100 protein-coding genes, 4 tRNA genes, 1 pseudogene and 1 riboswitch (1 of these 106 running past the window's edge) are annotated in these 115343 nt (G+C 29.3%); of the genes and pseudogenes, 47 read left to right on the forward strand and 58 right to left on the reverse strand.

The annotated features are described in order from the left end of the window. The 7 genes and pseudogenes from C4S77_RS08800 to C4S77_RS13570 form a co-directional block, all read right to left on the reverse strand. Window positions 1-282: DUF7738 domain-containing protein (locus tag C4S77_RS08800; RefSeq protein WP_455423248.1), on the reverse strand; the 282-nt coding region annotated here is incomplete at its 3' end. Continuing rightward, window positions 272-1072: a DUF7738 domain-containing protein gene (locus C4S77_RS08805; RefSeq protein WP_105247229.1), complete on the reverse strand. Its 801-nt coding sequence runs from the start codon at window positions 1070-1072 to the stop codon at window positions 272-274. The genes C4S77_RS08805 and C4S77_RS08800, both read right to left, overlap by 11 nt. Next, on the reverse strand, window positions 1062-1898 hold the full coding sequence (locus tag C4S77_RS08810; protein WP_105247230.1) for a DUF7738 domain-containing protein: 837 nt from the start codon (window positions 1896-1898) through the stop codon (window positions 1062-1064). Before C4S77_RS08810 ends, C4S77_RS08805 begins: the two co-directional genes overlap by 11 nt. Then, window positions 1888-2772 carry a DUF7738 domain-containing protein gene (locus C4S77_RS08815; RefSeq protein ID WP_105247231.1) on the reverse strand — a complete coding sequence of 295 codons (885 nt, stop codon included), beginning with the start codon at window positions 2770-2772 and terminating at the stop codon, window positions 1888-1890. Before C4S77_RS08815 ends, C4S77_RS08810 begins: the two co-directional genes overlap by 11 nt. A gap of 15 nt (window positions 2773-2787) precedes the next feature. Then, complete coding sequence (locus C4S77_RS08820; RefSeq protein ID WP_105247232.1) at window positions 2788-5193, reverse strand: HET-C-related protein; 2406 nt, start codon at window positions 5191-5193, stop codon at window positions 2788-2790. A gap of 6 nt (window positions 5194-5199) precedes the next feature. Then, complete coding sequence (locus C4S77_RS13405; protein WP_260209702.1) at window positions 5200-6186, reverse strand: phage baseplate assembly protein V; 987 nt, start codon at window positions 6184-6186, stop codon at window positions 5200-5202. 183 nt (window positions 6187-6369) lie between these two features. Then, a pseudogene (locus C4S77_RS13570) lies at window positions 6370-7161 on the reverse strand (contractile injection system protein, VgrG/Pvc8 family); the annotation flags it as partial. A gap of 585 nt (window positions 7162-7746) precedes the next feature. Here C4S77_RS13570 and C4S77_RS08830 point away from each other — a divergent pair. Then, window positions 7747-8343: a WbqC family protein gene (locus tag C4S77_RS08830; protein WP_105247234.1), complete on the forward strand. Its 597-nt coding sequence runs from the start codon at window positions 7747-7749 to the stop codon at window positions 8341-8343. Between the two features lie 24 nt (window positions 8344-8367). Beyond that, complete coding sequence (locus C4S77_RS08835; RefSeq protein WP_105247235.1) at window positions 8368-10020, forward strand: S8 family peptidase; 1653 nt, start codon at window positions 8368-8370, stop codon at window positions 10018-10020. 402 nt (window positions 10021-10422) lie between these two features. Here the strand turns inward: C4S77_RS08835 and C4S77_RS08840 are convergent, their stop codons facing one another. Next, window positions 10423-10812 (reverse strand): SRPBCC family protein, encoded by a 390-nt coding sequence (locus C4S77_RS08840; protein ID WP_146106084.1) that lies wholly within the window; start codon window positions 10810-10812, stop codon window positions 10423-10425. Between the two features lie 30 nt (window positions 10813-10842). Between C4S77_RS08840 and C4S77_RS08845 the strand changes: the two genes are divergently transcribed. Then, on the forward strand, window positions 10843-11439 hold the full coding sequence (locus C4S77_RS08845; RefSeq protein ID WP_105247237.1) for an NUDIX hydrolase: 597 nt from the start codon (window positions 10843-10845) through the stop codon (window positions 11437-11439). A gap of 67 nt (window positions 11440-11506) precedes the next feature. On the opposite strand, the gene C4S77_RS08850 is transcribed toward C4S77_RS08845, so the two are convergent. The 4 genes from C4S77_RS08850 to greA form a co-directional block, all read right to left on the reverse strand. Next, complete coding sequence (locus C4S77_RS08850) at window positions 11507-14053, reverse strand: DUF5686 family protein (protein ID WP_105247238.1); 2547 nt, start codon at window positions 14051-14053, stop codon at window positions 11507-11509. A 105-nt stretch (window positions 14054-14158) separates the two neighbouring features. Next, window positions 14159-14821: an ATP-dependent Clp endopeptidase proteolytic subunit ClpP gene (clpP, locus tag C4S77_RS08855; protein ID WP_105192536.1), complete on the reverse strand. Its 663-nt coding sequence runs from the start codon at window positions 14819-14821 to the stop codon at window positions 14159-14161. 63 nt (window positions 14822-14884) lie between these two features. Further along, a complete protein-coding gene (locus C4S77_RS08860) occupies window positions 14885-15274 on the reverse strand; it encodes an HIT family protein (RefSeq protein WP_105247239.1) in 390 nt (129 codons plus the stop codon). 23 nt (window positions 15275-15297) lie between these two features. Then, window positions 15298-15771 carry a transcription elongation factor GreA gene (gene greA / locus C4S77_RS08865; RefSeq protein ID WP_105192532.1) on the reverse strand — a complete coding sequence of 158 codons (474 nt, stop codon included), beginning with the start codon at window positions 15769-15771 and terminating at the stop codon, window positions 15298-15300. A gap of 99 nt (window positions 15772-15870) precedes the next feature. Between greA and C4S77_RS08870 the strand changes: the two genes are divergently transcribed. Beyond that, window positions 15871-16317 (forward strand): hypothetical protein, encoded by a 447-nt coding sequence (locus C4S77_RS08870; protein ID WP_181042861.1) that lies wholly within the window; start codon window positions 15871-15873, stop codon window positions 16315-16317. Between the two features lie 15 nt (window positions 16318-16332). On the opposite strand, the gene C4S77_RS08875 is transcribed toward C4S77_RS08870, so the two are convergent. Then, window positions 16333-17577: a cation:proton antiporter gene (locus C4S77_RS08875; protein WP_105247240.1), complete on the reverse strand. Its 1245-nt coding sequence runs from the start codon at window positions 17575-17577 to the stop codon at window positions 16333-16335. Window positions 17578-18015: 438 nt separating this feature from the next. Here C4S77_RS08875 and thiL point away from each other — a divergent pair, with 438 nt between their 5' ends. The 5 genes from thiL to C4S77_RS08900 all read left to right on the forward strand — a co-directional run bounded on the left by thiL (window position 18016) and on the right by C4S77_RS08900 (window position 22116). After that, a complete protein-coding gene (thiL, locus tag C4S77_RS08880) occupies window positions 18016-19080 on the forward strand; it encodes a thiamine-phosphate kinase (protein ID WP_105247241.1) in 1065 nt (354 codons plus the stop codon). 97 nt (window positions 19081-19177) lie between these two features. Beyond that, window positions 19178-19735 (forward strand): 30S ribosomal protein S16, encoded by a 558-nt coding sequence (locus tag C4S77_RS08885; RefSeq protein WP_105247242.1) that lies wholly within the window; start codon window positions 19178-19180, stop codon window positions 19733-19735. Between the two features lie 3 nt (window positions 19736-19738). Further along, window positions 19739-20254, forward strand: a complete 516-nt coding sequence (gene rimM, locus C4S77_RS08890) for a ribosome maturation factor RimM (protein ID WP_105247243.1) — start codon at window positions 19739-19741, stop codon at window positions 20252-20254. Between the two features lie 105 nt (window positions 20255-20359). Next, a complete protein-coding gene (locus tag C4S77_RS08895) occupies window positions 20360-21313 on the forward strand; it encodes an acetyl-CoA carboxylase carboxyltransferase subunit alpha (protein ID WP_105247244.1) in 954 nt (317 codons plus the stop codon). 164 nt (window positions 21314-21477) lie between these two features. Further along, on the forward strand, window positions 21478-22116 hold the full coding sequence (locus C4S77_RS08900) for an HD domain-containing protein (protein WP_105247245.1): 639 nt from the start codon (window positions 21478-21480) through the stop codon (window positions 22114-22116). 70 nt (window positions 22117-22186) lie between these two features. On the opposite strand, the gene purF is transcribed toward C4S77_RS08900, so the two are convergent. The 4 genes from purF to purB form a co-directional block, all read right to left on the reverse strand. Further along, window positions 22187-23638 (reverse strand): amidophosphoribosyltransferase, encoded by a 1452-nt coding sequence (gene purF, locus C4S77_RS08905; RefSeq protein WP_105247246.1) that lies wholly within the window; start codon window positions 23636-23638, stop codon window positions 22187-22189. Window positions 23639-23660: 22 nt separating this feature from the next. Further along, the gene (gene purC / locus C4S77_RS08910) at window positions 23661-24377 is read right to left on the reverse strand and encodes a phosphoribosylaminoimidazolesuccinocarboxamide synthase (protein ID WP_105247247.1); all 717 of its coding nucleotides are present in this window, start codon (window positions 24375-24377) and stop codon (window positions 23661-23663) included. Between the two features lie 63 nt (window positions 24378-24440). Next, complete coding sequence (locus C4S77_RS08915) at window positions 24441-28121, reverse strand: phosphoribosylformylglycinamidine synthase (protein WP_105247248.1); 3681 nt, start codon at window positions 28119-28121, stop codon at window positions 24441-24443. A gap of 51 nt (window positions 28122-28172) precedes the next feature. Continuing rightward, window positions 28173-28270, reverse strand: a riboswitch (purine riboswitch). Window positions 28271-28534: 264 nt separating this feature from the next. Next, window positions 28535-29962, reverse strand: a complete 1428-nt coding sequence (gene purB / locus C4S77_RS08920) for an adenylosuccinate lyase (protein WP_105247249.1) — start codon at window positions 29960-29962, stop codon at window positions 28535-28537. Window positions 29963-30105: 143 nt separating this feature from the next. On the opposite strand from purB, the gene C4S77_RS08925 reads away from it, so the two are divergent. Continuing rightward, a complete protein-coding gene (locus C4S77_RS08925) occupies window positions 30106-30582 on the forward strand; it encodes an energy transducer TonB (RefSeq protein ID WP_105247250.1) in 477 nt (158 codons plus the stop codon). A 533-nt stretch (window positions 30583-31115) separates the two neighbouring features. Here the strand turns inward: C4S77_RS08925 and C4S77_RS08930 are convergent. From C4S77_RS08930 to pdxS, 3 genes are all read right to left on the reverse strand, one after another. Continuing rightward, a complete protein-coding gene (locus tag C4S77_RS08930; RefSeq protein WP_105247251.1) occupies window positions 31116-32138 on the reverse strand; it encodes an XAC2610-related protein in 1023 nt (340 codons plus the stop codon). Window positions 32139-32148: 10 nt separating this feature from the next. Continuing rightward, window positions 32149-32718 carry a pyridoxal 5'-phosphate synthase glutaminase subunit PdxT gene (gene pdxT / locus C4S77_RS08935; RefSeq protein ID WP_105247252.1) on the reverse strand — a complete coding sequence of 190 codons (570 nt, stop codon included), beginning with the start codon at window positions 32716-32718 and terminating at the stop codon, window positions 32149-32151. Window positions 32719-32790: 72 nt separating this feature from the next. Then, entirely contained in the window at window positions 32791-33666 is an 876-nt protein-coding gene (pdxS, locus tag C4S77_RS08940) for a pyridoxal 5'-phosphate synthase lyase subunit PdxS (RefSeq protein ID WP_105192505.1), read from the reverse strand. 172 nt (window positions 33667-33838) lie between these two features. Here pdxS and C4S77_RS08945 point away from each other — a divergent pair, with 172 nt between their 5' ends. From C4S77_RS08945 to C4S77_RS08960, 4 genes are all read left to right on the forward strand, one after another. Then, window positions 33839-34549: an LOG family protein gene (locus C4S77_RS08945; protein WP_105247253.1), complete on the forward strand. Its 711-nt coding sequence runs from the start codon at window positions 33839-33841 to the stop codon at window positions 34547-34549. Window positions 34550-34615: 66 nt separating this feature from the next. After that, on the forward strand, window positions 34616-35089 hold the full coding sequence (locus tag C4S77_RS08950) for a DUF6702 family protein (RefSeq protein WP_146106085.1): 474 nt from the start codon (window positions 34616-34618) through the stop codon (window positions 35087-35089). 27 nt (window positions 35090-35116) lie between these two features. Then, window positions 35117-35581: a lipocalin family protein gene (locus C4S77_RS08955; RefSeq protein WP_105247255.1), complete on the forward strand. Its 465-nt coding sequence runs from the start codon at window positions 35117-35119 to the stop codon at window positions 35579-35581. A 9-nt stretch (window positions 35582-35590) separates the two neighbouring features. Next, window positions 35591-36277: an OmpA family protein gene (locus C4S77_RS08960; protein WP_105247256.1), complete on the forward strand. Its 687-nt coding sequence runs from the start codon at window positions 35591-35593 to the stop codon at window positions 36275-36277. A 50-nt stretch (window positions 36278-36327) separates the two neighbouring features. On the opposite strand, the gene C4S77_RS08965 is transcribed toward C4S77_RS08960, so the two are convergent. From C4S77_RS08965 to C4S77_RS08975, 3 genes are all read right to left on the reverse strand, one after another. Then, complete coding sequence (locus tag C4S77_RS08965; RefSeq protein ID WP_105247257.1) at window positions 36328-36672, reverse strand: hypothetical protein; 345 nt, start codon at window positions 36670-36672, stop codon at window positions 36328-36330. Between the two features lie 322 nt (window positions 36673-36994). Continuing rightward, window positions 36995-37078, reverse strand: a tRNA-Leu gene (locus C4S77_RS08970). A gap of 285 nt (window positions 37079-37363) precedes the next feature. After that, the gene (locus C4S77_RS08975; RefSeq protein ID WP_105192494.1) at window positions 37364-37711 is read right to left on the reverse strand and encodes a winged helix-turn-helix transcriptional regulator; all 348 of its coding nucleotides are present in this window, start codon (window positions 37709-37711) and stop codon (window positions 37364-37366) included. 126 nt (window positions 37712-37837) lie between these two features. Between C4S77_RS08975 and C4S77_RS08980 the strand changes: the two genes are divergently transcribed. Further along, window positions 37838-38896, forward strand: a complete 1059-nt coding sequence (locus C4S77_RS08980; protein WP_105247258.1) for a zinc-dependent alcohol dehydrogenase family protein — start codon at window positions 37838-37840, stop codon at window positions 38894-38896. Between the two features lie 159 nt (window positions 38897-39055). Here C4S77_RS08980 and C4S77_RS08985 read toward each other — a convergent pair. The 6 genes from C4S77_RS08985 to C4S77_RS09010 all read right to left on the reverse strand — a co-directional run bounded on the left by C4S77_RS08985 (window position 39056) and on the right by C4S77_RS09010 (window position 42664). Continuing rightward, window positions 39056-39128: transfer RNA gene (locus C4S77_RS08985), tRNA-Lys, on the reverse strand. A 546-nt stretch (window positions 39129-39674) separates the two neighbouring features. After that, window positions 39675-40232 (reverse strand): HXXEE domain-containing protein, encoded by a 558-nt coding sequence (locus C4S77_RS08990; protein ID WP_181042862.1) that lies wholly within the window; start codon window positions 40230-40232, stop codon window positions 39675-39677. A 106-nt stretch (window positions 40233-40338) separates the two neighbouring features. Continuing rightward, window positions 40339-40872 (reverse strand): HXXEE domain-containing protein, encoded by a 534-nt coding sequence (locus tag C4S77_RS08995; protein WP_221405116.1) that lies wholly within the window; start codon window positions 40870-40872, stop codon window positions 40339-40341. 233 nt (window positions 40873-41105) lie between these two features. Further along, complete coding sequence (locus C4S77_RS09000) at window positions 41106-41654, reverse strand: Crp/Fnr family transcriptional regulator (protein WP_146106086.1); 549 nt, start codon at window positions 41652-41654, stop codon at window positions 41106-41108. Window positions 41655-42476: 822 nt separating this feature from the next. Next, a tRNA-Lys gene (locus tag C4S77_RS09005) sits at window positions 42477-42549 on the reverse strand. A gap of 42 nt (window positions 42550-42591) precedes the next feature. Next, window positions 42592-42664: transfer RNA gene (locus C4S77_RS09010), tRNA-Lys, on the reverse strand. 120 nt (window positions 42665-42784) lie between these two features. Between C4S77_RS09010 and C4S77_RS09015 the strand changes: the two genes are divergently transcribed. Then, window positions 42785-43300: a shikimate kinase gene (locus C4S77_RS09015; protein WP_105247262.1), complete on the forward strand. Its 516-nt coding sequence runs from the start codon at window positions 42785-42787 to the stop codon at window positions 43298-43300. Window positions 43301-43308: 8 nt separating this feature from the next. Here the strand turns inward: C4S77_RS09015 and C4S77_RS09020 are convergent, their stop codons facing one another. After that, window positions 43309-43698 carry an RNA-binding S4 domain-containing protein gene (locus C4S77_RS09020; RefSeq protein ID WP_105247263.1) on the reverse strand — a complete coding sequence of 130 codons (390 nt, stop codon included), beginning with the start codon at window positions 43696-43698 and terminating at the stop codon, window positions 43309-43311. A gap of 73 nt (window positions 43699-43771) precedes the next feature. Between C4S77_RS09020 and C4S77_RS09025 the strand changes: the two genes are divergently transcribed. Together C4S77_RS09025 and C4S77_RS09030 are read left to right on the forward strand one after the other, a co-directional pair. Continuing rightward, window positions 43772-44467, forward strand: coding sequence for a hypothetical protein (locus tag C4S77_RS09025; RefSeq protein ID WP_105192480.1), 696 nt, complete (start codon window positions 43772-43774; stop codon window positions 44465-44467). Window positions 44468-44655: 188 nt separating this feature from the next. Beyond that, the gene (locus tag C4S77_RS09030) at window positions 44656-45240 is read left to right on the forward strand and encodes an outer membrane beta-barrel protein (RefSeq protein ID WP_181042863.1); all 585 of its coding nucleotides are present in this window, start codon (window positions 44656-44658) and stop codon (window positions 45238-45240) included. 53 nt (window positions 45241-45293) lie between these two features. On the opposite strand, the gene C4S77_RS09035 is transcribed toward C4S77_RS09030, so the two are convergent. The 3 genes from C4S77_RS09035 to C4S77_RS09045 all read right to left on the reverse strand — a co-directional run bounded on the left by C4S77_RS09035 (window position 45294) and on the right by C4S77_RS09045 (window position 48007). After that, window positions 45294-45854: a 1-acyl-sn-glycerol-3-phosphate acyltransferase gene (locus C4S77_RS09035; protein WP_105247265.1), complete on the reverse strand. Its 561-nt coding sequence runs from the start codon at window positions 45852-45854 to the stop codon at window positions 45294-45296. Window positions 45855-46040: 186 nt separating this feature from the next. Beyond that, window positions 46041-47669, reverse strand: coding sequence for a PspC domain-containing protein (locus C4S77_RS09040; RefSeq protein WP_105247266.1), 1629 nt, complete (start codon window positions 47667-47669; stop codon window positions 46041-46043). An 8-nt stretch (window positions 47670-47677) separates the two neighbouring features. Further along, window positions 47678-48007 carry a PadR family transcriptional regulator gene (locus tag C4S77_RS09045; protein ID WP_105247267.1) on the reverse strand — a complete coding sequence of 110 codons (330 nt, stop codon included), beginning with the start codon at window positions 48005-48007 and terminating at the stop codon, window positions 47678-47680. A 144-nt stretch (window positions 48008-48151) separates the two neighbouring features. Here C4S77_RS09045 and C4S77_RS09050 point away from each other — a divergent pair, with 144 nt between their 5' ends. From C4S77_RS09050 to C4S77_RS09065, 4 genes are read left to right on the forward strand one after another with little or no spacing between them, the layout of a single operon-like run. Beyond that, window positions 48152-49261, forward strand: coding sequence for a DegT/DnrJ/EryC1/StrS family aminotransferase (locus C4S77_RS09050; RefSeq protein WP_105247268.1), 1110 nt, complete (start codon window positions 48152-48154; stop codon window positions 49259-49261). Next, window positions 49242-49886 carry a NeuD/PglB/VioB family sugar acetyltransferase gene (locus C4S77_RS09055; protein WP_105247269.1) on the forward strand — a complete coding sequence of 215 codons (645 nt, stop codon included), beginning with the start codon at window positions 49242-49244 and terminating at the stop codon, window positions 49884-49886. Before C4S77_RS09050 ends, C4S77_RS09055 begins: the two co-directional genes overlap by 20 nt. 3 nt (window positions 49887-49889) lie before the next feature. After that, a complete protein-coding gene (locus C4S77_RS09060) occupies window positions 49890-50783 on the forward strand; it encodes a glycosyltransferase family 2 protein (protein ID WP_105247270.1) in 894 nt (297 codons plus the stop codon). A 4-nt stretch (window positions 50784-50787) separates the two neighbouring features. After that, window positions 50788-51816, forward strand: a complete 1029-nt coding sequence (locus tag C4S77_RS09065; protein WP_105247271.1) for a glycosyltransferase family 2 protein — start codon at window positions 50788-50790, stop codon at window positions 51814-51816. Between the two features lie 279 nt (window positions 51817-52095). Here the strand turns inward: C4S77_RS09065 and pncA are convergent, their stop codons facing one another. Beyond that, on the reverse strand, window positions 52096-52692 hold the full coding sequence (pncA, locus tag C4S77_RS09070; RefSeq protein WP_105247272.1) for a bifunctional nicotinamidase/pyrazinamidase: 597 nt from the start codon (window positions 52690-52692) through the stop codon (window positions 52096-52098). Between the two features lie 288 nt (window positions 52693-52980). Here pncA and pncB point away from each other — a divergent pair, with 288 nt between their 5' ends. Beyond that, the gene (pncB, locus tag C4S77_RS09075) at window positions 52981-54147 is read left to right on the forward strand and encodes a nicotinate phosphoribosyltransferase (protein ID WP_394335583.1); all 1167 of its coding nucleotides are present in this window, start codon (window positions 52981-52983) and stop codon (window positions 54145-54147) included. 184 nt (window positions 54148-54331) lie between these two features. On the opposite strand, the gene C4S77_RS09080 is transcribed toward pncB, so the two are convergent. The 3 genes from C4S77_RS09080 to C4S77_RS09090 are packed head-to-tail and all read right to left on the reverse strand — an operon-like array spanning window position 54332 to window position 56835. After that, entirely contained in the window at window positions 54332-55216 is an 885-nt protein-coding gene (locus tag C4S77_RS09080) for a GRP family sugar transporter (protein ID WP_105247273.1), read from the reverse strand. A gap of 25 nt (window positions 55217-55241) precedes the next feature. Next, complete coding sequence (locus tag C4S77_RS09085; RefSeq protein WP_260209720.1) at window positions 55242-56060, reverse strand: SDR family NAD(P)-dependent oxidoreductase; 819 nt, start codon at window positions 56058-56060, stop codon at window positions 55242-55244. Then, window positions 56047-56835, reverse strand: coding sequence for a glucose 1-dehydrogenase (locus C4S77_RS09090; protein WP_105247274.1), 789 nt, complete (start codon window positions 56833-56835; stop codon window positions 56047-56049). The genes C4S77_RS09085 and C4S77_RS09090 overlap by 14 nt, the downstream gene beginning before the upstream one ends. A 169-nt stretch (window positions 56836-57004) precedes the next feature. On the opposite strand from C4S77_RS09090, the gene C4S77_RS09095 reads away from it, so the two are divergent. The 4 genes from C4S77_RS09095 to C4S77_RS09110 all read left to right on the forward strand — a co-directional run bounded on the left by C4S77_RS09095 (window position 57005) and on the right by C4S77_RS09110 (window position 62415). Then, on the forward strand, window positions 57005-58060 hold the full coding sequence (locus tag C4S77_RS09095; protein WP_105247275.1) for a lactonase family protein: 1056 nt from the start codon (window positions 57005-57007) through the stop codon (window positions 58058-58060). 115 nt (window positions 58061-58175) lie between these two features. After that, window positions 58176-59468 carry a phosphopyruvate hydratase gene (gene eno / locus C4S77_RS09100; RefSeq protein ID WP_105192453.1) on the forward strand — a complete coding sequence of 431 codons (1293 nt, stop codon included), beginning with the start codon at window positions 58176-58178 and terminating at the stop codon, window positions 59466-59468. A 350-nt stretch (window positions 59469-59818) separates the two neighbouring features. Continuing rightward, complete coding sequence (locus tag C4S77_RS09105; protein WP_105192452.1) at window positions 59819-61105, forward strand: citrate synthase; 1287 nt, start codon at window positions 59819-59821, stop codon at window positions 61103-61105. A 38-nt stretch (window positions 61106-61143) separates the two neighbouring features. Further along, entirely contained in the window at window positions 61144-62415 is a 1272-nt protein-coding gene (locus C4S77_RS09110; protein ID WP_105247276.1) for a DUF2851 family protein, read from the forward strand. A 585-nt stretch (window positions 62416-63000) separates the two neighbouring features. Here C4S77_RS09110 and C4S77_RS09115 read toward each other — a convergent pair. Beyond that, a complete protein-coding gene (locus tag C4S77_RS09115; RefSeq protein ID WP_105247277.1) occupies window positions 63001-63183 on the reverse strand; it encodes a hypothetical protein in 183 nt (60 codons plus the stop codon). Window positions 63184-63548: 365 nt separating this feature from the next. Between C4S77_RS09115 and C4S77_RS13415 the strand changes: the two genes are divergently transcribed. Continuing rightward, window positions 63549-63677 carry a hypothetical protein gene (locus C4S77_RS13415; RefSeq protein ID WP_260209724.1) on the forward strand — a complete coding sequence of 43 codons (129 nt, stop codon included), beginning with the start codon at window positions 63549-63551 and terminating at the stop codon, window positions 63675-63677. A 61-nt stretch (window positions 63678-63738) separates the two neighbouring features. Here C4S77_RS13415 and C4S77_RS09125 read toward each other — a convergent pair whose 3' ends face one another. The 9 genes from C4S77_RS09125 to topA all read right to left on the reverse strand — a co-directional run bounded on the left by C4S77_RS09125 (window position 63739) and on the right by topA (window position 74712). Beyond that, window positions 63739-64680, reverse strand: coding sequence for a transglutaminase-like domain-containing protein (locus C4S77_RS09125; protein WP_105247279.1), 942 nt, complete (start codon window positions 64678-64680; stop codon window positions 63739-63741). Window positions 64681-64684: 4 nt separating this feature from the next. Further along, window positions 64685-65329, reverse strand: a complete 645-nt coding sequence (locus C4S77_RS09130; RefSeq protein WP_105247280.1) for a rhomboid family intramembrane serine protease — start codon at window positions 65327-65329, stop codon at window positions 64685-64687. Window positions 65330-65331: 2 nt separating this feature from the next. Continuing rightward, window positions 65332-66372: an NAD(P)/FAD-dependent oxidoreductase gene (locus tag C4S77_RS09135; RefSeq protein WP_105192449.1), complete on the reverse strand. Its 1041-nt coding sequence runs from the start codon at window positions 66370-66372 to the stop codon at window positions 65332-65334. Window positions 66373-66489: 117 nt separating this feature from the next. Beyond that, a complete protein-coding gene (gene porN, locus C4S77_RS09140; protein WP_105247281.1) occupies window positions 66490-67425 on the reverse strand; it encodes a type IX secretion system ring subunit PorN/GldN in 936 nt (311 codons plus the stop codon). Window positions 67426-67446: 21 nt separating this feature from the next. Next, window positions 67447-68970: a type IX secretion system motor protein PorM/GldM gene (gene porM / locus C4S77_RS09145; RefSeq protein WP_105247282.1), complete on the reverse strand. Its 1524-nt coding sequence runs from the start codon at window positions 68968-68970 to the stop codon at window positions 67447-67449. A gap of 30 nt (window positions 68971-69000) precedes the next feature. After that, the gene (gene porL / locus C4S77_RS09150; RefSeq protein ID WP_105192446.1) at window positions 69001-69684 is read right to left on the reverse strand and encodes a type IX secretion system motor protein PorL/GldL; all 684 of its coding nucleotides are present in this window, start codon (window positions 69682-69684) and stop codon (window positions 69001-69003) included. Between the two features lie 46 nt (window positions 69685-69730). After that, window positions 69731-71161, reverse strand: a complete 1431-nt coding sequence (gene porK / locus C4S77_RS09155; RefSeq protein ID WP_105247338.1) for a T9SS ring complex lipoprotein PorK/GldK — start codon at window positions 71159-71161, stop codon at window positions 69731-69733. A gap of 105 nt (window positions 71162-71266) precedes the next feature. Beyond that, the gene (locus C4S77_RS09160; RefSeq protein ID WP_146106087.1) at window positions 71267-72385 is read right to left on the reverse strand and encodes an arginase family protein; all 1119 of its coding nucleotides are present in this window, start codon (window positions 72383-72385) and stop codon (window positions 71267-71269) included. Then, window positions 72385-74712: a type I DNA topoisomerase gene (gene topA / locus C4S77_RS09165; protein ID WP_105247284.1), complete on the reverse strand. Its 2328-nt coding sequence runs from the start codon at window positions 74710-74712 to the stop codon at window positions 72385-72387. Before topA ends, C4S77_RS09160 begins: the two co-directional genes overlap by 1 nt. Window positions 74713-74884: 172 nt before the next feature. Between topA and C4S77_RS09170 the strand changes: the two genes are divergently transcribed. Continuing rightward, window positions 74885-75232, forward strand: coding sequence for a hypothetical protein (locus C4S77_RS09170; RefSeq protein WP_146106088.1), 348 nt, complete (start codon window positions 74885-74887; stop codon window positions 75230-75232). Next, on the forward strand, window positions 75192-75971 hold the full coding sequence (locus C4S77_RS09175; RefSeq protein WP_105247286.1) for a tetratricopeptide repeat protein: 780 nt from the start codon (window positions 75192-75194) through the stop codon (window positions 75969-75971). The genes C4S77_RS09170 and C4S77_RS09175 overlap by 41 nt, the downstream gene beginning before the upstream one ends. On the opposite strand, the gene C4S77_RS09180 is transcribed toward C4S77_RS09175, so the two are convergent. The 4 genes from C4S77_RS09180 to C4S77_RS09195 all read right to left on the reverse strand — a co-directional run bounded on the left by C4S77_RS09180 (window position 75968) and on the right by C4S77_RS09195 (window position 83590). Next, entirely contained in the window at window positions 75968-76618 is a 651-nt protein-coding gene (locus C4S77_RS09180) for an NAD-dependent epimerase/dehydratase family protein (RefSeq protein ID WP_105247287.1), read from the reverse strand. The genes C4S77_RS09175 and C4S77_RS09180 overlap by 4 nt on opposite strands. A gap of 645 nt (window positions 76619-77263) precedes the next feature. Next, the gene (gene acs / locus C4S77_RS09185; RefSeq protein ID WP_260209728.1) at window positions 77264-81049 is read right to left on the reverse strand and encodes an acetate--CoA ligase; all 3786 of its coding nucleotides are present in this window, start codon (window positions 81047-81049) and stop codon (window positions 77264-77266) included. Window positions 81050-81443: 394 nt separating this feature from the next. Beyond that, window positions 81444-82763, reverse strand: a complete 1320-nt coding sequence (locus C4S77_RS09190; protein WP_105247288.1) for an aspartate kinase — start codon at window positions 82761-82763, stop codon at window positions 81444-81446. 542 nt (window positions 82764-83305) lie between these two features. Continuing rightward, window positions 83306-83590 (reverse strand): hypothetical protein, encoded by a 285-nt coding sequence (locus tag C4S77_RS09195; protein ID WP_105247289.1) that lies wholly within the window; start codon window positions 83588-83590, stop codon window positions 83306-83308. A gap of 118 nt (window positions 83591-83708) precedes the next feature. On the opposite strand from C4S77_RS09195, the gene glsA reads away from it, so the two are divergent. From glsA to C4S77_RS13235, 6 genes are all read left to right on the forward strand, one after another. Then, the gene (gene glsA, locus C4S77_RS09200; RefSeq protein WP_260209730.1) at window positions 83709-84752 is read left to right on the forward strand and encodes a glutaminase A; all 1044 of its coding nucleotides are present in this window, start codon (window positions 83709-83711) and stop codon (window positions 84750-84752) included. A gap of 65 nt (window positions 84753-84817) precedes the next feature. After that, window positions 84818-85189, forward strand: coding sequence for a hypothetical protein (locus C4S77_RS09205; protein WP_105247291.1), 372 nt, complete (start codon window positions 84818-84820; stop codon window positions 85187-85189). Between the two features lie 3 nt (window positions 85190-85192). Beyond that, window positions 85193-86083, forward strand: a complete 891-nt coding sequence (locus tag C4S77_RS09210; protein WP_105247292.1) for a hypothetical protein — start codon at window positions 85193-85195, stop codon at window positions 86081-86083. Between the two features lie 130 nt (window positions 86084-86213). Then, window positions 86214-90584: a DNA polymerase III subunit alpha gene (gene dnaE / locus C4S77_RS09215; RefSeq protein ID WP_105247293.1), complete on the forward strand. Its 4371-nt coding sequence runs from the start codon at window positions 86214-86216 to the stop codon at window positions 90582-90584. Between the two features lie 420 nt (window positions 90585-91004). Continuing rightward, complete coding sequence (locus C4S77_RS09220; protein WP_105247294.1) at window positions 91005-92285, forward strand: DUF6080 domain-containing protein; 1281 nt, start codon at window positions 91005-91007, stop codon at window positions 92283-92285. Between the two features lie 262 nt (window positions 92286-92547). Beyond that, window positions 92548-93825, forward strand: a complete 1278-nt coding sequence (locus C4S77_RS13235; RefSeq protein ID WP_105247295.1) for a DUF6080 domain-containing protein — start codon at window positions 92548-92550, stop codon at window positions 93823-93825. Between the two features lie 530 nt (window positions 93826-94355). Here C4S77_RS13235 and C4S77_RS09230 read toward each other — a convergent pair. Next, window positions 94356-95402, reverse strand: a complete 1047-nt coding sequence (locus C4S77_RS09230) for an FUSC family protein (RefSeq protein ID WP_105247296.1) — start codon at window positions 95400-95402, stop codon at window positions 94356-94358. Between the two features lie 147 nt (window positions 95403-95549). Here C4S77_RS09230 and C4S77_RS09235 point away from each other — a divergent pair, with 147 nt between their 5' ends. Next, complete coding sequence (locus C4S77_RS09235; RefSeq protein WP_105247297.1) at window positions 95550-96074, forward strand: methylated-DNA--[protein]-cysteine S-methyltransferase; 525 nt, start codon at window positions 95550-95552, stop codon at window positions 96072-96074. A gap of 127 nt (window positions 96075-96201) precedes the next feature. Here the strand turns inward: C4S77_RS09235 and C4S77_RS09240 are convergent, their stop codons facing one another. Then, window positions 96202-97080 (reverse strand): DMT family transporter, encoded by an 879-nt coding sequence (locus tag C4S77_RS09240; protein ID WP_181042864.1) that lies wholly within the window; start codon window positions 97078-97080, stop codon window positions 96202-96204. A 70-nt stretch (window positions 97081-97150) separates the two neighbouring features. Here C4S77_RS09240 and C4S77_RS09245 point away from each other — a divergent pair, with 70 nt between their 5' ends. Continuing rightward, window positions 97151-97978 (forward strand): TerC family protein, encoded by an 828-nt coding sequence (locus C4S77_RS09245; RefSeq protein ID WP_105247299.1) that lies wholly within the window; start codon window positions 97151-97153, stop codon window positions 97976-97978. 55 nt (window positions 97979-98033) lie between these two features. Here the strand turns inward: C4S77_RS09245 and C4S77_RS09250 are convergent, their stop codons facing one another. From C4S77_RS09250 to C4S77_RS09265, 4 genes are all read right to left on the reverse strand, one after another. Then, window positions 98034-98330: a Dabb family protein gene (locus C4S77_RS09250; RefSeq protein ID WP_105247340.1), complete on the reverse strand. Its 297-nt coding sequence runs from the start codon at window positions 98328-98330 to the stop codon at window positions 98034-98036. A 104-nt stretch (window positions 98331-98434) separates the two neighbouring features. Beyond that, window positions 98435-98923, reverse strand: coding sequence for a GNAT family N-acetyltransferase (locus C4S77_RS09255; protein WP_105247341.1), 489 nt, complete (start codon window positions 98921-98923; stop codon window positions 98435-98437). A gap of 32 nt (window positions 98924-98955) precedes the next feature. Beyond that, the gene (locus tag C4S77_RS09260; protein ID WP_105247300.1) at window positions 98956-100491 is read right to left on the reverse strand and encodes a YifB family Mg chelatase-like AAA ATPase; all 1536 of its coding nucleotides are present in this window, start codon (window positions 100489-100491) and stop codon (window positions 98956-98958) included. Window positions 100492-100534: 43 nt separating this feature from the next. After that, window positions 100535-100945: a hypothetical protein gene (locus tag C4S77_RS09265; protein ID WP_105247301.1), complete on the reverse strand. Its 411-nt coding sequence runs from the start codon at window positions 100943-100945 to the stop codon at window positions 100535-100537. A 147-nt stretch (window positions 100946-101092) separates the two neighbouring features. Between C4S77_RS09265 and typA the strand changes: the two genes are divergently transcribed. After that, the gene (typA, locus tag C4S77_RS09270; RefSeq protein WP_105247302.1) at window positions 101093-102847 is read left to right on the forward strand and encodes a translational GTPase TypA; all 1755 of its coding nucleotides are present in this window, start codon (window positions 101093-101095) and stop codon (window positions 102845-102847) included. A 71-nt stretch (window positions 102848-102918) separates the two neighbouring features. Here typA and trxA read toward each other — a convergent pair whose 3' ends face one another. Further along, the gene (gene trxA / locus C4S77_RS09275; RefSeq protein ID WP_105192403.1) at window positions 102919-103236 is read right to left on the reverse strand and encodes a thioredoxin; all 318 of its coding nucleotides are present in this window, start codon (window positions 103234-103236) and stop codon (window positions 102919-102921) included. Window positions 103237-103766: 530 nt separating this feature from the next. Here trxA and lipB point away from each other — a divergent pair. The 8 genes from lipB to ribD all read left to right on the forward strand — a co-directional run. Continuing rightward, on the forward strand, window positions 103767-104480 hold the full coding sequence (gene lipB, locus C4S77_RS09280) for a lipoyl(octanoyl) transferase LipB (protein ID WP_105247303.1): 714 nt from the start codon (window positions 103767-103769) through the stop codon (window positions 104478-104480). 87 nt (window positions 104481-104567) lie between these two features. Further along, window positions 104568-105839: a TolC family protein gene (locus C4S77_RS09285; protein ID WP_105247304.1), complete on the forward strand. Its 1272-nt coding sequence runs from the start codon at window positions 104568-104570 to the stop codon at window positions 105837-105839. Then, a complete protein-coding gene (locus C4S77_RS09290) occupies window positions 105839-106927 on the forward strand; it encodes an efflux RND transporter periplasmic adaptor subunit (RefSeq protein ID WP_105247305.1) in 1089 nt (362 codons plus the stop codon). The genes C4S77_RS09285 and C4S77_RS09290 overlap by 1 nt, the downstream gene beginning before the upstream one ends. Window positions 106928-106973: 46 nt before the next feature. Further along, the gene (locus tag C4S77_RS09295; protein WP_105247306.1) at window positions 106974-110123 is read left to right on the forward strand and encodes an efflux RND transporter permease subunit; all 3150 of its coding nucleotides are present in this window, start codon (window positions 106974-106976) and stop codon (window positions 110121-110123) included. Between the two features lie 57 nt (window positions 110124-110180). Further along, on the forward strand, window positions 110181-110858 hold the full coding sequence (locus C4S77_RS09300) for a response regulator transcription factor (protein WP_105247307.1): 678 nt from the start codon (window positions 110181-110183) through the stop codon (window positions 110856-110858). A gap of 5 nt (window positions 110859-110863) precedes the next feature. Beyond that, window positions 110864-112216: a HAMP domain-containing sensor histidine kinase gene (locus C4S77_RS09305; RefSeq protein WP_105247308.1), complete on the forward strand. Its 1353-nt coding sequence runs from the start codon at window positions 110864-110866 to the stop codon at window positions 112214-112216. Between the two features lie 186 nt (window positions 112217-112402). Then, window positions 112403-114349, forward strand: coding sequence for a DUF349 domain-containing protein (locus C4S77_RS09310; protein ID WP_105247309.1), 1947 nt, complete (start codon window positions 112403-112405; stop codon window positions 114347-114349). A gap of 19 nt (window positions 114350-114368) precedes the next feature. Continuing rightward, a protein-coding gene (gene ribD / locus C4S77_RS09315; protein ID WP_105247310.1) for a bifunctional diaminohydroxyphosphoribosylaminopyrimidine deaminase/5-amino-6-(5-phosphoribosylamino)uracil reductase RibD crosses the window boundary here: on the forward strand, window positions 114369-115343 show its 5' portion. 72 nt of this gene lie beyond the right edge of the window; 975 of the gene's 1047 nt are visible here — the first part of the coding sequence; the start codon lies at window positions 114369-114371; its stop codon lies beyond the right edge, outside the window.

Genomic DNA, 115343 nt, shown 5'->3' on the forward strand with positions numbered 1-115343 from the left:
ATATAGTTCTTTTACATATTCATGATTAGCTTCCCAGTCATTAATTGCAATTCCTAAAGAATCCCATACATATCCTCGGCCTGTATGTCTTGAATATGTTCCTAATAATTGGATCCATGCATCCAAAGGTTTACCTAAAGGAAACTCCTTTCCTTTGTAGGTTATCTGGCAGGGAGTAATAGTAAATTCTGTATCCATAGGTTTTGGGGGTTCTTTGGTTTGACATTGGGTGTAAAAACTACAAAACCCTAAAAGAAAAATGAGTACTGTATTATTTCTCATTCTCTTTGGATAAATATTCTACTTTCAAATATTCCAACTCTCCTTCACTATAACGCAAAGTTATATAATACCAATAGTCCTGATTGGGACATATAGAGCTATGATCTTTTTGTTCGCGGAACTCTCCGGTTTTTATAGTGGTAGAGCCGGAATCCCAGCTCCAGTCGCCATCGTTATCCCAGTATCCCATTTTTTCAAGACCTTTTATTTTTGACCTCTCTTTATTTACTTCATTTAAACTCATTCCTGATTTAACCGGTGCTCCCTGTAAATTGACTGTTTGGGTATAGGGGGTAAAAGGATAGATATATTTTTCTTTTGGTTCTATCCTTCCAATTATCCTTTTTTTAAGTTCTTCCGACATAGGTTCTTTTATAGATTGATAGTCTTTTTCTATAAATTCAAATGATTTTCTTTGCCAGGCAAATTGCAATTTCCCCGCTTGTCCTACCTTACTATCCAGATTGACAAAGAAAATATATAGTTGATCACATTTTCTTTTTTCTTTATCTACATTTGTGTCATATGCAGTTATACATGAGTTAAAGATAGCGACTCCTAATGAATCCCAAATATAGGTATGTTCATTAAAATTACGAGAATAGGGTCCAAATAGTTCTACCCATGCATCTATAGGTTTTCCTAAGGGAATTTCCTTTCCTTTATAGGTTATTTGGCAGGGAGTAATAGTAAATTCCGTATCCATAGGTTTTGGGGGTTCTTTGGTTTGACATTGGGTGTAAAAACTACAAAACCCTAAAAGAAAAATGAGTACTCTTTTATTTCTCATTCTCTTTGGATAAATATTCTACTTTCAAATATTCCAACTCTCCTTCACTATAACGCAAAGTTATATAATACCAATAGTCCTGTTTAGGACATATAGAGCTATGATCTTTTTGTTCACGGAACTCTCCGGTTTTTATAGTGGTAGAGCCGGAATCCCAGCTCCAGTTGCCATCGTTATCCCAGTATCCCATTTTTTCAAGACCTTTTATTTTTGACCTCTCTTTATTTACTGCCTTTAAACTCATTCCTGATTTAACCGGTGCTCCCTGTAAATTTACTGTTTGGGTATAGGGGGTAAAAGGATAGATATAATTTTTAGGATGATGTTTTTCTTTAAGTTGAGTTAACTCTTCTTGTGTAAATGGTTTTACATCTGGATACTCAAGATCTGGTGAAAGCATTCTCTTTTCTTTTTCTTTAGTAATAGGATAATATCCCCAGGCAAATTGCAATTTCCCCGCTTGTCCTACCTTACTATCCAGATTGACAAAGAAAATATATAGTTCTATTGTAGGTCGTGATTCTATAAAAGAACGTGTATTATAATCAGGATATTTATAATATTTAGCAGCATCCCAATGTATCGTTGCTCCTATTCCTAAAGTATCCCAAATAAAAACTCCATCTACAAATCTATTATATTCTCCAAATATCTTTATCCATTCTTTAAAAGGTTTTCCTAAAGGAAGTTCCTTTCCTTTATAGGTTATCTGGCAGGAAGTAATAGTAAACTCTGTATCCATAGGTTTTGGGGGTTCTTTGGTTTGACATTGGGTGTAAAAACTACAAAACCCTAAAAGAAAAATGAGTACTTTATTATTTCTCATTTTCTTTGGATAGGTATTCTACTTTCAGGTATTCCAGTTCTCCTTCACTGTAACGAAGAGAGGTAAAATAGACATAGTCTTTCCCTGCACATCTCCATTTATCATCCACAAATTCAATCATTTCTCCGCTTTTTACGGAGGTTGAACCCCGTTCGTCTTTCCAGTTCATATCTTTATCCCAGTATCCCAGTTCATCTACTCCCTGTATTCCGGACCGTTCCTTATTAACCTGGGAAAGGCTCATTCCGGCTTTAACGGGAGCTCCCTGAAAATCTACCGTACCGGTATACGGATGATAAGGATAGATATAGTTTTTTGGATGGCGTTCTTCTTTTAGTCTAGCTATCCGTTCTTTAGAATAAGGTTTAACATCCGGATACTCGGGATTAGGAGAGGTCATTTGCTTCTCCAATTCGGCTGTAATAGGGTAGTAACCCCAGGCATATTGAAGTTTTCCTTGCTTACCCGTTTCACTATCCAGGTTCATAAAAAATATATAAAATTCAGTAACGGGTCTAGAATCAATAAATTCTTCCGTATTATAGTTTTTTTCTTTCCAAAATCTTGTGGCATCCCAATGAATCATTACAGCGATACCTAACGAATCCCAAATAAGAAACCCTTTTACTTTTCTATTGTAATTTCCTAATTTTTTTCTCCATTCATTAAAGGGTTTTCCCAAAGGTAAGGGTTGTCCTTTGTAGGTTATCTGGCAGGGAGTAATAGTAAATTCTGTATCCATAGGTTTTGGGGGTTCTTTAGTTTGACATTGGGTAAAAAAAAAAGGAAAAAGAAATAGCAAAAGAAAAGCAGGGGAAGAAATAGCAGAGCTGAAGTGTACTTTCTTTAGTATGGGGATTATTATTGATTTCATATTCATATTTTATTTTTAGTTAAAATACTTAAGTATTTTTTGTACGGTGTCGGATTCGATTGCGCGCTTAGTTTCATTATGTACATGTTCGTATACGGTAGCACTTTCCAGACGTTTAATTATATCTTGGTTTTTATTTCCCCAATCTTCAACCATTTCGATAGCCCAATCTGTTTTGGAGCTTTTGGGGTGAATGGTATATTTATTAATCACATATTGGGCCAGTTTTTCTCCAGTGGGATCTGATCCGGTACGCCAGATCTCTATGATTCGCTGGGCAACATCCCGAATGGCTACTTTCGCCAGATCTGCTGCCAGCGGATTTAGCGGATGATTATGAGAATCCTTTGCCAGCTGGGTATGGGTGGGGTTGGTGCCGTAATTCCGGTTACTGTGAAGCGTTTGTTCTTCTTTAATATCGATATCTGCCGTAGAAAGGAAAAAATTAAAGCCTATATTAACAAAAGTGGCCAGGGCATCTCCCATGTAGCTTATTCCCCGGTCAATAAACCGGCCTACGCCTCCTAAGGCATCTACTCCGGAAGCTTTAATATCTACCATCTTTAAGTATAAGTCATATTTATTCAGCCATTCTGCGGCCGTCATACCGGCATAGGTAGGATCGGGCTCTCCGTCGGATTTTTGATTGGTGGAAAGATCCTCCAGCGTGGTCAGGATAAAAGCATCGGTAAATGTACGGTCTTTCGGTTTTCGTTGTTCGTATTTTTGTATCCCTACCGGAAACATCTTATCGGCCATTTTAGGAAGTATGCTGGCCAGGGTATCGTCTGTCAGAAATTTTCCGGTAACAATGGGTATGGTGGTATAGTCTTTTCCCTGCATTCCTTCTACCCAGGGATATATATTTTTAAATCCGGCTTTCATCAGGGCCAATTCTATAAAATTGGAGTGGGAAAAATAGTCTTCCAGCACGTGTAGGGCGGCTCCCAGGTGCCGGAATCCGTCGCGGTTTTTTCCGTATTGTACGGCTAGTTTTAATTGCTGGCTCATATAAGCATCAGCCGAAGGGCGATCTGCGTCTATATTTTTATGTATATAGCTTTTCAACATATGAGCATATCCAGTGTGGGTAGGAACGGTATCTACTGCTAACGATTCCGACTTTTCTCCTGCATACAGCCTTTTCTCGGTTAATATTCCTTTTTCATATTCATAAAGGCACGAAATACTCAGGCTGCTGAAGTCTTTTAACCCCATAGGGTTATCAATATGTTCTTCGGGACGGTAAATACCCAGTACATCTCTATCTAATGGGCCGTAAATTTCTTCGAACTTATCTACATAGTTTTTGTACTGGTGAACAAATTTACTTTCTCCTGATTCTGCTTCATATACAAATTCCTTAGCTGCCAGTATCCGGAGTATTTCCAGCCATCCTTCATGAGACAGTTTCATAGGGTTTGTTTTTACCAGGTTTTTCATATGTTCATCCGGAGAATTTTTTAGCCGGTTTATTTCTTCGTCGGGCAAATGTACCGCACTTTCAATAATTACCTGCGAATAATCCCGTAACCAGTTTCCGTAATAAATCTGACGGATATCATCTTTCGTAAATAAATTTATTGGATCATACAAAGCTTCCATTTCAATAGCTCCGTGGGAACCGGGTTCAAAACCGGCTCCAAATCCTTCAAAGTCTTCTTCGAGGGGATCTGCATCATACCATTGGTCTTCTCCTACATAGGCTTGCAGTTCCCGGTTCAGTTCGGAAAAATCAATAACCAAATCTCCTGAGTAGTTGGGAGTCTGCGCCCGGGCAAAGCTCAGGTGGGTTTCGTTAAAAATATCAAACTGAAAAAGCTGATAGGCAAACTTAGCTCCCTCGTCAAGTATATCCTGATCCTTTTTCCCGTTTGTAGCCAACTCTGTCCGGAGAAGATTGTCTATATGGTGACCGTATTCTTCTACCAAAGCCGCCATAAGCTCACCACGTGAGTCATTATCTTTTATGGCCTGATCTATAAAATGCTCCCATACAAGTATTTTTTTTCTTTTATTACTATAACAAGCTTTCCATCCGCGTACGGGCATACGGGTAACTAGAATTTCAGGAGGAGGAATAGATTGATCGCTCAACCCTCGGTAAAGTTTGCTGTAAGCGCTTATTTCTATTTCTTCTCCAAAGATTCCGATTAAAAAGCAAATAAATGAAACCTCATCCAGTTCTCTTGCCAGTTGTGATAACTGCTCATGTGCATAGGTACTTTTTAGCTTGTATTCACTTTCTACTACCCGGAGATCCGGAGGTTGGTATTTACCATAAACAACTCCGTTTTGCTCTCCGTGAAAAGCTACTTTTTTAGCGGCATTGAAAGTGACATTTCCCTCGGTTGCCCAAATATTTATATTTTTGGCAATATGGACAGATTTTTTTCCTATCACTCTTTTTATGGTTCCCATACTCGGTTAAAATAAGTTTGATTTTTCCCCACTATTGGTTCTTACTTCCTTACTACCGTGTGCATTGATATTTCCCTCGGTTGCCGATTTTTCTACCGTCCCCCCGGTTTCATCTATTACATCTGCCTGGCTTACTTTTTCATTAGTGGCAGATTCAAAAATATCTGCGGCAAACAAAGAATACTGCCTGCCTACCTGGGTGGAGGAATTTTTCCCTACGCTTGTGGTTTGATCTATTCCTACGTTGGTAACCATATTTTCCCCCACATTGATCGTAAAGTTTTTACCTACGGTAAAATTCATATTCTTAGGCGCATGTACCGAGATATTCCCTTCACCATCCATAAACATTTTGTTTCCGCTGGGGTCTTCTATCAAGATAGAACCCTTCCCTTGGGCATCATTAAAGATAATCTTGGTTCCACTGCGGGTTTGTATCACCTTTATATCATTCCCCTGCGTATAATACGCCGCGATTTCCCCTCCATTATAGGCGGTCCCCAGTACTACCGGACATTCGGCATTGCCTCCCTGAAAGGCACATAAGACCATTTCCCCAATCTCCGGGTTAAAATACGTACCCTTGCTTCCCCCACTATGCGGCTGTATCACCTGCACCCAAGGGGTACTGCTGTTTGACGGCTGCTGCCAGGTAAATTGTACCCGTACCCTTCCCATTTTCTGTGGGTCTTTATTATCTATAACCTTGGCATGCTGGATGTCTGCCTTGGGGGTATCGCTAAGGTCTGTGTAAAAAGGTACACTCAGGTCTTTGGGCACTCCGTAAAAGGTATTGGTATACCCCTCACCATCGGCAAAGTCATGTATAATTTCCGTGATTTTATAGGATTCTATAGGTACTTTTCCGTTTTTGAATATTTTGTGATCCGGAATCCAAACCAGCATCTTAGCAATATCTCCGAGCATTATATTCGGATTATTGGAGGTTACTTCTATATCTATCAGGTTTTGTCTTTTTTTGTTTTCCCTCAAAACCGCCTGTTCTATATCCCGTCGATTCTGAGGCAGCAGGCTTTGTTCGTAAAAGCCCGAAGGTTCTACATGGAAGAGCTTTTGGGATACCTGATCGGCATATTGCTGGAAGGGGTTTTGTGAAGCTTCTACCGACTGCCCCGAAGAGTCTACGCTATAGCTCTGAGACTGCTTGGGGTCGTATCCGCTATAGTGGTAGTGCTGGGGCTGTACCTCCATTTTCAATTCATAATCATAAACATCTTCTCCTTCCATCAGTTCGGTAATCTTCCCGCCCCAAGGGGAGAAGATAAAGCGGCTGCCATTATAGTAGAAATATTCTCCGTAACGTGCCGCCAAACGTTGGATAAAGGCAAAATCGGTCTCGTTATATTGTACTATATAGGGGATTCTTTCTTTATGGTTGGGGTTGATTGTGAAATCTATCAGGTTTTGGGGATAGTTGCGGATGACTTCTTTGATGATTTCCTCGAGGCTTTGGTTCTCAAAGCTGCGGCAATGAGACCCGTTTTCCATCAGGATAGAGGGCGATTTTCCCTGCAGGACGATTTGTTTGATCCCGTCTTTTTTGCGGGTGGAAATGCCTGTAAGTACACCGGTAAACAACGAGCAGCTTTTTCCCCATTGCTTGAAGGTAAAGGTTATGCGCTTGCCTAAATCTTTACGGCTGTTTTCTAACAGGTAGGCTTGGTTTTCTCCGTACTCATCGGGATCGCAGAGCATTTCAAAGGTATCGTGGGTATTGACCCTCTGGCGGATTTGCAGGTGGAAGTTCGTGTGGGTGAATCTTGCTTCTCCTGATATTTGTACAAAAACGCTTACCAAGGGAGAGTCGCCGTATAGGTTTTCGCGGCTTCCGCCATAGGAAGCTATTATACCCTGTAGGGATTGTTGGCGGGCAATTTCTTTCTGGCTCAGGATTTTGAAGGGAGATGAAGGCAGTTCCTCTGACCCCGGAAATAATGAATCTGACATAAAGCTAGGTTTTTGAATTGTTTTTTATTAAATAACTAATTATTATTAAACTATCAATAAGATAAGCAAAAATAGGGTTTATTTTAATATGGGGGCAACTTTTTTTTAATTATTTTTTTTCTGTATTGCTTTCTATGAAAGGATTCTGTTCGGTTTGTATAACAACATTCCTACCCATGTATTATGAATAAAGGGAATATAAGGTTTATAAAAATCAGAAAGATAGGTTTTTAAACTTTCTTATTAAAAACAACTAAGTAAGTATAGCAACTCTAAAAATCCTTTAGGTTTATGCTGTGTATTCTAAAAAAATATAATAAATTCTTAAAGTTTTCCCCTTCAATATTACAAACATAAAAAATTATTATAAAAAATCGGTTTAAAATTACATAATAGAAAGTAATTAATATATTCCATGCAAAAAAACTTATACTGAGATAGGTAATATACAAGAAATCTGAAAACCGAAATATTTAAAATTCTTATCAATTATATAATTGGTTAAAGTCTTCATGTTTACCCATACAGAAAAACAGATTTTAAAGATTATAATTATTACTTACATTTGCTTTTTTAATAAAAAACATGATTACACTATCTAATTTCTATTTTGGTCCTGTTTCTTATTTTATTACCTGGGCAAATGCTGATAAAGTATGGTTGGAACAATGGGAAAATTTTCCTAAACAAACCTACAGGAACCGCTGTATTATTCAGGGGGCTAACGGCAGGCTTCCGTTAATTATACCCATAGAACATTCCGGAGCACGTATTTTTAAAGATATTAAAATATGTTATGCCTCTGCTTGGCAAAAATTGCATTGGAAGTCTTTGCAATCTTCTTATCAAAGTTCTCCGTATTTTGAATATTATGAAGATAGTTTAAAGGAAATTTTTGAAAAAAAAGAAATTTTTTTGTTTGATTTAAACCTTAAAACGCTGGAATGGGTAAGCAAAACTCTGAAATACGATTTTTCTTTCCGGCTTACAGCGGAATTTTATAAAAATCCTCCTGATAAAGATTACAGGAGTTTTTTTAATGCCAAGGAATCGGGAAAATTTGCAAATAAAGAATATATACAAGTATTTTCAGACCGATTTTCCTTTATGAATGATTTATCTATATTAGATCTGATTTGTAACATTGGCCCGAAATCTGCTACTTATATAACTAACAATTAAAATATATTGTAAAATAATAATTCAATGAAAAAAATATTTTTAAGTCTTTCTTTAGCTTTTGCTTTGAATTTCTCTGTTGTATTTGCACAGGAAAATACCATGGCTGAAATAGATTCTACTTCATTAAAAAATTGGTATCATCAAAATTATGAAAAAACAGGAGTTTACGGGGTCGGAACTGATGATGCTATAGATTTTGTTAAATCTAAAGGGTTAAAACCATCTACTATTATTGTAGGGGTTATTGATAGCGGAGTTCAAATCGATCACCCTGATCTTAAAAATAATATATGGGTAAATCCTAAAGAAAAGCCTAATAATAAAAAAGATGATGATAAAAACGGATATGCTGATGATGTTCATGGTTGGGATTTTATAGGTGGAAAAGATGGAAAAGATGTAAATCAAGACACCATGGAAGCTACGCGTGTAGTGGTAAAATATGAAAATTTATTTGAGGGAACCGACGCTTCTGCGAATCAGGCAAATATAACAAAATATCCAAATGAATACCAGGAATATAAAAGAGCTAAATTAGTGTATGATTCTAAACTTAAAGCTACCGAAAAAGGTTTGAATAATATACAAGAAAACCAAAAACAAATAGGACAAATGGTTTCTACTTTACGAATGGCTTTGGGAAATAAAACCATAACTGAAGAAAATGCTCAAAACATAGCTAACTCGGGAATAAAGAAATATATTATGATGTTGGCTGAAGATGAATCTGTAAAAGGAAAAACCATAGACGAATTTGAAAAAATTGCATTAGCCCAGCTTAAAGAAGGTTTGGATTATTTTGGCAATCAGGAAAAATATATGTTGAATAAGGATTTTGACCCTCGTAATATTGTTGGGGATAATTATGCAGATCTTACTCAAAAATATTATGGAAATCATGAGGTAGAAGGTCCGGATGCTCTTCATGGCACTCATGTTTCCGGAATTATTGCTGCTGAACGAAATAACCATATAGGTATGGATGGAATAGCCGGTGATGTAGCTAAAATTATGGTTGTAAGAGCCGTTCCTGACGGTGACGAAAGGGATAAAGATATTGCTAATGCTATTTTTTATGCTGTTGATAATGGAGCTAAAATAATAAATATGAGTTTCGGAAAGTCGTTTTCTCCGAATAAGGAAAGAGTATGGGAAGCGATGAAATATGCTGAAAGCAAAGGAGTATTAATGGTACATGCTGCCGGAAATGATAATAAAAATTTAGATCTTACTTTTAATTATCCTACTAATTATAAAGACGGCGAAAAAACTTCTTTTGTTAATAACTGGATAACTGTAGGTGCAAGTACTCGATATAATGATAAACTGAAAGCTTCTTTCTCTAATTATGGGCAAAAAGTGGATATTTTTGCTCCAGGTTTAGAAATTTATTCAACTATAACTAAAAGTGGATATAAATTTTTACAGGGTACTAGTATGGCTTCTCCTGTAGTTGCAGGTTGTGCTGCTTTATTGTGGGCATATTTTCCAAATTTAACTGCGGTAGAAGTAAAAGATATCTTAATAAAAACTTCTAATAAAAACACAGATCCGTTGCTTTTAGATGAAGATGCTGATACTACTTTTGATAAACTATCTGTATCCGGTGGGGTGGTAGATGTGTACAAAGCTGTTAAATATGCTTATGAAAATTATGCTTCTAAAGCTAGAAATTAAGATCAATAAATTTAATATTTATAAAAAAAGGAGAGTTAAAAAACTCTCTTTTTTTATTTTTAAACGTAATATAAATTGATTTTAAACTTAAACCAAATCCCATTTAATATTTAACTTCTATAAAATATTATATTTAATTAGAATAATGTATTTACATATCCATATTTTTATCAATTTTTATTTTTCATAAAAAGTTTGTTCAAAAGATAATTTTATAGTTAAATAAAAGTATTCATAAATATGATCTAATGAACTCAAAAAAAACTTCATAAACATGAAATAAAAATATGAGTAAAAATATTACTTAAAAGTATTATTGTATTAATTTTAATAGTAACCTAAAATTAATATTTACTTTCAAATAAAAACTGATTCAGAAAAAAATTATAATAAAAAAAGCTATTATATAGCCGATACGCCTTCTGTTAAGGATTTAATAAAGTTATTTAATGGTTTTTCTACCATAGCAGAAATAAACATATTAAATTTTCCGTCAAATGTAAATTGCACACTACAGGAATTATCTGTTATTTTTTCAATAAAAACATTTAAATCAAATGTTAAGGAATCTTTTGCGGATGTAAGTACAACTCGCGTATTAGGTATTTTTTCTTTAAATTTAAGAGCTATCTCAGGCATTCCTTTTAATGCAAATACAAATCCCTGATCATTTACTTCAAATTTATCCATATCTGAAGGCATAATTTGCTTATATGTCTGAGGATCAGACACTAACATATATATTTCTTCGGTGGATTTATTTAAAGTAACTTTCTCTCCTTTTATATTCATTTTTTGTAATTTTGAAAAAATTGAAAACAAATGTACAAAATTTTTGTCAACGAAAAGTCTCTAACTATTAGTGAATATGAAATTAAGGGCTATGTCAATATACCTTATGAAACAGAAAATACATTTGCTATGGCTTTTGATATGTTATTCCATACTCAAAAAAAGGCTATAAACATTTTCTATTTTGATGAGGAATTTCTTTGGAAAAAATTTCAAGAATTTGCTACTCCTGTATATGCTGCCGGTGGTGTTGTTGAAAATAACAAACATGAATATCTTTTTATTAAAAGAAATGGTAAATGGGATCTTCCGAAAGGACATGTGGAAAAAGGTGAAACGTATGAACAAACTGCTCTGAGAGAGGTTGAAGAAGAATGCGCTATAGATAATTTGTCTTTAAAAAATCCTCTTTGTACCACGTATCATGTATATTTTGACAAAAAATACTATTTAAAAGTAGTATACTGGTTTACTATGTTTTCCGATTCTACTCATATGATTCCACAAAAAGAAGAAAATATTGAGGTAGTAGATTGGTTTTCTGTAGAACAAATACCTGATTTAATGAATAATACTTATGAGAACATCAAACATATGGTTAATGAATATATATTAAATAAAGGTTAATTTATTTTATATCAATAAAAAAAGCATATAACATAAAATGTTATATGCTTTTTTACTTCTTTATAAATTAGAATGTAAACTGTAGCCCAACTTTTATTCCAAAATTATTGGTATCAGGCATATCAAAATAATTTCCTCTCCAGTTGAAATCTATTCTAAAAAATCTAAAATTTCCTAACCCTATATTTTCAATTCCAAAACCATATTCATAATAGATATCATTTTTAGGAGCTCTATAAATTATATTAGAAGCATTTATGGCTTTAGAACCATCAGATATATCTCCTAAAGCTCCTCTAAAGAAAACTACTTCCCGCAATTGTAACTTTTTCAGTAAGGGAACGTAAGAAAATAATCTTCCGTTAAAGTGATGTTCTATATGAAGTGCAGAGTAAGTATCTGTAACAAAATCATAATAATCTAATTGTGAAAAGGTATTAGGTATTATTCCGTAAGACTGGTTACCAGGAACAACATTTAATAAAGATATAGGTAATCTGTTAAATGATTTCCCAAATTCAACAGTTACATTGGTTTTTCCAATAGGCCCCCATAGTATAGGTTGTGAATATAAAAATTGTAATTTATCATATGAAAAATCACTGTTAATTAATCCTTTTAAGCCTTTGGTATATTTTAAAATAAATGTAGGGGCTAAACTTGTATGCTGGTATCTGTCCAATCCATAATGAGAATATTTAGCTCCCGGTCTTGCTTCTACGCTTAATGTTAAATGTGAATCGTATAAATCTTCTCGTTTATTACCGGATTTGTCATAATATCCTATATCAAATTTACTCAAATCACCGGATTTTATGTATTGATAAGTTCCATCCAATCTAAACTGTACATTTTTCCATGGATTTATAGAGATAAATACATTCGTTTTGTTTACTGAACTCAAATAATCATTATCTCCTCTAGAAATTATAGATGATGAGGCAAAGGAACGTGACATTATACCTTCATTTTCTGTTAAAGTAACTCCTAATTGTGTTATATCTCTTTTTGTTCCGATTCCGAAAGTTAAACGGTTGTATTTATTAACCAACCAACGAAACTCTCCTCCATACTTAAATTGATGATCTTTAAATCCATATGCTGAATACCCTTCTATACGCCACATGTCGTCAGGTCCAAAATAAGTTCGAGCTCCTAATCTTAACCGAAAACCTTCTATGTTATTAAATCCTACGGTTTGATAGAGGTTTCCAATATCAATTGTCTTTTTAATATTTACATATCCGGAAGATAATATTTGAACCCCATCTACTATATTTCTGAACAAACGGGTTTTAGATATTTTATTTATTAATTGATTGGCTTTTATATCATCTTCACCTAAACGTTCGGGTCTATTTTGTGCCCAAAAATCGTCATCTTTATTATAAGCCCCCGAAGAAACTGGCTCATATTTTTCGTCTAATAACTTTTCTATATCTTCACGAGGTTGATCAAATTTATAATCATTATATGTAAGTGTCCTTTTTGCAAACATACCCTTTGTGCCCTCTTTTTTAGATAATAAAGACATATCTAAAACTATATAATTACGAAGCGGAATAAAAATAGAATCATTTATCATATCATAGTTAAGCTCCATATATATATCTTTAACAAAATTTACATTAATACCTGAAGTAGATTGTAATGTAGCTTGTTTTACCGCATATGTATCTTTGGTAATGTATAAATCTCCTTTAAAAGTAAGTTCTGATTTTCTTATAGGTCTATAACGAATATGATAACAATCTACTCCATCCACATCTACAGTGTCGGTTAATAAATACTCGTACACTGAAAAACCAATTGTTGATACAGGACTTGTAAAGCCCTTATTGAAAAAGTTTAAAACATTATCATATATATTTACATCTTTATATAGATTTTTTACTGTATTAGCTACTACTTCATTATTCGTTACTCCATAAGCTTTATTTCCACGTAAAAAACTTTTTTCTCTTTTACTTGGTTTATTCTGCCCCACAATATTTGTTATGGATTCATTTAAATAAACCGGAATATAGGTTTTCCCAGATATATCTAAGGTATCTATGTCTTGGGTAGATATATTTAATTTTTGAAATATTTTTTTACTTATAAATGTACTATCTATATTATTTAGGTCAAACTCTATTTTCTCATACTCTTTATATTCATAATTTTTAAAATTCGTAAGACCATTAGTTCTTCGCCTTTTCCATAATTCTTGTAAAATCCGATATGCAGGGTTTTCCTTTTTGGGTAATTTTTTGCGTGGAAAGCCATTAATTACTACTTCTTTTATTGTCTTATCATTTTTATCTTTTTTTTGAATTGTCTCTTGGGTCGAAAATTCTATTACTACATCTACATTTTCTCCTGGATGAATAGAGAAATTTTTTGTATAATCATTCACTGTTATCTCTAAGGAATCTACAGTTTTTTCAGATTGAAGGGTAAAATATCCATTTTTATCAGAAGAAGTAAAACTATCTGTACCTTTTAAAAAAATTTCGGCATTTTCAATAGGATTTTTTGTATCCGAATATATAAGCTTCCCGGATACTTTTACTTGGGAATGTAGCAAAACACCTGATAATAACAATAAAAATAATAATATTTTTTTGGGCATTGAATAATTTATTTTAATTAAAAAAAACTTTCTTTTATATTATTCAATATAAACGAAAGTTTTATTCATATATTATTAACAAACAGATATAATGTATAATTAAATCTATCTTTTTTCTAGAACTTCATCAATTAAACCATAATCTTTTGCCTCAACAGAAGTCATCCAATAATCTCTATCTGAATCTTTTTCAATTTTTTCAAAAGTTTGTCCGGAATGTGAAGATAAAATATCATAAAGTTCTTTTTTCAATTTCAATATTTCCTTCAAAGTAATTTCCATATCTGAAGCCTGACCCTGTGCTCCTCCTAAAGGTTGGTGAATCATAACCCTGGAATGCTTTAAAGCAGATCTTTTACCTGCTGCTCCTGCTGTTAAAAGTACAGCTCCCATAGAAGCGGCCATACCTGTACAAATAGTAGCTACATCCGGCTTAATAATTTGCATGGTATCGTAAATGCCTAATCCTGCGTATACTCCTCCTCCGGGAGAATTTATATATATCTGTATATCTTTGGAAGAGTCTGTACTTTCTAAGAATAATAATTGAGCTGTGACTATATTAGCTATTTGATCATCTATTGCGGTACCCAAAAAAATGATTCGATCCATCATTAATCTCGAAAATACATCCATCTGTGCCACGTTCAATTTTCTTTCTTCTGTAATATACGGCGTCATGGATGATGATATATATTGATCGACAGTAAGGCCATTTAATCCTTGCCCTTTTACTGCATATTTTCTAAATTCATTTTTTATATCCATTTTACTATTTTTTATTTAAAAATTTTGATATTCAATTTCTCTAAAATTATACCAAAAGAATTGTTACAGATATAATTTTATTTTTTCTGCAATATCTAAAAATTCTTTTTCCGTGAGTTTTAATTTATTATGAATATTCATATCATCTTCTGTGTTTAAAGGAACCAGATGAACATGAGCATGGGGTACTTCTAATCCTAAAACTGTGAGCCCTACTCTTTTACAAGGAATAGCTTTTTCTATTACTTTTGATAATTTATAAACTACTCCCATTAAATTTTGATACTCTTCTAAGGAAAGATCGTAAATTTTATTTACTTCTTTTTTAGGGATAACTAATGTATGACCTAAAGCAAAGGGGTTTATATCTAAAAAAGCTAAATGATTTTGATCTTCGTAAATTTTATAACAAGGAATCTTCCCTGCCACAATTTTAGAAAATATACTTTCCATTATTATTAATATTTAATACTATATTATGGATTTAAAGTGATTTCAAGTATCTCAAAATTAATCACATTACCATTCGGTAAAGCAATTTCGGCTTTTTCCCCAACCTCTTTCCCTAGCAAACCTTTGGCTATAGGGGTATTTACTGAAATTTTTCCTGTTTTAAGATCTGTTTCCGTATCGGGTACTAAAGTATACTTCATTTCCTGTCCATTCACAGTATTTTTAATTTTTACGGTACAAAGTATCGACACTTTAGAGGTATCTAACTGTGAGTGGTCTATAATTTTAGAATTTGCAATTATATCTTTGAGCTTTCCTATTCGCATTTCTAGTAACCCTTGAGCTTCTTTAGCAGCATCGTATTCTGCATTTTCAGATAAATCTCCCTTATCTCTTGCTTCTGCAATTTGTTGTGTAACCTTAGGTCTTTCTACCTGTTCCAATTGCTCAAGTTCTTTTCGCAATTTTTCTAGTCCTTCTTTCGTTACATAATTCATGATACTTTTTTTTGTAATTTTGAATAATTTATAATAAAAAAATAACCCGACAATAGCGTTATTAGTCGGATTATCCGTATGCAAATCTAATAAATTTATATGATGAATAAAAAAATATTTCTACATATCTTACTTTTAAGCCTATATTTACCTCTGTTTATTCAATGTGAAAACGGAGATAAAACTACTGATTGCTTTCCTAAGTCTACTATTAATTATCAAGTAAACCTTGATTTGCCTGCTTATCAAAATTTAGCCAGCATAAATGGCTGGGCTTACGTTCCCGGAGGGCCTTTGTCTGGAACAAATGGTTTAATTATTGTAAAGAAAGGCACATATGAATTTAAAGCTTATGACAGAAATGCTCCTCATATCTGTCCTACGGCTAATTCTGTATTGGAAGTTAAAGATGATATATATATTTATTGCCCTGAAGATAATGCGAAATGGATTCTCAATTCAGGACAACCTTTAGAAGTTGCTGGTATTTCTCCTAAAACCTATCCAACACATTTAATAGGGAATACGCTATATATTTCGTATTAATAAAATTCTTTTTCCTTATTTTTCCTGAGCTATTTTATTTATAGTTAAACCTTGTACTACAATTGAAAATATTACTACAAAATATGTAATTGCTATTATGGCATTTCTATGTCCTTCATAACCGGGTATTTCAGGAATGGATAAAGCTAAAGCTATAGAAACTCCTCCTCTTAATCCTCCCCAAACCAATATTCTTATTGTTTGTCTGGAATATTTTTCTTTAAAAGGAATTATCAATACCGGTATTTTTATCGAGATATAACGGGCTAGTAAGACTGCCAATATGCTAATTATTCCGACTTGCCAATAACTTAACACATTAGGAATAAGCAATAATTCAAAACCTATAAGTATGAACAAAACGGCATTTAAGATCTCGTCTATTAATTCCCAGAAAAAACCTAAATAACCTTTCATGGTCCGTGTTGATAATTGCATTTTCTTAGAATTTCCGATAATTAAACCTGCGGAAACCATTGTTAGAGGTCCAGAAATATTAATAGATTTTGCTACTAAATAACCACCCATCACTACCGCTAAAGTAATAATAATACTTGCTTTATAATCTTTAACTTTATTTATAGCCACAGAGGCTAAATATCCTATTAATATACCTACCAACATACCTCCTCCTGCTTCTTTTAAAAGTAATATGGCTATATTGGAAAAAGAAATATTTTGTCCTCCTCCTTCTAGAATTTTTAGTATTACAGCTACCAAAACAACAGATATTCCATCATTAAAAAGGGACTCCCCTGAAATTTTTATTTCTATGGATCTAGAAATATTTAAATTTTTTAAGATGCTTAAAACTGCTACAGGGTCTGTAGGTGAAATAAGTGCCCCAAATAAAAAACAATAAATTAAATTGGCTTTAAAATGAAATATTTGTAATGAATAATATAAAATATACCCAACAGCTATAGTTGAAATAATTACACTGACAGTTGAAAAAGTTATTATTGATAATCTTTCTTTTTTAAAATCATTTATATTAATATGAATTCCTCCTGCAAATAATAAAAAATTTAAAATCCCTCCCATTAATAGTTCTGAAAAATCAAAACTATTCATTAAGGATGAAAATTTTAATATTAGATCGGGAAATATTCTATTTCCAAAAAAAACCAGAACTATAGAAACTACCATGGCTATTATCATAACCCCAATGGAAGATGGCATTTTCAAATACCGTAAATTCAAATAATAAAATATAGAAGTAATAACTATAAGAACAGAAAAAGAGTAGTATAATTCCATAGTGCAAAAATATGTAATCTTCCAGAATGAATAATTTATTTATATTATTTTTTTAATTTTGACAAAATTAAGTACACTTGATATTTTTTTATAAGTTTTTTTTAAGTGTGTTTTCATTGCTATTCATTAATATATAATTTTTTTTAAATTATATAATCAATTCCAAAGATTAGGTTTAAATTGTGTTTATTTATAATTGCATTTTTTTGACTTGTCTTATTTCTATGGAAGATTTTATAATTTTACTGAAAAATTTATACTAAACAAATTTTCTTTTTTGAAAGATATTACAATCATAAATTGAAGATGAAATAACTCAAATATTTTTCTTTTTTTGTAAAGTGAAAAACAGTCACTTAGATTTAATTTTAAAGAACATGAATACTCAGAATATATAAAATAATATACTTTTAAATTTAATATTAGCATTAAAAGATTATGATAGATGATAAAAATATTTTTAAAACTCCTATCTCAGAATATGGTGAATTTGGAATTATCAAACATCTTACTAAAAATTTTGAAATAAGAAGTCCTTTTACTGTTAAGGGCATCGGCGATGATGCCTCTGTATCTGACCCTAAAAATAAAAAAGTATTACTTTCTTCAGATATTTTAATAGAAAATGTACATTTTAACCTTGCTTATACCCCTTTAAAACATTTAGGTTACAAAGTTGTAATTGCCGGAATTAGCGATATTATTGCTATGAATGCTTCTCCACAACAAATCCTTATATCTATAGGAGTTTCTAATCGCTTTCCCGTTGAAGCCTTAGATGAAATTTACAAGGGAATTCATATAGCTTGTAAACACTATAATATTGATCTTATTGGGGGAGACACTGTATCTTCTAATTCCGGATTAGTATTAAATGTAACTGCTGTTGGATTTGCTGATGAAAATGAAATAGTTTATAGAAAAGGGGCACAACCAAATGATTTGTTAATAGTAAGTGGAGATTTAGGGGGAGCATACTTTGGTTTACAAGTACTGGAAAGAGAAAATGTAGCCTACAAATCTAACCCTAATTTACAACCGGATCTAAGTGAATATTCATATATTCTGGAACGACAGCTTAAACCGGAAGCTCGTACCGACATAAAAAATCTTTTGAAAGATATGGATATACACCCTACATCAATGATTGATATTTCTGATGGGCTGGCTTCAGAAATACTTCATCTGTCTGATCAAAGTAATGTCGGATTTTCTCTTTATGAAGAAAAAATCCCTATAGATAACCAGGTTATAACTACGGCTGAAGAATTTGGTATTAACCCTATTACAGGTATTCTAAACGGAGGAGAAGATTATGAATTATTATTTACTCTTCCAATTACAGAAACTGATAAAATAAAACACAATCCAAATTTTAGTATTATAGGACATGCTACACAGGAAATAAAAAACGTTCTGATCACGAAAGGTAATACCCAAATAATTCCACTTACAGCCCAAGGCTGGGAAGCTTATTTAAATAAAAAACACACCATTAAGTAATTTCAGAAAGTTCCATTTGCATATCCAAAACAATTTGTTATATTTGCACCTTTAAAATAAAATTAATCAGGGACGGGTTCCCTAAAAATCAAAATTAATGGCAGTAAAAATTAGATTACAAAGACACGGAAAAAAAGGTAAACCTGTTTTTCACATTGTAGTAGCAGACTCTAGATCTAAAAGAGATGGTAAAAACATTGAAAAATTAGGAATTTACATTCCTACTACAAATCCGGCAACCATTGAATTAAATGTAGATAAAGCAGTTAGCTGGCTAGAACAGGGAGCACAACCTACTGATACCGCTAAAGCTATTCTTTCTTATAAAGGTGCTTTATTAAAAAAACATTTAAACGGAGGTGTGAAAAAAGGAGCTTTTTCTGCAGAAGAAGCTGAAAAAAAATTCCAAACTTGGTTAGAGGAAAAAGAAAAAGCTATTCAGGCAAAGAAAGATCAATTAATGACTTCTAAAGAACAAGCTAAAAAAGACAAACATGAAGCTGAAAAGAAAGTAAGTGATGCTCGTTTAGCAGCTCAACAAAAAGCACAAGAAGTTGCAGAAGAAAATGATGCCGAAGAAGTAGTGGAAGAAATAATTTCAGAAGATGAAGCTGCAACAGATGCTTCAGATAACAAAGAAGAATCTCAGGCTTAATTCATGAAAATAGAAGATTGTTACTATTTAGGCACAATCACTAAACCCCATGGACTAAAAGGTCATCTGATAGTAAAATTAGATACCGATGTACCTGAAATTTACAATAACTTGGAATCAGTATTCTTATATATTAATGGAATATTGGTTCCATTTTTTATATCAGAATGTCAACTTATAAATTATAATTCATTAAAAATAAAATTTGAAGATTCTAATTCCATTTCTTTCAATCTTATTGGAGTAGAACTTTATATGCCTCTTAATACTTTACCTGAACTTAAAGGAAAGCAATTCTATTATCATGAAGTTATTAATTTTAATTTAATGAATGAAAAAAGGGAAGTTATTGGAACTATTATGGAAATTAATGATAATGGACCTCAACCTCTATTTAAAATTATAACCTTAGATGATAAAGAGTTATATATTCCTATTATAAATGATTGGATAATTGAAGTTAATAGAGAAGAAAATTTTATTTTGATAAATTTACCTGAAGGAATTTTAGATTTATAATTGAAAAAAATTATTTCATCTGTATTAAATTTCTTTTAATAATTTTATAATGTAAAAAAACTACTATTTAACTAAAGTATTTTATTAGTAACAAATAATCTTAAAATGGAATATCTAGATTTTGAATTACCTATTAAAGAATTGGATGAACAACTTGATAAATGCATTGCAGTCGGAAAAAACAGCGGTGTAAATGTTGCTTCTACATGTAAAGAAATAGAAAATAAGATTCAAGAAACCAAACATAACATATATGATCATTTAACTCCTTGGCAAAAAGTTCAACTATCTCGGCACCCTAACCGCCCCTATTCTTTGGACTATTGTTATGCTCTAACAGATAATACTTTTATAGAACTCCATGGAGATAGAAGTTTCGCTGATGACAAAGCTATGGTTGGTGGATTAGGAAAAATAGATGGAACGACCTTTATGATTATTGGCCAGCAAAAAGGCAAAAATACAAAAGAAAGACAATACAGACGTTTTGGTATGCCCAATCCTGAGGGGTATAGAAAAGCTTTAAGATTAATGAAAGTAGCTGAAAAGTTTAATATTCCGATATTAACTTTGATTGATACTCCCGGAGCCTATCCGGGGCTAGAAGCTGAGGAAAGAGGACAAGGAGAAGCTATAGCTCAAAATATACTTCAAATGTGCACAATTAAAGTTCCTATTATATGTGTTGTTATTGGTGAAGGAGCTAGTGGCGGTGCTCTGGGCATCGGTGTGGGTAATAAAGTTTATATGATGGAGAATACTTGGTATTCTGTTATTTCTCCGGAAAGTTGTTCTTCTATCTTATGGAGAAGTTGGGAGTATAAAGCACAAGCTGCAGAAAACTTAAAATTAACAGCGGAAGATTCATTAAAATTAGGTATCATTGATGATATTATAAAAGAGCCTCTTGGGGGCGCTCATTATAATCCTGAAAAAGCCTATGAGGCATTAAAAAAACAAGTGCTTACTGCCTATACTGAATTAGAAAAGATGTCTTCAAAAGAAATAGTAGAACATAGACAAAACAAGTTTATTAATATTGGTATATTTAATGGATAATTAAATATTATATATATAGGGCACTAATCTCATTTATGGTTAGTGCTTTTTTTATTCTTTATTTTAAAATAAATTTTATACCCTTACTTCTTAATATTCAGAACTTATAAATTATATTCTTAGTATATTTCTTGTTTACTGAATACTAATCTTATTTAAAAAAAATGAATCAAACGGAACATATAAAAATCATAAAAGAATATGTCAAAGAAAAATTATCTATGGATAGTTCTGGTCATGATTATTGGCATATAGAAAGAGTAGTAAACAATGCTCAAAAAATATTGCCTTTTGAAACTGCTAATAATTTAAAGGTAATTGTATCTGCCTGGCTTCACGATATAGGTGATTATAAACTGAATAACGGAAAAGATAAAACCGAAGAAATCGTTTTTCCTTTACTTATTTCTTTAGAATTTTCAGAGGATTTTGCGGAAGAAATCATTCAAATTATTTCTGAAGTATCTTATAAGGGAGGTCATAATTCTACTCCTTCTTCTTTAGAAGCAAAAATTGTTCAAGATGCTGATAGATTAGATGCTATGGGGGCCGTTGGAATAGCTAGGGCTTTTGCTTATGGAGGAAGCAAAGGAAGAGAATTATATAATCCTGAAGAAAGTCCTAATGAGTATATTGATATGGATTCATATAAAAAAAATACATCTTGTACAATAAATCATTTTTATGAAAAACTATTAAAGTTAAAGGATTTAATGAATACTGAAACTGCTAAAAAAATAGCTTTAGAACGACATAATTACATGATAAATTTTTTAGAAGAATTTCATAAAGAAGTTTTATAACTATATAATACAAAAACCACCTTATATACAAAGGTGATCTTCACAATAACAAAAATTACAATTAGTTATTTTACAAAGCTGAAATATCAACTTTGTAATTTTTTTTATTTACCGGATATTTTCCTGTAAAACATCCGAAACAATGATTTTTACTCCCTAATATTTCATATAAACTTTCTAAACTTAAAAAATCCAATGAATTTACTTTTAAATATTCTCTTAACTCTTCCCGTGTTTTATTAGAAGAGATTAAATATCTTTTATCCGGAGTATCAATTCCTAAAAAACAAGGGGCTATAATGGGGGGAGAAGCACTTCTAAAATGTATTTCTTTAGCACCAGACTCTTTTAATATTTTGACTAAACGTTTGGATGTTGTTCCTCTTACAATACTATCATCTATAATTACTATTCTTTTACCTTTTATTTCAGAGTGTATAGGATTTAATTTAAGGTTAACAATTCTTTCTCTCATCTCTTGGGTAGGTATTATAAAAGAACGTCCTATATACCTATTTTTAATAAGTACCGGCATAAAGGGAATTCCTGATGCTTTAGAATATCCTATCGCAGCAGGTACTCCGGAATCAGGTACCCCTAAAACCATATCTGCATCTACAGGGCTTTGTTCATATAATTTTTTTCCACTTTCCATTCTTACTTTATGCACTTCTATATTCTCAATTATGGAATCAGGACGAGCAAAATATATATATTCGAAAGAACAAATTCTCTGATGAGCTTTTTTAAATATTATTTCAGATCTTAATCCTTCTTCATCTATTATTATCATTTCTCCCGGAAGCACATCTCTAAAAAACTGTGCTCCTACTCCATCTAAAGCACAAGATTCGGAAGCTAATACATAAGTATTTTCATCTACAATTCCTATGCATAAGGGGCGTATACCATTAGGATCTCTAAAAGCTACTAATTTATTTTCTGTAAGTGCTAAAACAGAGTATGCTCCTTCTATATTGGTAACTGTTTGTTTTATTGCATTTTCTATACCTTTATCAAGGTATTTTTGAATAAGTCGTAACATTACTTCTGTATCTGAAGTAGCTAAAAAGTTTATTCCTTCTTGTTCTAATTTCTTTCTAATAGGCTCGATACAAACCAAATTACCGTTATGTGCTATAGACAATATTGTTTTATCATATTGATTTTTAGCGAATAAAGGCTGGTAATTATATCTTTTTTTATCTCCTGCTGTTGTATAACGTGTATGTCCGATCGCTGCATTTCCCTGGAAATCTTCTGCGCTTTCTACTGATTTAAAAGCATCCAGTACCAATCCTTCTTGTTTTACTGTATGTATGAAACCATCTTTTAACACGGAAAATCCACATGCTTCTTGCCCTCTGTGTTGCAAGGCAAAAAGTCCAAACTGTACTAATGAAAATGTATCTATCTTTTGAGTAGAATATACTCCAAATACTCCACACTCTTCTTCCGGAGAATCATAGAGAAGATTTTCTGCAGCTCTGTATTTGTTTCTTTTATAATAATCCCTATGCATTAGTAATAATTAAGGTGCATTTTTAAGAAATAATTTTTTTAATTCTATTTAGTATTTCATGGTATGCATTTTCTACGTCACCTAAATCTCTTCTAAATCTATCTTTATCCAATTTTTTCAATGTGTTTTTATCCCATAATCGGCATGTATCCGGACTTATTTCATCTGCTAATAAAATTTCTCCTTTAGAATTTTTCCCAAATTCTATTTTAAAATCTACTAAAATAATATCCATTTTAAGAAATATTTCTTTTAAAAGATCATTAATTTTTCTTGTAATTTTAAAAATTTTATCTAATTCTTCATAGGTAGTCACTCCAAGTGCTACTGCATGATCATTATTTATAAGCGGGTCTCCTAATTCATCTTTTTTATAACAAATTTCTATGATGGTTACCGGAGATTTGGTTCCTTCTTCTATACCTAGACGCTGAGCCATACTTCCAGCAATATAATTTCTTACAATTACCTCTAAGGGTATTATAGATACTTTTTGTACCAATTGATCTCTTTCATCTAATTTCTTAATAAAGTGTGTAAAAATTCCATTTCTTTCTAAATATTTAAAAATATAAGTAGAAATTTCATTGTTCATAATTCCTTTATCCGCAATTGTTCCTTTTTTCTGAGCATTAAAAGCAGTTGCATCGTCCTTATAATGAACAATTACTTTATCTACTTCATCTGTAGTGTAAACTTGTTTGGCTTTGCCTTCGTATAGAAATTCATTTTTTTCCATGGTTTGTTTTTTAAATATTTTTTTGTACAATCTGACTTTTCATCAACACTTTTGGAATTAAGATTATATACTTTGTTTAAAATAATCTACTGCATTTTTAAATATGTTGTGATACCTTGTACCAGGTATATTGATCATTAATCCGTCTTCAAATCTTTCAGGATGTCCCATTCGTCCATATATCTGTCCACATTTGCTCACCAATCCTTCTATAGCATAAACAGATCCATTAGGATTATGCGGCATATTTATCGATGGATTTCCTTGAAAATCTACATATTGAGTAGCTATCTGATCATATTTTATAAGTTCTTTTATATTTTTTTCATCTGCATAGAAACATCCTTCTCCATGAGAAACCGGAATGGTATAGGTTGCATCTTTCATTCCTTTTAGCCAGGGACTCCTATCTGAAACTACTTTAACTGTAACCATTTGAGAAACGTGTCTTCCTATTTTATTATGGGTAAGAGTTGGAGAATAGATTTCTGAATCTTGTATTTTTCCATAAGGTAATAACCCGGATTTAACCAGAGCTTGAAAACCGTTACAAATTCCTAAAATTAGTCCTCCTCTTTGTAATAAATCATGAACTTGTGTTTTAATTTTTTCATTTTTTAATATAGAAACCATAAATTTTGCTGATCCATCGGGTTCATCTCCTGCCGAAAAACCGCCGGGTAACATCAAAATCTGAGTGTTTTGCAATTCCTTTTCAAAAACCTGAATAGAATTGTTTAGTTTAGTTAAGTTTAGATTGTTGATAAGTACTGATGTTACCCCTGCGCCTTCTTCTTCAAACGCCTTTATACTTTCATATTCGCAGTTAGTTCCCGGAAAAACAGGAATTACGACTTTAGGTTTTTCTATATTTTTTTTAATAAAAGGATTATTTTTAGGTTCTTTTTTTGGAATGTTATATTTCTGTATTTGTTTTATTATCGGAGTTTCCGTGGCAAAAATTGGTTCTAAAGTATCTTTAAAAGAATTTTTAAGTTCGTCTAATATAAAATTTTGAGAATTAATTTTTAATATAGGTTCATGAATTACTTTTCCTATTTCATAGATTTCTGGGTATATCAATTTTTCAGTACTCTCAAACAACAGTGAACCAATAGTATATATTTCATTTTCAATATCTACCTCGAACCCTAAATCATTTCCAATAGCCATTTTGGCTAATTCTACTGCGGGATGTGAATTTTTAATGGTTTTTACAGAAACAATTTTTTTATGTAAAATTTGTTCATGTATCCAAGAATAAATTTTTTTCAGCTGAGTATAATTCGGCATTTCATCTTCTAATAGAAGATGCTTAAATAGATAAATTCTATTATTTTTTTCTTTCAGTTCCGGAGATATAATATGGTTCTTATTTCCAATAGCACAAGCGAAAGAAATTAGTGTAGGCGGAACATTTAATTCTTTGAAAGTTCCTGACATACTATCTTTACCTCCAATAGCTGCACACTCAAAAGCTAACTGTGCTTGTATTGCCCCTAAAAGTGCAGATAAAGGTTTTCCCCATTTTTCAGGATCCGTACCTAGTCTTTCAAAATATTCCTGAAAACTAAACCGTATCTTTTTATAGTCACCTCCTAAAGCCACCACCTTTGCTACTGACTCTACTACGGCATAAGCTCCGCCATGTAAAGGACTATTTTTAGCTATTTGCGGAGAAAATCCCCAAGTGGCTAAAGAAACCGTATTTGTTTTCCCTTTCTGTATAGGAAGAGTTTGAACACTGCCTTCTGCCGGAGTTAATTGATTTTTTCCTCCCAACGGCATTAAGACTGTTGATCTTCCTACAGAATTATCAAATTTCTCAATTAATCCTTTTTGAGAACAATGTTCTAATGAGGATAATTCTTTTTTTAAATAATCTTGAGTAAGGAATATTTTCTTATTTTGAAAAAGTTGATTTTTTATCTTTACATGTGCTTCTTGAGTTTTAGCTGAGCCATGAGTGTCTAAAAAATCTCGAGATAGATCTACTATTTTATTACCTTTCCAATACATTTTCAAAGTTTTGTCTGATGTAACTTTAGCTACTTCTACAGCTAAAATATTTTCTTTTTCAGCCAACTCTATAAATGTGTTAACGTCTTTAGGATCCACAACCACAGCCATTCTTTCTTGAGATTCTGAAATTGCCAGTTCTGTCCCGTTTAATCCCTCATATTTTGTAGGAAGTACATCTAAATTAATTTCTAAACCTTCTGCCAATTCCCCTATAGCTACGGAAACTCCTCCAGCTCCGAAATCATTACATTTTTTTATTAATTGAATAACTTTCTTATTTCTGAAAAAACGTTGAATCTTTCTTTCTTGTACGGCATCTCCCTTCTGAACTTCTGCACTCATAGTATGAATGGATTTTTCATCATGTACCTTAGAAGATCCGGTAGCTCCACCTATTCCATCTCGGCCGGTTTTACCTCCTAAAACTATGACTTTATCTCCTTCTATCGGTTTTTCCCTACGTACCCAATCTTGGGGCACAGCTCCTACAACCATTCCTACTTCCATTCGCTTTGCTTTGTAATCTTCATCATATATCTCGGAAATATGGGTAGTTGCTAATCCTATCTGATTACCATAAGAAGAAAATCCATCTGCTGCTTTTTGGACGATTTTCCTTTGAGGAAGCTTATTTGGAAGGGTTTTGTCAAATGATTCCAAAGGATTTCCTGCCCCTGTAACTCGCATAGCCTGATATACAAAAGCCCTTCCACTTAACGGATCTCTTATGGCTCCTCCTATACAAGTAGAAGCTCCACCAAAGGGTTCAATTTCTGTAGGATGATTATGCGTTTCATTTTTAAACAAAAGATACCAAGGTTCTTCTTTTCCGTTGACATCTACATTTACTTCAATAGTGCAAGCATTAATTTCATCAGAAACTATTAAATCTTTTAATTTTCCCGTTTGACGAAAATATTTCCCAACTATCGTGGCTAAATCCATCAGATTAATAGGTTTATGTTCCCTATTTAGTTCTTTACGTAATTTAAGATACTGTGAAAATATTTTTTCTAAGGTCTCTTTAAAATTTCCCTCAAATCGTATATCCGTCAATTCGGTCATAAAAGTAGTATGACGACAATGATCACTCCAATATGTATCTAAAACTTTTAATTCAGTTTCTGTAGGATCTCTCTGTATTTGACTAAAATGCTTCTGAATAAACTTAAGATCGTCTAAATCGAAGGCAAAGCCTTGCTGTTTATAAAATTCTGTGAGTTGGGAATCATTAAAATTCATAAAGCCTTCATATTTTTTTATCGGTATTGGTTTTTCCGATTTAGTATTTATTAAAATATTCAGGTCTTTTTCTTTACTGTCCACAGAATTGATAAGATATTTTTTTATAGAAGATATATCTCCTATCCCTTGAATATCGTATAATTTTGCTGTTCTTACTACACAACTTGTATTACCGGTTAAAACGGCTATCAATTGTTGTGCAGAGTCAGCCCGTTGATCGTATTGTCCCGGAAGATATTCTACTGCAAAGTGTGTATTTTTTGCCGGATTATTTATATGTAAAATATCTGTTACTTTATCTACAAAAACATTAAATATAGATTTTTGAAAGTCTTGTTCAGAAATTGTAAATAAATCGTAAATGAGATATACTTTTAAAGAAGTAATTAGAGGATATATTAGTTTAAGTTCACTAAATAGGTTCTGACTTTCCCAATCAAAATTATCTCTTTTTTCTATAAAAATTCTTTTGTCCATATTTTAATTTGACTTTTCCTCTTTTAGTCTCTATAATTAAAAATTAACAAAAGAATGTTAATTAACATTTATAGAGACAAATTTACGGTTTGTCGTAGAAACGTTTGCCCATATTGCAAACATATACAAATGCTTTTTAAATTTATAATATTTGTTACGTACAAATATACGTTATAATTTTTTACATCTTATTTTTATTTTAAAGATATTATCAACCTATTTCCTTTGATTATTCCTCCTCTAATTTTTCATATGCAGTTAATTTAAAATAAAATATTATATACTACTTCCTTGATTTATAAAAAGATTGTCTCTTCTAAGTAACTTCCAACATCATTATATGTTGCCTATACATCACTATAAAAATAAAGAAAAAACAAGAGAGTGCAATGAGTAATTTTCTAATCCTGTTTTTACACTTTCAAGTTTGTATTAATTCCGATCAAATCCTTATATTTCTTCAAAATAGGATTAACTTCCTGATCTAAAAACTCTTCTGTTTGTTCGGGAGCAAATCCAATAAAATTGATTGGATTCAATAGTTGTAACAATTTTTCTTTATCTATATGTACTTTTTCATCTGCAATAATCCTTTCTATCAGATCATTGGATTTCCCTTCGATTTTCACCTGCTTAGCTGCTTCCATAGAATGAATACGTATAATCTCATGCAACTCCTGGCGGTCTCCTCCATTTTTTACTCCTTCCATAATAATATATTCTGTAGCCATAAATGGAAGTTCCTCGTTGATATGTTTCTCTATCATCTTAGGATAAACTACTATTCCATCCAAAATGTTATTCCATATAATTAAAATGGCATCTACAGCTAAAAATGCCTGAGGGATACTTAATCTTTTGTTTGCAGAATCATCTAAAGTTCTTTCAAACCATTGAGTAGAAGCTACCATGGCAGGAGAAGTCGTTAAGGATATTACAAACTTAGCGAGAGAAGATATTCTTTCGGAACGCATCGGGTTTCGTTTGTATGCCATGGCACTGGATCCTATCTGATTCTTTTCAAAAGGTTCTTCTATTTCTTTAAGGTTTTGTAATAAACGCAAGTCGTTAGTAAATTTATGTGCTGACTGGGCTATATTGGAAAGCAACTCCAATGCCTGAGCATCTACTTTACGATCGTAGGTTTGTCCGCTTACTTTAAAAACATGAGTAAATCCAAATTTTTCTGAAAGTTTTCTATCCAGTTCCTTTACTTTGGAAAAATCTCCATTAAATAATTCCTTGAAGCTTGCAGCTGTTCCGGTAGTTCCTTTTACTCCACGGAACCGTAATGTATCTATGCGAAATTCTAATTCCTCTAAATCTAATAAAACGGACTGAAGCCATAAGGTGGCTCTTTTACCTACAGTGGTTAATTGTGCCGGTTGGTAATGGGTAAATCCTAAGGTAGGGAGCTCTTTGTATCGTAGAGCAAAATTATGCAAGCCGTTAATTACATTTACTAATTTTTTCTTTATTAACTCAAATCCGTCACGAATTTGTATAAGATCTGTATTATCTCCCACAAAGGCAGAGGTGGCCCCTAAGTGTATAATCGGACGTGCGGCAGGAGCTACATCTCCATAGGCATGTACATGTGCCATAACGTCATGACGAAATTTTTTTTCATATTTTGCCGCTTTATCAAAATCAATATTTTCCACATTTTCTTTCAGCTCATTTATTTGTTCTTCTGATATATCCAGCCCCAATTCTTTTTCTATTTCTGCCAGAGCTACCCATAATTTTCTCCAGGTTGTAAATTTTTTTTCCGGTGAAAAATTATATAACATCTCATCACTACAATAGCGGCTTTCTAACGGATTCTGATATTTATTCATTATAGTTTATTGTTTAGTTCTAAAAATTTACCTCAAAAATAAGGATTAAAATTAAGATATAAATTGTACTTATTTTATTAAAATTTAGTATTTTTGTAGTTAACATTTATTTAGTAAATGGATTATTAATCTAATTTATCTTAATGAAAAAGTTATTTATATTGTTCTTATCCTTAGTATCAATTCCTTTATTTTGTCAGGAAAAAGATACTCTTCTAGCGCTACCCGCAGCTCCAAATGTTATAAATGAAAATACTATTTTTGATGGAAATACAGAAGTGGAAGCTCAATATTTTGAAGGAATAGCGGCTTTAAAAAATTTTTTTGCAAAATACATAAAATACCCTGAAACCGCAATTAATAAAGGAACTGAAGGCCGCTTTTTAATTAAATTTGTGGTGGAAAAAGACGGAACTATTTCTAATCCTACAATAATAGATGATATTGGTGATGGTTGTGGCGAAGAGGCTATAAAAGTAGTAAAACTTACTTCCGGAAAATGGAAAGCCGCCCAAGTAAACGGAATGCCTGTAAGATCTGTATATAGATTTCCTGTTTTTTTTAGAATACCTACAGAACCTCAACTCAAACCTAAAAGAAAATCAAAAAAAATGCATTAACAATATATACAAAATATTTTTATCTATAAAAAAAACGTTCTTTCTTTCTATTATTTCTTATTCCAGTTCTCTTTTTCAGACAGAAATATGATGTCATTCCCGCTCCTCCAACAAATTTTATAAATGAAAATACTATTTTTGATGGAAATACAGAAGTGGAAGCTCAATATTTTGAAGGAATAGCAGCTTTAAGAAATTTTATTGCAAAACACATAAAATACCCTGAAACCGCAATTAATAAAAGAACTGAAGGCCGCTTTTTAATTAAATTTGTGGTGGAAAAAGACTGAACTATTTCTAATCCTACAATAATTGAAGATATTGGTGATGGTTGTGGCGAAGAGGCTATAAGAGTAATAAAACTTACTTCCGGAAAATGGAAAGCCGCCCAAGTAAACGGAATGCCTGTAAAATCTGTATATAGATTTCCTGTTTTTTTAGAATACCATAAGGATATTAGCCTGTAAGCTGAAAAAATTTAAATTAATATAAAATATTTGTACTTATAAAAGTACATTTTGTATAGTACAAAATTATTTTATAACAACATTATCTAAATTTATTTCCAATAATTTCTTTAAACTCCCTTGTTGGGTAGCTTTATTACCTTTCCAGTTATAAGTTTTCCCATCTATATTAATCAAAATTCCTATCTCTTTATCCTTATCATAAATCTGGTATTCGGCATCTTTATTTTTAAAACTTACAACATTTTCAGATGCACTATAAATAAAATCCGGATTTTGATATATGGTTTCTATCGGATATGAAAATTCTACTACATCATTTTCTTTTAAAATAGCATAATTTAGCGTACGATTGTTTATATTGAACAAAATCAATTGTTTATTGTTTTTGTTTATGGTAAAAGATAAAAAGCTCTTAATGCTTTCATCTTTTTTATCCATAACTGTTTCTGATGACTCGAGCATTTTTCCATTTTTCCTCTCTTTAATGGTACTGGTGTAAAAAGGGATTTTAAAAGCATCTTCTTCAACAATTTTCACAGCTACGGGTTGATTATTTTCTATAACAAATTCCGAAAACTGATGCCAGCAACAGCCGCTCTTAGTCATTGTATAAATCTTTTTTTCTTCCTTGTTATAAGAAAACATTCCACAATATTCTTGTGCCAGCCTTGTAAATTTTTTATTGTGTATAAATCCATTTTTTGTTCCCAGATAAATCTGATATGATGGTCCGTGATAACAACTATTTTGCCCATCCTGTAAAGCCAGATCGGAAATACCGTCAAAGTTGAAATCATCATAAATCAAAAGACTTTGTTCTCCATAAGGTAATTGTAATATATTTGCTTTAATATTCCCTTCTGTTGTAAAATCGGGAGCTAATTCTTCGGATTCTACTTTAACTAATTCTTTTCCTGTTTTTTTGTTGTATACAGTAATTACTCCAGGAGTAAACACCTCAGAAGAATCCTGAACAGAAACTTTGGCATAATATTTTTCTGAAAAGTTCTGAACTTCAAAAACCTGTTGAGAATACCCTAAAGTAAAAAAGATAAAAAACAGCCAACTATAAATTCTTTTTATCATAGCTTTTTTATTATTTTTTGTTTATAAAGCTTTCTATAAAATACTTATGTACTGAATTGGATTGAGTGAGTTCCGGATGAAATGAGGTTACTAATATATTTTTTTCTTTTGCTGCCACTATATGTCCTTCAACCTCTGATAAAATTTCTACTTCTTTTCCTGTTGTTGTAATATATGGAGCACGGATAAAGGTCATAGGGATTTTACCAATCCCCTTAAACTCTGCTTCTGTAAAAAAACTCCCCAACTGCCTGCCATAAGCATTCCTTTTAGCTGTAATATCCATTATTCCCAAATGAGATTGACCTTTCTCTACATTTTTAGCAAGTAAAATTAATCCTGCACAAGTTCCAAAAGCAGGAAGTCCTTCTATAATTTTATATCTTAAATCTTCAAACATATCTAAATCTCTCAATAACTTGCCTATAGTAGTACTTTCTCCTCCAGGTAAAATAATACCGTTCATATTTTTTAATAAGTCTTTTTTCTGGCGGATTTCAAATGTTTTTACTCCTATTCCCTCCAATATTTTTCTATGCTCAATAAAAGCTCCCTGTAAAGCCAAAACGCCTATTTTCATATTTATTTCTTATTTAAAAGGTCATTTTGAAAAAAATTTCAAAATGACCTTAAAATTATTTTATTTATATTTTTATTTTCCTCTCTCAGCCATTAATAATTCAATCTCAGCTTCATTTATTCCTACCATTGCTTCTCCTAAATCTTCGGAAATTTCCAATAATACTTTCGGATCATTAAAATTGGTAACTGCTTTTACTATCGCTTGAGCTCTTTTTTCAGGATCTCCCGATTTAAAAATCCCGGAACCGACAAATACTCCCTCAGCCCCTAACTGCATCATTAAAGCTGCATCTGCCGGGGTTGCCACTCCACCTGCAGCAAAATTTACTACCGGTAATTTTCCATTTTCGTGTACATATTTTACTAAATCGTAAGGTACCTGTAGTTCTTTTGCTTCATTAAACAATTCATCTTCCTGCATGCCTTGTATTTTTCTTATCTCTTCGTTCATAGCTCTTAGATGCCTAACAGCCTGTACCACATCGCCTGTTCCTGGCTCTCCTTTGGAACGGATCATTGAAGCTCCTTCCTGTATTCTCCTCAATGCCTCTCCTAAATTTTTAGCTCCACAAACGAAGGGAACCTGAAATTTAGTTTTATTTACATGATATTTATCATCTGCAGGAGTTAGAACTTCACTTTCATCTATATAGTCAATTTCTAACGCTTCTAAAATCTGAGCTTCGACAAAATGTCCGATTCTGATTTTAGCCATCACAGGAATACTTACTGCTTTTTGTATACCTTTAATCATCTTAGGATCACTCATCCGAGAAACCCCTCCTACTGCTCTTATATCTGCCGGAATTCTTTCTAATGCCATTACTGCTGCAGCACCAGCAGCTTCTGCTATTTTTGCTTGTTCGGGAGTAGATACATCCATAATTACTCCCCCTTTTAGCATTTGTGCTAAATTTTTATTCAGCTCATATCTGTTATTTTCCATTTTTCAAAATATTGTTATTTTTCTTTTACAAAAATATCACAAAAAAAACTTTTAACGGATCATTATTCCTTTAACTCTATTTTTTTCATTATTTAATTTAAATGTACAACTATAATAAATAGGGCTAGTAAAAAATTATGCTGTATTTTTGTAATATTAATATATATTTAAAATGGACAGTTTAGACGAACAAATAATAACTAATAGTTTTAAACAAAAAAACTGGAATGAAATTAAAACAAAAGACAGTTGGATGTTATTTAAAATCATGGCTGAGTTTACTACCGGATTTGAAACGATGACTAAAATAGGACCTTGCGTATCTATCTTTGGTTCAGCAAGAACTCAACCCAATACAAAATATTATAATATTACGGAAGAAATTTCTTATAAGCTCACAAAAATAGGTTTCGGAATAATTACTGGAGGTGGACCCGGAATTATGGAGGCAGGAAACAAAGGGGCACAATCTGCCGGAGGAAAATCTATAGGTCTTAACATAGAATTACCTTTTGAAACCGGAAGCAATGCTTTTGTAGACCAAAGGCTGAGTATGTCATTTAACTATTTTTTTGTAAGGAAAGTCATGTTTTTAAAATATTCTCAAGGGTTTGTTGTGATGCCCGGAGGATTCGGAACTTTGGATGAACTGTTTGAAGCTTTAACATTAATACAAACTCATAAAACAGGCAAATTCCCAATAATTTTGGTCGGTAAAGATTACTGGAAAGGTTTGATTGACTGGATGAAAGGTGCTATGTCTGAAGAACATTACATAAATGATCTTGATTTTAATATTTTTAAATTAGTAGATACCTCCGATGAAGTGGTAGATTATATACAATCTTTTTATGATAAATACAGTATAAAACAAAATTTTTAAAACATGTATTTGGCATTAAATTTGTCTTTTCTATAAATGGAACTAGTAAATAAATAATATATGACAATGAAAAAAAATATATTTTTAATATTTTCTATATTTTTTTTAATTTTTTATGCTTTTTGTTCAAGTGATTTTTATACTTCTATTACTAAAGTAGAATATGTATCTACAAATAAAAGTTTAAGAATTTCTTCTAAAGTAAATGCTGATCATTTACAACAAGCTTTAGGTAAAAAAATTGATGAAAGTGGTTTTGACACTGCTTTGAACAGATATATTCAAAGTAACATTAAAATTAGCGTAAACGATATACCTGTTAGTTTTACCTATTCTTCTAAAAACCATGACGGAAGTGTTATATGGATTTATTATGAAGTCTCTAATGTTAGTGATAATATTTCTTCTATAACTCTAAGAAATAATTTATTAATCGATAAATTTCCTGATCAGCAAAATTTCAATAATTTTATTATAAACGGACAAAAAAAAACCTTGGTTTGTAAAAAAGGAAATGAAACGGGGAAAATAAATTTTTAATTCAACTTATAAATTAAAAAACAGAATATGAAAAAGATTATTTTTTTAGGAATACTTAGTTTATTCTTAGTTTATTCTTGTAAAACGACTATAGACAGATCTTCTCAAAGACAATTAATCGGAACATGGAATTTGGATAAGGTTACTTATTCTGATAATTTTGTAAAAGTTAAAGCTTTTGATGAATATGATGCTCAATGTTTAAAAAACAGTACCTGGTATTTCGTTTCTAACAATAATACAGGTAATTTTACTCTTCCTGGAGGAAATGATTGCCCTAGTTACACACAAAAATTTACTTGGTATATAGACCCTCAGGGAATGTTAGGCTTAAAATTAATCAATGAAGGTGAAAGAGCAAGAAAAGTAACTACTGGTACTATTTACCAGGTGCAAAATATTTCTGACACGGAATTCAATTTAAACCAAGTGATAAGTGGCGTAAAAATTACTTATCATTTTTCTCAATTATCTAAAGGAAAACTAAAATAATTATAATTTATGAAAACAATTTATACTAAATCATGTGCTATTATACTAGCTGCTTGCCTATTTATAGTTTCATGTAATACTAATAATACACAAAAAGGAGCAGGTTTAGGAGCCATAGCCGGAGGTGTATTAGGAGCTGTAATTGGAAACAATGTAGGCGATAAAAATAATGCAGCTTTAGGGGCCTTAATCGGTGCTGCAGTGGGAGGTACTACAGGAGGGCTTATAGGAAATAAAATGGATAAACAAGCTCGTGAGATTCAACAAAGTATTCCCGGTGCCAGTGTAGAACGTGTAGGTGAAGGTATTAAAGTAGTTTTAAATGAAAATGCTGTTCGTTTTGATTTTGATAAATCAACTTTAACTCCTTCTGCACAACAAAATTTGGATAAGATTATCAATATTTTCAAAGAATATCCAGATACTAATATTGGTATTTACGGATATACAGATTCAAAAGGAGCAGATCAATACAATTTAAATTTATCTGATAAAAGAGCTCAAAGTGTAGCTTCTTACATGACAGCACACGGAATAAGTTCTTCACGTTTAACCACTAAAGGTTTTGGAAAATCTGATCCTATAGGGGATAACAATACAGATGCCGGAAGAGCCTTGAATAGAAGAGTTGAATTTTCTATTATAGCTAACCAGAAAATGATCGATGAAGCTAAAAAACAATCTGGAGAACAATAGTCATTTATTTCAATAACAATAAAAAAAGAGGGTTTATCTACCCTCTTTTTTTATTCTAATAATTTTTCATCAATAAAATATTGAACTATAGCTTTTTTCATTAACAATGTTTGTTCATTAGGTTTTAGAGGGGGCAAATCTTCTATTAGTTCATAATGAGGCCAATTATCTTCATCATATCTATCAAAACGATAATAACCAAAAGGTTCCAATAAACGACATACAGCAATATGCATCAAATTCATTTTTTCATCCTTCTTATATTTCTTATACCCAAAACCTAACTCTTGCAAACCTATTAAAAAAATCATTGTATTTAAATCAGGAATTTCACCATTAGTAAATTTATCTTTAAAAAATATTTCAATCAATTCCCATATGCGAGTTTCATCCATTTATATATTATTTAATTTGAAATATGTTTCAAATTTATAATAAAAATTATTGAAAAAAATTATTTTTTGTTCGCTTTACATCTCGTCTGCATAACAACTTTTGATTCTGGTTTTATAAAAAAACTGATATTTTATTAAATATTTCGACTTAATAATGAAATAAATAAATCTTAGTTGTGTTTTAAAATTCCTATTTATTAACTATATATACTAAATACAAAGCGATTCAAATTAAAAGGAAGGTTACATAATTTGTGAAAATATAATGTATATATGGATAAAAGAAATAATTTTTATATAAAATTTTATATATAAAAATGTGTACTCACGACCGGATTTGAACCGGCACATCCTTACGGACACCACCCCCTCAAGATGGCGTGTCTACCAATTCCACCACGTGAGTTTTTTATTTTTTTACTAATATTAATTTTTCTTTTTATCCAAAATTACATTATCTAAAAACATATATTTCTTTAAAAGAAATTGATTTATAAAAGAACTTAATCGATTTTCAATCCAAAGATATAAAAAATCTTTTTTTAGGGAAAGAGCTTTAAAGTAAATATTTTTATGATTGCTAAAATCAATGCAAACTTTATAATATTTGATATCTCATTACATTATTCCTACAAAAGTAATTTAAAAGAAAGAAAGAACAGGACAATAAAGAATACAGTAATTACTAATACTACCCTAATATCTCTTTACGATGAAATATTCCCCACTCTTTCAGTTCATTAATAACTTTACATAGCGTATGCCCATGGTCCGTTAATGAATATTCTACTGAGGGAGGAAAAGTCTCTAAAACTTTACGGTCTATAAGTTTATCACTTTCAAGTTCCTTAAGGTCTTTCGACAAACTCTTATCTGTTAGCCCCGGTATATCCCTTATTATCTCTTTAAAACGTTTACTTTCGTAAAATAAAGAAATTATAATAGGAATTTTCCATTTACCTTGCAATACATCTAAAGCATCCCTTACGGGAATCATTATATGTTGGCAATCATAACTTTTTATTTCTTTTCCCATCATTTTTAAATTAAAAAAATTTATAGCATCTTACTTTCTTTAAGGTTAGTGCTTTCTCAGATGAAAGTAACACATTTTCTATAGTTAATATAATTATTTTTACAAATATATAATTTAATATGTACCTATATGAAAAGATGGATTTTGAGAAAAAATGCAAAAAGTATAGACGACCTCATTCAAGAAGAGGTAGCCATACCTGAACCTAAAACAGGAGAAGTACGAATAAAAAATTTTGCTGTATCACTCAACTTTCGCGACATAGTTGTAATGAAAGGAACAAAAGGCATGAGTATAACACGAGACATCATCCCATGCTCAGATGGAGCCGGAGAAATTGATGCTTTGGGTGATGGTGTGAAAAATTGGAAAGTTGGAGACAAAGTCGTCACCCAATGTTATCGAGGCTGGACAGATGGTAAAATAACTGCAAACATTGATTTAGGTTTGGGATCTAATGAGGTAGATGGAACCTTAGCTGAATTTTTTATTGTTAAATCGGATCAGATAATTAGTGCGCCCAAAACACTAAACTATTTAGAATCTTCTACCCTTCCCTGTGCAGGGACTACTGCTTGGTCGGCTATCCAAGGTAATCGTCCCTATCTTTTTCCATTACAAAAAGGAGAAAAAGTGTTAATATTGGGTACAGGTGGAGTTTCTACTATGGTCATGGCTATTGCTGTAGGGGCAGGAGCGCAGGTATATTGCACAACCAGTCAAGAAAATAAAATTGAAACACTAAAATCGATGGGAATAAAAGATGTAATCAATTACCGTTTAGATAAACATTGGGGAGACACTATATATAAAAAAACACAGGGTGTCGACCTTGTAGTTAATACAGTTGGCTTAGCGGCAATTAACTCATCCATTAGGGCTCTGAATTTCGGAGGAAGAATGTCTATGGTCGGGGCAATGGACGATACAACTGAGGCATTTACCGAATCCTATCTGATGATGAGAAAAAATAATATCCTTTTTGGGGTTCTCACTGCCAGCACCGAGGCTTTTAAAGATTATATTCATTTCCTTGATGAGAAAAAAATAAAACCTTATATACAACAAATTTATGATTTTAACAACGCAAAAGAAGCTTTTAAAACAGCATCCTATTCTAAAAACTTAGGTAAAATTGTAATTCGGATCAAATCAACTATAAAAAATAATATTATGCATCAGCGATAAGCCTATATAGTTGATACCTGGTCCTTTCAAATACCTGTTATTTTAATTTTGCATAAGATATTACTTATCAATCTACTCATTAATGATACTGTATTGAAAATAATAATATCAGAATGTAAAAAAAGGATTACGCAAATTTGTAATCCTTCTATTTTGGAGTGACTCCGAAGGGGGTCGAACCCTTGACCCACTGATTAAGAGTCAGTTGCTCTACCAACTGAGCTACGGAGCCGTAAAAATAAATAGTCTAGATATTAAACTCAAACCATAGTTAGTATCCTAAGCTGATTTTATATCCTAATTAAATAAATAATAACAAATTTTTAAATACCTCCTTTCCAAATTTATGAAGGCTAATCTGTCCTTTTTAGACAGTTTTCTATTTGTATATTTTTAATATGTGCAAATATATAAATTCTCAACTCAAATTGATTAACTTTATGTAATAAATTTAAGCTTTTAATATATCTTTACAAATGTTATGATAGGATTAAATATACTTGAATACCTAGATTAGGGTAAAAGTATGACTCATTTATTGCGATGAAAAGAAATTCTTTATTTGCAGTAATGATAACACACTTCAAACAAGACTTTTCAAAAACTGTAGATTATTCAATTTTAGTATTATTCAAATTGAATTGTTAAGTAAAGTATACGAAAACTTTCTTTTCAAAACTGATGTAGAGCTGTGAAGTGGTAAATTAATATCTAAATACAGGCTGTACAAAAGTTAATATAGTTTGAGAATAAATAGGTGGAATATATATTAAAATACTTATTTACGTGGTTCTTTAAATCGGTTCATTTCATCTTTAGAAAATGCGTAAGGTGAATTTATATCTTCAAAAGTCTTACTGATGATGATTCGCACACCTACTATATACCATACTATCATAATCAAAGTACCTAGTACCCAATCCCATATAGTCACCATATCGTTTATAACAATATAATGAACATAAACAATCATTATCGGTACATGTCCAAGCAGAACGGCTGCTAAACCGGCATTATAAAACCTTTTTAAAAGTATGTTATTATAAATACCATGCATAATCAGTTGAGCAACCCCTCCAAAAAGTATAGGGGCTAGTCCGAACCAGATGGCATTAGGCCAAATTATAGGTGGCACATACAGCACTATGGCTGAAAGCCAATTTGTCATTAGTGCCGACATTCTATTTAATGGATAACGATCGGGAGCAGGACTGTTCTTCATGGCAAACATGGTGTTTGCAAATTTAGGAAATCCACCAGGAAGTCTGAATTCTTCGAAAACATGTAGGTTAATAACTGCAAAATTGAGTACAGCAAGCCCTTGCAAAAGGGACATATCTTTCCAAAAAATAATGGTTATAAATAGCACTATTACTCCGACTATACCATTGATATTGTACCAATTTTTTAATAAAAATTTCATAATATTTCAGTTTTTAAGGTTATTTATTTTTTGAAAAGGAAGCAAACTTTTGTACTTTATTACTCATTTCAACCTGCCATTCAGATATAGGATAAAGTGTATCTTTATTTTTGAGAAATTGTACAGGCAAAATGGTTGTTAATAAAGTCATGAAAATAAAGGCTATTGCTCCGAAAAACCAATCCCAATCATTGACAAGTTTATTATTTATAATGAAAACCATGTAATAGATGCTTATCGGAACAAACAGAAATACAACAGATGCCAGCCCCGGATTATACCAAGTCTTCATGCTTTTGTTCATCTGAATACCATGCCCGATGAGCTGAAACAGATTGAAGAACATTGTACCTAATCCCAGCCAGATAGCTTGCGGGAAAATAATAGCGGCAATATAAATCAAATAAGCTAGATTATTTACAATCATAGCTGATTGCATGTTGCCGGGATAGCATCTATAATCTGTTTTCTCTCCAAAGTTTCCTCTGTTTATGACTACAGGCCCACCGCCCGGAAATACATATTCTTCGAACTGGTGAACAAGTAATGCCATAAAGCTGTACATCAGGATTGTTTGTATCGGGTTTAACAAACTATATCCAAAAAATCCTATAAAAAACGACAAGGCGATAAATACGATAATTGTTAGTTTGTACCAATTGTTAATGTAGAATTTCATAACGGTTAATTTTATATTACGTTTATTGTTTAATTCTGTAATACAAAATTAGAGTCAGGAAATGAGAATTGTCTTAAATTAATTTAAGAAAGAATGAAATCGAAAAATTATTTCTCAGCGATTTTACGTTTCAGATTGCTTAACCAGATAGGTGTAACCCCCATGAAATTAGCAATATCCTTCGACCGGAATCTTTGGAATAAAAAACCATATCTCTTCAGCAGCCAGCACAAGAAATCTTCACTGGAAAGTCCTAATAAATGATTCTGAATTTGATTCACATTCGAAAGGTATTGAATGCTAGTTTGAAAAACAAAACGTGCAAATGCATGGTCTTTATTTATCCATTTCAGCCCGAAAGAACTGTCCAGTTCCAATACAGTCATATCTTCGTTTGATTTTAGTAGAAAAGTAACTAGTGAATCTTTGCTATCAATATACATATTCCCGACCATAGGCATAAAATCTTCGGTGTGAAACATAACTGCTCTTTCTTCTCCGTTTGGATTTATAATAAAACGAATACAACTTCCTTTTATAGTATAATAAATCTTTTGCTGTTTCTCGCCTTCGTAAACAAAAGTTGCTCCTTTCGGCAATTCAAATATATTTCCATCTTCAAGCAAAGATTCTTTAAATAACGGATCGATATCCATCGGTAATCGCCGGACAAATTCATTAATTAACTTTTTTGTATCCATTATTTTGTTGATTTTCACTAATTATCAAATATAGAAAATATAGAGCAGTTTAAGTATTTATCGGCAATTTTTTGCTTATTTTTTTGTCCGCTCAAGCTCATTGAAAAAAGAAACGGATTCAAGATTGAGTCTGTTAACTTACTTTTATTTATTATGTTCTATTAAGTGTTTCAGTATTATTTTTTTTATCAGTTTCAATTCCTAATAAGATATTCTAGATCTATTCGGATAATACATAACCATGTTTGTGTAAATGGTTATGATAAAGTTCAATTATTTTTACTTTGTGGGCTTTCAGAATCTGATTGGTATTATTCGCTTCCTATCCTAGTCTAATGCTACTTCCCCATTTACTGTTCCACTGTTTTGGGGAGACTGTTATTCTGATATTAAATTGTACCTTGTCTAACATTTATAGTAATTCGTCACATAAACGAAATTAAACCTTTGCCGCCTTTTCTGGTTTTGTGCAAATAAAATAAAACTGAAAAATATTGCTTTCATAATCTTTTTGTTTTTGGCATGTGAAATTAAATTTTGCATAACAAAACACGGGAGACATTTCGCTACTAATTTGCAACAAATTAACAACTTACATTCTAATTGGATACTATTTCAATTACTCTTTGGTAGACGTCGAATTACAGTTGTATGATTACATCAACCTGCTACTTGTTCCAAAATAGGGAAATTAAAAAATCCCCTAAAATAGTCATTTAGAGGATTTTGTTTTTCTTTTATTGCCAGAATTGTGTTTGTATGTTTCTGACCTTTCAGTGACCTGGCTGGGGCTCGAACCCAGGACCCCAACATTAAAAGTGTTGTGCTCTACCAACTGAGCTACCAGGTCTTTAAACAATTTTAATTAATATTTACATTATTAAATATTCAGTGACCTGGCTGGGGCTCGAACCCAGGACCCCAACATTAAAAGTGTTGTGCTCTACCAACTGAGCTACCAGGTCTTTAAACAATTTTAATTAATACATATTGTATTTCTTTTTGCGAGTGCAAATATAACTACTTTTTTTTTCTCTCCAAATATTCTAACAAAAAATCTCATATTTGTATAAATATTTTATGTTATGATTATTACTTTAATAGGATATATGGGATGTGGAAAATCTACTATTGGAAAAAAATTATCTGAATATTTCAACTGTAAATCTATTGATCTTGATGAATTTATCATTTCTCAAGAAAAAACTACAATTAAAGAAATTTTTTCAGAAAAAGGTGAAATTTATTTTAGAAAAAAAGAAAATTTATATTTAAAAAAAATTCTTGAAAAAAAGAATTTTATATTAAGTTTAGGCGGAGGTACCCCCGCTTATTATAATAATATGGATTTAATTAATGACAAAAGCCTATCTTTTTATTTAAAAATGCCTCCGATTGAATTAGCAAGCAGATTAATTCATGAAAAAGACCATAGACCTATTATTGCTCATTTGAAAAATGAAGAGATAAAAGAATTTATATCCCGGCACCTTTATGAACGTTCTTTTTATTATGAAAAAGCTCAATATAAAATAACCTGCAATCAAAAATCTATTGAAGATATATGTAATGAAATTATCACAATTACTAAAAATTTATAAATCAAAGTTTACTCTTCTTCCCCATTTGGGGAATCAGAAGAAATATAATCTTCCAGATCTCGCCTGTCTTTCTTAGTTGGACGACCTAGCCCTTTTTGTCTATAATAGTTTTGTTCTTGATTTCTTGTTTTTAATTTTTCAATCTGTTCTGTATCTGTTAAATCTTTACTATATAAAGATACTAATTTAGCCCCTAAACGGTTTGATGGGATTTGTAATACTTCAATCTTATATTCAATCTGATTTTTTTTTATTGTGTAAATTTCTCCTATATTAACTTCTTTCGAGGGTTTTAAAGCATTATCTCCCATCCATATTCTATTTTTTTTACATTCTTCCGTAGCTAAGGCTCGGGTTTTATAAAAGCGTATACACCATAAAAATTTATCTATTCTCATTTATAAACTATTTAAATAATTTATTTTTAAATTAAATTGTAAATTAGCGCCTAATTTAATTCATTTTATCCACATGATTAAAAAATTTGTTTTACTTATATCTTTTTTTAGTTTTTTTACTTTTATAATTTCTTGTAGCAGTGATGATAATGATGTGAAATCTCTAACTATTGATGAACAAAATGCAGCAGATGATCTAGCTATAAAAAATTTTTTAAATAATTATTATTTTGATGATTTAGGAAAAGTGGTGAAATTTTCTGAAAGTGTAACTTCAAATGATAAAGATGCATTAATTAAAAATGCCATTCAGGACCCTTCGGGATTTTGGTATGTAATTAATCCTAAAGCACCCGTCAAAAATGGACTAAATCCGGATGGTAAAAACAATATACTTATTCATTATAACCTTGCTTATTTTACTGCAACTGAAGGAGGAAATGGGTATTCTAGTTTAACAAATGCTGCCAGTACTATAAATCTGACCGGAATGCCTCAGGAAAATCCTTTCTTTTATAAAAAACCTAAAACAGATACAGTAAAAGCTGAAAATTATTATGTAATACCCAGCTTTATAAAAGGTCTTAACAAGTTCAAACCTACAAATAAAGATAAAAATGCTGTATATGATCAATTACAAGGTGTTATTATTGTTCCTTCTCGTTTAGGGTATGCAAGAAATTCCAATTATCTAAACTTATCTAATGCTACTTTTATTTTAAATTTTGAATTGTATAAAGTATGTGCTGAGGAACAAACTTGTAACTAAATTATTAGATAAGATAACTTTTATCTTTATAAACTATTCATTTTATAAAGATTTCACTACATCTACCTGATAATCAATTATTAACAATATAATTAACATAATTTTATGTTAATAAAATGTTAATTTTTTTTTGTATTTTTTCTATTTCTTTATATATTTGCTACCAATTTAATTTAAAACTTAAAAAAATGAAAAAATTATTTTTAGTAGGAGTTCTAGCTTTAGGAAGCTTATTTGCAAGTGCTCAGGAAAAAGCTGGATTTGATGGACGTTGGTTTCTAGGTGGGGCCATAGGTTATGATCATAAAAAAACTGGAGCTACAGATGTTAAAAATGACAATTTTCGTGTTACCCCTTTAATCGGGTATTTCATTACTCCAACTATAGCTGTAGGAGGTCAAATAGGATATGAATATGGACAAACTAAAGGTTCTAGTATTGATAAAGTAAAGAAAAATACTTTTATTATTCAGCCTTTGGCTAGAAAGTACTGGGGACTAGGAGAAAAATTATATTTCTTCGGACAATTAGACGTTCCTATTGAATTTGGTGATACTAAGGTAACTGGTGCAAGTAAAGATAATTTTGTTGATTGGGGTGTTAACTTTAGACCTGGTTTAGATGTTTTCTTAACTCCAAATTGGTCTGTTGAAACTACAATTGGACGTTTTGGATATGGAACTCATAATCCTGATGGTGCTAAACACGATGATAACTCTGCTTTTGGTATCAATTTAAACGATGTCAATTTAGGAGTTAAATATGTTTTCTAAATTTAACCATTTAAATTATAAAAAAGAGAGTTTTTACAAACTCTCTTTTTTTATTAATATATTTTTGGATTATAATTTTTTGGATATTTAGCCATTTCTGGTTTATAGAAATCTTCTATTTCTTTAAAAACTTCTTCAACAGTCTTACCTTCTATATTTATAATTTTCTTAACTCCGGCTATTTTATTTTTATAGTCTGCATAGGCTAAAACTACGGGTACCTCTGCACTTTTTGCAATATAATAAAATCCTTTTTTCCATTCTTTAGCCCAAGATCGAGTTCCCTCCGGTGTATTAATTAGAGCCATAGAATCTGATTTTTTAATAAGAGATGCCGTATATTCAACTAAATTATTGCGTTGTTTTCTATTTACACCTATACATCCTAAAGATTTAAATATAAATCCATACCAAGGCTTGGTATAATTATCTTTAATCATAATTTTATATGGAATTCCTATAGACCAAAAACAAGCTAAGCAATAATAAAAATCCCAGTTGGAGGTATGCGGGGCACAAATTATAACACTTTTTTTTAAATCTTCAATGGAAAAGTTAGATAAAAGTTTCCAACCTGCAATCCAAAGCATAAATTTTCCTAAATTTTTCTTCATTAATTTTGTATTTAATAATTAAAAGGTTCATTTAAGAATAAAATTTTATTCTTAAATGAACCTTTTACAAATGTATATATTTTTAAATTATTTAATTAAAACTGTTACTAATTAAATATGCCTATAATCCAGTCTATAATCAGAAGAACTACTTTAAAAAGAATCTGTACCATGATGATTATTTTTTTAATCGGAATTAACTATTTCATTACAATTTACGCATTTTAAAGAATCATTGGTAAATTTAAAAATTTTATTTGAATATTTTCCCCTATTATGATAAATATTAATTTTATTTATTGGATTAAGATATATAACTTTTTGTACATTATAGGTTATTTTTATATATTTATTTTCAGGAACATACAATACTAGCTTTATATCTTGATTTCTAAATTTGTTATTTTTTGGAAATGACAAATAAGAGTCTAACATTAATTCTTTATTATTTTTTAATTGATATTTATAATGTATTGCATCTATATTTTTTATAGCATTTAATTCATTATTCCCTTTAGCTATACTTTTTACTTCCAAATAAAAGTTGGAATCTGAGCTTTTCTTTATCTTTAAAGTTTTATTTATTCTTCTTATAACACTATCATTTATAAATTTAACTTGATCGGTATTTATGCCATATATTCCTTCTCCTACTGTAATATAAGTATTATTTGTTTTTCCCTGATAATCTTTCATATCAATACTTAAAGTATCAGATGCAACATTATTCAATACATTTTTTTGAGTCTTTTCTACTGTTTCTCTAAATTGAAATAGGAATAAACTAGCACTTATTAAAATAATTATTATTGATGAAATTAACCATATAACAAACAATGTGATTTTAGCTGTCTTGGAAAATTTAATTATGTTTTTTCCTGTTATCATGTTTAATCCTATAAAAAGAAGAATAAAAGATGGTATTAATAGTATTATTCCTATTAAAAAAACCATAATATATAATTGCCAAGATGAATCGAATATCAAATTTATATATTCGGATGAATTAATTCCGGGAAGAGATAAAGAAAAGGCACAAACGAAATAAGAAATTATAAAAGAAATGCTTATAATTTCAAAAATAATACCTGTAAATATTGCTATAATTTTAATCAATATTTTAAATATAGATTCTAAAAAACCTCCTATTTCATTACTTGCTTTGGAAAAATTATTCTTTATTTTTCCTGTTTGTTCTGAAATTTCATCTTTATCTATATATTTCTTAATAGAATCAAAATTAACCGGCTTTCCTTTCATCTTCAATTTTTCTAAGGTAGTAGTAGCCTTAGGTATTATTATCCATAAAATAATATATATTAAAACCAATGTGTTTGCTACTCTATTAAAATACCAACTGGCAATCAATATTAATAAAACCAATCCTAATCTGAACCATATAGGTTGTATACCAAAAAAATGAGCTAATCCACTACAAACTCCTGCTATTATTTTATCATCTGTATCACGATATAATTGCCGCTGATAAAACTTATCTTTTTCTTTTGATTCTTTTTTCAATTCAAATCCATCTTCTCCTGTTTCTGACTCTGAGTGATATTGTTCAGGAGTTCCCATGATTGAAATTACTTTATCCACATCTTTTTTATCTATCACCTGCCGATAATTACCTAACCACTCTTTGAATAATTCTGCAATTCTTGCTTCTACATCTTTGAGTATTTCTTCTGTATCTTCTTCCTCTGTTTCTAAAGATGATTTTACATCTTCTAAATATCTTTGTAACTTATGAAATGCATCTTCTTCTATAAAAAAAGATAGCCCCCCTAAACTAATTGATACTGATTTATTCATAATTTCATTTATTTGGAGTTAGTTATTATATTCACAGATCGGGTCAAATCTTCCCAGGTTTGAGCTAATTCTTTTAAAAACCCTTCTCCCTTAGGAGTAATTGCATAATATTTCCTTGGAGGTCCTGAAGTAGATTCTTCCCACCTATATGTTAAAAATCCTGCATTTTTAAGTCTGGTTAAAAGTGGATATAATGTTCCTTCCACAACAATAAGTTTACCTTTTTTTAACTCATCAATTAAATCGGAAACATAAGCGTCTCCTCTCCTAATAATACTTAAAATACAATACTCCAGCGCACCTTTCCGCATCTGGGCTTTAATGTTTTCTGTATTCATTTTAATTTATATAATAGATGGTACAGCAAATATATAAATAATATTAAGTAATATGCAATACAAAGTACTAATTTATTATTTAATTTATTCTTATAAAAAACTAGTATATTTGTATTTTCATATTTATAGTAAAGTTATATACTTATGATCCCAGTAACCAAACCTTTTTTACCTCCGCTAAAGGAATTTAATGAATATCTCGAAAGGATATGGGAAACTCAGTGGCTCACTAACAATGGTCCTCTACATCAGGAGCTTGAACAAAAACTTTGTAAGTATTTAGGAGTTAAATTTATCAGCCTATTTTCTAATGGAACATTAGCTCTTATTACAGCTATACAAGCACTTAAACTATCAGGAGAAGTAATAACCACTCCATATAGTTTTGTTGCTACAACCCACTCATTATGGTGGAATAATATTAAACCTGTTTTTGTAGACATAGAACCTGACTTTTTAAATATTGATACTAATAAAATAGAAGCTGCAATTACTCCTCAAACAACTGCTATACTTCCTGTTCATGTATATGGAAATCCTTGTAATATTGATGCTATTCAAAAAATAGCTGATACATATGGACTGAAAGTGTTATATGATGCTGCTCATGCTTTTGGTACCCAATTAAATAATAATTCTATCTTAAACTATGGAGATCTCTCTGTTTTAAGTTTTCATGCGACTAAAGTATATAGTACTATAGAAGGAGGAGCAATTATTTCTCATGACAAAAAAACAAAAGATCGTATTGATAAACTTAAAAATTTTGGTTTTGCTGATGAAACAACCGTTGTGGCTCCTGGAATAAATGCTAAATTAAATGAAATTCAAGCAGCTTATGGTTTAGTGCTACTAAAACATATAGATAAACTATGGGCAAAAAGAAAATCTATTGATAGCTTATATAGAAAATTGCTTAATAAAGTTAAAGGAATAGAATTACTACCTCAACCCAAAAATGCTAAAGTTCCATATTCTTATTTTCCTATACTTATTAACAATGAGTATGAAAAAACACGGGATGAATTATATGAATTTTTAAAAAGTAAAAATATTTATGGTCGAAGATATTTTTATCCCCTTATAAGTAGTTTTCCTACATACAGAGGGTTAGCTTCCGCTTCTATAGCTAATTTGCCTATAGCTAACCAAATAGCTAATAAAGTTCTTTGTTTACCCATATATCCGGAACTGCAATTAGAAGATGTTGATAAAATATGTAATTTAATAAGCGATGGTTATAATAGGAGCTAAAGGTTTTGCTAAAGAAGTTCTAAATGTTTGTATTCAAAATAATATACCCAACATAGCCTTCTATGATGATATGACTAAGGAATCTCCTGACTTATTGTATAATCAATACCCCATATTAAAGAATACTTTTCAAATTGTAGATTATTTCCAAAATTATGGAAATAATTTTACCATTGGAATTGGAAATCCCGTATTAAGAAATCATGTTTTTATCAAAATTAAAGAACTAGGCGGAAATCTAACTTCTATAATAAGTACAGAGTCACGAATTGGCTCTTATGATGTTTCTATCGATAATGGTACTATTATATTGCCCGGAGTTACTATTTCTAATTCTGTAAAAATTGGATGGGGAACCATGATATATTACAATTCTATTATTACTCATGATTGTCAAATTGACAATTTCGTAGAAATATCACCCAATGTTACGTTATTAGGAAGAAGTAAAGTAAGTAGTTTTACCCATATTGGTGCAGGTGCTATTATTTTGCCTGATGTTCATATAGGTGGTAATGTTATAGTTGGTGCAGGAGCGATAGTTACTAAAAATATTCCTGATAACTGTGTAGTAGCAGGTATTCCTGCACAAAAAATTAAAGATTTAAAACCTTTAAATTTTTAATTTATGCCTCACCCGTTAGTAAGTATAAGTATGATTACTTATGGTCATGAAAATTTCATACGCCAGGCCATAGAAGGAGTATTAATGCAAAAATGTAATTTCACTTTTGAACTTATTATTTCTAACGATCATTCTGATGATAATACCGATAAAATCATTAAAGAATATCTAATTAAAAACACTAATATAAAGTACTTTTACCAAACCAAAAATTTAGGAGTAATCCCTAATTTCTTATTTACTCTAAATCAAGCTCAAGGAAAATATATAGCTATTTGTGAAGGAGATGATTATTGGACTGATCCTTTAAAATTGCAAAAACAAGTAGATTTTATAGACAAAAATCCTAATTTTTCCATTGTTTTCCATCAAATACAAGTTATGGAAAATAAAATATTAACCGATGAAATATATCCTCCTTTAAAAAAAATAAAAGATGTGTCCTCTATTGAGGATCTTTCTCAATATAACTATATTCCTACATTATCTGTTTTATTTAGAAATCCTTATGTTTATCCAGATTATTTTATAAAATCTTATATAGGTGACTATCCCTTACATTTATATAATGCAGAAAAGGGTAAAATCAAATGTATTCCTGAAGTTATGGGGGTTTATAGAAAAGGAGTAGGAATTTGGAGCACTAAAGCAGATTTAAATCGTGACAAAAAAATGTTTCAATCCTTACAGGTAATTAGTCATTACTATAAAAATAATCCTGTGATCTTTAAAAATTTATATCTACAACAAAAATATTATTTATACACTTATTTAGTTAAAAGTGTTAAGAATGGAAAATCAATGATTTCAGTATTATCAAAAGATGAAATTTTTAAAAATATTTCTTTTATATATAAATTATTCTTTTATATAAAATTCTTATTAAAAAAGAGATAATAAAATGGATATTTTAATAAAATCTTTTAACAGAGCATATTACCTAGACAGATGTGTAAGTAGTATTGAGAAATATATTGATGGTGATATAAAAATTAAAATTCTGGATGACGGAACCCCCTCTAAATATTTAAATCTAATTAAACAAAAACATCCACAGGTTACTATTATAACTTCTCAACAATATAATGAAAAAGTAAAATCTGTAGAATTAAATATAACTACAGGCAGTGAAATAAATGGTTTTATAATTCCTACACAGATGTGGATAGAACAAGCACAAAAGTCCTCTGAATATTTTATAATGACTGAAGATGATGTATGGTTTTTTAAACCATTAGCAATTAATCCTATTATTAATAATCTTAAAATATTTAATATCCATTTACTTAATTTAAGCTGGTTAGGCAATAAAACAAAAAATTATCCTGTTACCGATTCACTTACTGATCTAATATATTCCAGTACTCCCAAAAATCTTTTTACCCCACCCCGATTTATTTTTAAAGCTTATTATTATAACCAATTTAAATTATTTTCTATTCTTTATAAATTAGGTCTGGTAAATAATAACACTAAACAAAACTATTGGCAATTAAATTCAATTCTTATGGGTCTATGGAATAAAAAATACTGGTTAGAAGTATGGAAAGGTATTGATGATCAAGTAGATGAACATAAACAACTTTTCAATGCTACTATCTTTTTTAGAAAAAATAAAAAAAACAAAAATTTTATCGGAACATTGAAACAGGCTGTCATGGAAACAACTTTTAAATCTTCTGCGACAAATTCACATCACCAATATAATGATACTTTTGATGTTAATCGTTTTAATTATATTATGAATGAGGCATGGTTCAAAGGCAATTTAAATATATGGGAAAATTTTCCAAAAGATTTTTCTGATTCTTACATTATTAGTTTTTTAAATAAAATAAATGATGCTAAAGCTCAAAGCAAAGATTGGCTCAAATGGAGTGAGAAATTTAAAAATCAATATAGAAATTTAGGAATAAAAATTGACGATTAGCTTATCATTAATAACCATTTAATTATTTTATTTTCAATAAAAATATCTTAATACAAATAAATCTAATTTCTGTACCCTTATTTGAATTACTTTAAATCATTCTATTATTTACACTAAAACAGATGAATTATTAGCTTTTTATAATTATTTTTTTAAATTAATTATCTAATCATATCATTCATAATATATAAATAATTCTATCTAGGAGTTTAATTTATTCTTTATATTTAAATATATGGGTGAATTTAAAATTACAACATGTAAAAACATTCAATAAATTCACTTTTGAATTATTCTCCCACCTATATTTTCAAATTCTTTTTTCAAATTCTGGAAATTTGATGGATTGATAGCTTTAGTAGCATTTTCTATAATTTTTGTTCTGAAACCTAGTTCTAATGCGTCTTTAGCTGTATAATACACACAGAAATCAGCCGCAAGACCACAAATATGAACTTCATCAATACTTCTGCCTTTTAAATAATCTCCTAATCCTACAGATTTTAACTTTCCATTATCAAAAAATCCACTATAACTATCTATTGTAGGATCTAATCCTTTCCTAAATATAGCTTCAATTTGATTTTGTTTTAATTCCTTTGAAAATTCTGCTCCCCAAGATTGTTGTATGCAATGGTCGGGCCATAAAATTTGTTTTTGTCCTCTTAATTGTATTTCATCAAAAGTTTTTTTTTCTTTATGTTGGGAGGCAAAACTTTTATGATTTTCAGGATGCCAATCCTGTGTAGCTACAACTAAACTATATTCTTCCTGAACTTTATTAATAATCGGTAATACTTCATTTCCATTTTCAACTGCTAGCGCTCCACCTGGAAGAAAATCATTCTGAACATCTACTATAATTAATGCTTTCATTCTTTTTTTAGTTAAAGATAATTCTTTTTTTAATTATAACGATTTTAGGCATAAGAATTGCAAATAATATACATCTATTCTTTCAATTATTATTTAATATATAGTAAATTTGATAAATTATTTTAATCTTTTTGTATTGAAAGATACCTTAATAAGGTATACTATAAATTTTTTATTTAAAAAAATTATGATTTATTTAATAGATATACAAATTAAACTGCAAAATATTTTTTTTCATTTTTTGACTATATTAAATTCAGATAAATTAATATCAATATTAAGCATAAAATTCATATGATTATAAAGTATTTTACCGATAACGACCTTTATAAATTTTCTGTAATGCATGCTATACAGAAACTATATCCAAGGGCATATGTTAGATATGATTTTATTAATAGAGACATTGGGAATTTTCCTGAAGGTTTTGCCGAAAAACTGAAAGAAGAAATTCAAAAAATGCCTCAATTGAAACTTACTAAAGAGGAAAAAAATTTCATTATAAAAAAATGTTATTATTTAGATCCTTACTTTATAGATTTCCTAGAAGGATACAGGTATAATCCTGACGAAGTTCATATATCTCAAAATGGTGGAGATCTAAATCTCTATGTAGAAGGGTTTTGGTATAGAACAGTTCTTTGGGAAGTACCACTTATGGCTTTAATATCTGAAATATATTTTAAAATGAAGGGTATTGTTCCTAAAGATGTCGAATCTAAAGCCAAAGAAAAAGCTATAGGCTTTAAAGATATAAAAGCGGATTATTCTGAATTTGGTACACGAAGACGATTTTCTTTTGATGTTCAGGATACTGTTGTAAAAACTCTTAAAGAAAATTCAGGAAAGCATTTCAAAGGAACAAGTAATGTATATTTAGCCATGAAACATAACACTACCCCTATTGGCACTATGCCTCATGAATGGTTTATGTATCATGGAGCCTTTTTTGGTTATCGCGCAGCAAATATAAAATCATTAGAAGCTTGGGTAGAAGTTTTTCAAGGAAGTTTAGGTATTACATTGACTGATACGTATACAACAGATTCCTTTTTTAAATCATTTAATTTAAAACTTGCGAAACTATTTGATGGTGTACGTTGCGATAGTGGAAGCAATATTGAATTTATTGACAAAACAATTCAGTTTTATAAAGAAAACCGTATAGATCCTACTTCTAAAACCATTGTATTTAGTGATTCCTTAAATTTAGAAGAAGTCCGTAAAATTAAAGAATATGTAAATGGAAGAATACATGACACTTACGGTATAGGAACTTATTTATCTAATGATGTGGGTGCTAAACCTTTAAATATGGTCATAAAATTAACTCATGTTAAAGAAAAACCTAAAGATGAATATTTAAATGCGGTAAAATTATCTGATGTTATGGGAAAAAATACCGGTAATGAAAAAGAAATTTACATTTGTAAGTTAACTTTAGGTTTAGAATAATTTACTAATTTCTATTAAAAGGATTCATTATTTTTCATATGATGAAAATAATATATAAAAAAGCTTTTAGTTTAAACTAAAAGCTTTTTTATATAATTTTTTATAATAGTTTATTCCAAAATCTTAAACTTAAAAATATATTTACAATTTAATTTATGTATATTAAGACAGTTATATTTATTTACTACATTTTATCGTAAACTCCAGATAAATAAAGAAAGAATAATCCTAAAGCTATTACCAACATGCCTATGATAGCTGATATCCATTCTTTTTTAGTTTTCTTTTCTTTATTAATATATACACCGGCTATAATGGACACTATTATACAAGCTTGCCCTACAGGGTATGCTACAGATAATCCTAATTTTATTTGAGAAATTAATATAGCTAAATTTCCTATTGCCCATACAACTCCTACTATACTGTTTTTTACTACAGTAAGATTAAAGGGATTATGCTTAAAAATACAAAATGAAATAATAATAACTCCCAATATTTGCCCGATAGATTGTGGGATAAGACTTGACCAACCATCAATATTAAAATATTTTAAAATACCCACATAAAAAGTAAATCCTAATGAGGAAAGCAAATTAAAAGAAATTCCTTTACCCCATTGTAATTTTTCTTTTACTATGCCTTCTTCAATCTCTTTATAGGAAGTGAAAAATATTCCCAAAATGATTAATACTAATGCGGTAAAACCAAAAATTTTTGAAGTCTTTGTAGTCCAATCTCCTAAAAAAATTCCCAATATAGAGGTACCTATAATTTGCGTTCCATTCGAAATGGGCATAGATTTAGAAACTCCTAAATATTTTAATCCTTTATATTGTCCAACTGAACCTATAGCCCAGAATAAACCAGAAGACAAACCTATCCAAATAATATGAAAATTAATTTCTGGTTTTTTTATAGCAAATACAATTAAAGCAAATACTAAGCTACCCAAAGAAATACCCATAGATTGTTCTACGGCTTTACCTCCTATTATTGTGGAAATAACCGGTACCAAACCCCATGTGAGTATAGGAATACAGGCTATCAAAAAGTCTATAGAATTCATTCTCCTATATTACTTACAAAATAATTTAAGCATCTTGGCCTAATATTGATAAAGCCCCATCTACAGTATATGTAGATCCTGTTACATAAGAGCTTGCTTGAGAGGCTAAAAATAAAGCAACATTAGCAACTTCTTCCGGACTTCCAGCTCTTTTCATTGGGATAATATTTTCTTTTTTCTTTAAATCTTCTGCCTCATCCATAACTTTTTTATTCATAGGTGTAAGAATCATCCCCGGAGCAATATTATTAACTGTCAATTCTTTAGGTGCTAATTCAATAGCTAAGGTACGTGCTAAATTTCTCATCCCTGCTTTTGCTGAATTATAATCTGCATTTCCCGGTTTACATATATATTCATGAATAGAAGTTACATTAATAATACGAGATCCTTTATAAGAATTATTTTTCTTTTTAAGATTCAAGAATTCTTTAATACAATAAAAAGGTCCATATAAATCTGTTTTTATAGTTTTATCCCAAGTATCTAAACTCATGTCTTCTATAGTAATATTCTGCCCATTAATTCCTGCATTGTTTACCAATATATCAATATCTCGAAAATCTTTTTCAACTAAATGAAACAATTTTTGTATTTCTACTAAATCAGACACATCTACTTGATAAGCTTTAACCTTAATTTTTAAACTAGATAATTCTTCTTCTATTTTTTTTGCTCTTTCTTTTCCTGAATGATAGGTTATAACAACATTAGCTCCTTCTTGCGCAAATTTAGTAGCAATTGATTTACCTATCCCTGAACTGGAACCGGTTATTAAAGCGGTTTTATTACTTAATATTCCCATATTATTTTTTTTATTATTTACATTTTTATAATATTTCATCTTTAATTTCAAAAGACGAATAAAGTGTCATTCCTCCGTCTGCAAATATGGATGTCCCCGTTATATATTCAGCTTGTTCTGAACACAACCAAACAGCTATGTTTGATATATCTTTTGGATTTCCTACATAACCTAAAGGAATAGTTTCTTCAACCTCCGCTACTATATTGGGATCTTTAAAATCTGCATTAATTGGAGTATAAATAGCACCTGGTGCAATAGAATTTACCCTTATTCCTTTTTGTGCATATTCTAAAGCTAATGTTTCTGTGAGCATCTTTACACCTCCTTTACTAGCAGAATAGTGTGAGAAATGAGGCTTAGGTATTTTTTCATGAACACTAGACATATTTATAATAATTCCTTTTTTATTTTTTTTTAAGAAATATCTTATGGCCTCTCTTGCTCCTAAAAAAACTCCGGTTAAATTCGTATTTATAACAGAATTCCATTCTTCTAAGGTCATTTCATGTGTCGGTATTTTTTTTTGATGTCCTGCATTATTAATCCATATATCCAAATCTCCGAAAGTGTCAATCGCTGCTTTACATAGTTTTTTTATATCTTTTTCTTTTCCTACATCTCCTTGTACAGCAATCGCTTTACCTCCTAATTTTTCTATTCCTTTCACAACATTTTCTGCATCTTTCTTATCTGATAAATAATTAACAATTATTTTACTTTTTTCTTGACCAAATCTTTCAGCCATTGATTTCCCTAAACCTGTTGAAGCTCCTGTTATAACCACAACTTTTCCTTTTAAATTCTTATACATATGCCTTCTTATTTATTTTCACAATATTAATACGTCAAAGATATAAAAAATTATAATATTTTTTTTATAGAATAAAAAAATTCATATTTTTACACTATATTATTATACAATTACAAATTATTTTAGTTATTTTAACATTATTAATCAATTAATATTTAATCTCAATTTTATGGAAATATTTTTAATTGTAGGTACTTACACACAAGGAGATAGCGATGGTATTTACGTATATAAATTTGAATCTGAAACTGGCAATACTTCATTTATAACTAATGTAAAAGTAAATAATCCTTCTTACTTAGTAGTCAATCATCATGGAGATCATATTTATTCTGTAAGTGAAAATGAGGATAATACAAATTCTACAGTAAATGCATTTTCTTTTAATAAGAAAAATGGAAAAATTACTTTACAAAATTCACAACTGGTCTTTGGTGCTGCTCCCTGCTACATAAATATTGGAAAAAATGATCGGTATATAATTACGGCAAATTATATAGGCGGCAGTATCTCTGTATTTAAAACTAATAATGACGGAAGCTTACTCCCTATTTTACAACAGGTAGTTTTTTCTGGTAGTAGTTTACATGATACAAGACAAAATCAATCTCACTTACATTGTGTGGTTTTCTCACCAGATTATAAATATTTATATGCTACAGATTTAGGAAGTGATCGTATTTATAAATTTAATGTAAATTATAATGATGAAAATAATTTCCTATCCTTTGGTAAGCCTTCATATTTTGAAATTTCTCCAGGTTCAGGACCTCGTCATCTGGTATTTAACCCAAATAAAAAATTTGCATATCTTATAAATGAGTTAGCCGGAACAATAATTGTTTTTAAATATGAAAATGGCAATTTGGAAGAAATACAAACCACTGTGTCTGATAGATATAAAGCAGAAGGAAGTGCAGATATTCATATCCATCCTAATGGTAAATTTCTTTATGCTTCCAACCGTTTAAAGAAAGATGGTATTTCAATTTTTAAAATCAATGAATCGGATGGTAAATTAACACGAATTGATTACGAAAGAACTAATATACATCCTCGAAATTTCATTATTTCTCCTAATGGAAAATTTTTACTTGTTGCTAATCTAGACAGTGATACCATACAAATTTTTCATATTAATCAGGAAACAGGTTTATTGAAAGATACACATCAAAATATTTTATTGGATATGCCTGTATGTCTAAAATTTATTTACCCAGGATGAAATTATGATTAATATTAGGTAAAATTTGTTAAAAAATTAGACAATAATACATGTTGTCTACCAATAAATGAGTAATTTTGCATAGATTTTTTAACAAACAAAATATTATATAATTATGAGTCTAATAGCACAAATTCATGCAAGACAAATTTTGGATTCCAGAGGTAACCCAACTGTAGAAGTTGATGTAATCACTGAGTATGGAACATTGGGAAGAGCAGCTGTACCATCAGGAGCATCTACAGGTGAATATGAAGCTGTGGAACTAAGAGACGGCGGTAAAGAATATTTAGGAAAAGGAGTACTTAAAGCTGTTAAAAATGTAAACGATATTATAGCTCCTGAACTAGTGGGAGTTGATGTTTTTGAACAAGCAGCAATTGATAAAGCTATGATCGAATTAGATGGTACACCTAATAAAGGAAAACTAGGTGCTAACGCTATCTTAGGAGTTTCTTTAGCAGTAGCACAAGCAGCTGCCAAAGAACTAGGTATACCTCTTTACAGATATGTAGGAGGAGTAAATGGTAAAGTACTTCCTGTTCCAATGATGAATATCATTAATGCCGGAGCTCACTCAGATGCTCCCATTGCATTTCAGGAATTTATGATTATGCCAGTTGTGGCTGACAGTTATTCTACAGCTATCCGAATGGGAACTGAAATTTTTCATTCTCTAAAAAAAGTGCTTCATGACAGAGGTTTAAGTACTGCTGTAGGTGATGAAGGTGGTTTCGCTCCTAATTTTAAAGGGATTGAAGATGCTTTGGATACCGTTTTAGATGCTATTAAAAAAGCTGGATACACTCCAGGAAAAGATGTAATGTTAGCTTTAGATTGTGCCTCTTCTGAATTTTATAAAGATGGTAAATACAACTATACTATTTTTGAAGGTGATAAAGGAAAAATCAGAACTAGTGAAGAACAAGCTGATTATTTAAAAGAACTTACAGATAAATATCCTATCATTTCTATTGAAGACGGAATGGATGAAAATGACTGGAAAGGTTGGAAACATTTAACCGATAAAATCGGAGATAGAGTACAATTAGTAGGAGATGATTTATTTGTAACTAATGTAAAAAGATTAGAAGATGGAATTAGCCAAGGAGTTGGAAATTCTATTTTAATTAAAGTAAATCAAATCGGAACTTTAACTGAAACCATTGATGCTGTACAAATGGCTCAAAATGCGGGCTATACAGCAATTATGTCTCACCGTTCAGGAGAAACTGAAGATAATACTATTGCTGATTTAGCTGTAGCATTAAATTGTGGACAAATCAAAACAGGTTCTGCTTCCAGATCAGATCGTATGGCTAAATACAATCAATTATTAAGAATTGAAGAAAGTTTAGGAGACATTGCTGTTTATCCTCAATTTAAAGCTTTTAAAGTTAAGAGATAAGAATAAAATTTCTTTAAATAAAAAAAGAGAGAGTTAAAATACTCTCTCTTTTTTTATAGGAGTATTTTAAACACTTAATGTTTATATTCCTCTCCATTCAACATGATAAAAATCACACTAAAAAGTTTGTTTTTTCAATATACAATAGGAATAATTTTACATTTTATATACAAAAAATAATAAGTTAAATTTCTATTTATTCCTTAGTTTTATTTTTTCAACAACAATATAAATATATAACTTATGTTATATCAATAATTTATACGACATATTTTAATAGATTATTTTTTTTACTATTTTTTTTATTAATAATTTATAATTCCTATATTTCACAAAAATAAAAATAACGTATGTCAGACACAGTAAAACTAATATATGAGGGTAAAGAATATGAATATCCTGTAATTGAAAGCACAATTGGCGATAAGGGAATAGATATATCAAAATTAAGACAGGAAACAGGGTTAATTACTTTAGATATCGGATTAAAAAATACTGGGGCTACTAAAAGTAAAATTACTTATCTGGATGGGAATTTGGGACAATTATATTATAGAGGTTACCCCATTGAACAAATTGCTGAAAAATCTACTTTTACTGAAGTAATGTATTTACTGTTAAAAAGTGAGTTACCAACGGAAGAGCAATTAAATAAATTTGAAAATGATATAAAAAAAAATAGTCTGGTTAGTGAAGAAATGAAATACATTCTTAAAGGATTTCCACGATCAGCACACCCCATGGGGGTTTTATCAACACTAACAAGTGCATTAACAGCTTTTAATCCTCATGCTGTAAATGTTAAGTCTGAAATTGATCTTTATAATGCATCTACTCTATTACTTGGTAAATTTCCGGTTCTTTGTGCTTGGACTTATAGACTGAAATTAGGTTTACCCCTAAACTATTCTGACAATAGTTTAGATTATCCTCATAATTTTTATCAAATGATGTTTAAAATTCCTACTGATAAATTTGAAACTGATGAAGTGATAGTAGATGCGATTAATAAATTATTAATTTTACATGCAGACCATGAACAAAATTGTTCTGCTTCCACTGTTAGGATGGTAGGATCTGCACATACAGGCTTATTTGCTTCAATTTCTGCCGGTGTTTCTGCTTTATGGGGTCCATTACATGGTGGAGCTAATCAAGCTGTGATTGAAATGCTTGAGATGATTAAAGATGATGGTGGGGATCTTCAAAAATGGGTAGATAAAGCTAAATCTAAAGATGATAGTTTCAGACTTATGGGCTTTGGACATAGAATTTATAGGAATTTTGATCCTCGAGCAAAAGTAATTAAAAAAGTTGCCGACAATGTTTTTGAAAAATTGGGTATTCATGATGAAACTTTAGAAATTGCTAAAAAACTTGAGAATGTAGCACTAAATGACCCCTATTTTGTTGAAAAAAAATTATATCCAAATGTAGATTTTTACTCCGGAATTATATATCGTGCCCTTGGAATTCCTACGGAAATGTTTACTGTAATGTTTGCTTTAGGACGATTACCTGGCTGGATTTCTCAATGGAAAGAAATGAGACTTAACGGAGAACCTATAAATAGACCCAGACAAATATATGTGGGTAATCATAAAAGAGATTACATATCTATTAGTGAAAGAAAATAAATAAACTCTTATTTTTAATTAAAATAATATTATTAAAAATGACTGAGAATTTTTTACATTATATTTGGCTGTATAAGAAGTTTAATTTATTTAATTTACATGCTTCTTCCGGGCAAAAAATAGAAATTATTAAATCTGGAATACTCAATAAAAATTCTGGTCCGGATTTTACGATGTCTAAAATATTAATAGATGGAATTGAATGGAATGGTAACATTGAAATTCACACAAAATCTTCCGATTGGTTAAAACATAATCATGAAAATAATGATTCTTATAAAAATATTATTTTACATGTTGTTTATATACATGATAAAGAAATTCCCTCTTTAATTAAAAATAATATTCCAACTCTTGAGTTGCAGTCTTATATTCCGGATCAGCTAATTAAAAACCATAGTTTTTTATTTTTTGACCCATTTTATTTTATTCCTTGCGAAAAATTAATAGATAAATATCTTCTAACTCCTAATTTTTCAATTTCTGAACATTTATATATCAATAAATTACAAGAAAAATTAGAAAAGATAAAACAATTATGTCATTTACTAAATAATAATTGGGAAGCTGTTTTAGCTACTACTTTGGCTTATTCTTTTGGATTAAAAATTAATGCCGAAGCATTTGAACAATTATTTCTTTCAATTGATTATAAAATTATACAAAAATTATCTTATAAGCCTATTTTATTAGAAGCTTTATTTTATGGCTTAACTAATAATTCTTTTAAACATAAAGACGATTCTTATTCTCTTTTACTAAAAGAAGAATTTAACTATCTTAAATCAAAATTTTTACTAACTAAACAAAATATAGAATTAAAATATTTTAGATTAAGACCTTCTAATTTTCCTACCATTCGCCTTTCTCAATTTGCTCATCTATTATCTTTATACCCTAATCTATTTTCTCATGTGGTAGAAAGTAAGAGCATTGATCAATATTTTAATTTACTTGATAAAGTATATGCATCTGAATATTGGAATAACCATTATGTATTTGGAAAAGAATCGAAGTTAAATATAATAAAAAAACTATCGAAATCTCAAAAGGAATTAATTGTTTTGAATTCTTTTATTCCTATAAAATTCACTTATTCATTAAGTATTGGTAAATCTATGATAGAAGAAATTATAGATATAACAAATAAAATACCTGCAGAAAATAATTCTGTAATCAATAAATTTAAAAAACTGGGATTTCCTATAATTTCTGCTTTAGATAGTCAAGCATTTTTAGATTTGTATAAAAATAAATGTAGTAATAAACAGTGTTTAACCTGTTTAATAGGACATCAGATACTAAAATAAATAATGGCATAGAATATTACACCAAGTTAAACTTTTTGAGTTAAAACTGATTCACCCATTTTTTATTTGGACAATTTATCACATTGTTTATAATTTGTTGATAAATTAATTTTCACAACATTAGATAAATCAACTATTATTTGTAAATTTAAAAGATTTGAGCATATATTCTACTGTTCATTTTTTTGATTGTAATCTCTATATTCCCAATTGTATAGAGAATATTAGGTCTTTGAAATATAAGCTATTTGTCAATCTTTTTGGATGTTGCTACATCAGAAAAGATAATTTAAAATTTCATAAAAAATTTAAATAATATGAAAAAAAATAATTACCATCAAGCTCCTTCAGGATACAAATACATTTTTAGAAGATGCATCACCAAAAATGGTGAAAAAATTTGTATGCCTAAAGGCAAAGCTTTTAAGATTTTAGTCAAAATAGAAGACTAAAATTAAGTTTTCTATAAACAAAGAGGTATTATTAATTGGGATAATACCTTTTTTATTGTTAAGCAAAATTATGAACTTATGTGATATAGGCATGCTAAAAAATGTTAAAAAAATGTTAAATTTTTATATATTATTAATCTTCTTTAATTAAAATTGGGAACTCTTCTAGCATAAGAATTTTGGCATCAACAAATACATTTATTTCAATTAATAAATCATAAAACCAATTTCTACCTATTAATTCATCTGTTTCTAAATTGAAATATGCAGGAATCTTTCTGTAGTACGCATTTTTAAAGTTTTCTGGTTTTTTCATAACAATTACAATTTTAATCAATGTTACATAATTTTGCAATTATTTAACGATAACTACTCTAAATTTATTATATACTTTTTATTTTTTAGGCTTTTTAAAATCCATAATCTTTAACATAGATTTGTCAAAATCTGTTTGTGGATAATCATATTTATGTCTTGTAACAGGTTTATCATTGAATTTAGTATTTATCCACATCTATTTTAGCTCTGGAAAATAGTCTTTTTCCTAAACATAACAATTTGAATATTATAAAATTATTATATTACAATATACGAAATATTTGTCTTAAAATTAGGAAATTTATTAAAGAAATCCTTGATAGAATTCTTAACTCTAATACAAATAAAGGTAAAGTCTTAGTTGTGGAACTTTATGTATTAAAACAAGATTATATCAAAATAGCTCCTGGATTATCACAAGATTCTAATATTCCAATTCCCATAATATTAACTATCATCAATAAAAGATTTGATGGAATTGGATTAAATTAATTGGTCGAAAGGTCAGATTTTTTATTAGATGTAACATTATACAGTATTGCCTTAAAATAATTTATTTTATATCAATTATACCTAGAACTTCTTTTTTGTAAAAAGGTCCACCAGGATATTTTGCCATATAATCTAAATTTAACCAAATTTTACCGTCCAAATCTGTATGATAGAACAATCTTTTTCCTTTACTTTCATTAGGAAAAAGTTTACCTTTAATTAAATAGTTTATTGTTTCTAAATCACTTTCATCTCCAATATATATTTCAGGATATATGTGTCCTGTAGTATAAATTAAACGTGGAGTTCCTCCTATAATTTTAATACATGCTGCCATTAAAATAGAGTAGTCATCACAATCTCCAGATTGGGTTTGAATAGATTCACTTGCTTTTGCATAATATTCATGTCCAATCGGATCATGGACATAATTCCAATTTTCATTTATTTCTTTAAAAATTGCAAAACTTTGTATTATTGTTCTATACCTGACTTCTTCCTGAGATTTTTTAAAATATTTATTAGTCGCATTTAAAGCATAATTTCTAACCATCATATTCGTATAGTCAATGGACTTTAATATTTTAGCATCTGAAGAATAAAAAGATATTTTATCCAATAATACTTTTTGGGGTTTATTACTTTCATCCATTGAAAGGATCATCGCATTATAATCTTCTGCTAATTCAAAAAAACCATATCCCCCTCTATAGGACTCAATAATTAGGAAAACTAATAATCCTAAACATATTATGACAAATAATTTTCTTAAAAATTTAACTATAATAAAAAGAATTATAAGAATTAAAATATACAATAAAATTCTATCTAAATTATATATCCAGTCAAAATTGGGTAGATTCCTGTGAAAAATTATAAAAATAGGTAAAGAAATAGCAATTATTGCAGCATATAAAATAATATTTTCTATAAGTTTCCAACTCTTACGAAAACTATTTTGTTCTCTTTTATTAGTTGATCGACTATGCACATCAGATTCCATAATTCTATTTTTCTTTATAAACTAAATATGCTAAAAAAGCTAACGGAATAAGCATAATTAATAAATAATTAATATGTATAGGAATAGAAAATAAAATTGAAAATAAAACAGCTACAATTATACCAAAAACAGCTCCCCCTAAATGAGCTTCATGACCAATATTACCTAACTGAGCACGCATTCCATAAACTGAATAAGCTAAATATATAATCCCAAATATCCAACCTGGAATTGGTTTAGGAATGGTAAAAATGAATATTTCTATGGTTGGTGAAAACGTTATAGACGCAAATAAAATACCTGAAACTCCTCCGGAAGCTCCTATAGCACTATAGTAATTTTCTTTTTTATGCCTATCTAATGATAATAAATTGCCTGATAATATAGAGCCAACATATAAGATCAAAAAAAATATAATTCCACAATTTTGTATAATTAAATTTGAGAAAAAATAGAAAGTAAACATGTTAAAGATTAGGTGCATTACATCTCCATGTAAAAATGCAGAAGTAATCATTCTATCCCACTGCCTACTTTTTATAATAGCTCCAACATTAAACTTATATCTGTCAAAAAATATAGGATCGTTAAATCCTTTAAAACTAAAAATAACTGTAACAGCGATTATAATTATTGTAATAATATTCATATTCATTCAAATCTTCTTATATCTACTTCATTTTGTAATTTTATAGAATACTCCATAAAATCATATATTTCCTCTGCCATTGTAGGAGCTAACATAACCCCTCGACTTCCTAAGCCATTAAAAATATAGACATTAGATTTTTCAGGATGACATCCTAATAAAGGTCTTCTATCTATTACTGTAGGTCTTATTCCTGCAAATTGTTTTATAATTTTATAATCTATTTGTAAAAATTTGTTTAAATTTTCTATTAATTCTATTTTTCCTTCTTCTGATATTTCATCATTTACTTCTCTGTAATAGTAGGTTGCTCCCACATAATAATAATCTTTTTCCATAGGCATAATAAAAACTTTAGACTTAACTATGTCTTTTAAGCCTAAGCCATTAGCATGTATAACCATAGTTTCTCCTTTTAATCCTTCCATAGGCAGATGTTTAAAAAAAGGATTTTCTTTAAGTGCATACCCATCACAAAAAACTAGTTTACCTGCTTTAAGCCCTTTATATTCAATATAATTAGATTTAATTACAAGTGAATTAAAATCAAAAATATCATCTATTAACTGATTTTTTGAAATTAAATATTTCCTAAATTCTCTTAATAATTCTCTTACAAATATTTTACCACAATGTTTAACCTTACCATATCCAAAATTAGCTTTTATAAAGGGATTTATATTTTCATATACATTAGAATCTAAGAAAGGAATTAAATTTTCATTTCGTTGAGATTTTTTTATCCATGTTTTTACTTCATCCTCATTTGAAAAAATTCTATATAAATTAGACTGATAAACTAATTTTACTTGTAATAATTTTTCTAATTGCGTAAATTCATCTATTAGTTTTGTAATTTCCTTCTGGGCATTCCATACTGGTGTAAATCTTTTTAAAACAACAGGATTATACATACCGGAAGAAACAAATGAGGCTGAATTAGATACTATATCAACAACTTTAAAGGTTTTATTTTCTTTAATTAGTTTATGAGACAAACATGTACCTGCTAATCCTTGACCTATAATAAGATAATCTAACATAAATTTATATTTAAGGATTAAATTTGATAATTTAATTACATATTATATGATAAGCAAAGATAAAAAAAAGTCCTAAATCATAATAATTTAGGACTTTTTATAAAAATAAAGTTTTTTTTAATAATTCCACATATTATTTTCTTTTTGTAGAATTTCATTTTTTATACGATTACTTTCTTCTAGCTGAGCTTTAGAATCTTTGGGAATATAATTTGCAATTTCCCCATCACCATACTCAGATTGATACTTATATATGATAGAACTAAATCTTCTTGCATTTAATACATCATCATAAGTTATTGAAGAAGAACCATTTTTTGAATTAAATATCGTGTAACTAGTTAAAACATCTCTTGCATCCGGATAATAGATCCAAAATAAATCAATCATTTCATCTCCCCCTTCATAACCCAGCAATGTTGCATCTGTTAAACCCATTGTTTGAGGATCTGGCCCCATAGGAGCAATTCCTAATAAACGATATTTCATCTGTCCCAACCTTTTATCGATATACCACATACCTTTAATCTTAATCAACTTAACTTTTTTAGTATCTGTTTTAAAATGATCGGTACCTTCTAAAATATCTTGTTTAGTTATAGTTTCTCCCGAGGCTCTTTTTTCCTGCAACCAATCCGATTCTCTAACTGCCTGAATTTTATTTTTTATATTGGCAGAATCTACTCTTGCTGTGAAATTATCATCATCATAAACTTCTTTAATTTTTCCTGACATCATTCCTTCAAATAAAGCATCATAAAGGGATACATAATTTGCAGAAACATCATTATAGGAATAATAATACGGTTGATTTAATTTTTCATTTAAATCTATAATCTCCCATACAACTTTAGACCAAAGAATATCTTTATCTTCTATATATCCATATGGAAGAACAGTTTGTTGGGTGGATATAGTATCTGTTTTATTAACAATATCATACTTTTCTGCCCTCATTTTTCTTAGTTCTTCAGGAGATTTCGCATTCAAAATATTTTGAGCATATACTCCTGTGTTAATCAATATTGTTAAACAAAATACTAGATATTTCATAGTAAAATTAAAATTTCAATGTTATTGTACATTAATTAAAATTGGGGAGATATTCTGCTGAGCTACACCTGTAGCTGTAGCAGAGATGTCAAATATTAACACCTGATCTCCTGACTTAGCTCTTGATAAAACACCTGCAGCAGCTCTTAATGAGTTACCTGAAACTACAGATGTTGGTAATCCTGTAACTTTTACTTTAAATCCAGTAACGTTAAATGAAACAGGGAATTCAAAGTCTGGAATTGAAGCACCTACTGTTTGATTTGGCAAAGAGGATGCAGGCATTGCTAAAACATTTCTACCTCTAATTTCTCCCTGTGCTTTTGGTACATTTTTAATTCTGAAAGTTACTGTTTTACTAACAGATTTTCCTGAAGAAGTTCTTCCTGAAATTGTAAAAGTGGTAGTTGCTCCTCCTCCTGCTCGGTAAATCCATCCTCCACCAGATTTAGAAAGGCTTCCATTAGATGTACTCATATTTATAGTTGATGCATCTACACCTGTAACAGAACCACTCATCGGGTTATCTACACCTCTATAAACTACATTCATCTTATCTGCAACAACACTTGCTCCTGTAGGCATTTCTTTTAAAGTTTCAGAAACTACTTCATAGGTTTCATTAAATGACTCTGTTTTAACTCCATTTGGAGTTTCATAAGAAATAGAACCTGAAAGTTTTTGCACTCCAGAACCGGTTGCAGTCATACCTATTACAGCCTTACCTCCTGATAATGGTATATTTCTTCCATTTAAATTAATAGAACCTTTTAATGTATTATCATAAGCTCCAAATCCAACAACTACATCAAATCTTTCTCCGGCTTTTACATATTTAGGAGAAGATACAATAGGTACAAAAGCTTTTAATTCTATTTCGTCCTGAAGCTTATTTGCTAATAAATCCCTTACTCTATTTCCTTCTTCCGTACGAATATTAGCTTCTAACCTTGACAAATTGGTTAAAGCTGCAATCATTGGTTGTTCATAAAACTGATTAACCAACCATGATTTACCATTTTTATTAGAAAAATTAAATAATTGTTTAATTCTGTCTTGAGACTTTTTATCCATGCCTTCTTGCATAAATTTGACAAAAGTCTGAACTTTATCTACCATACTTTTAACGGATTTAGTAGGTACATTATCGCTAACAAAGAAAACTTTATTTACAACGTCTGTATTTTGTAAAGAATTATAATTGGTCTCTTGTCCATTTTCTGAACCTGTATAACCTGAAGCTGTTTTCAGGGCTGTTTTAACAGATTCTATTTCTTTAATAGCATCATCTGCTTGTTTTCTTAATGAATTAGCTTTTTCTGAAATCCCCACATATCCTTCATCACCATCCTCTTTCTTTTTTTCTATTTGTTCGTAAAAAGTTGAATTATTTAAATTGGTTAATGATGTGGAAAGCTCTAGAGATTCATTAACCCCTTCAAAGGATCTTAAAACTTCTCTATCAACATTCATAGCCATCATTGCAATAAACACTAAATACATTAGGTTTATCATTTTTTGACGTGGTGTGCCTGCTGCTGCCATATTACTTATTTAATTTAATTTAAAAAATTATTAAGCTTTCATGGCATTTAACATACCCCCATATACTTTGTTTAAGTTGTTTAGGTTTGATGTTAATTCTTCTAATTGTTTTTGAAATTGAGCAGAATTTTCTCCTGCTTTGGCTAAATCTTCAACAAATTTTTGATTGATTTCTGTATATTTTTTACCTTCTTCTAATTGTAGTTGATATAAAGCATTTAAAGATTCCATATGAGTTGCAGCTTTAGTTAACTGGTCTCCATATTTTTGTGTAGCTGAATTGGCTTCTACTGTTTTGTTAATTTCGCTAACAGCCGCACCAAAATTTTCTATTCCTCCTCTTAACCTGTCAAATAAATTAGCATCTAATTTAGCTTGCGATAACATTTGATCTAATTTTGTCGATAAAGATACTTCTGCTTCTTTAATAAGTTTTTCTTCTTCAGGTACTTTGACTTTTCTTTCAATTGGTTTACCGTCTAGAAGTTCAGGGTATGCTTTTTCCCACTCATACTCTCCTTTTGGTGTATCAAAAGCAAAAACTACAAATATAAAAGCTTCTACTATTAATCCAATTCCTAGTACAAAACTACCTGATATTGGTCCTAAAGATAAGTGATTTACTTTAAAAAGAGCCCCTAAGATAACTACTGCGGCACCTAGAGAATAAACCATATTTAATACTTTATCTTTTGAACTTGATTTTGCTGCCATAATAATTTAATTTTTCTTATTTTATAATTTTTTGTTAATTTAATTTTTATCTTATTTGATGTTTTTGTATTGAAGGATATTTTACTTTAGCTCCTTCCGGTGTTGTCTGTACTCTTCTAAATCCTATAAAACTTCTTGCCGAATCTTTATGTTCCCAGTCTCTTTCGCTAAGCATTAACATGTACCCTATATCTTTCCAAGACCCTCCTTTTATAACTTTTCTAGGATCTTCAATTCTATTACCAAGATAAGGATTTAAAGTAGAAGAAATTATGTACGAACTATTGTTGTACGCAGATATTGTCCACTCTGAAACATTTCCTGCCATATCATATAAACCAAATCCGTTTTTATGAAATGACTTCACCGGAGCTGTATATAAAAAGCCTTTTTCACTTTCCATATAATCTCCTCTTTTAGGTTTAAAATTAGCTAGATAACAACCTCTATCATCAATTAAGTAAGGACCTCCCCAAGGATAAGGGGCATTTTCTAAACCACCTCTTGCAGCATATTCCCATTCAACTTCTGAAGGTAATCTATATGGAAATATTCTTTCTTTTCTCTTTTTTAAACTTTGATTGTAATCGTTTTTTGCTTTTGTACTGTAAGCACAAAATGCTCTTGCCTGATCCCAAGTTACTCCTACAACAGGGTATTTGGAATATGCTTTATGCCAAAAATATTGTTCAAAAAGAGGTTCATTGAAAGAATAATTAAAATCTCTCAGCCAAACTGTAGTATCCGGATAAATTGCTATAGATTCTGTCTTCATAAAATTTTTCCCTCTTCCTTTATTTTTGACTGCTTCTAACTGATCTATCCAGGTAAATCTATATATTAATTTTCTACTATCTAATACTCTTTCGTTATTGAAACGCTCCTCAGGAGGATAATAAAGAGATTCCATTGCTTCTGCATATGCAACATCAGGATAATTCCTAGTAGACCATTCAATTGGAACAGACCAATCCAATTTTTTAGTTTCGTCATATCCATCTCTTCCGCCATGTTCTTCTAAATATTGTTGATATGCTGATTGTTCTTCTTCAGATTTTTTATTTAGATAAGCGTATCTTTCTATTCCTTCCTCTCCTTTTCCTCCTCCACCTTCACCTCCAGCTTTTTCTGCTAATGTGGATCTCACAATGGAGTCTCTAACATAATTCACAAATACTCTATATTCTGCATTTGTTACTTCTGTATCATCCATATAAAATGCAGAAACAGTCACAGTAGTTAGTGGTGATTTTGTATCGGTTCCTGTAAAATCCATGTCCGATTGTCCTAAAACAAATGCTCCTCCAGGGATTGGAACCATGCCATAAGGTCTTTTAGAAGACCATTCTTGCCCTTTTTGTGTCACTACAATCTCCCCTTGTATACCTGGCTTACCTGCCTTTCCTTTTTTAGATTTAGAAGATTTACAAGATGTAATTGCGGTAACCGCAAATAAGAGTAATATAACTTTTCTCATTATAAACATTATGTTTCTTAAAAAATGTAAAACTAATATTTTTTTAGTTCATTTAAAAATTTTTGTTTGTTATAAACGAAATTAATATTTATTAAGTTTTTAATTTTATAAAAATCGTTTAAACGTTTTCCAATATCTTTCGGGAATATTCCCTTTTAATGCTTCTTTATAATCTTTTTCTGAACAAGGAACTAAGAATGTTGACTTTTTTTCATATTCGAAATTTACTGCTAACCACCATTTATCAACATATTTATCTTTCAAAAAAATTAGTTCTTTATCTTCATGTAATACAATATATTTTATGTATTCTTCATTTTCATAATATTGTTGTTGGTTCTTTCCTTCTATAAAGTACCATAACATTTGAGAAACTAACTTTTCATTCATTTTATTGTGTGAATATCCTAAAAAATTAAATATCCCTAGAATTTTTATTTGTTTAGATAATCCAACATACTTTGTTAAAGTACATATTTCTCTATTTGTAAAACCATTGGGGGTACTTCCAGAAGAAAGACTCCCATCAATTGATTCTATTGAATCTAAATTAATTGCAATAAAATCAGAACTCCTAAATACTGGTTCAGAATTTTTTATATTCTCTGAAATATCTCCTAATCTATATCCCTCAAAATCAATACTATTAAGTATTTTTAATGTAGGTTTTGAAACAAAATAACTCTGATACCCTATGTTTGCAAAATTAAAAAGTAAACTTGGCTCTTGCAACATCATTTGATATAAATAATTTTTATCTGTATTTACTTCTATAGAGTTATTTATTTCTATTTTTGAGTCTATTGCTGTATAGTTTAAGGGTTTATCTAATTTTGAAAGTGCTTTATATATGGATAAGTTTAAGCTTATACTTCCTCCTAAAACTATAGGAAAAACTTTCATTTTTAAAAGAACTTCAATTACACGTTGTAACGCAAAATTAGTGTCTTCCCAATCTTTTCCAGGAACAATATCTCCTAAATCATATAAATCTATATCCCAATCATTCCAAATTAACTCATATAATTCTTTTCTTATGAGTCTAATGTTCGAATATTCTTTATTGCATAAAGATCCTCTTAAATCCGGGCAACCGATTATAGCGATACTATTTTCTTTTAACTTATTCTTCCAATAAAGTTTTACCTTATTCCCTATGGAATTGGGATGTAAATGAATCATCGATTCATCGACCGGATGCAAATATTCTTGTAAGGTTTTCACTAATTTTTTTTAGACTTTGCCTTAGTTTTACTTTTGGGCTTTGTTGCTTTTACCGATATTATTTTTTTAACCTCTTCTAATGTCAATTTTTCGGCATCTATCTCTTTTGATATTCTGTAATTTTCTTTTCCTTGTTTAATGTAAGGTCCCCATCTACCCATAAGTATCTCTATTACAGGATCTTCTTGATCAAAAGATTTTATAAATTTATTTTTGTCAGCACTTCTTTTAGTTTCTATTAATTCTATTGCTCTTTCTAAGGTTATTGTGGATATTTCATCTCCTTCTTTTGGCTTTAAGGATACAAATTTATTATCGTGCTTTACATAAGGACCGAATCTTCCTACATTTACCTCCACTTTTTTTCCTTCATACTCTCCTAAATACCTTGGCAATTCAAATAATTTAAGGGCTTCTTTCAGGGTTATGGTATTAATTTGTTGTCCAGGCATTAAACCAGCAAATCTGGGTTTTTCTTCACTATCTGTATCTCCTATTTGAACCATAGGACCAAAACGACCTATCCTAGCATATACATTTTTTCCACTTTCAGGATCCTGTCCTAATAGTTTTTCTCCTGTAGCTCGTTCTGCTGTTTTTTTTACATCTTCTACATGTGGATGAAAATCTTTATAAAACTCTGTGAGCATTTCTTTCCAATTTTCTTCTCCTTCTGCTATGTTATCAAAATCTTCTTCTACTTTTGCAGTAAAATTATAATCTAATATATTTGGAAAATTTCCTATTAGAAATTCATTTACTACTAATCCTATATCTGTAGGAAATAATTTTCTTCGATCTCCTGCATAATTTTCTTTCTCTTTACTTTCTTTTATTATTTCGTTTTTTAAAACAATTTTTTGTATTTCTCGTTTTTTAGGTTCCAAATCTCTAATTTCTACATATTGTCTTTTTTGAATGGTTGAAATTGTAGGAGCATAAGTAGAAGGTCTTCCTATTCCTAATTCTTCGAGTTTTTTTACTAGAGAGGCTTCATTATACCTGGCAGGAGGTCTACTGAATTTTTCTGTTCCAACCATTTCTTTTAGATTCAATACTTCTCCTTTTTCTACTTTAGGTAAAAGCCCTTCTTCCTTTTCTTCATCATTACTAAATTCATCTTCTGATTGTATATGATATAGTTTTAAAAAACCATCAAAAACAATTACCTCTCCTTTTGCTATAAATTTTTCCTGAAGATCCGGATTGGTTATTTCAATTATTGTTCTTTCCAATTGGGCATCTGACATTTGAGAGGCTAATGTCCTACGCCATATTAAATGATATAATTTTTTTTGTGCTTCATCTGCCCCTGCTGTTTGAATAGCCAAATTTGTAGGTCGTATAGCTTCGTGAGCTTCTTGGGCTGACTTGCTTTTTGTTGTAAATTGTCTGGATTGTAAATATTTTTCTCCAAATTGTTCTTTAATTACATTTTTAGCCAAATTAATAGCTTCCTCAGATAAATTTACACTATCCGTTCTCATATAGGTTATATGTCCGGATTCATACAACTGTTGAGCAAGCATCATTGTTCTACTAACTGAAAATCCTAATTTGGAAGCTTCTTGTTGTAAGGTGGAAGTTGTAAATGGTGCTGAAGGGGTTCTTTTTCCAGGTTTAGTTTCTATATTTGAAACAACAAATTCTTTTGATTGAGCTTTTTTTATAAAATTTAATGCCTGAGAATATTCACTAAAATCAGTATTAAGTTTACTTTTTAGTAAATTTTGTGTATTATTAAAAAAATCTGCTTCTATTTTGTAGCTGGGAACAGATACGAAATTTTGTATTTCATTTTCTCTTTCACAAATTAAACGCACTGCTACTGATTGCACTCTTCCTGCAGATAAACCAGCTTTTACTTTTGACCAAAGAATAGGAGACATTTCGAATCCTACTAATCTGTCTAAAACTCTACGTGCCTGTTGCGCATTAACTAAATTAATATCAATATCCCTTGGATTCTGTATAGCTTTTTGAATTGCATTTTTAGTAATTTCATGAAATACTATTCTTTTCGTATTTTCAGGTTTTAATTTCAATTCATTATATAAATGCCAAGCTATGGCCTCTCCTTCCCGATCTTCATCGGAAGCCAACCAAACAACTTCTGCTTTTTTAGCTAATGATTTTAATTTTTTAACTACTTCTTTTTTATCGGAAGAAACTTGGTAAATGGGCTCTAATTTTTTCATATCAATCCCCATATCTTTTTTAGCTAAATCAGTTATATGTCCATAACTTGATTCTACTTCAAAGTCCTTTCCTAGAAATTTTTTTATGGTTTTTGCCTTTGCTGGCGATTCCACAATTACCAAATTCATGCGTAAAATTTTTTGCGAAATTAGAAATTTTTTATTAATTTTTAGTTTTAGTTTGTTTTTTTATTTTTAGGCTAAAAAATTATATTCTTTATAATTTATTAATATTCACTAAAATGTAATTTAGTCCATTGTCTCTTTTCTTCTTCATATGATTTTATTTTTTATTTTTGAAATGAAATTCTTTATTTGTATTATAAAAAAAATAATATTTTTATTCTTTTTATCCTGTTCTCTCTGGGGACAAAAGAAGAGCATATGCTCAACAGAACTCCCTGATAATTTATCTTATGAACTTATTTCAAACAACATAAACACTGATAATATCCGAACTAAAAAAATAAAAACTACGACTCTTGAAGAAAATGGAATAGATGGTTTTTTCCTATCCTATGAAAAAGCTAATACCCTTTCTTTTGACGCTTTATTTTCTTTATATAAATATTCTTCTCAAGATTATATTAGTAAAGGTTTAGCTTTTTATGAAAAGAAAAAACAATACTTACGATCTAAAGTTTGCTAATTTAAATGCTTTTTTCTGCCTTAGCTGTAATAATGCCGGTATCCAGGATTTTTATCTACACAGAGATACTCTTGTCATCGATATTCCTTGGGGACCAAGCATTGCTCCTCAATTTAAAGAGTTTCATTTTATTTTTAACAAAAAGAAACAAAACTGGTTTCTAGCATCTACTATTTTATTAGGAGGAAATGATGCCGGCTTTGTTTCTAATTCTTATTATAAAATATTAAATCCTATAATTTCAATTAAAGATTTTTATGCTGAAAATTATTTAGCCCAATTTAATCAAAAAGCAGAAATTATTTCTATTGGCTTTGAACCTGGAAATTTTAAAAAATTACTTGAGCAGTTAAAAAATATTAAGGAAAAAAATCAGGAAAAATACTTAAAAAAAATTCTAACAGAACGTGAAATATTTTTGATCTCTTACAAATATAGTTATAATAGAGTATCAGATATTGATTATTCTACAATAACGCTAAAAAATGTGCAATACGCCAATGACAGTGGTTACTATTTAGAACAAATGAACATTCTTAATCCTGCTGAAGAGTTACTAAAGAATGTTATACGTCAATTTCCTGACCGAATGGTTGCTTACTTGAATTTGGGAGATGTATATAGAAAAAAGAAAGCCCTGAAAAATGCTACTTACAATTATCATATATATGTTAATATGATGATGAATAAGGGATTGAGTGATAAAATCCCTTTATATGTATTGGATTACATTAATTAAATTTTCTGTATTTGATCGGATTCATATATATGCACATTTAAAAGATTTTCCTGTGCTGTTTTATACATAGCATAAGCCACTTGTGCCGCTTGTATAGGTTTGTATTTTTTTAATCTTCCTAATAAAAATATAGAAAAAAATGACAGTATAATCCCCCCTACTTTTTCTCCAATTCTTATTTCTTTTCTTTTACCTAATAAAATGGAGGGGCGAAAAATAAATGTTCCTGAAAATTTCATTTCTTGTATTCTTTTTTCTAAAATTCCTTTAGTTCTAAGGTAATAATTGCTTGATCGGGGATTTGCTTCTATTGAAGTTATTAGTAAAAAGTTCTTCATTCCATTCTCTTTTGCTATTTCTGCAAATTTTACAGGGTAGTAGTAATCAATTTTCATGAATTTTTCTCTGGTTTTGGCTTTTTTTATTGTAGTTCCTATACAACAAAAAAAATCATCTCCTTTTATATAGTTATTATAAAGATCTATGCTATTAAAATCAATACTGTATTGTATTAGTTTACTGTTACTTAATTCTATCTTCCTTCTTACAAAAATTATAACTTTAGTATATTCTTTACTTTTTAAAAGAATATCAACTAATTTACTTCCAACTAATCCTGATACCCCTAAAACTATTGCTGTTTTCATTCATATTTTATTTATTACTTATGAGGTGAACTATGTGTGTTTTAAAATTGTAAATATTCTTTGATACTTATGAAAATTAAGAAAAATTATTCGGAAAAGAAATTTTAGTTTATATTTTTTATTGTATCAATAAACATTTATTCAAACATGATACTAGTTAAATATTTAGACGTGGATGTAATATCTATTTTTTTCTAAATTATACATCTTCATGATGTTTGCTATATCCTCCTCTACTATATAAATATTTAATTTATTTATCGGTAGTCGACTTACTTTAATCTCCCCTTGATAAATGACTGGTTATAAGTTATTTATTTTGTTTTATATACTATAAAAGGAAACTACTAAAATATCTCTATTCTAATATTTTTGATAATTTTCGTTTCCTAACCTTTACAATACCTTTTCCTATTTTAATTATTTTAATTTACAACATATGAGAAAATATAATCTGTTCTATTGTAAAAATAACTCTATTTCTCTTTCATAGCCTGATAGATATTAAAATGTATTTATGAATTAACATGTTTATTATTAAATGTTTGTGAAAGTAACCAGTGAATATATTATGGTTCTTATTTTGATTATAAAAAATTTCAGCTTAATAATGCTAAACCTATTTTAATATATTTAGTTATAATTCTAAAGTTTCCCTTTTATAATTTGATCTACTACTTCCGGATTAAGTAAAGTAGAATTATCTCCTAATCCTTCCAATTCGTTAGATGCTATTTTCCTTAATATTCTTCGCATAATTTTTCCTGATCGGGTACGTGGTAAACCTTCTACAAATTGTATTTTATCTATTTTTGCTATCGGACCAATGGTTCTAGATATTCTGGTTTGAATTTCTTTTTTCACCAATTCTTCATCTTCCGGCTTTTCATAGGTAATAATAAAAGCATACAATGCATTTCCCTTTATATCATGAGGAAATCCTACAACTGCGGATTCAGTAACCAGATAATGTTCATTTATAACATTTTCTATAGGTGCAGTACCTAAATTATGTCCTGAAACAATAATTACATCATCTACTCTTCCTGTAATTCTATAGTTACCTGCTAAATCTCTTAAACCTGCATCTCCTGTAAAATATTTTCCTTTATATGCACTAAAATATGTATCAATATATCTTTGATGATCTCCATAAATAGTCCTAGCCATTCCTGGCCAAGGGAATTTAATACATAAGTTCCCCTCTCCTTTAACTGTTTCTATCTCTCTGCCTTCACTATCCATTAAACAAGCCTGAATTCCTGGTAACGGTTTGGTTGCAAAAGCTGGTTTTGTAGCTGTAATGCCGGCTAAAGGAGCAATCATAAATCCTCCCGTTTCAGTCTGCCACCATGTATCTACAATAGGACAATTTCCTTTCCCTATTTTTTCATTATACCATTCCCATGCTTCTTCATTAATGGGTTCTCCTACTGTTCCTAATACTTTCAAGGTGCCTAAATCATGGTTTTCAACATAATGTATGGGTTGTGCTTCTAATGATCTTATAGCGGTAGGAGCTGTATAAAAATGTGTAACCTTAAATTTATCTATTATTTGCCAAAACCTTCCATAATCGGGATATGAAGGAGCTCCTTCAAACATAACAGTAGTTATTCCTGAACATAATGGGGCATAAACTATAAATGAATGCCCGGTAATCCAACCTATATCGGCTGTACAAAAATAAACATCTTCAGGATCTCCTATTTGAAATACATTTTTAAATGCATAGGTTACATAAACCATATATCCTCCACAAGTGTGTACCATACCTTTAGGTTTGCCTGTAGATCCTGAAGTATAAAGTATAAATAAGGGATCTTCTGCATCCATTTCTTCTGCTGGACATATAGAACTGGCTTTTTTCATTTCTTCATGCCACCAAATTTCTTTTTTCCCTTTTATTTCTAATAATTTATTGGATCTGTTGAGAACTAATACTGTTTCTATAGATGGAGTTTCTTGAAGAGCTTCATCTACAATTGCTTTTAAATTTATATATTTTGAACCTCGATAGTTACCATCACAGGTAATTATTAGTTTACATTCGGAGTCATTTATTCTAGAAACCAAAGCTGTGGAAGAAAATCCTGCAAATACAACGGAATGTATGGCCCCTATTCTGGCACATGCTAACAAACTTATTAGCAATTCGGGAACCATAGGAAGATAGATACATATTCTATCTCCTTTTTTTATTCCTTTACTTTTAAGTACATTACTTAATTTACAGACTTCCTGATGTAATTCTTTATAAGTAAATTTTCTATGAAGTTCCTGTGGCTCATTAGATTCCCATAGTAATGCTATCTTATCTCCATTTTTTTCTAAATGACGATCTAAACAATTTTCGGTAATATTGAGTTTTCCTTCTTTAAACCATCGAAAATCGGCTCGATCAAAATTATATTCCAAAACAGATTTCCAAGGTTTCTTCCATAAAAATGTTTGGGCTACTTCACTCCAAAAACCTTCAGGTTGGTCAATACTTATATTATAAATTCTATCATAATCTATATTATCTTTAATAACCAACTCATCTATATTTTTTTCCTGATTTTTTTTTACTACATTTTCTGATTTAAAGGCTTGCTCTATTTCTGAAACAATTATGGAATTTTGATTGTTTTCGATTATTTTATAGTCTTCTCCTTCTGCTATTTTACTAAGTATATTTCTCTGTATTTCTCCTGATTTATTTTTTGGAAGCCTTTTTACGTAAATTACTTGTTTCAAATCTGCATTTATTCCCATTTTATCAACAACCTCTCCTCGCAATTCTTCTGTTAATTTATAAATATCAACTTGTTCAAAAGCTTTAATTACAGGTACTGCAATAATTGCTTGCCCTTTAACTGAATCTCTTACTCCAATAACTGCAACTTCTGATATTTTAGAGTGAGAAGATAATATTTTTTCTAGCTCCATAACGGATAATCTTTGTCCTGCAACATTAATTATATCGCCTAAGCTTCCTGTTGTATAAAAATTCCCTTTTTTATCTTGATAACCTACTCCACCAGTATTATAATATTTCGATAATTTCATGGTTACAAATTCATCTTCAGGCTTATTATTATTTATGTAACTAAATGAACCTGGCGGTAAGGGTTTAACAGCTACAATTATACCTGTTTCTCCTGTTATTGATAATTGTCCATTGGAATCTACGATTTTCATATTAAAACCTCTTATTGGCTTTCCAATAGAATCTGGTAATGGATCTTTTTTTCCTTTTTTTATTATTTTCCCTAATAATGGCCAAGCACCTTCTGAATGCCACCATAAATTTGCAATTTCTACCTGACTATGTTTGCGTAACCATGTTATTATATCCTTTCCTGAATCTTCTCCCGATAGTACTATTCTATGTAAAGAGTCTACGTTATATTTAAAAAAGTATTTACCTTCTGAATCTGCATTTAATATTTTTCTTATATTGGTATGTGGAGTTAATAAAACTTTGACCTTATATTGCTGAATTATTCTCCAATAAGCTCCTGGATCGGGAGTTCGGATGGAGCTTCCTTCATAAATAACAGAAGTTGATCTGTTAATCATAGGTGCTAATACTAAAAACGTATGTCCTATTCCTCCTCCTATATCAAATGCCGTAAAAATAGTTTCATCTGGTTTACATTTTAATATGTTATTCATAACATCTTTTAATGCCACAGCGTAATCTCCTGTATTATATACAGCTCCCCTGGCACTACCTTTCACTCCTGATGTATATAATATATATGCCGGAAAGTTAGAGGTTACTTCTACATATTTTTCAGGGTTTGAACTATTTAATAATTCTTCAAAATCTACATCATGTTTGTTATGACTATACATGAACCCCAATTTCCTGTTATATGTTATTATTTTATCAGGAGTATGATTTGAGAGGGATATAGCTTCATCTACAATAGGTTTAAATGAAATTATTCTATCAACATCAATACTAGAACTAGCTGTAATAACAATTTTGGGCTTACAATCATTTATTCGCATTGCTATTTCACTTGCTGAATATCCGCAATAAACAACTGAAAATGTGACACCTAATCGAGCACAAGCTAAAATAGAAAAAGCTGTTTCCGGTATCATAGGCATATATATAAGTGCTACATCTCCCTTTTTTAATCCTAATTTTTTTAATCCTCCTGATAATTTTTCTACTTTTTCCTTAACTTCATTATATGTATAGGATTTCTGTATTTGTATATTGGGTGAATCAAATATTAAAGCTATATTATTTCCAAATCCATCGTTAATATGTTTATCAATACATAGGTAGGACAAATTGACAATTCCATCTTCAAACCAAATATCATGTCCTTCTTTTTGTGCATAAAATTTATTAGGAGTTTTAAACCAATTTATTTTATTAGCAGCATCCATCCAATAATTCTGCACATTTTGTTGATTGCTCTCTTCCATTTTTGACTTTAGTTTTAAGATATTTATTATTTATTTATCAATAAAAGTAGAAAAAAAATTAAAAAAAAATTAAAAAATACAATAATGATCTATCTATAATTAAATTAAGATTAATAATATTTAAAAATATAATTTTGTAATATTCTTATTTTTCATAATTTACATTATGTTTTATGTTATTAATGATAAATATCATGTTTAATGAAACCTTAATTAATCGCTTTATTATTTTTTATTCATATTTTATCATATATTATAAAAACAACATGAAAAATATTAACAAACACGCAATACTACCATAAACTTTAATATTAATTATGCATAAAAAAAGGACAATTGATATGTATCAATTGTCCTTTTAAACTAAATATTTTAAAGTAGTTACATTTAATAACTAATAACCAAATAACTTGGTATTTAATGCTTGTAAAGCTTCTTTTTTAAATTTACTATCTATAACTACTGAAATATTATGTTCGCTGCCTCCATAAGAAATCATATGTAAAGGAATTTCTTTAAACGCATCTAATATTTTCACCCCATAACCTGCTTCTTTTTTGGCTAAATTTCCAACTATTGCTATAATAGTTTGGTCTTTTTCTAGCTCTACATTCGCTATTTCTTTTAATTCTGTTATAATATTATCCAAATAAGAATCATTATCTATTGTCAGAGATACTGCTACCTCTGAAGTTGTTATCATATCAATGGAAGTTCTATATTTATCAAATATTTCAAATATAGTTTTGAGAAATCCATAGGCAAGCAGCATTCTACCACTTCTTATAGTTATAGCATAAATTCCATCTTTAGCAGCAACAGCTCGTATTCCATCTGGAGTTTTAATATTGCCAATTAAGGTTCCTTTGGCATCGGGCTGCATAGTATTTTTAAGAGATACCGGAATACCTCTTTTTTGAGCTGGAAGAATACAAGTAGGATGTAAAATTTTAGCCCCAAAATAAGCGAGTTCAGCCGCTTCTTCAAAGCTTAATTCATCAATTGGATGTGTTTTTTCTACAAATCGAGGATCGTTGTTATGCATCCCGTCAATATCCGTCCATATTTGTATTTCTTTGGCTTCAATTACCGCTCCTATAATACATGCTGTATAATCACTACCTCCTCTTTGGAGATTATCTATATCACCTTGTGCATTTTTACATATATAACCTTGGGTTATAAAAAAATTTATCTCCGGATATTTTTTAAGCTCTTTTTGAATATGTTCTTCTATATAGGACATATCCGGCTCACCTTCCTTATTAATTCTCATAAAGTCTAAAGCCGGAAGTATAATTGATTTTTCTCCTATTTCACTTAAATAATAATGAAACATATGAGTACTTAAAAGCTCTCCTTGCGATAATATGATTTTCTCTTCTTTTGCAGTAAATAAGGGATAATCAATAAAGGTCCTTATATACTCAAAATATTGGTCTATTAATTCATTTCCTTTTTGTAAAATAGTTTTATTTGTATATAAATCTTTTATTTCTTCTCTATACTTTTTTTCAAGAGCATCTATTAATTCTTGAGCTTTCTTAATATTTTTTTTATATAATGACTGAGATATTTCTACTAAAGAATTAGTAGTTCCACTCATAGCAGATAAAACAACTATTTTAGACTCTTGGTTTTTTGTCAGTTCTGCAAGATTCTTTATACGTTCAGCACTCCCTACACTAGTGCCTCCAAATTTTAATACTAACATTTTTATTTTATTATAAAATTGAAGCAAAAATACATATTTTATAAATTCCTATATTTATTTATTCCTTAAAAGATCATTTCAGGACATTAATAAAATTATTATGATTTCAATCTTCTATAATGTGTTTTATTTAATTATAGAACTAAATATTTTAACATATCTTATTTTTTTATTATATATATTTTTTTTAGAAAATATTTTTATATTTATAAAAAACACCTCTCTTTTTAATATTAAAAAATACGTTTAAAATAACAATTTCACAAATTTTATCTATAAAATAAAAAATTAGGTGTCAAATAAAATAGAAAAGACCATTTTTTTAATAAAATATATTGTATATAATCATTTATTAATTTAGAATTTAAAGTTAGGAGATATTAAATTTGCTTATTAAATCTAAATTAAAAGAATTTATTAAATAATTTACAAATAAATTTATTTAATAAAAATTTATATTAAATAAAGATCATACATTATTATTAAAAACAAAAAAGAAGCTTGATAATATAAGCTTCTTTTTTATTAAAATTATAATTATTTTATTTATCTTTTGATATATCTTTTATTTTACGTTTTGCTTCTGCGGTCATATCCCCTACTTTATCACTTATCTTATTCCCAAAATCTTCTGCCTTATCTGACATATTACTAAAAAATGTAGATATAGATTCTTTCATATTTTCATATTTCCCTTTAAAAAATTTATTCCAATCTATGTGAATGTTTTCTTTATCCATAAAATCTTTTAATACAGATAACGTTTTCATTGCTTGATCTTTAGTTAAACCTACTTCATTTTGAAGTTTTTCTAATATATTTTCCATAACTTAACATTATATTTTAAGAGTTATTATATTTGAAAAACAAAAATTAGACCCAATTTATATTTTTTCTAATAATTTGTCATTATTTTTAAAAAATTAAAATAAAAACATATTTTACATGATTAAATTAATATACATTAATGTTATGAAACATATATTTTACTTATGCATTATTTTCTTTTCTTTGACAAACTCCTGTTTTACTCAAACTAGAAAAGAAAATACGATAGTAATCAATAAAAATGAACAAAACATAAATGATCTACTTTCTACTATTTGGGAAGACAGCCAAACATATATTTCTAAAGGACAAGTTGCAGACTACATCCCTGAATTAAGTAAAGCAAATAAGAATTTAGTTGGAATCGCTATCATTGATAATAAAGGCAAACTATATACAAAAGGAGATACCCAAAACAAATTTACTATACAAAGTATTTCTAAAGTTATAGCTCTTATGATTGCCGTTAAAGAAAGAGGAGAATCTTACATTTTTGAACGAATGGGTTATTATGGCACCAACGCTCCTTTTAATTCTTTTGAGGAAATTCAAACACAGAACAAACCTCTAAACCCTATGATGAATGCGGGCGCTATTGTTACAACTTCTTTAATACTAGGAAAAAAAGAAGAGGCCTATCTCAAAATTTTGAAGATGATTCGTTTTATTACTAAAAATGAATCTATTACGATCAATCAGGCTGTATATCTTTCCGAAAAAAAAACCGGAAACCGTAACCGGGGAATGTTTTATTTATTAAAAAATTATGGCTTATTTGAAGCTGAAGATGAGGAAAGCCTGAATAACTATTTTAGACAATGTTCCATAGAGGTAAATGCAGAAGATTTAGCTAAAATCGGTTATTTTTTTGCTCATGATTGTACTCGTTTTGACGGAGATAAAACCTATTATAACCCGGAAATGAGTAAACTAATCAATTCTATAATGCTTACTTGTGGTATGTATGATTATAGTGGCGAATATTCTCGTAAAGTTGGTTTTCCCTCAAAATCTGGTGTTGGTGGAGGAATTATGGGCGTTGTACCAGGAAAATACGGCATAGGAACCTTTAATCCTTCATTAGATAACCATGGAAACTCAGTTCCAGGAGTTTATATTATGGAAAGCTTAAGTAAAAAGTTAGATTTAAGTATTTTCTAAAAAAAATCTTTTATTTTACAAAATTAATTATCTTAGCATCGCCTAGAATTAAATAACTAACAATAATGAAAAATATAATCACTGCTTTATTTTTATTATTTTTGACAAGTTGTGGTATCGGTAATTATCCTTTAACAACTTTTTATGTAAAAAACACTTCTGATAAGCCAATTAATTTTAAAGCATCCGTTTTAAAATTTTCTCAATTGAATGGTTCTTATGTCATTACACAAAGTTTTGAAGTACCTCCCAATGATAGCCTTTTAGTAAGACAAGCTCATTACAAAAAAGATGCAGAAAATCCCCAAAATTGGTTTACTAAATTTGATATTTTTCCTGTAGATGGGATCTCTTTAAATGACCCTAATTTACCTGTTAACTGGAGAAAATATTTTAAAAATAGGAAACCTATTTTTACGTTTACTTTAAACCAATAATCTATGAAAAAAATATCATTTCTATTTTTAATTTTATTCCCTTTTCTAGTTTTTGCCCAGAATGAAAAAATTTTTGAACGTCTTTCTGCTATAGAAGATAATAATGGTAAAATTTGGTATAATATTGATGGATATAGTATATCTAAAGAGGTTTTCAATTCTGAATTTAATGAAAAGGGATTAAAAAAACTTTACCGAAAACATGCTATTACGAATGAAGACCAAAAAATTAAAAACGATAGTATTATAATTAATAACTTACATGTATTAAAAGAAAAAAAAATATCTGATAGCCTAATAGAAAAAAATTCTTATTATTTTCTAGAAAACCCAAATAAAAGCACTACTCTTATCTGGTTTGGTAAAACAGGGGATTCAGATTTATCTCTAGAACAAACTTTGGTCAATTTAATTATTGAAAATAAAATTCCTAAAGAGAATTTTAAATCTATGAATATTGAAATTCTTGATTTTGCAGGAAGACCTATAGATTTAGGTAAAAATAATTGTTATTGGACTTTTCTCAACACTGTACAATGTCCTGACTATGGAGAAATGAACTGGTCTATCCATAAAAGTTTAGTTAACGCAAAACAATCTATAAAAAATCAACTTCTTTTAACTTTATCAAGAAAAAGTGGAAAAATTGACTCTGAAGAATGGGTAGATGTTGAATTTGAAGGAGTATCAACCAAAGCAAAAAAGATAATTTACTCTTTTAAAGGCATTAAATCATTAATAACCAAAATATATGGAGGCAATACACTTACTATATATTATGTAGCTGATAAAGTGAGAGATAAATATATAAGTTGCGTATTAAGTTTTTGGAATGACGAAGCCAGCTCAACTGGCTTATCTCCTTTATTAGATAAAATAATGTCTTTAAAATAAATTATTTATTTCTTAATATCATGTTTAAATTAATTATTTCAACTAAAATTAATTTAAATTTCTATTATCTTATAATACAACTAATAAATAATCTTAATTTTTTTAGATGAAAAAGTCCTAACTTTGTTATATGAAATTTTTAGTTTTTGATACAGAAACCACGGGTTTACCGGCAAATGCCCATGCTCCTGTTTCTGATTCCGATAATTGGCCTAGAATGGTGCAAATTGCCTGGCAATTACATGATGAAAATGGAGATTTAATTGAAAACTATGACTTTATTATCAAACCTGAAGGGTATGACATTCCCTTTAATGCTCAAAAAATTCACGGTATCAGTACCGAAAAAGCATTAGCAGAAGGACATAATCTTAAAACGGTATTAGAGAAGTTTAATGCAGTATTGGCTGACAGTCCTATTTTAGTAGGACAAAATATAGCATTTGATATACCTATTGTTGGAGCAGAATTCTACAGGAAATCTATTCAAAATACCATTGCAAATCTATCTCTTATAGATACCGCTCGTGAAGGAACAGACTTTTGCGCACTACCCGGAGGAATCGGTGGCGGATTTAAGTTCCCTAAACTATCCGAATTGTATGAAAAACTATTCGGTTATAATTTTGACGAAGCACATAATGCGGCTGCAGACGTAAATGCTACTGCCCAAGCTTTCTGGGAATTAGTGAGACTTAAACAGGTTAGTCCTCAAAAATTGCATTTTACAGAAGAAGAGCTCAATACTTTTATCAAAAATCATCCGGAACCATTTCAACCTTTCGATATAGTAATCCGTCAACAGGTAAAAGATTTTAATGAACAATTAAAAGAAAAAAAAGAAGGAGATTATAAATCTGTAGAAAATATTAATTACTCTCATTTTTTTCATTTTCATAACCATTCCGTATATTCCATTCTTACATCAACCAGTAAACATTCGGACCTTATAAAAAAAACATTAGAGTATAATATGCCTGCTCTTGGTATTACAGATTCAGGAAATTTAATGGGAGCCTTTGCCTTTCTAAACGAAATAAAAAAAGCAAATGGATCTATTAAGGATCATAATAAAAAAGTAGAAGCAGGTGAAATTTCAGAAACTTTAAAAAAAGAAATACTTCCTATTATAGGATGTGAATTGTATATTTCTGAAAACTATTTACAAAATAAATTTACTAAAGATAATCCTGATCGCAGATATACCCAAATCCTGATTGCAAAAAATCATGATGGATTTAAAAATCTTTCCAAATTATCTACTTTGGGTTATAAATTAGGATTATATGCTGGTTTTCCAAGAGTTGGAAAAGAACTTATTGAGAAATATAAAGAAAACCTTATAGCCACAACCGGAGGTCTATCTTCTGAAATTCCGAGTCTTATCTTAAATGTTGGAGAAAAACAGGCGGAAGAAGCCTTTATCTATTGGTTAGGATTATTTGGTGATGACTTTTATGTAGAATTATTACGGCATCATTTAGATGAAGAAGAGCACCTTAATAAAGTATTAATTAAATTTGCAAATAAATACGGGGTTAAAGTTTTAGCACAAAACGATACTTTTTATATTAATAAAGAGGAAGCTGAAACCCAAGATATTTTACTCTGCATTAAAGATGGAGAAAAACAATCTACTCCTATCGGAAGAGGATTCGGAAAACGCTATGGACTTCCTAACAAGGAATATAATTTTAAATCTCAAAAAGAAATGGCTCAATTATTTGCTGATATGCCTGAAGCTATTGAAAATTTTGAAGATTTTATTAAAAAATTTGAACCTTATCAATTAACACGAGATGTATTACTTCCCAAGTTTGATATTCCTGAAGAATTTAAAGATCCTCAAGATCAAATCGATGGAGGTAAAAGAGGTGAAAATGCTTATTTAGCTTATTTAACTTGGGAAGGTGCTAAAAAAAGATATGGAAATAATCTACCTGTGGAAACCAAAGATCGTTTGGAATTTGAACTTGAAACTATCGCAAAAACAGGATATCCCGGATATTTTCTTATCGTACAGGATTTTACTTCCCAAGCCCGAAAAATGGGTGTATCCGTGGGTCCCGGAAGAGGATCTGCCGCAGGTTCTGCTGTTGCCTATTGTATAGGAATCACAAATATAGACCCTATTAAATATGATTTACTGTTTGAACGTTTTCTTAATCCCGATCGGGTTTCTCTTCCCGATATAGATATAGACTTTGACGACCGGGGACGTGAAAAAATTATACAGTGGGTAGTAGATAAATATGGAGAAAATCAGGTAGCCCAGATTATTACATATGGTACGCTGGCAGGGCGATCTGCCATACGGGATGCCGGGAGGGTTCTTGAATTACCTTTAAGTGATACCGATCGTTTATCAAAGAATCTACCCCCTAGCCTAAACCTTACCAAACTAAAAAATAAGTCTGAAAATGATCTGATTAAAGATTTTGGTAAAGAAGAGGTAGAACCGGTACTTCAACTCAAACATAAATTTGAAGCGGATGATCTTGAAGGAAAAGTTATACAGAATGCCTATCAGTTAGAAGGAAGTTTGCGTAATACCGGAGTACATGCCTGTGGTGTAATAATTACACCTGAAGATATAACCAATTTAATTCCGGTTGCCGTGGCTAAAGATTCATCATTACTCGTATCTCAGTTTGATAACTCTGTAGTGGAAAGTGCCGGATTATTAAAAATGGACTTTCTAGGACTTCGTACTCTTACAATTATTAGCGATACTATTGAAATTATCAGAAAACGTACAGGAGAAACTTTAAATCCTGATGAATTTCCTCTGGATGATGAAAAAACCTATGACATATTTAAAAACGGAAATACCGTAGGAATATTCCAGTACGAATCCCCTGGAATGCAAAAACATCTTAAAGCTCTTCAACCTGATAAGTTTGAAGATCTTATTGCAATGAATGCTTTATATCGTCCAGGACCGCTTCAATACATTCCCAATTTTATTAACCGTAAACACGGAAAAGAAGAAATTACTTATGACTTGGAAGATATGGAAGAATACCTTGCTGATACATATGGAATTACCGTATATCAAGAGCAGGTGATGCTTCTCTCTCAAAAGTTAGCCGGATTCAGTAAAGGAGATGCGGATGTGCTGAGAAAAGCTATGGGAAAAAAACAAATTGAAGTTCTTAATAAAATGGAGGCTCGATTTCTGGAAGGAGCTATTGAGCGAGGACATCCTGAAGATAAACTTAAAAAAATATGGGAAGACTGGAAAGCTTTTGCCCAATATGCCTTCAATAAATCTCATTCAACCTGTTATGCTTTTATTGCGTTTCAAACTGCTTATCTCAAAGCTCATTACCCTGCTGAATTTATGGCGGCACTACTCAGTAACAACTTAAATAACCTTAGTACGCTTACTTTCTTTATGGAAGAATGTAAAAATATGGGACTTGAAGTATTAGGTCCTGATGTGAATGAAAGTGACTATGAATTTACCGTAAATGAAAAGGGGGCTATTCGTTTTGGAATGGGAGCTATTAAAGGAATTGGTGAAAATGCTGTAGAAGCGGTGGTTCATGAAAGACAAAACAAAGGTAAGTACAGTAATTTATTTGAATTTTTTGAAAGGACAGATTTAAAAAATATAAATAAAAAAGTATTAGAAAATTTAGTATTAGCCGGTGCTTTTGATGAATTAGCCAATAATAATAGAGCCCAATTTTTTATTGAAGAAAATGGCTCTAGTACTATAGAGAAACTGGTCAAATACGGAATTGCATATCAGGACAATAAAAATTCTGCTCAAAATTCTTTATTTGGAGATTTGGGAGATGAAGGTTTTGATGTAATGAAACCTGTAATACCCACTACAGAAGAGTGGAGTACAATGCATAAATTGAGTAAAGAAAAGGAAGTAGTAGGAATTTATATTTCCGCTCACCCTATGGATAACTATAAATATGAGATTGCCTTAATAAAGCCCAAAGATATAGCCGAAATTAACGAACACAAAGAAAATTATATTAATAAAGAAGTTTATATTGCTGGAATGATCACCCGTTTTGAGCATCGGGAAATTAATGATGGAAGAACAAGAGTTGCCTTTTTTGATGTGGAAGATAAAACAGGAACTATCTCATTGAAACTTAAAAAAAACTATCTGGATTTACAAAAATATCTGATTCCTAATTTATTCGTATTAATTAAAATAACCGTGGGAATGATTCGGGATAATGGTTTTGTCTACATCAATGTCCTAAATATGGAAGAACTTAGTGAAGTAATTAGTAAACATGCTAAAAAACTAACCATTAAAATAAACTTAGAGGATCTGGATGAAAATACATTAACAACACTAAACAAGGTATGTGATGAAAATTCAGGTTCAAAAGATATTCATTTTGAGATTATTGACAAAAAAAATAATATGTTTCTGGAATCTGCGTCTATGAATAAACGTGTGAATATTACTAAAGAAATTCTGGATGTAATTAAAGATGAATTATTTTTAGATTTTAAACTCAATTAATATATTATCTTTTTATGATTATATGTATATTAAATAATTAGTTTTTTTTTATAATTTACCAAAAAAAATTATAAGTATAAATCTAGCATGTATTTTTATACCATTTTGAATATTATTGCTTTTATGGAAAAATCCTATATAATTCTAACAAACATAGGATAAAGTAATAAAATTTTCCTCTTGTTAAATTTAATTAATCAAAATTACTAATAATTATAACAATTCATTTTTAAATATAAAATAAATTATATTAATTTATAATTAAAAATAGCTGATTGTTTATTTTATTAAAAAACAAAATATAAATTAAACAACCAATCAAGTCTTATATAATTAAAATCATTTGTTTTCTCTCATTAATTATAAGTATATTTACAAGGAAATATTTATATTATTTCACATATAAATAAATGATCCTTTATGACTAAAATATGTTCTTTTTTCCCGGAATTCAAATCTGTTATTAAGCTCATAATTCCTAATTCAAAAGCAGAATATTTTTTATTATTCCTTTTTATTATTCTTTATTACCCCTTAGGAATATACTTAAGTTTAAATACTGATATAATTGATGAAAAATATGTTTTTGACCTTTATTTTAGTTTTGATAATGCTGTAAACATGTATTATGGAGTAAGAGGGCAGGAAACCCATCCATTAAGTTATACTTTTTATCTGCCTATACGAGCCATTTATTTAACTCTGGATTACTTTTCTTATAATAGTAAAATATTTACTCTTTTTGTAACTTTTCTCTGCTCTGCATTAATTTCTTATTCTAATCTTTTTGTTTTTAAATACCTGAAAAATATAATTAAATTAAATGTTAAATATTGTTACAGTATTACACTATTTTATGCTTTTTTCAGCGGCAACATAATTCTTTCTTTTACACCTGATTCTTTTACTTTTACTTTATTTTTATTATCTATGAACGCTTATATTGCTTCTTATTTAATTACTAAAAATAAAATTCTTAGTTATGGATATTATTTAGTTTCAGGAGTATTAATTGGAGGACAGACAATTACAAACCTTTCTAAAGTTCTTATTCCTGTCTTGTTTGAAAAAAAACTAGTAAAGAAAAATTTATCTTATTTTTTAAAAAAAATATCACTACTATCTTTAATTTTTTTAATCATACTTATACTCATTCCATATAAATTTAATTTATATTCTTTTATTGCCAACAATGTAGTTCGCCAAAGAGTTTTTAAAGTAAAAGATTTTTCAATTTTTGATTCTTTTATTTCTTATTTCTTTGGTGGAAACATGCTTCTTCCTTCTTTAAAAATTGACAATAGCCCTTGGAAATGGATAACCCATCAGGGTATTTATCTTAATTTTTATAATTCAACATACCAATATATTTTTGTTTTTTCTGTTTTAGGACTTATTTTATGGTCCATAAATAAAAACATAAAAAACAAATTATTATGGATTTTATTGTTGAGCTGGGGTATTGATATTTTCTTATTAATTGTTTTCAAACTTAGTCTAAATGAAAGTTTTATTTATGGAGGTCATTTTATATTTGTTATTCCGTTAATAATCGGTTGGTTATTTTATAAATTAAAAAATAGTTTTCAAAAAATACTTAATTATATTCTTATATTATATATTTTAATATTAATTTTTAATAATGGATGTAGAATATATCAGTTTATTCAATTAGCAGAATATATATGTCCTAATCCATAATTACTATATTATTGGCTTGAAAAAATTGATTTAATATTTTACATGAATTTTACTAATAAATTATTAATTACTTTTAATATATTTATCCCAAAAAATAAAAACACAACTTTAATATCTAATTTTAATTCAATATTATATATAATTAATTTTCTCCATATAGAATCTCAACGATTATTACCAATTATTAAAGTACATGCTTTTTCATATAATATGTATATTTACTTTCAATTATTTTATTTTAAGTATAAATAAACGATCATTTATGTCTAAATTAAGTTCATTTTTCTCAGAATTCAAATATATTTTTAAGCTTTTAAATCCTAATTCAAAAGCTGAAATTTTATTATTTTTATTTTTTATTATTCTTTATTATCCCCTTGGAATATACCTAAGTTTAGATACTTGTATAATAGATAAAAAAGATTTTTATGATCTTTATTTTAGTTTTGATAATAATGCCTTCATGTTTGCTGGATCTCATGACTATGAGACTCATCCTTTGAGTTTCGTATTCTTTTTACCTATGCGCTTTATTTATTTGACATTAGATTTCTTTTCTTTTAATCATAAAATATATATCCTTTTTAGTACTTTTTTTTGTTCTTTATTTGTTTCTTATTCCAATTTATTCGTATTTAAATATCTAAAAAATATAATTAAATTAAATGTTAAATATTGTTATAGCATTATATTATTTTATGCTTTTTTTAGTGGTAACATAATCCTATCTTTTACTGCTGATTCTTTTACTTTTAGTTTATTTTTATTATCTATGAATATTTATATAGCTTCATATTTCATTGCGAATAAAAAAATTCTTAGTTATGGATATTATATAATTATAGGAACTTTTATCGGAGGTCAGACTATTACAAACCTACCTAAAGCAATTGAACCTATATTGTTTGAAAAAAAATTTACTCATAAAAATTATCCTTATTTTATAAAAAAAACATGTTTAATTACTTTTATTTTATCTTTAATTATACTTATTCCTTTTAAATTTAATTTATATTTTTTTATACTCCAAAATATAGATAGGAAAAATGTATTTAAAATGGAAAATTTTTCAATTTTTGATTCTTTTACTTCCTATTTCTTTGGAGGAAACATGCTTCTTCCTTCATTAAAAATTGATAATAGTCCATGGAAATGGATTCCCAATCAGGGTATTTATCTTAATTTTTATGATTCGATATTTCAATATCTTTTTGTTTTTTCTGTTTTAGGACTTATTTTGTACGCTATATTCAAAAACTTTAAAAACAAATTATTTTGGATTTTATTGCTAAGCTGGGGAATTGATATTTTCATATTAATTGTTTTTAAACTCAATCTTTCTGACAGTTTTATGTATGGGGGACATTTTATATTTGTTATTCCGTTACTAATCGGTTGGTTATTTTATAAATTAAAAAATAGTTTTCAAAAAATACTTAATTATTTTCTTATATTATTGATTTTAATATTAATTATCAATAATGGATTCAGAATATTTCAGTTTATTCAATTAGTAGAAAATTTATGTTCAAATCTTTAGTTTTAATATTTATTATTTTTATTGTGCATTATAATATTAATTTATTTTTAATAAAATATCAACTGAATTATTAATTAATAATATTTTTTTTTTATCAATAGCTTCCTAAAAATAAAATAAAAAAAATTAAAATCTACGTTGTTTTATTTTATCTTTAAATGCTCTATTATTAAGCATTATAATAAATCTCTATCAATAAAAAGTTATATCTACAAAAATTTACTTTTTTAAATATTCTCCTTTAAACATTTTTAAGATATTCTTTAATAATAAAATATCACAATTCCTACAAAGTAAAACTTATAATCATAATATTTTGTCTATAACAATAGTATTTATAAGTGAATATTCATATTTAGAGTTATGTAATAAGAGTTTTCCTAAAATAAACAATTTAATACATATTAATTATAAATTTAAATCCACTAAATGGTCTCAAAATATTATAATCTTATATTTAATAAATGATATCACAACTAAGGCTCTAAATATGATTTATATTTTAATTAATGTAAATTAAATATAATTTTTTATAATCTATGTATTTTTGACAATTTAAAATAAAACGACCTTATAGCCATAATTATTATTGCTGAAAAACCTCCTATTGCTGTAGCTATTATTCTATCAAAAGCTATTTCTAGTTCTGGTTTCCCCGTAAATGAAAACATCAAAACTGCAGAAATAGTTATAAAAGTAGTTAATATTGCATAGGTTTGATTAGAAAATACATAACATAAATATAAAGAAACAATGATTTCAGCAGTCATAACATATTTTGAAGAATTTAATAAGACTAAACCTGTTGCTATAACAATACCTATAAAAGTTCCTAATAATCTATTTTTTGCTCGTTTAAAAGTATCCATAAAATCAGGTTTTAAAATAACTAAAGCTGTCATAGTCGCCCAATAATAATATTGAATTTTAAAAAAATAAATAAATATAAAACATATAAATATAGTTAATGCTGCATATACAGCAGCTGCATGAAAACGTATTTTTTTATCTATATCCTCATATATATTTTTCAAAATTTTAGCCATATTTTTAGGTTGAATTATATTCCTATGAAACGAAAACTTTCTTAATAGAAAAATAATACAAGCACATTGAAATAAACCTCCTACCATGATTAAACAACACCTAAGTACTGCTGAGTATAAATTTCCGGCATAATAACCCGCTACAAAATAAGCAATTGCCCATTGTAATAATATCCACCAAGCATTTTGATCAATTAACCCTACCAATGAACATAAACAAGCAAAAAACATACTTCCAATAACATATATTATATAATAATTTCCGGATATAGAACCCAATCCTGCACATAAACTCATACCAATAACAGCAATAATCATAGGGGCAAAAGGATATCTTAATATTTTTTTATTTGCACCATATCCTGCTGTTACAGCTCCACTTGCTGCTATACTGGCATATATAATATTATTACATATAAATCCAACTATATAAATGATTAATATACCTGGTAAAGAATACAAAGCAATTAATAGATCTTTTTTAGTCTCTTCTTTTAATGAAAATTTATTTATAATATTTCCGAATTTCATAAAAGCTAATATTTTATATTAACATTTACATGTACATTTAAACATACAAACACAAAAGTAATAATTACAAGCATATTTTATCCCTTTTTTATATTAAATTAAATTTGGATAAATATATTTGGACAGAATTTTGTATAGACTTAAGTTATGGAAAATATAGAAATACAATATTATAAGACTACTTTAGGAGAACTAATTATTGGTAGTTTTAATGATAAATTATGCTTATGTGATTGGAAATACCGAAAAGGTAGAGATTCTGTAGACCATAGAATTAAAAATTTTCTTAAAGCCAATTATTTGGAGCAATCTTCTCCTGTAATTGAAAAAACTATTTTTCAACTGGAAGAATATATAAATAAAAAAAGGGAAAGTTTTAGTATTCCATTAATTCTTTGTGGTTCGGAATTTCAAAAATCTGTCTGGAAAGAATTAGCTCATATACCTTATGGTAAAACTTATACTTATCTTCAACTTTCCAAAAACTTAAAAAATATTAAAGCTATCCGTGCAATAGCATCTGCTAATGGGGCAAATGCTATATCAATAATTATTCCTTGCCATCGGATTATTGGTAGCAATGGTGATCTAGTGGGTTATGCAGGCGGATTGGCTACTAAAAGAAAATTATTACAAATTGAAAGTAGTTATTTTCAAGAATCTTTATTTTAATGAAAATTATGAGGTTTTTTATACAAAATATTCTTTCTATTTAAATATGTATAAAACATCTCGAACTGTCATTTATCCATTTTAATCATAATATTCTTCTGTACACAAAATAAGTAAGTTTACTATTTTATATAGATAATTTTTTATTTTTTGTCTTCAGATATCCATTAATACATATAGCAATAATCATTACAGTGGTAGAAATATAAAATACAGAGCTCATAGCTTCTGTATCTTTCCATATAATAAATGCTATTAATATGGAGTATATAGGCTCCATATTGACAGAGAGCATAACGGTAAAAGGTGTTATATATTTCATCAAATTCATGGTAGCTATCATAGGAAAACTTGTCAATAAACTTCCTAATACTAAAATCCATAAAATATCTATCCTTTCAATATTTGCAATAGCCATCCAATTTTTCTCAAAAAACATGAAAAAATTTAATATAACAAATCCTCCTAATAATTCATAAAACGTAATTACAGATGAAGCTCCTTTATTACTCATATATCCATTAATTACGGAAAATAATGCGGAAAGAAAAGCACAGGTTATTCCCATAATTATTCCTTTCCAATATTTAACTTCTGTTTTAAATATTAACCCTATACAAATGATAATAATAATGCTAAGAAGAATTTCTGTTATTTTCAATTTTCTCCTGAATATAATAGGTTCTAAAAAAGCTGCAAAGAGGGTTCCTGTAGATAAAGTTGCTGTAGCTATAGATATGTTTGATATTTTTATAGCCCCATAAAATAATATCCAATGAGTTCCAATTATGGTACCAGTTCCTAAAAGCTGTAACATAAGTCTTTTACTTATAAGTAAGCTTTCTTTAGTATAAAAACATATATAAATAAAAATAAAGAGTTCAGCAATTAATATTCTCCCCCATACTAAAGGCACGGCATTTAAATTAATTAGCTTTCCTATTACCCCCGTAAAGCCCCATAAAAAAACTATTAATTGTAATTTAACCGTAGCTGAAAATCTCATTATTTTTCTAAAATGCCGGCAAATATAATAATCCATTTATTAAATTTGTTAAAAAAATATATAATATTTTATGGGGTTTATAGATGTTTTTTTATTGCCAAGTGCATGGATAGCTTTCCTAACTCTTGCATTTTTAGAAATAGTTCTTGGAATTGATAATATAGTATTTCTTTCAATCGTAACTTCTAAATTATCAAATGAGCAACAGCCAAAAGCTCGAAGAACAGGAATGTTACTCGCCATGTTTTTTCGTATAGGTTTACTTTTTGGAATTTCTTTTGTTATGAGTTTAACAAAACCTATTTATACTTTTAATACTTCATGGTTAGATGGTAGTATTTCCGGACAAAGTATTATTGTTTTTTTGGGTGGGTTATTCTTACTTTATAAAAGTGTAACTGAAATTCATCATAAACTTGAAGGGATAGATGAAACACATAATAATTCAAAAGCTAAAAATAGTTTTATATCAGCTATTGTTCAAGTTGTTGCCTTAGATATTGTATTTTCTTTTGATAGTGTATTAACAGCTGTAGGTTTAGTCAGTTTTAAAGAATTTGGATATGAGGGCGCTATGGGAATTATGATATTAGCTGTCATAGCTTCGGTAATGATTATGTTATTTTTTGCTGAGCCTGTTAGTAATTTTGTAAATTCTCACCCAACTATTCAAATTTTAGGTTTATCTTTTCTTATTTTAATAGGAGTTATGTTAATAACTGAAGCTTCTCACTTATCTCATTTAAAAATATTTAATACTGAAGTAGGCTCTATTCCTAAAGGTTATTTGTATTTTGCTATTGCTTTTTCACTTTTTGTTGAGTTTATAAATTTAAAATTAAATAAAAAGAAATCTACTCCTGTTCATCTTCATGATTCAGAAATAATAAATAAATAAAAAGAAGGATTATTTAATATTATAAAACTTCTTTTTTAAAAACATAATTAATATTTTAATTTACTTCATAATCAATTGCTACTCTTTGATCAATTACGGTTTTAATAAACTCAACAACCTTCAAATGTTCCGGATGATTGGCGTAAATATTTAGTTCTTCAAAAGAATTAAAATGTGTATCCAATAAGACATCAAAATTATTCTGGGGAGCTATGTCCATATTAAAACTAACTTGTATAAATTTCAGTTCTTTAATTATATTCTTTAATGCTTCTAAATCTTTTTTAATTTTACGAGCATTTTCTTTTTTATCAGCTTCTTTAAGCTTCCACATTACGATATGATGTATCATTTTTATTTTATTATTTTTTTGCAAATTACTATTTATCTCTGTTTTAAATATTATATATAGTCTATATTTATTAAAAAAATTAATTTTACAAAATTGTATCTTACTTATTTTAATATTAATTGCCAAGATTCAACATCGATCAGTTTATTAAATTTTTTTCCTGATTCTTTAAATATTCCTACCCTATGAAAGCCAAATTTTTTATGTAATCTTTGACTTTCCTTGTTAGGTAAAGAAATAACTCCTATTAATGAATGGATATTAATTTTTTCCGATTCTTTTATCAATGCTAATAGTAAACTACTACCAATTCCTTTGCCTATCTCATCATTTTTTAAATAAATACTGGTTTCCAGCGTAATGTCATATGCAGATCGTTCCCTCCAGTTATTTACATAAGCATATCCAATAATATAATTATCTTCTTCATATACTATATAAGGGTATCCTTTTACTAATACTTTTTCTATTCTTTTAGTAATATCTACTGCTGTTACTTTCTGCTCTTCAAAGGTAATTATCGTATCTTTAATATAGTAATTATAGATATCAGCTATTTCCTGTGCATCCGATAATTTTACAGATCTAATCATAACCATTACAATTAATTATACTTTTTTTTTTATTAAGTACCCCACCCTTCCCTATCCAAACTTCGATATTGTATTGCTTCTGCTATATGATGAGGCTGTATATTTTCACAATTTTCAAGGTCTGCAATAGTTCTCCCAACACGTAATATTCGATCATAGGCTCGGGCTGATAAATTTAATTTTTCAATAGCAGATTTTAATAGTTTTTTTGAGTTTTCATCTAATTGACAATATTTATCTAATTGTTTGGGACCTATTTGAGCATTATAATGAATTCCATCCGCGTTTTGATATCTTTCAGATTGTATATTTCTTGATTTTGTTACCCTTTTTCTAATTTCCAAACTACTTTCTCCCTTTCTCTTATTAGAAAGATCATCAAATGGTACTGGCGATACTTCTACATGTATATCTATTCTATCTAATAAAGGTCCAGAAATTTTATTCATATACCGTTGCATTTCCATTAGTGAACTGGTATTTTTTGGATCATCTGGAAAATATCCAGAAGGAGATGGATTCATGGATGCTACTAACATAAAACTGGAAGGATAAGTTATAGTAAATTTTGCTCGGGAAATAGTAACCACCCGATCTTCTAATGGCTGGCGCATAACTTCCAACACTTGTCTATTAAATTCAGGTAATTCATCTAAAAAAAGTACCCCATTATGAGAAAGTGATATTTCACCAGGTTGAGGATAACTTCCTCCTCCTACCAAAGCTACGCCTGATATGGTATGATGAGGAGAACGAAATGGCCGCACAGTTAATAAAGATGATTCTGATTCTAATTTTCCTGCTACACTATGAATTTTAGTAGTTTCTAATGCTTCCGAAAGAGTTAATGGGGGTAAAATGGAAGGCAATCTTTTTGCCAACATCGTTTTTCCACTTCCCGGGGGACCAATTAATAAAACATTATGCCCCCCTGCGGCAGCAACCTCTAAAGCTCTCTTAACATTTTCTTGCCCTTTAACCTCAGCAAAATCATATGGAAATTTATCTATATTCTCAAAAAATTCCTCTCGAGTATTAACTATTGTAGGCATTATTTTTTTTTCCTTGTCAAAAAAGTCAATTACTTCTTTTATATTATCCACCCCATAAACCTCTAAATCATTAACAATAGCAGCTTCTTTTGAATTCTTTTTAGGTAAAAAAAAACCTTTAAATCCTTCTTCCCTAGCCTTTATAGCGATTGGTAAAACTCCTTTTATGGGTTGTAAAGATCCATCTAAAGAAAGCTCACCCATAATTAAATATTTATCTATATCTTTTGCCTTAATCTGTTCGGAAGCTGTTAATATACCCATAGCAATTGTTAAATCATAAGCAGAGCCTTCTTTCCTTAAATCAGCTGGAGCTAAATTAACGGTAATTTTTTTCCCTGGCATTTTATAGCCACAATTTTTCAATGCTGCTGATATCCTGTGTGCACTTTCTTTTATTGCCATATCTGGCATTCCTACTAATTGATAACCCACCCCATTATCAATATTTACTTCTACAGTTATTATTTGAGCATTCACTCCATATACTGCACTCCCATAGGTTTTTACTAACATTTGTATTTTTTTTTGATAATTTTAGTTTATTTTAATTAAAAAACTATTTAGAAGCTGCATTTACTAACTTCATATACCAATCTGATAATTGTTTTTGTTTCTCCTTACTCAATTTATTTTTTATTTCTTGCATTTCTGTATCTATATCATTAGCCCTAATTTGCAATTCTAATATTTCGTCAGGATTATTAGAGCGATTAGCCTCTGCTATTTGCTCAAAATATTTTTTCACTTTTTTCACAAAAGCATCTGCTTCTTTATCATTAAATTGAGGAATATCCGTTTTTATTGGTTCTAAATCAATAGTATTCGAGATAGTTATTTCTTTATTTTCAACCACAGTAGTATCTAATTTTTTCATTACAGAAGTTTCTAAATCATTAGTTATTTTATCTTTTTTACAAGATAAAAAAAATAGGATACAAGAGATAAGTACTATATTAAATGATCTCATAGATATTATTTTAAATTTTATGTAAAAATACAATAAAAATATATGTAAGAATAAGTGTTTAACAGCAATCTGATTTTTTTAATTAAAAAAACACACATTTTATTTAGTAATAAAACATTACATTTGCACCGAAATTTAATATCTTATATGCAATCAATCAGAAACATCGCAATTATTGCCCACGTCGATCATGGAAAAACAACCTTAGTAGATAAAATAATTCAAGCATGCCATGTGGTAGAAAAAAATGAAGGAGATTTGATCTTAGACAATAATGATTTAGAGAGAGAAAGAGGAATTACAATTTTATCTAAAAATGTATCGGTAAATTATAAAGGAGTAAAAATCAACATAATAGACACTCCAGGGCATGCTGATTTCGGAGGAGAAGTAGAACGGGTATTAAAAATGGCTGATGGAGTACTTTTACTTGTTGATGCATTTGAAGGACCAATGCCTCAAACCCGTTTTGTTCTGAGCAAAGCTATAGAGTTAGGGCTTAAACCTATTGTAGTTATAAATAAAGTTGATAAAGAAAATTGCCAGCCTGAACATGTTCATGATCAAGTGTTTGAATTAATGTTTAATTTAGATGCTACAGAAGAACAACTTGATTTTGAAACTGTATATGGCTCTTCTAAGCAAGGATGGATGTCAGGAGATTACAAACATCCTACCGATAATATAGATTACTTATTAGATAAAATTATAGAATTAATTCCTGAAGCGCCATATGTGGAAGGTACTCCCCAAATGCAAATAACTTCATTGGACTTTTCTAGTTTTGTTGGAAAAATAGCTATTGGAAGAGTATACCGTGGAGATTTATATCCCGGCAAAGACTATACTCTTTGCCAAGAAGATGGAAAAAATAAAAAAATAAGAATTAAAGAACTACAAGTTTTTGAAGGTTTAGGTAGAAAATCTGTAGAATCCGTCCGAAGTGGAGATTTATGCGCTGTAATTGGTGTAGAAGGCTTTGATATAGGAGATACAATCGCTGATATTAATACTCCTGAAGCCCTTCCTAGAATCTCTATTGATGAACCTACCATGAGTATGCTATTTACTATTAATACTTCTCCTTTTTTTGGAAAAGAAGGCAAATATGTTACTTCCAGACACCTAAGAGATCGATTAATGAAAGAAACAGAAATAAATTTAGCTCTTCGAGTAGAAGAAACCGACTCAGAAGATAAATTTAATGTTTTTGGAAGAGGTATTCTTCATTTATCCGTATTAATTGAAACAATGAGAAGAGAAGGTTATGAATTGCAGGTAGGACGTCCTAGGGTCACAATTAAAGAAATTGATGGAGTAAAACATGAACCTTTTGAACATTTGGTTATTGATGTACCTGATTCTGTAGCAGGAAAAGCTATTGAATTAGTAACTCAAAGAAAAGGAGAATTAAAAATTATGGAACCAAAAGGAGATTTACAACATTTAGAATTTGACATTTCTTCCAGAGGTCTAATTGGATTAAGAAATTTACTCCTTACAGCTACTTCCGGTGAAGCTATTATTAATCACAGATTTAAAGATTTTGAACCTATGAAAGATATAATTCCTCAAAGACAAAATGGATCTTTAGTCTCGTCTGAAACGGGTCAGGCTCTAGCTTATGCCATTGACAGATTACAAGATAGAGGAAAGTTTTTTATTGAACCAGGAGATCAAATCTATAAGGGACAAATTGTTGGTGAACATAGTAGAGATAACGACTTAGAAGTTAATCTTATTAAAGGAAAAAAGTTAACAAATGTAAGAGCATCCGGTACCGACCAAGCAGCCAAAATTTTTCCAAAAGTTGAATTTTCATTGGAAGAATCTATGGAATATATTAAAGATGATGAATATTTAGAAATAACCCCTAAAAGTCTACGAATGAGAAAAATATAATTTTTCATATAGATTATAATATAAAAAACACCTTAAATGATTAAGGTGTTTTTTTATTATCTATTACCTACTTATAATAAAGATTGTAGTTTTTCAACTAACTTTTCTTTGGGCTGAACTCCTACAACTTTATCTACAACTTCTCCATTTTTAATAAATAAAAGTGTAGGAATATTTCTAATTCCATATTCCACTGGAATTTCTTGGTTGGAGTCTATATCTAGTTTAACCACTTTTATTTTTCCCTTAAATTCTTCAGATAATTCCTCAACAATTGGAGATAAACTCCTACAAGGGCCACACCATTCTGCCCAAAAATCTACCAAAACCGGTGTATTGGAACTTAATACTTCTTCTTTGAAAGATTGATCAGTAATTTCTATTGCCATATTTACTATATTATTTAAATTATTTTACTTTATTGGTATTATTAAAAAAAATTATAATAAACTCACCATTTTCTTATTTTATATACATATCAAAAAATAAACAAATTATATTATAACACAAAAAACATAAGATTAATCCTAATTATATTTAATGAAAAAATATAAAATTAAACTTATTTTTACAAAATATGAAGTATTTCATATATAAGTTATAAACCACTAATTTTCATAAAAAAAATTTTATATTAAAAATATTATATAATTTTTTTTTTTAGAAAAAAAATGTATCTTTGCACCAATAATTAGTTGTTCTTTAATAAAGTTTTTTAGTGTTAATTAAGCCCTTTCAAATATATTTTGAAAGGGTTTTTAAATATCCACTACGCAAAGTACTCTTTTAATCTCTGTAAAAAACTATTGCAAAGGTATTTAAAAAGCTGTTATTAATAATCGAAAAAATAATTTTTTACTTATTTAATAATAAATATTATTTATTATTAATATTAAATGATAATTCATAGTTTTGATAAATGAATTTACATAAAAACAAAATTGTTGAGTATAGAGATTTACATGAAATATCTTTTAATGAAGCTTGGGATATTCAGAATAAATTATTAGAATCCATTATCAATATTAAAATAAAAAACAAAAAAAATATTGACGAAAAAAAGGATTTAACTCCAAACTATTTTTTATTTGTTTCCCATCCTCATATTTATACATTAGGAAAAAGTGGAAATTCAAACAATTTACTTATCAATGAAAACAAACTTCTTGAAATTAATGCTAAATTTATAAAAACAAACCGAGGAGGAGATATTACTTATCATGGGCCCGGGCAAATAATTGGTTATCCTATCTTAGATTTAGAGAACTTTTTCACAGATATCCATAAGTATATGAGAAATTTGGAAGAAGTGATAATTAAAACTATCAGTGATTATGGTATAAAGGGAGAAAGGTCTTTGGGTGAAACTGGAGTTTGGATAGATACAGGTAAACCGTATGCAAGAAAAATATGTGCTATGGGGGTTAAAGCAAGCAGATGGGTAACTATGCATGGCTTTGCTTTAAATGTAAATACAGATTTAAACTATTTCAATAATATTATTCCCTGTGGTATTAAAAATAAAGCTGTAACTTCAATTGAAAAAGAATTAGGTTATTCTATTGATATGAATGAAGTTAAAAATAAAGTAAGAAATTATTTTGCTGATGTTTTTGAATTAGAATGGAAATAACTGTCCTTTTTAAGGTCTTTTTAAGTTCCTTTTAAAGATTTTTTTAAGCTTAATAATACATTTTTGTATATTGAAAATATATACAATATGCAAAAGTCATTATTTTGTTTTTCCCTTTTATTGTTTGTTAATTTTTTTTACACACAGAATAAAAATCTGACTCTTGCTGATGCAGATGATCTACTGATCAAAAATAACCTATCTCTTTTAGCAGCTAGATATGAAGTAGATATGGCGGAAGCAAATAAAATTCAAGCAAGATTATTTGATAACCCTGATATTTCTTTTCAAGTTCCTGCTTATTCTAAAGATAAGGGGTGGTTTGATTTAAACGGAGATTACGAATTAACATTACAACAAGCTATTAAAATTGCAGGTAAAAAAAAATCAGGAGTTAACCTAGCTGAATCACAAAAACAATTAGCAAATTGGCAATATGAGCTACTTGTTAAACAATTAATATATGCTGTTCACAATAGTTATTTTACCATTTATTATTTACAACAATCAATCAATAAAACCAGTGTAGAAATAGAGAAAATTAAAACTATTATCGATGCTTTACAAGTACAATACAAAAAAGGAAATGTAACTCTTAACGAAGTTATAAGAATGACAGCATCTTATAATTCCTTATCATCCGACGTACTTGAATTACAAAATACAATATCTGGCGAACAAAATAATTTAAGAACCTTATTATTAATAAAACCTGAATATGAACTTACTCCAACACCTACTACCACCGAACTGAATAAATATTCTTTACAATTAATAAATCTGAATGATGCTATAGATAAATCTATGGCTCAACACCCCGAAATTAAAATAGCTGAAGCAGAAATTTACATGAATCAAATGCAATTAAAATATGAAAAAAAACAAGTTATTCCCGATTTGCAATTAGGTATAGGTTTTAGTAAAAACGGAGAATATGTTAAAAATGAAACTCTTGCTAATATAGGTTTTAGTATTCCTATTTTTAATAGAAATCAAGGAAATATAAAAAACGCAGAATACAAAATAAAACAGTCAGAAATAGAAAAAAAGAATCAGGAAAATATCATATCTAATCAAATAAAATTATCATTTGAAAAAATTAAAGCTCTTGAAAACCGTTATTCTCATTTAGATCCTGAATTTGAGAAGCAATTTGATTTTCTAATGACAAGTGTTTCTGACAATTACATGAAAAGAAACTTATCTTTACTAGAGTTTACAGATCTTATAGAAACTTATCATGAACAAATAATACAACTAAACAATTTAAAACTTCAGAAACTACTGGCTTACGAAGAATTAAACTATAACACCGGTTATGCTATTTTTAATAATAATGTTATAAAACCTATAAATTAATGATCTCTTTAAAAAAATACCTTATAGCTATCTCTTTTATATCAATATTATCCTGTACAAATAAAAAGGAAATTGACGAAGATAATTCCGGATTCGTTCTTTCTAAAGAAATGTTAAATAAACTTGAATTTTCAACAGTTACTTATAGTCCGGTTATAAATGAACTAAAAGTATTTGGTAAAGTAACTACAGATCCTGACAAAACAGTTGATGTATTTCCTGCCGTAGGAGGGAAAGTATCTATGGTGAATGGACAGTTAGGAGATTACGTCCAAAAAGGTCAAATACTTGCTGTGCTTAAAAGTACAGAAGTTGCCGGATATAGAAAAGATATGCTAGATGCTCAAGCAGATTTACTTGAAGCTCAAAAAAATTTGCAAGTAGCCTCAGACATGTTTAAAGGAAAATTGGCAACAGAAAAAGATGTAATTTCCGCAAAAAAAGATGTTGAAACAGCACAAGCTGAAATACAAAGAATCAAACAATTATATAATATTTATAATTTGGGTAGTAATAATACTTATTATGTAAAATCTCCTATTAGTGGATTTATTACAGCAAAAGATATCACGCCAGATATGTTAATAAGAAGTGATAGAGCTGAAAGTATTTTTACTGTATCTCAAATTAATAATGTATGGGTTATGGCTAACATCAGCGAAAGTAACATTAGCCAAATTAAATTAGGTTGTGAAGCAGATATACAAACTTTGAGTTATCCTGATAGAGTTATACAAGGAAACGTTGATAGAATATTCAATATTATTAATCCTGATACAAAATCTATGCAGGCTCGTATTCAGTTACCCAATCCTGGATATATACTCAAGCCTGAAATGAATGCTACAGTAACACTTAAAATTAAAGAAGATCGTAATATGCTTACGATACCATCTAGTTCTATAATATTTGATAATGATAGAAATTATGTTTTAGTCTATTACAATAACAAACATATTGAAGTCACCCCTATAAATATATATGAGCAAAATGATAAAACAGCTTATATAGAAAGTGGACTTCAATCTGGTCAAAAGATAATTACAAAAAATGCTTTATTAATATACCGAGCCCTTACAGGTAATTAGTCATAATTTCAAATTTAATTACAAATTCATATTCAATTATCTTATTATGAATAAATTCATCAAAGGAATTCTCACTTTCTCATTAAAAAATAAATTCTTTACTTTTTTCTGGGTACTCATACTTATAATAGCAGGTATTATATGCTTTAAAAACACACCTATTGACGCATTCCCCGATGTTACTAACACACAAATAGTTATCATCACAAAATGGAATGGACGGAGTGCAGAAGAAGTAGAACGTTTTGTTACAACTCCTATTGAAGTAGCTATGAATTCTGTACAAAAAAAAGCAAGCGTTCGTTCCGTAAGTATGTTTGGACTTTCTGTAATTAAGATAATTTTTAATGACAATGTAGATGATTTTTTTGCCAGACAACAGGTAAATAATCAACTTTCTACAATTGACTTCCCGGAAGGGGTATCTCCAGAAGTGCAACCTCCTTATGGTCCCACCGGAGAAATATATCGTTATGTTCTCTCCAGTAAAACTGAAAATACCCGAGATCTACTAACATTACAAAATTGGGTACTTGACAGACAGTTACGTTCTGTTCCCGGAGTTGCTGATATTAATGTATTTGGGGGACAAGATAAAATATATGAATTACACGTTGATCCCTCCAAACTTATTAAGTACGATTTATCTCCTTTAGAAGTGTATGAAGCTGTAAATGGAAGTAATCTAAATGTAGGTGGAGATATTATTGAAAAAAACGATCAGGCATTTGTTGTTAGAGGAGTAGGATTATTAGATAATAAAGAAGATATTAAAAATATTATTATTAAAAGTGAAAGCGGTAATCCCATATTAGTAAAAAATGTGGCTTCAGTAGTAGAAACCAGTATGCCTAGGGTTGGACAGGCTGGATACCAAAACAAAAAAGAAAATCAGAATGATGTAGTAGAGGGTATTGTTGTTATGCGTAAAGGAGAGAACACTTCTGAAGTATTAAAAGCATTAAAACAAAAAATCAGTGAAATAAAAAAAACAACAATTCCTGCAGATGTTCAAATGAAAACGGTTTATGATCGTGATAATCTAATGGACTATTGTATGCATACCGTATCTCATAATTTAGTTGAAGGAATAGTATTAGTAACTGTGATTGTTTTTCTTTTTATGGGTGACTGGAGAACTACTATCATTGTATCAATCGTTATTCCTTTAGCCTTACTTTTTGCTTTTATATGTCTTAGAATAAAAGGAATGAGTGCTAATCTTATTTCTTTAGGGGCAATAGATTTTGGAATTATCATTGACGGAGCAGTCGTTATGGTAGAAGGAATATTCGTTACTTTAGATCATTTAGCTAAAAAAAGAGGAATAGAAACTTTTAATAAATTAAGTAAACTGGGATTAATAAGATCTACGGGTACAGAACTTGGCAAAGCCGTTTTTTTCTCGAAACTTATTATTATTACAGCATTGATGCCCATATTTGCCTTTCAAAAAGTTGAAGGAAAAATGTTTTCTCCCCTAGCATGGACACTAGGATTCGCATTATTAGGTGCACTTATATTTACTCTTACATTAGTTCCTGTATTATCCTCAATTCTTTTAAATAAAAATGTCAAAGAAAAACATACCTTTCTTGTAAGAATAATTAATAAATATATATTTTCTGCATTCAGATGGTGTTATCATTACCAAAAAAAGAGTATAACTATTGCTTTTATCATATTAATACTTACCTTATTTTCAACCCGATGGTTGGGTACAGAATTTTTACCTAAATTGAATGAGGGAGCTTTATGGGTTACTGCCGAAATGCCAATGAGTACGAACCTTTCTGAATCCATGAAAATTACAGAAGCACTTAGGAATAAACTCTTAGAATTTCCGGAGGTAAATGAAGTTATATCCAATACTGGGAGATCTAATGACGGAACTGATCCTAACGGATTCAATTTCACTCAGTTTCAAGTAACATTAAAACCTAAATCTGAATGGAAACGTAAAATTTCATTAGATGAACTTATAGATGATATGGACCATAGCCTTAAAGAATACCAAGGAATTGTTTATAATTATTCTCAGCCGGTTTCAGATAATGTTGCAGAAGCTGTTGCCGGATTTAAAGCAGAAAATGCTGTAAAAATATTTGGTCCTAATCAATATGTGCTAGATTCTTTAGCAAAAGCGTGTTATAATCAGATAAAAGATGTTCCGGGCATAAAAGATGCCGGAGTACTAAAAAATATAGGTCAGCCAGAAGTAAGCATAAAATTAGATGAACAAAAAATGGCTCTTTATGGCGTTACAAAAAAAGATGCACAGGCTGTAATTGAAATGGCTATTGGTGGAAAAACCGCCACAGAAAAATTTGAAGGAGAAAAGAAATTTGATGTACGTATTCGCTATGATAAAAATTATCGAAAAAATGAACAGGATTTTAAAAGACTTATGGTACCCACTATATCTGGATCTTTAATCCCTTTAAATGAGATTTCAAATATCAGCGCTCATACCGGACCCGCATTTGTATACAGAGATGATTTAAAAAGATTTATAGGTGTAAAGTTTTCTGTTCGTGATAGAGATTTAGGAAGCACCATTGCAGAAGCTCAGCAAAAAATCAATAAAAATATAAAATTGCCTAAAGGTTATTCATTTGGCTGGACAGGAGAATTTGAAAATCAGGTACGGGCTACACATCGTTTAGGTCAAGTTGTTCCTATTAGTTTATTAATTATATATTTTTTACTATTTATCATGTTTGGAAATGCAAAAGAAGCAGGAATTGTGCTATTGAATGTCCCTTTTGCTTTAATTGGAGGAATATGGGCTTTATTTATTACCGGAACAAATTTCGGTATATCGGCTGGTGTGGGAATGATTGCTTTATTTGGTATCTGCGTTCAAAATGGAGTAATTCTCGTTTCGGTATTTAATAAACTATTAAAAGAAGGACATCATTTAATAGATGCAATAAAAGAAGGGGTAAAAAGTAGAATTCGTCCGGTAGTTATGACTGCATTAATGGCCTCTATAGGATTAATGCCGGCAGCTACTTCACATGGTATCGGATCAGAAAATCAACGACCTCTTGCCATTGTAATAATAGGAGGATTAGTTACCGCAACTTTCTTTACTCTTTTAGTTTTCCCTGTATTTTGTCATTGGTTTTATTCCGGAAGATTGAGAAAATTACAAGAACGAAAAGAACGTAAAAACACATTAAGAGGTTCGTAAAATTAATCCCATAAAATATTTATATATTTTTAACTTTGTGAATAGGTTTATCCTAAAATGAAAAAAATACTCATAATTGAAGACGAAAAAAAATTATCTGATGTAATACATGATGAATTACATAAAAATGGATATTTTCCTTTTCAAGCATTTGATGGAGAACTAGGTCTCATAAGTTTTAGAAACCAAAAACCTGATCTGGTTCTACTAGATGTTAATTTGCCAAAAATCAATGGTTTTGATTTAATTAAAAGTTTTAGGGTTATCAATCCTAACGTTCCCATCATTATGCTTACAGCATTTGGAGATATAGATAGTAAAATGTTAGCTTTTGATAATGGAGCCGATGATTATCTGATAAAACCCATTGATTTTAAAGAATTAATTGCTAAAATAAAAATATTCTTACGTAGATCTTCTCAATTTCCCGTTGAAGATACTAAAATCCATTTCAAAGATGTGATAATTGATCTAGGTACAAAATCTGTTATAAGAAATAATATCCATATAAATTTAACTCCAAAAGAGTTTGAACTCTTTTATTATTTAGTTAAAAAACAAGGAAGAGTAGCTTCTAAAGAAGAATTAGCAGATAATGTATGGGCAGAAAGATATGGAGTAACTCCTAATACAATTGAGGTTTATATAAACTTTTTAAGAAATAAAATAGACAAAGAATTTAAAGATAAAATCATTCAAACAAAAGCAGGTTTCGGCTATTATATAGCAAGTTAATATTTATGAATTTCAAACTCCAACTTTCTTTATTATTTGTATTAATATATGCTATTCTTATATCTATATCCCTATCCCTTACCTATAAAGCATTCAAAACATTTAGTGAAGAAGCTTTTTTTGACATACTTGAACAAAAAGCACATATTACATTAGATTTATTAACTGAATTAAAAGAAGATGATACAACTATAAAACATATAATTGATAAAAGTTCACTTATAAAAACAAATCATGAAAAAATATATGTATTCGATGGAAATAACAAATTAATATATGAAAATGGTAATGATATTAATTTTAATATTACTCCTTTGTTAATAAAAAAAATACGTAAGGATAATAAAACAGAATTTTTTATACAAAACGGATTTCAGGTATGTGGTATAGGATATAATTATAACAACAAAGATTACGTAATTATAGTAATTGCAAAAGATAGTTTTGGAGAAGTAAAATTAAAAAATCTAAAAGAATATATTTTTATACCTCTCATACTAACATTATTTTTAGTTTTTATTGCAGCTTATTATTATATTAAACAAATATTTAAGCCAATTGATAAATTAAACACGGCGATACAAAAAGTAACAGATACAAACCTATACCAGCATTTAGAAATTAAAAGTGTCAGCAGAGATTTAAACCAGATTGCTATCAATTTCAATCGCATGCTGGATCGTCTCAATGAATCTTTCGAATCCCAAAAAAACTTTAACCAAAGTGCTTCACATCAGCTTAAAACTCCATTAGCTATTATGTCTTCATTAATAAAAAAATTAAATCCTTATTCAAAACAAGAGGCAGAAAATATAAAACTACTTTATGATGAAAATGAAAAAATGGCTAAGTTAGTTGATTATTTATTACTCATTGACAGACTACAAGGGAAAGCTCCTATTCCTTTTACTTATTTCAGAATCGATGAATTATTATTTGAAGTTTCTGAAGAAACAGAAGAGCTACACGACAATTTTGCCTTACTCATAGACATTCAAAGTGATGAAAATGATGAAAAAAACTTTATTTATTATGGAAATAAAATACTATTAAAAAGTGCTTTTATAAATTTAGTAAACAATGCAGCATTATATAGTGTAGATCAAAAAATAACCATCTCACTTAAAGCTCACAAAGATAATATATATATAGAATTCATCAATACAGGAATTTATAAACTAGATGATAATATTTTTACACCTTTTATTCGAGATAATAAAGATCCGTCAATATCAGGAAATGGTTTAGGGCTACATATTGTAAAAACAATTATAAATTTCCATAAAGGTATTGTTTCTTATTCATTTATAGAAAACACAAAAAAACATATTTTTTGCATAAAATTAACCAAAACTTAAGTATAAATATATATTAACTTAATTAATTTTAAATAAAAAAAATATTTAATATAAAAACAGTTGTTTTTTATACAAAAACCCTCTTTTAAATTTCAAATATTTTCTTTGTATTTATAATTTTATCCCTTATATATGATCATTTTGTAATATTTTTCATATTTTTGTTTGAATAAATCCCCAAATATTATGAGTACTGAATTGGATAACCTGCAAAATGCAGAAGGAAATAAAAAAAAAGAAGAGGTAATAAAATCTGAAAATACGTCACACGACCTTCAAGATGACACTTCAATAGAGGAGCTTAACTCTGAGAAAAGAATTGAAAATCCAGACTATGAAGAGACCGTTGTCCCACAAGAAGACTATGATTCTTTAGATTTAGAACAACTCATTGAAAAAGCAAAAAAGATCCAAAACAATTATCCTGTTTTTCTTATAGGAGAAGCCATTAATAATATCAAAGAATCTTTCAATCAAAAATTTGATTATAATGAGTCTCAAAGAAAACAAAAATATTTAGATGAAGGGGGAGAAGAAATAAGTTATAAACCTGATCTTAGTTTAAAAACTCAGTTTAATTCTGTATATCATGATTATAAAGCCAGACTCACGGCTCACTATCAAGAACAAGAGCAAAAGGAACAAAATAATCTGAAAAATAGATTACAAATTATTGAAGAGTTAAAAAAACTATACACCACTCCGATAGAATCTATTGGAAGTTTTTTCAAAGAATTCAGAGATATAAAAGAAAGATGGCATAATGCAGGAAAAATACCCAAATCAAAAGCAAGTGACGTTTTCAAAACTTATTTCCATCATTTAGAAAACACACATGAATTTATAAAATTAAATAAAGAATTAGAAGAGCTAGACTATGCTCATAATCTTGAACAAAGACAGGCTATTATAAGCCGTGCAAAAGAATTACTAACCGAGCCTAGTATCCAAAAAGCACTTAATGAACTTCAATACCTACATAAATTATGGAAAGAACAGGCAGAACCTGTTGCTGAAAAATATAGAGAACCCACTTGGCAGGAATTCAAAGACGTAACTCAGCAGATACATGCACGTAAATCTGAATTGTTCGAAAAAATCAAAGAAGAACAAGAATTAAACTTAAAAAAGAAACAGAAGATTATTGACGAATTGGAAAAAATATCTTCTAGTGCTAATCCTAATCATTCATTTTGGCAAAATAACATAAAAAAAATAGAAAAACTAAGAGAAGAGTTTTTTTCTATAGGTAGGGTTCAAAAAGAATATAGCGGAGAAACCTGGACCCGCTTCAAGGAATTGTTACATGAAATTAATACACAAAAAAATACGTATTACAAAGAATTAAAAAAAGTTCAACAAGATAATCTGAGAAAGAAAAATGAATTACTAAAAATAGCGAAGGATAATCAAGACAGTGAAAATTGGGACGCGGCTCTAAATCTGTATAAAAAAATTCAAAATGACTGGAAAAATATTGGTCATGTTCCGAGAAAATATTCAGATAAACTATGGAATGAATTCAGAGAATACTGTAATAACTTTTTCGACAGGTATAAACAAAAAAATAATAAAATAAATGAAGAATGGCAAGAAAATTTATCTAAAAAGCAAGCTATTCTTGCTAAACTGCCTTCAATTTTTGAATTAGATCAAAATGAAGCCTTACAAAAAATTAATGATTACTGTGTACAATGGAACTCTATAGGTAAAATTCCTAGGGAGAACATGAATATCAATAAAGAATTTAATCAAACTATTAATAAATTAACCTCTCAACTTAACATTGATAAAAATCTTATTGATGAAATGCAACTAAATATTAAAGTTGAAAATTATATACAATCTAAAGATGATAAAAAACTTGACGATGATTTAAGGAGGATGAAAAAACAAATCCAAGATTTAGAACATGAAATTGTACAACTGGAAAATAATCTTTCTTTTTTCTCTAATGCAAAGCAAGACAACCCTCTTCTTCAAAACTCTTTAAATAACATTGAAGCAAAAAAAGTTAAATTAGAAGAATTAAAACAAACATATTCTAAACTTATAAATCTCGATTTAACTCAAACAAATGGTAATAATGCACCGGATGCTGATAATAAACCCGAAGAAGATATAACTGAATAAATAGTTTTTTATACTTAGTATGGAATCTCAGGATGAGAAATACATGCGTAGATGTATAGAACTAGCTCAAAATGGCTTAGGAAGTACATATCCTAATCCGTTGGTAGGAGCTGTGATTGTACATAATAATTGTATTATTGGTGAAGGCTGGCATCATAAAGCGGGGAAACCGCATGCAGAAATTAATGCAATATCTTCTGTAAAAGACTTGTCTCTCATAAAAAACAGCACTATATATGTTTCTCTAGAACCATGTGCACATTATGGAAAAACACCACCTTGTGCCTTAAAAATTATAGAGCTTCAATTTAAAAAAGTAGTTGTTGGAATGCAGGATCCTGACAGTAATGTGAATGGAAAAGGTATTGAAATGATAAAAAATGCCGGAATTGAAATTATAACTAATATCCTTGAAGAAGAATGCAAAAATCTAAATAAAAGATTTTTAACTTATCATTTAAAAAAAAGACCTTATATCATCCTAAAATGGGCTGAAACTTTAAATAAAAAAATTGATAATGGGACCAATAGAAATAAACCTTTCTGGATTTCCAACCCTTACTCTCTTCAAAAAATACATCAAATAAGATCTCAGGAACAATCTATTTTAGTTGGAAAAAGAACTGCTTTAATAGATAATCCCTCATTAACATCGCGCTATGTCAGCGGAAATAACCCAAAAAGAATACTAATAGATAAAAATCTAGACATTCCTCTATCTTATAATATTCTTAATTCGGAGGCTTCAACTATTATTTTAAATGAAAAAATTACGAGTATAAATAACAATCTTAAATATATTCAAATCAATTTTTTTAATAATTATATTCAACAGATAGTAAATGTACTTTATAAAGAAAAAATTCAATCTGTAATCATTGAAGGAGGAAGAAAAACATTACAAGATTTTATTAATTCAGGGTTATGGGATGAAGCTGTCATTACTACCTCTCAAAATATAGTTGAAAGTGGGACTGATGCCCCATATCTATAT

Origin of the sequence: Apibacter adventoris, from assembly GCF_002964975.1 — a bacterium.
Lineage (GTDB): Bacteria > Bacteroidota > Bacteroidia > Flavobacteriales > Weeksellaceae > Apibacter > Apibacter adventoris.

Excerpts from the sequence above, each read along its gene's own strand:
- C4S77_RS08805 (WP_105247229.1), bottom strand. The coding sequence starts at position 1,072 with ATGAGAAATAAAAGAGTACTCATTTTTCTTTTAGGGTTTTGTAGTTTT.
- C4S77_RS08810 (WP_105247230.1), bottom strand. The coding sequence starts at position 1,898 with ATGAGAAATAATAAAGTACTCATTTTTCTTTTAGGGTTTTGTAGTTTT.
- C4S77_RS08815 (WP_105247231.1), bottom strand. The coding sequence starts at position 2,772 with ATGAAATCAATAATAATCCCCATACTAAAGAAAGTACACTTCAGCTCT.
- C4S77_RS08820 (WP_105247232.1), bottom strand. The coding sequence starts at position 5,193 with ATGGGAACCATAAAAAGAGTGATAGGAAAAAAATCTGTCCATATTGCC.
- C4S77_RS08830 (WP_105247234.1), top strand. The coding sequence starts at position 7,747 with ATGATTACACTATCTAATTTCTATTTTGGTCCTGTTTCTTATTTTATT.
- C4S77_RS08835 (WP_105247235.1), top strand. The coding sequence starts at position 8,368 with ATGAAAAAAATATTTTTAAGTCTTTCTTTAGCTTTTGCTTTGAATTTC.
- C4S77_RS08840 (WP_146106084.1), bottom strand. The coding sequence starts at position 10,812 with ATGAATATAAAAGGAGAGAAAGTTACTTTAAATAAATCCACCGAAGAA.
- C4S77_RS08845 (WP_105247237.1), top strand. The coding sequence starts at position 10,843 with ATGTACAAAATTTTTGTCAACGAAAAGTCTCTAACTATTAGTGAATAT.
- C4S77_RS08850 (WP_105247238.1), bottom strand. The coding sequence starts at position 14,053 with ATGCCCAAAAAAATATTATTATTTTTATTGTTATTATCAGGTGTTTTG.
- clpP (WP_105192536.1), bottom strand. The coding sequence starts at position 14,821 with ATGGATATAAAAAATGAATTTAGAAAATATGCAGTAAAAGGGCAAGGA.
- C4S77_RS08860 (WP_105247239.1), bottom strand. The coding sequence starts at position 15,274 with ATGGAAAGTATATTTTCTAAAATTGTGGCAGGGAAGATTCCTTGTTAT.
- greA (WP_105192532.1), bottom strand. The coding sequence starts at position 15,771 with ATGAATTATGTAACGAAAGAAGGACTAGAAAAATTGCGAAAAGAACTT.
- C4S77_RS08870 (WP_181042861.1), top strand. The coding sequence starts at position 15,871 with ATGATGAATAAAAAAATATTTCTACATATCTTACTTTTAAGCCTATAT.
- C4S77_RS08875 (WP_105247240.1), bottom strand. The coding sequence starts at position 17,577 with ATGGAATTATACTACTCTTTTTCTGTTCTTATAGTTATTACTTCTATA.
- thiL (WP_105247241.1), top strand. The coding sequence starts at position 18,016 with ATGATAGATGATAAAAATATTTTTAAAACTCCTATCTCAGAATATGGT.
- C4S77_RS08885 (WP_105247242.1), top strand. The coding sequence starts at position 19,178 with ATGGCAGTAAAAATTAGATTACAAAGACACGGAAAAAAAGGTAAACCT.
- rimM (WP_105247243.1), top strand. The coding sequence starts at position 19,739 with ATGAAAATAGAAGATTGTTACTATTTAGGCACAATCACTAAACCCCAT.
- C4S77_RS08895 (WP_105247244.1), top strand. The coding sequence starts at position 20,360 with ATGGAATATCTAGATTTTGAATTACCTATTAAAGAATTGGATGAACAA.
- C4S77_RS08900 (WP_105247245.1), top strand. The coding sequence starts at position 21,478 with ATGAATCAAACGGAACATATAAAAATCATAAAAGAATATGTCAAAGAA.
- purF (WP_105247246.1), bottom strand. The coding sequence starts at position 23,638 with ATGCATAGGGATTATTATAAAAGAAACAAATACAGAGCTGCAGAAAAT.
- purC (WP_105247247.1), bottom strand. The coding sequence starts at position 24,377 with ATGGAAAAAAATGAATTTCTATACGAAGGCAAAGCCAAACAAGTTTAC.
- C4S77_RS08915 (WP_105247248.1), bottom strand. The coding sequence starts at position 28,121 with ATGGACAAAAGAATTTTTATAGAAAAAAGAGATAATTTTGATTGGGAA.
- purB (WP_105247249.1), bottom strand. The coding sequence starts at position 29,962 with ATGAATAAATATCAGAATCCGTTAGAAAGCCGCTATTGTAGTGATGAG.
- C4S77_RS08925 (WP_105247250.1), top strand. The coding sequence starts at position 30,106 with ATGAAAAAGTTATTTATATTGTTCTTATCCTTAGTATCAATTCCTTTA.
- C4S77_RS08930 (WP_105247251.1), bottom strand. The coding sequence starts at position 32,138 with ATGATAAAAAGAATTTATAGTTGGCTGTTTTTTATCTTTTTTACTTTA.
- pdxT (WP_105247252.1), bottom strand. The coding sequence starts at position 32,718 with ATGAAAATAGGCGTTTTGGCTTTACAGGGAGCTTTTATTGAGCATAGA.
- pdxS (WP_105192505.1), bottom strand. The coding sequence starts at position 33,666 with ATGGAAAATAACAGATATGAGCTGAATAAAAATTTAGCACAAATGCTA.
- C4S77_RS08945 (WP_105247253.1), top strand. The coding sequence starts at position 33,839 with ATGGACAGTTTAGACGAACAAATAATAACTAATAGTTTTAAACAAAAA.
- C4S77_RS08950 (WP_146106085.1), top strand. The coding sequence starts at position 34,616 with ATGAAAAAAAATATATTTTTAATATTTTCTATATTTTTTTTAATTTTT.
- C4S77_RS08955 (WP_105247255.1), top strand. The coding sequence starts at position 35,117 with ATGAAAAAGATTATTTTTTTAGGAATACTTAGTTTATTCTTAGTTTAT.
- C4S77_RS08960 (WP_105247256.1), top strand. The coding sequence starts at position 35,591 with ATGAAAACAATTTATACTAAATCATGTGCTATTATACTAGCTGCTTGC.
- C4S77_RS08965 (WP_105247257.1), bottom strand. The coding sequence starts at position 36,672 with ATGGATGAAACTCGCATATGGGAATTGATTGAAATATTTTTTAAAGAT.
- C4S77_RS08975 (WP_105192494.1), bottom strand. The coding sequence starts at position 37,711 with ATGATGGGAAAAGAAATAAAAAGTTATGATTGCCAACATATAATGATT.
- C4S77_RS08980 (WP_105247258.1), top strand. The coding sequence starts at position 37,838 with ATGAAAAGATGGATTTTGAGAAAAAATGCAAAAAGTATAGACGACCTC.
- C4S77_RS08990 (WP_181042862.1), bottom strand. The coding sequence starts at position 40,232 with ATGTCCCTTTTGCAAGGGCTTGCTGTACTCAATTTTGCAGTTATTAAC.
- C4S77_RS08995 (WP_221405116.1), bottom strand. The coding sequence starts at position 40,872 with ATGGCATTACTTGTTCACCAGTTCGAAGAATATGTATTTCCGGGCGGT.
- C4S77_RS09000 (WP_146106086.1), bottom strand. The coding sequence starts at position 41,654 with ATGGATATCGATCCGTTATTTAAAGAATCTTTGCTTGAAGATGGAAAT.
- C4S77_RS09015 (WP_105247262.1), top strand. The coding sequence starts at position 42,785 with ATGATTATTACTTTAATAGGATATATGGGATGTGGAAAATCTACTATT.
- C4S77_RS09020 (WP_105247263.1), bottom strand. The coding sequence starts at position 43,698 with ATGAGAATAGATAAATTTTTATGGTGTATACGCTTTTATAAAACCCGA.
- C4S77_RS09025 (WP_105192480.1), top strand. The coding sequence starts at position 43,772 with ATGATTAAAAAATTTGTTTTACTTATATCTTTTTTTAGTTTTTTTACT.
- C4S77_RS09030 (WP_181042863.1), top strand. The coding sequence starts at position 44,656 with ATGAAAAAATTATTTTTAGTAGGAGTTCTAGCTTTAGGAAGCTTATTT.
- C4S77_RS09035 (WP_105247265.1), bottom strand. The coding sequence starts at position 45,854 with ATGAAGAAAAATTTAGGAAAATTTATGCTTTGGATTGCAGGTTGGAAA.
- C4S77_RS09040 (WP_105247266.1), bottom strand. The coding sequence starts at position 47,669 with ATGAATAAATCAGTATCAATTAGTTTAGGGGGGCTATCTTTTTTTATA.
- C4S77_RS09045 (WP_105247267.1), bottom strand. The coding sequence starts at position 48,007 with ATGAATACAGAAAACATTAAAGCCCAGATGCGGAAAGGTGCGCTGGAG.
- C4S77_RS09050 (WP_105247268.1), top strand. The coding sequence starts at position 48,152 with ATGATCCCAGTAACCAAACCTTTTTTACCTCCGCTAAAGGAATTTAAT.
- C4S77_RS09055 (WP_105247269.1), top strand. The coding sequence starts at position 49,242 with ATGGTTATAATAGGAGCTAAAGGTTTTGCTAAAGAAGTTCTAAATGTT.
- C4S77_RS09060 (WP_105247270.1), top strand. The coding sequence starts at position 49,890 with ATGCCTCACCCGTTAGTAAGTATAAGTATGATTACTTATGGTCATGAA.
- C4S77_RS09065 (WP_105247271.1), top strand. The coding sequence starts at position 50,788 with ATGGATATTTTAATAAAATCTTTTAACAGAGCATATTACCTAGACAGA.
- pncA (WP_105247272.1), bottom strand. The coding sequence starts at position 52,692 with ATGAAAGCATTAATTATAGTAGATGTTCAGAATGATTTTCTTCCAGGT.
- C4S77_RS09080 (WP_105247273.1), bottom strand. The coding sequence starts at position 55,216 with ATGAATTCTATAGACTTTTTGATAGCCTGTATTCCTATACTCACATGG.
- C4S77_RS09085 (WP_260209720.1), bottom strand. The coding sequence starts at position 56,060 with ATGAAATATTATAAAAATGTAAATAATAAAAAAAATAATATGGGAATA.
- C4S77_RS09090 (WP_105247274.1), bottom strand. The coding sequence starts at position 56,835 with ATGTATAAGAATTTAAAAGGAAAAGTTGTGGTTATAACAGGAGCTTCA.
- C4S77_RS09095 (WP_105247275.1), top strand. The coding sequence starts at position 57,005 with ATGGAAATATTTTTAATTGTAGGTACTTACACACAAGGAGATAGCGAT.
- eno (WP_105192453.1), top strand. The coding sequence starts at position 58,176 with ATGAGTCTAATAGCACAAATTCATGCAAGACAAATTTTGGATTCCAGA.
- C4S77_RS09105 (WP_105192452.1), top strand. The coding sequence starts at position 59,819 with ATGTCAGACACAGTAAAACTAATATATGAGGGTAAAGAATATGAATAT.
- C4S77_RS09110 (WP_105247276.1), top strand. The coding sequence starts at position 61,144 with ATGACTGAGAATTTTTTACATTATATTTGGCTGTATAAGAAGTTTAAT.
- C4S77_RS09115 (WP_105247277.1), bottom strand. The coding sequence starts at position 63,183 with ATGAAAAAACCAGAAAACTTTAAAAATGCGTACTACAGAAAGATTCCT.
- C4S77_RS09125 (WP_105247279.1), bottom strand. The coding sequence starts at position 64,680 with ATGGAATCTGATGTGCATAGTCGATCAACTAATAAAAGAGAACAAAAT.
- C4S77_RS09130 (WP_105247280.1), bottom strand. The coding sequence starts at position 65,329 with ATGAATATTATTACAATAATTATAATCGCTGTTACAGTTATTTTTAGT.
- C4S77_RS09135 (WP_105192449.1), bottom strand. The coding sequence starts at position 66,372 with ATGTTAGATTATCTTATTATAGGTCAAGGATTAGCAGGTACATGTTTG.
- porN (WP_105247281.1), bottom strand. The coding sequence starts at position 67,425 with ATGAAATATCTAGTATTTTGTTTAACAATATTGATTAACACAGGAGTA.
- porM (WP_105247282.1), bottom strand. The coding sequence starts at position 68,970 with ATGGCAGCAGCAGGCACACCACGTCAAAAAATGATAAACCTAATGTAT.
- porL (WP_105192446.1), bottom strand. The coding sequence starts at position 69,684 with ATGGCAGCAAAATCAAGTTCAAAAGATAAAGTATTAAATATGGTTTAT.
- porK (WP_105247338.1), bottom strand. The coding sequence starts at position 71,161 with ATGAGAAAAGTTATATTACTCTTATTTGCGGTTACCGCAATTACATCT.
- topA (WP_105247284.1), bottom strand. The coding sequence starts at position 74,712 with ATGAATTTGGTAATTGTGGAATCGCCAGCAAAGGCAAAAACCATAAAA.
- C4S77_RS09170 (WP_146106088.1), top strand. The coding sequence starts at position 74,885 with ATGAAATTCTTTATTTGTATTATAAAAAAAATAATATTTTTATTCTTT.
- C4S77_RS09175 (WP_105247286.1), top strand. The coding sequence starts at position 75,192 with ATGAAAAGAAAAAACAATACTTACGATCTAAAGTTTGCTAATTTAAAT.
- C4S77_RS09180 (WP_105247287.1), bottom strand. The coding sequence starts at position 76,618 with ATGAAAACAGCAATAGTTTTAGGGGTATCAGGATTAGTTGGAAGTAAA.
- acs (WP_260209728.1), bottom strand. The coding sequence starts at position 81,049 with ATGGAAGAGAGCAATCAACAAAATGTGCAGAATTATTGGATGGATGCT.
- C4S77_RS09190 (WP_105247288.1), bottom strand. The coding sequence starts at position 82,763 with ATGTTAGTATTAAAATTTGGAGGCACTAGTGTAGGGAGTGCTGAACGT.
- C4S77_RS09195 (WP_105247289.1), bottom strand. The coding sequence starts at position 83,590 with ATGGAAAATATATTAGAAAAACTTCAAAATGAAGTAGGTTTAACTAAA.
- glsA (WP_260209730.1), top strand. The coding sequence starts at position 83,709 with ATGATTAAATTAATATACATTAATGTTATGAAACATATATTTTACTTA.
- C4S77_RS09205 (WP_105247291.1), top strand. The coding sequence starts at position 84,818 with ATGAAAAATATAATCACTGCTTTATTTTTATTATTTTTGACAAGTTGT.
- C4S77_RS09210 (WP_105247292.1), top strand. The coding sequence starts at position 85,193 with ATGAAAAAAATATCATTTCTATTTTTAATTTTATTCCCTTTTCTAGTT.
- dnaE (WP_105247293.1), top strand. The coding sequence starts at position 86,214 with ATGAAATTTTTAGTTTTTGATACAGAAACCACGGGTTTACCGGCAAAT.
- C4S77_RS09220 (WP_105247294.1), top strand. The coding sequence starts at position 91,005 with ATGACTAAAATATGTTCTTTTTTCCCGGAATTCAAATCTGTTATTAAG.
- C4S77_RS13235 (WP_105247295.1), top strand. The coding sequence starts at position 92,548 with ATGTCTAAATTAAGTTCATTTTTCTCAGAATTCAAATATATTTTTAAG.
- C4S77_RS09230 (WP_105247296.1), bottom strand. The coding sequence starts at position 95,402 with ATGAAATTCGGAAATATTATAAATAAATTTTCATTAAAAGAAGAGACT.
- C4S77_RS09235 (WP_105247297.1), top strand. The coding sequence starts at position 95,550 with ATGGAAAATATAGAAATACAATATTATAAGACTACTTTAGGAGAACTA.
- C4S77_RS09240 (WP_181042864.1), bottom strand. The coding sequence starts at position 97,080 with ATGAGATTTTCAGCTACGGTTAAATTACAATTAATAGTTTTTTTATGG.
- C4S77_RS09245 (WP_105247299.1), top strand. The coding sequence starts at position 97,151 with ATGGGGTTTATAGATGTTTTTTTATTGCCAAGTGCATGGATAGCTTTC.
- C4S77_RS09250 (WP_105247340.1), bottom strand. The coding sequence starts at position 98,330 with ATGATACATCATATCGTAATGTGGAAGCTTAAAGAAGCTGATAAAAAA.
- C4S77_RS09255 (WP_105247341.1), bottom strand. The coding sequence starts at position 98,923 with ATGATTAGATCTGTAAAATTATCGGATGCACAGGAAATAGCTGATATC.
- C4S77_RS09260 (WP_105247300.1), bottom strand. The coding sequence starts at position 100,491 with ATGTTAGTAAAAACCTATGGGAGTGCAGTATATGGAGTGAATGCTCAA.
- C4S77_RS09265 (WP_105247301.1), bottom strand. The coding sequence starts at position 100,945 with ATGAGATCATTTAATATAGTACTTATCTCTTGTATCCTATTTTTTTTA.
- typA (WP_105247302.1), top strand. The coding sequence starts at position 101,093 with ATGCAATCAATCAGAAACATCGCAATTATTGCCCACGTCGATCATGGA.
- trxA (WP_105192403.1), bottom strand. The coding sequence starts at position 103,236 with ATGGCAATAGAAATTACTGATCAATCTTTCAAAGAAGAAGTATTAAGT.
- lipB (WP_105247303.1), top strand. The coding sequence starts at position 103,767 with ATGAATTTACATAAAAACAAAATTGTTGAGTATAGAGATTTACATGAA.
- C4S77_RS09285 (WP_105247304.1), top strand. The coding sequence starts at position 104,568 with ATGCAAAAGTCATTATTTTGTTTTTCCCTTTTATTGTTTGTTAATTTT.
- C4S77_RS09290 (WP_105247305.1), top strand. The coding sequence starts at position 105,839 with ATGATCTCTTTAAAAAAATACCTTATAGCTATCTCTTTTATATCAATA.
- C4S77_RS09295 (WP_105247306.1), top strand. The coding sequence starts at position 106,974 with ATGAATAAATTCATCAAAGGAATTCTCACTTTCTCATTAAAAAATAAA.
- C4S77_RS09300 (WP_105247307.1), top strand. The coding sequence starts at position 110,181 with ATGAAAAAAATACTCATAATTGAAGACGAAAAAAAATTATCTGATGTA.
- C4S77_RS09305 (WP_105247308.1), top strand. The coding sequence starts at position 110,864 with ATGAATTTCAAACTCCAACTTTCTTTATTATTTGTATTAATATATGCT.
- C4S77_RS09310 (WP_105247309.1), top strand. The coding sequence starts at position 112,403 with ATGAGTACTGAATTGGATAACCTGCAAAATGCAGAAGGAAATAAAAAA.